Below are 115,343 nucleotides of genomic sequence, written 5' to 3' on the forward strand. Positions count from 1 at the left end.
CTAAATCCGCCAAAGTTAATCGGTTAGCAACTAAGTATTGCTTACCAGTTAACTGCTGCTCCAAGTAGTCCCAATGTTTGGGCAGCTTATTTAGAGCGGAATCAATCGCGGCTTGATTAACCTCTAGTCCCATCGGCTTAGCTAAGACTCGATTAAAGAACACCGTAAAAGTTGCTAACGGCGCTATTTCATAATCGGCATACTTTTCAAACCAACTAATACGCGCTCGTTCCAAAGGCGTTTCACCACAGAGATTACTTTTAGAGGGGTATTTATCCTCTAGGTAATGACAAATTACTGATGAGTCAGCAAAGCTCTGCTCGCCGTCTTTTAGGCCAGGAATACGACCTAAAGGACTAATCTTCCAATACCACTCGGGCACTTGACGAGGCAATACCTGCTCAAACTGATACTCAAAACCTTTTTCCAACATAAACAACCGCACTTTACGCACAAAGGGCGAAATAATCGCACCGTATAAAGTCAGCTCCATAGCGCTTGCTCCAGTTTTCATTCCTAAGGATGAGCTTATTGCTCGTTTGTCCGCTTTACTCTAGCCAAACTGCAGCGGAACTATTAAAAGTAAAATTAGCCTTATCAATAATGCTTTGCAATGAGTAAAGCTTTTTTATAAGTAGAAGGAGACATCAGATGCCCAATGCCCCTTTATATCCAAAGACAGCCCACCCTCGCTTTACCCGGCAGCCCATTACTCGACTGATCGCAGCTGGACTCACTGGCGCTTTATTATTCCAACTGGCCGGCTGTGGCACCTTGCTCTACCCTGAGCGCAAAGGTAAGTCAGGCGGTCGAATTGATCCAGCGGTTGCGATCTTAGATGGCATCGGTTTGCTGTTTTGGGTAATCCCTGGCTTGGTGGCCTACGCCATCGATTTTGCCAATGGCACGATCTATCTTCCCTCCGGCAAATATGCCATTGCACCTGAGGAGCTTAAACCTGCAATTAAGGCTAATGGTGAAATTGATACAGTCACACTGGAGCAGATCATCCACGCTCGCACAGGCCACAGCATTCCCTTTAATCACCCGAACCTAATTCAACAACAAGGATCGCCCGAAATGCTGGCTCTGCTTAAGGTAAGCCCGCAAGCTTAATGAATACTTTGAGCCAATCCCAAGGAGCACCCGGTGCTCCTTTTTTCTTGCTTGGATTAATTAAGCCGCGTCAAAATTCGCGCAGCGACGAACAGATCACGCAAGAATACTTGCAAAAAGCGATAAAAAAGGACATATTTACGCAAAATATTTCTACTTTTACACTCTTAACGCAATTTATTTGCTTAGGCTATCCTCAATATGGAAAATCTTGATCGCTTTGACTTGCGCATTCTTGCCGAACTGCAAAAAGACTCGCGCATCTCCAACCAGGAACTCGCTGAGCGCATTGGCTTATCGCCTTCCCCTTGCTCACGCCGGGTCAAACAACTAGAAGATGAAGGCTACATTACTAAGCAGGTCGCTTTACTCGATCGTAAGCGCTTAGGTCTTACACTAACCGCTTACATCTTAATTGGGATGGATCGTCATACCCCAGAGCGCTTTGAAAACTTTCAAAATAATATTTTGCAGTGGTCAGAAGTCCAAGAATGCAGCTTAATTACCGGTATGGATGCAGACTATCAATTAAAAGTGGTAGTGCCTGACATGGAACACTACCAGTTATTTTTACTCAATAAGCTAACACGCATTGAAGGCGTTACCAGTGTGCGCTCTAGCTTTGTGCTTAATCATGTCTCACTCAGTACAAGCTTACCTTTAGATCATTTACGTAAGTTTTAATGCCAGATAGAGTAACCAGCTTTATCACTCACAACGCTAAACAATCAACGAGGGCACTATGGATCCAGAAATTTTCGAAGAACTCATGATGACCCTACTTGTGGGTGGACTAATTTTATTCATGGGCTTTATTGTTTGGGATCTAGCGAAAAAGTCTAAAGCAGGAAAATACGGCACTGGTATTTTATTTTTTGCTTTAGGGCTAGGCGTGCTAGGTTTTCTCGTTAAAACCATCGTGATTGCAGTTAAAGGTCTCTAACCTCTACCTCTTCATTCAATAGCCAAGCAGGCCAACACAAAACAGCCTGCTTAGCCAGTTTGTACTATTATAAGTGAGCTTCTGCGTATTCCGCTAAATCCGAGCGCGGCACCCCTTGCAAGGTAATATGCACATTGCCCATGTAGTTTTTTAACCGCTCCGTTAAATAAGTTAGCCCTGAACTAGTCGCCGACAAGTAAGGCGTATCTATCTGCGCCAAGTTACCCAAACACACCACCTTAGTACCTTTGCCAGCACGAGTAATGATGGTTTTAACTTGATGCGGTGTTAAATTTTGGCACTCATCGATTAGCAAAAATGCCTGTTGAAAACTACGCCCACGAATATAGTTTAACGATTTAAAATGCAGTGGAATCCGCTCCAGAATATATTCCACACTACCCTTAGGACTTTCATCATCCATATGCAAAGCTTCTAGGTTATCGGTGATCGCGCCGAGCCAAGGCTCCATTTTCTCTGTTTCGGTACCAGGCAAAAAACCTATATCTTCATCTAAACCCTGCACACTGCGCGTAGCGATAATTCGCCGATAACGCTTTTCGGCCATCGTTTGCTCAATCGCTGCCGCTAACGCCAAGATGGTCTTACCCGATCCCGCCGCTCCAGTTAAATTAACCAAATCAATATCAGGCTCTAATAAGGCAAACAAGGCTAAGGCCTGATAAATATCTCGCGGTTTTAACCCCCAAGCTTGCTGCTCCATCAATGCTTGGCGCGGCAAATCTAATAAGCGCACGGTGTTAGTACCAATAATCTCTTTCACCCAACCAACAAACCCTTGCTGATCCAAAATAAACTGATTGAGGTGCAAAGCAGGAAACTCTGTCGGCAAAACCACTTCATGCCAAGTTGAGCCTAGCTGCTGCGTGGTTTCGACCTTAGTCACATTACCCCAAAATGACTGCTCTATCTCGATAAAGCCCTGCGGCAACAAACCAATATCATCGATCACCTTGCCACTTTCGTAGTCTTCAGCCGCAATGCCGCACGCTCGCGCCTTCAAGCGCATATTGATGTCTTTACTAACTAACACCACAGATAACTCAGGATGCTCAGTCTGCAGTACATCTAATAGGTTAATAATACGATTATCATTGATACTTTCTGGCAGATGGGTGCTGGAATCCTCAATAAAGCGCATAGCAATCGACAAGTAACCTTTGGCCACGCCATCTACTCGCATAATCGGCACCCCCTGCTCAACTTGCTCGGTAGTGGCCGCCCCCAGCAACTGATCAATTAAGCGAATCGCTTGCCGACACTCTACAGCCACCGCAGGCTTGCCTGACTTTAAATGATCTAGCTCCTCCAACACAGTCATGGGGATTACCACATGATGCTCCTGAAAGTTCAGCAGCGCTGTGGGATCATGAATGAGCACATTGGTGTCCAGTACATACAGTTTTAGGCCTGAAGCCATGGTTTTCTTAATCATAAGACATTCCTAGTGCAGCCAAGAACAGTTCAGCTTGATTACACCTTTTTGACATGACAACTTTAAGTCAGTTGCTTCTTATCTGTAGTGGCTTAAGCACCTACGCCCATCAGCTGGCGGCCAGACGTATTGCTGCGACAACAAGTCACTGAGCGAGATCAAGCTTTGACTCGACTAAAGTGCCATAATACGCTTACTTTACTTAGGGAGATTCTCTAGGAAAGCGCAGCAAAACAGCTCAAAAAAGACGGATTTTACTTGATCTGTCATTATTTTCTGTTTGATTAAAATAAGCAGCTGTCGAGTGCTTCATGAATATTTCATCTTGCCATGAAATATTTAGTAAACATCTGGGGCTTTATCTGGTATTGATAAGACTTCAACAGCTTGCTGCCTTTATCCACTAGCCGAGGAGAGCATTAAATGATCTCGGAAGAATTAGTTGATCTGTCCCGTCTGCAATTTGCAATGACGGCTATGTATCACTTTATATTCGTTCCACTTACGTTAGGTCTTGCCTTTTTACTTGCCATTATGGAGTCGGTCTATGTTATGACCGGCAAAGAAGTCTACAAAGACATGGTTAAGTTCTGGGGTAAGCTGTTTGGTATTAACTTTGCTCTAGGGGTAGCCACAGGGCTCACCATGGAGTTCCAGTTTGGTACTAACTGGGCCTACTACAGCCACTATGTAGGTGATATTTTTGGTGCACCACTGGCCATTGAAGGCCTGATGGCATTCTTCTTAGAATCCACCTTTATTGGTTTATTCTTCTTTGGCTGGGATCGTTTAAGTAAGCGCCAGCACTTAGCGGTCACTTGGCTGGTAGCACTGGGCTCTAACTTATCCGCACTGTGGATTCTGATTGCCAACGGCTGGATGCAAAACCCAGTAGGCGCAGAGTTCAACTATGAAACCATGCGCATGGAAGTCACCGACTTTGCAGCCCTGCTGTTGAACCCAGTCGCGCAGGTGAAGTTTGTACATACCGTTGCTGCAGGTTATGTCACTGGCGCAATGTTCGTTCTGGCTATTTCTAGCTGGTACCTCTTGAAAAAACGCGACATGGGTTTTGCCCGTCGCTCATTCGCCATTGCCTCAGCTTTTGGTTTAGCTGCGATCCTATCAGTCATCGTATTAGGTGATGAGTCAGGCTATGAAGTAGGCGATGTGCAAAAAGTTAAACTCGCGGCGATTGAAGCGGAATGGGAAACAGAACCAGCGCCTGCTGCCTTTACCCTATTTGGTTTACCTAATATGGAAACCCATGAAACTGATTACGCGGTAAAAATCCCGTATGCCATGGGGATTATCGCTACTCGCTCGCTAGACACTGAAGTCAAAGGCATTAAAGACTTAATTGTTGAGCACGAAGAGCGTATTCGTAACGGTGCAGTAGCCTATGAGCGCTTACAAGTATTGCGTCAAGGTGATCGCAGTGCAGAAAATGTCGCCGCATTTGAAGAAGTTAAAGCCGACCTTGGTTATGGCTTGCTGCTGAAGAAATATGTGGATAACCCAGCAGAGGCAACGGAGTCGCAAATTAAACTAGCGGCACTCGATACCATTCCCCATGTTCCAAGCTTGTTCTGGGCTTTCCGAATCATGGTGGCAGCAGGCTTCTTTATGTTGCTGGTGTTTGGTCTAGCGTTCTGGGCCTCTACCCGTCGCAACCAAGAAAGTAAGCCTTGGTTATTGCGCATGGCCTTCTTCTCACTGCCACTGCCATGGATTGCTGCACAAACAGGCTGGTATGTTGCCGAAGTGGGACGTCAACCTTGGTCAATCGGTGAAGTACTACCGACGCATTTCTCAGTATCAAGTATCTCCAATGCCAGTGTGATGGGATCCTTCCTCACTTTGGTTGCGATCTACAGTGTGCTGATTATTATCGAAATGTACCTGATGATCCGCTTTGCTCGCTTAGGTCCAAGCAGCCTGCATACTGGGCGCTACCATTTCGAGCAAGCTGACAATCAAAAGAACGCTTAAGGAGTATCACAATGTTTGATTATGAAACACTCAAACTGATTTGGTGGGTGCTCGTCGGTGTCCTCTTAATTGGTTTTGCTTTAACCGATGGTTTTGACTTAGGCACTGCCATTCTCATTCCTGTGGTTGGTAAAACAGATAATGAGCGCCGCGCAGTGATTAATACCATTGCCCCGCACTGGGACGGTAACCAAGTTTGGTTAATTACCGCAGCTGGTGCGCTATTTGCAGCATGGCCGGTGGTGTATGCCGCGTCGTTCTCGGGCTTTTACTGGGCGATGCTGCTGGTGCTGTTCTCGCTATTTGTCCGCCCTGTCGGGTTTGATTACCGTAGTAAAGTGGAAAACCAACGCTGGCGTAGTAGCTGGGACTGGGGACTATGCATTGGCGGAATTATTCCATCAGTTATTTTTGGTGTGGCCTTTGGTAACTTGCTGCAAGGCTTGCCTTTCCACATGGATGACAGCATGCGAATCTTCTACACCGGTAGTTTCTGGGGCCTACTTAATCCTCTAGGGTTACTGGCTGGGATCGTGAGTTTAAGCATGCTGGTGATGCATGGTGCTACCTGGCTAACCATGCGTACCAGTGGCGCAATGCAGGATCGCTCAGTTAAAGCGGCTCGTTACACAGCGCTTGCTTACTTAGTCACCTTTATTGGTGCGGGTGTTTACCTCTGGTTAGGCATTAAAGGCTATACCGTTACCTCCGAGATCAACTTTAATGGTGCTATTGATCCGCTGAGCAAAACGGTTGAGCGCACCAATGCCGGTTGGTTAGCAAACTACAGCCTGTACCCGATCACCATTGCCGCACCGGTTATCGCCATTGCCGGTGGCTTACTGGCGTTAGTCAGTGGCCGCAAAGGTGGCTTGGCCTTCCTGGGTTCTAGCTTAGCAATTACCGGTACGCTATGTACCGCAGGTTTTGCTATGTTCCCCTTCCTAATGCCTTCAAGCACTGACTTTAGCTCAAGCTTGCTGATGTGGGATGCGGTCTCTAGCCATAAAACCTTAGGTATTATGATGATTGCAGCGGGTATCTTTGTGCCGCTGATCTTGCTCTATACCCTCTGGAGCTACTACAAGATGTGGGGCAAGGTTACACCAGAACATATTGAAGAAAATCAACATAGCCTGTACTAAACCCAGCGACTCATTGCCTAGTGCTTTGCACTGAGCGGTGTAAAGGAGAGAGATATGTGGTATTTCACGTGGATTCTAGGTGTATTACTGGCCTGCAGTATCGCGATCATTAATGCGATCTGGCTAGAAAGCATCCATGACTTTGATGCACCTAGCGAGCAAGACCAGTAATCACTGGCTCAATCGAAAACGCCCAGGATTAATCCTGGGCGTTTTACTATTTGCCACGCTCTAACTAAGCCCGCCCCATTAACAGCGCTTGTTGCTGTTCAGTTAACTCGCGCAAATAGTCCCACAGTACCCGAATCCGCTTTAACTGCCGCAACTCTTGGCGGCAAGAAATCCAAAAACTATTGGTCACAACCACCTCTTGGGGCAACACCTCAATCAGGCGTGCATCCTTAGCTGCAATAAAACAGGGCAAAATGGCTAAATGATGGCCTGCCAGTGCCGAATAATACTGACCCAGTACACCGGTAAAACATAAAGGGCTGCTCGGGCTAGATAAATAATGCTGCAAGTAATGCAGCTGATCGCTAAATACTAGATCTTCAACATAGGTAATAAATGCATGCTGGTGTAAGTCATTTACACAGCGAATCGGCCCATGCGCATTTAAATAATCTTGCGTGGCATATAGCTTTAAGCGGTAATCACACAGACGACTACTCACATAAGGGCCGCTGGTTGGACGCTCAAGAGTAATAGCAAGATCAGCTTCACGCTTGGATAAACTGACAAAGTGCGGTACCGCTAAGACATCAATCCCAATCATCGGATAGCGGGTCTGAAACTCGCTAAGTTTTGGAGCTAGAAAGAAGTTACCAAAGCCTTCAGTACAACCAATTCGAATTCGTCCCGATAGCTCAGTGGTCCCACCACTGACTTGCTCCTGCGCGCTGAGCATCATACTTTCGATAGCTTCGGCGTGACTCAGCAAGGTTTGCCCCTCTTCGGTTAAGACAAATCCCGCATGCTTAGATTTTTCAAACAGTAAGGTATTTAAGCTACGCTCAAGTGCCTGCACTCGCCTTGAAACCGTGGTGTAGTCTACGCCTAAGCGTTTAGCCGCTAAGGTGGCCTTACGCACTCGCGACACCTCTAAGAAAAATTTAACATCATTCCAGTTCAGCTCTGACAGACTTTTAGTATTTTTTTGCATATCCATCCTGCTTTTTTATCTGTTCTTTTGGTAAGTCTGCATACCTATACTCAAAATTCCCCTACCCCACAAGCCATTAATAGGAGTTTTCCCCGCGTTACACATTAGCCACGACTGACGACAACAACAAAAACGTGTTAAACACGACAAAGGAAGTGCTATGTCTAATCCCTTATATGCGCATATTCGTAACAACCCCAAGTTTCAGCAGCTGGTCAAAACCAGAACTCGCTTCGCTCTCAGCTTAAGCCTAATTGTTTGGGCGATTTTCTACGGTTTTATTCTACTGGTTGCTTTTAAACCCGAAGTCATTGGTTTGCCCTTAGGCCGCGGCCATCTCACGTTAGGCATTGCCGCTGGATTATTTCAGTTTAGCTTTTTTTGGCTACTAATCTGGTGGTACGTCCGCCGCGCCAATGGCGAGTTTGATCGTTTAAATGAGCAAATTATTACCGAAGCTGAGCAGGAGTGCGGCCAATGAAACTCAATTCACAACTCGTGCAGCGTTTAACCCAAGGCCTACTAATCGCAGGATTGACCCTAAGTGCCCCACTGGCCTTAGCCGCCGATAACTCAATGAATATACCTGCTATTAGTATGTTTTTTGCCTTTGTTGTGATGACCTTAGGTATCACTTACTGGGCCGCTAAGCGCACCCAGTCCACCTCGGATTTCTATACTGCGGGTGGCGGTATTACCGGCTGGCAAAATGGCTTAGCCATTGCCGGAGACTATATGTCAGCAGCCACCTTACTGGGACTCACGGCTATGCTCTACACCTCAGGAGTCGACGCCTATATTTATATGATTGCATTCTTTGTTGGTTGGCCAATTATTTTATTTTTAATGGCCGAACGCTTACGTAATCTAGGGCGCTTTACCTTTGTAGACATTACCTCTTACCGCTTAAATCAAAGCAAAATCAGAACCATGGCCGCAGTCAGCTCGTTAATTGTGGTGTGCTTTTATTTAGTAGCACAAATGGTCGGTGCGGGGCAGTTGATTAAGTTACTGTTTGGTCTTGATTACAATATCGCCCTGTTTATTGTCGGTATTTTAATGATGGTCTACGTTACCTTTGGCGGTATGACTGCCACCACCTGGGTACAGATTATTAAGGCCTGCATGCTATTGGCTGGCGGCACCTTAGTCATGGTGCTATCCATGGCTTACTTTGACTTTAGCTTTGAACGTGTGATGGATGAAGCCATCAGCCTACACAGCTTAAAAGAGCGGTTGGTCTATCCTGGCAGTTTACTGGCTGATCCAGTGACCGCCATCTCACTTGGTTTAGGTCTTATGTTTGGTACCGCAGGCTTACCACACATTTTAATGCGCTTTTTCACCGTAGGTAATGCAAAAGAAGCACGTAAGTCGGTTCTTTGGGCATCAGCTTGTGTCGCTTACTTTTTTAACGTGATTGCGCTGATGGGCGTTGCTGCCATTGTGATTGTCGGTCAAAACCCTGACTTCTTTGAAGGCGGCGACATTGCTGGCAAAATTATCGGCGGTGGTAACATGGTGGCCATGCACCTAGCCCAAGCCGTTGGTGGCAATATGCTACTCGGCTTTTTATCTGCGGTCGCTTTTGCCACTATTTTGGCTGTAGTGGCAGGCTTAGCCTTAGCCGGCGCCTCAGCGATTGCCCACGACCTTTATGCCCAAGTGCTGAAAAAGGGCCAAGTCAGCGAACAACAAGAATTAAAAATGACCCGCTTAGCTACCATTAGCCTAGGAGTGGTCGCCATTATTCTTGGCATCGCCTTTGAAAATATGAACGTGGCCTTTATGGCTGCCCTAGCTTTTGGCGTCGCTGCTTCGGCTAACTTTCCGGTATTAATTTTATCTATGTATTGGAACAACTTAACCACCCGCGGCGCCATGGCCGGTGGTTATAGCGGCTTATTTAGCTCGGTGATTTTCGTCGTGCTATCTAAATCGGTGTGGGTCGATGTGTTTGGCTTTGCTGAAGCCGTTTTCCCTTACACCCAACCGGCACTGTTCTCAATGCCGATAGCTTTTGCCATGGCGTACCTGGTATCGATCACCGATCACAGTAGCGCTGCACAACGCGAGCGTGCAGCATTTGCTGATCAGTATGTACGCGCCCAAACCGGAGTAGGTGCCAGCGCCAACACGGCCCATTAATCTAAGGAACGCTCCATAGAGATTAATCGTCTCTATGGAGCTTCTTAAACTTGTACACCAGCGGCGGCTAAATAAGCAGCCAACTCTTTCGTTTTGTGTGAATTGATTACCTGCAATCCTGTCAGCTCTCGACGCTCGGCATAGTGCTTACGCAGCTGATCAAACGCCAGCTCGGGTTGCGCAGCCTGCAATGATAAACGGAAAGCTGCATCATCATTCCGAATGTCATATACCACACGACAAACCTGTTTAAACATCTGCCACGGATTATCCACAACGCCCAAATTAAGCCCCGCAATCGGTTGCGGCGGATAAGTTAACTGTTGCGGCTGCAAAATCTTAAAATGCTGGCAAAACGCTTGATATACCATTTCAGTGCCACGTAACTTACCATCCAAACTGTAGCCAGCAATATGCGGGGTGGCTAAATTACATAACTGAACCAGCTCGGCATTTACCGCCGGCTCATGTTCCCATACATCAAAAGCTGTTAGTACATCCGGTCTTTGTAATAAAAACTTCGCTAATGCTTGGTTATCCACAACCCCGCCTCGGCTAGCATTAATTAACCAAGCGCCTGGTTTTAATAAGGGTAAGTTATCTTGATTTAACAAATACTGAGTAGAGAAATCGCCCTGCTCAGTAAGCGGTGTATGCAAGGTAATGACATCGCATTCGGCCAATAACTTAGTCAATGGTTCTGACTGAAAGCCTTTCTCTAACGCTGCCCGTGGCGGATCACACAACCGCACGTTAATGCCTAATCCTTGCAGGAGATTAACTAAACGTTGCCCTACCTGCCCCACGCCAATCACCGCCACTGACAACTCTAATAACGAGCGTCCGCTACGCTCACTTAAACTCAGCAAGGCACTTAATACATAATCCACTACACCTCGTGCATTACAACCAGGTGCAGACGTCCACCGAATGCCTTGCTGCTGTAAATAAGCTGTATCTAAATGGTCAGTACCAATGGTGCAGGTGCCCACAAAGCTCACGGCACTGCCTGCAAGTAACTCTGCTGAAACCTGAGTAACCGAACGCACAATCAAGGCATCGGCGTTTTGCACCAGAGCGGCCTGCATTCCCCGCCCAGGCACTTTTGTAATACGCCCATGGGCAGCAAATAACTCATCAAGTCCGGGAATATTTTCATCGGCAACAATCTGTAGCATGGGGCTTCCTCTGTAAACCAAAATATATGATCGGCGAACATGCAATAACGCTGAATCAGAGTTTCTGCTATGGTAAGCAGCATCTTACCACTCAACCGAATTGACGTGCGTTTATGTATAGCAACCCCTTTCAACGCCTTGGTTTAGAGCGCGATATTTTAAGTGTATCGCAACTCAATCAGCGCGCCCGCCACTTACTTGAAGATGTGTTTAATGCTGTCTGGGTCAGCGGTGAAATCTCCAATCTTGCCATGCCTGCTTCTGGGCATGTGTACTTCACCTTAAAAGATTCTAAGGCGCAAATTCGCTGCGCTTTTTTTAAACAACAGGCATTGCCCGTTCGCCACCTGCTGAAAGAAGGTGCTGCAGTGCGTGTGATGGCTAAGGTCTCTATTTACGAAGGCCGTGGCGATTACCAACTAATTGTGTCGACCCTTGAACCTGCTGGCGAAGGTGCATTACAACTAGCGTTTGAAGCGTTAAAAAAACGGCTATTTGAACAAGGCTTGTTTGCCAACGAAAATAAACAAGCCTTGCCGCGCCACGCCAAACGCATAGGCATTGTCACTTCGCCTACAGGGGCTGTCATCCGTGACATCATCAGTGTGTTTAAGCGCCGCGCACCCCAAGTTGAGCTAGTGCTGGTGCCCACTGCCGTACAAGGTAAAGAGGCCACCCAGCAAATAGTTACAGCCTTAGCCTTAGCCGATCAGCAGCAGTTCGATGCCATTATTTTAGCTCGTGGTGGTGGTTCCCTAGAAGATTTATGGTGCTTTAACGAAGAGGCGGTCGCCTTAGCGATCGCCGCCTGCCAAACGCCGATCGTCAGTGCCATTGGCCACGAAACAGATATTTCGATTAGTGACTTTGTCGCTGATGTGCGCGCTCCCACTCCCTCGGCAGCAGCTGAATTATTGGCGCCCGATACTTCGCACTTGTTGCAGCATTTGCAACAATTACAGCAACGTCTAAGCCAACAAATTCACAGCTATCTACAACGTCAACAACTACAACTTAACTTGCTGCGCGCCCGTCTACGCCACCCCAGCGAACGTATCCAACAACAACAGCAACGTATGGATGAGTTAGAGTGGCGTTTACAACGAGCATTCAATCAAAACTTAAGCGCCTATAAACAACAGCTGCGTAGCCTGCAGCAGCGCTTACATATGCAACATCCGCAGCGCCTCATCACTCAGCAAAAAACGCAACTAGATACCTTACAACAGCGTTTAACCTCAGTGATCCAACGCCAACTTAATCAAGGCCAGCAACGACTGAACTATCAAATGCAGGCCTTGCATGCCATTAGTCCCCTGAATACCTTAAAACGTGGCTACAGTATTTTGCGTGATCAACAGCAAGTGGTGAGCAGTATTGAGCAGGTGCAAAAGCACCGCCAACTGACGGCTCAAGTGACCGATGGTTACCTTGAACTAAAGGTTTTATCTACCCACAAAAATACGCCGCTACTCTAGTCTAGCCGTCTCTTTACCATGAGGAATTTTTATGCGATTTGTGATTGCCCTTAGTGCCCTGCTCCTTAGCTTTAATAGCATGGCCGAAGGCTTTATAACACGGCTACTCAATAAGCCCGTACCTGGCGGTGTGGCCGTGTTACCGCTTGGTGCTAGCAACACAGCCCCTAAAGTCAGTTATCAGGGCAAACCCGTACTCACCCTGCAAGAGGATGGGCAGTGGATTGCGATTATTGGCATTCCACTGACAGTTAAAGCAGGTCAACAAACAGCAGTGGTTAATGGCCAAAACACCCGTTTTAGGGTTAACCCCAAGCACTACACTGAGCAACGCATCACTTTAAAAAACCAGCAGCAAGTGAACCCTAATGCACAAAATCAACAACGCATTCAGCGGGAACTTAACGAGCAACTCGCCGCCTATGATCAATTTTCTGGGCGACAACCGAGTAATGTGTATTTTGATATGCCAGTTAATGCACGTCTTTCTAGCCACTTTGGCCTACGCCGTTTTTTTAACGGTGAAGAACGCAACCCGCATTCAGGCTTAGACTTAGCAGCACCTGCAGGCACTCCAATTAAAGCGCCAGCTGCCGGCAAAGTAATTTTAACCGGTGACTATTTCTTTAATGGTAAAACCGTTTTTGTCGACCATGGTCAAGGTTTAATCAGTATGTTTTGCCACCTCTCGAGTATTGACGTCAAAGTCGGTGATGAGCTTGCACGCCAACAACCCTTGGGTAAAGTGGGTGCTACAGGACGTGCCACTGGACCGCATTTACACTGGAATGTCAGCCTGAATGCAGTACGGGTTGATCCAGCTATTTTTATTGGTAAATTCACCCCATAACTGATTTGACGACAGCAATAACTGAACTTATTGCTCTGTCACTGGTTCTGACTCAACTTTATTTATCTGATTCGTGTGGCTGATTGATAGGAGTAACTATGCAAGAGCATTTAGATATTTCACTGGGATGGCTTGAAACCTATCCCTACCTAGAAACCATTGTGTATTGCTTAGGTCTTGCACTATTGGCCTTTATCGCCAATTTTTTAGTTAAGCGCATTCTTGTGCGTGGCTTATATAAACTGCTAAAGCATGTTTCTGGCCCTAATCCTAAGGATTTTGGCATTGTGCAGCGCCTCTCTAATATTGTTCCTGCTCTGATTATTAGTTCAGGGGTGCACCTTATCCCTGGCTTACCCAAAGCCGCTATTGCGGTTGTCGAAAATGTGGCGAATGGCTTTATTATCCTGACCATTGCCTTAGCCATCGGCGCGGCGCTGGAAATCGTCAACATGCTGTATAACCGCCGTAAGGACGCCCATCTCAAGCCAATTAAGGGCTACTTACAAGTAGTTAAAATTGTGGTGTATGCGATTGCCACCATTTTAATTGTCGCCACCTTAATTGATCGCTCGCCGCTCATTCTGCTCTCAGGACTGGGAGCCATGGCCGCAGTCTTAATGTTAATTTTCCAAGACACGCTCTTATCGTTAGTAGCCAGTGTGCAGATATCTAGCGGTGATATGATTCGAGTCGGTGACTGGATTGAAATGCCCCAGCAAAATGCTGATGGTGATGTGATTGATATTGCACTGCATACAGTCAAAATTCAGAACTTTGATAAAACCGTAACCACGGTACCCACTAAGCGTTTTATTAGTGATTCGTTTAAAAACTGGCGAGGTATGCAAGAAAGTGGTGGTCGCCGCATTAAGCGCAGCCTGTATCTTGACCAACAAAGCATTCACTTTTTATCTGAAGACGAGCGCACCCATTTAGAACGCTTTACCTTGCTGGAAAACTACCTAAGCGAAAAGAAACAAGAACTCACCCAGTGGAATAAGCAGCATGTAAAAACCGAAATTGACTCGCGCCGTCTAACCAATATTGGAACCTTCCGCGCCTATGTGCAACGCTACTTAGAGAACCATCCGGGGATTCATCAGCATATGACCCTGTTGGTACGCCAACTTAATCCTACCCCTAATGGTTTGCCTTTAGAGATTTACTGCTTTACCAATACTACTGCATGGGCAGCCTATGAAAATATTCAATCGGATATTTTTGACCATCTCTACGCCATTGCTCCCGAGTTTGGCTTACGGGTATTCCAAAATCCTACGGGGTTAGATATGCGCAGCATGGCCAATGGCCTAGCTAAACACCCGAAAATTGAGCAGTTGCTCAATAGTTAAGCCCCTATAACTAAAGAAAGGTGAGTGTTTAAATCTATAGCCCGCGCTTCCTTGCACCTAGACTCAAACACCCACCTTTCACCCCAAAACGATGCAGCCTTAGCGGGGCTGCATCATCTTATTCTTAGCTTTAAAACTTCATATCCAACCGCGTCCACCAGGTCCGCCCAGCTTCATTTACCCGTACCGGATGATCGGGGTAACCAAAGCCCGAGTTACCTTGCAAGTTAAGGTGTTCACTGTAGTTTTTATTCAGCACATTATCTAAGCCGGCACTGATCTTCCAATGCTCCGCTAATTGGTAGGCACCATTGAATGACAGCACAGCAAAGCCGGCGCTATCCCCATAATCACGCCCCACCACGTTGCCTCGGGTGGCATCGGTGCGCGTTTGTTTAGCTACTACTCGCCATAAACCACCTGCACTCCAACGCTCTTGCTCATAAGCTACGCCTAGCTTAGCTTCCAAGGGTGGAATTTGCGGCAAAGCACGCCCATCGCTAGTGTTTTTACCGTAGGCATAAGCCAAGCTAACGTCCCCTTTCCAGCCTGGCGCAAAGCGATGCGAGCCGCCCACCTCACCGCCCCAAATACGGGCATTGACGTTACGTGACTTATCTTTTTTACCATTACTGCCGTAATCGAAAATAATATAGTCGTCTACATGTCCGAGATAACCTGCAGCCCATAATTCATAAGGTCCTTCAGCATACTGAATACCAAAATCTAGCTGGGTGGTTTTTTCAGGATTTAACTCGCTGAATGCCTTGTCACCACCGGAAAATAATTCCCAGTAATCAGGAAAACGCTGCACATGGCCTAAACCGATATAGCTGGTAGCCGGCACTGATGCTAAATCGTGCTCGTAGCGGGCAAAGGCACTGGTTAAGTTTTTACTGTGTTTTTTGCCATAGTTTGGGTTGGGCTTAAACTGCCCCATTTTCATTTCGCCAGGCAAAGTACTTTTTACTTTATGGTGATCTACTCGAGCACCGCTAACCATACGGTCGTCATCACTTAAAAATGCTGTCAGCTCAGCAAAGGCACCCACTTGGGACATTTCTGCATCTTTATTCCAAGCAGCCTGCTTATAGTTGGAGTTAAAGCCCATGCTTGAACGCTTACGATGTTCACTACTTTGTGCATCAATACCTGCAACCAACTCAAACTGCTGCCACTGCCAAGTACTTTTTACTCGCCCGCCTAGAGTGCGGCGATCCACATTACTCGACATCGGATGCTTCATCATACTACTTGGCTTAAAAGGCCGCAGACGGAAGTTATCCATGAGGTGATCAGCGTAATTGTAATACACCTGAGCTTCGAGGGTTTGCCAGTTGTCGCTCAAATTGCTTTGCTTAAAGCGTAGCCCTGCACTTTCTCGCTTAAACATGGTGCCATCCATGCCCCGCCCGGCGTAACGTGACTCACCATCGCCTTTGCCCAGGGTTAACTCCAGTAAACTGTCTGCCGTTGGCGTCCAACCTAGGGCTAAATCCGAGTTCCACTTATTCCACCGTGAAGGTACACGATCACCATTCCCATCATTGTAATCATGGGCTTTGGATTTATTGCCGGTAAAGCGTAAATAACCTGTTTGATTGCCCACGGCAGCATCTAAGTTACGGTCAAAACGGCGATGTGATCCCACTACTGCACTGGCATCTAAGCGATAATCGCCATCTAACTGCTCAGGGCCACGCTCAAATAAAATGGTTGCCGCCGAGTTACCCGGCCCCCACTGCACAGTTTGCGGGCCTTTAATCACCGTGAGCTGGTCATAGTTTTCAGGACTAATGTAAGAGCTAGGAGAGTCCATTCGGCTAGGACAAGCACCAATCATCTCACCGCCATTGGTTAACAATTTAAGGCGTGAACCAAACATTCCGCGAAACACCGGATCACTATTCACGCCACCGCTGCGAATGGCGGAAAATCCTGGAATCGTCTTTAAATAATCCGCGGCATCACTGGCGGGTACTGGCTGACGTGGTTGCTTAGGATCAGTAACCACGGTAATCGGTGAAGACTGTGCAACCCCAGTCACTACGCTGGGGGCAAAGGTTACAGTAGAACTTACTGTTTCAGCCCAAACGGATGAATTAAAGCACGCAAACACTAAGGCCACGGCACTACTGGCCAACACCGGAGTTGGTGAAAACATTAAACGCATAACACGAAGTTCTCTTATTTTTAAGACAGACACTTAATTTACCTAGCGATTAACCTAGGCTTGATTGATTAAAAATTAAGCAAAGAGAACTGGCGGCGCCCGTGATAAACGAATGCCGGCATCCGGCATAGAGGGAATAAATAATGCTTGATAAGGAATCGGATTTTTTGCGCGAAAGGCGGTAGCCAACACAATACAGAGCGCTATGATCAGTAAAGGACTTAAGGTCAACAGCTCACAATAACCGCACAGCAATAGCAGCTCATCTAACCACTCTAAGCCCGTCTGCGCTGTGTTATGCCCCATTAGGGCGTGATAATCCACTTCACTGCTAAGACTACTACCGGTTCCTGGTACTACCTCGGTGCAATGTAAATCTTGCTCTAGTACTTGTACCCATTGCACGTAACTTAAGCTGGCAGACGTGACAGTACCTGCCAGGGCGCCTGAAATTACCGGGCCGACATGCATTAACACTACTGCAATTAAACCTAGCCAAAACGCTAGCCTGTGCAATCGGTTATTCATCTCACGCTATGCCTACTTGAGTTGGGCAGCATAATGTCATACCTGCTAAGAATTTCCGCTGCGACATGCTGTCACGCAAGCATCAAACACCAACAAAAACAAAAAAATAAAATTAAATTGCACAAAAAAACAAAATAAAGGCTTTTTATTTTATTTAAAAATAACTTGTTGCAATAAAAAACCATCCTTATTAAGTTAAGCGCTATCCGCCATGCAAATGTAGGGGTTTATGGTTTTTATCAAAAACTTAAACTTTTTGTGCTCATTTGCTTATGCGTTTTACCCAAATGCTTCTGTAAGGTCTAAGCCATGACAATGTTGAAAAACCCTAGCCAAAAATACCGCGCTTACCCAGCAATTGATTTACCTGATCGTACCTGGCCAAGCAAAACGCTAACCAAAGCACCCATCTGGTGCAGCTCAGACCTACGTGATGGCAATCAATCGCTGATTGAGCCAATGGATGCGGTAAAAAAGCTAAAGTTTTTCAAAACCTTGGTGGCCGTAGGCGTTAAAGAAATTGAGGTGTCTTTTCCCTCCGCTTCGCAAACTGATTTTGACTTTGTGCGCACCTTAATTGAAGACGGTCATATTCCAGATGACACCACCATTCAAGTATTGACCCAAGCTCGCGAAGACTTAATTGCCCGTACCTTTGAGTCCTTACGTGGCGCCAAAAAAGCCATTGTGCATATGTATAACGCCACCTCTCCAACCTTTAGACGGGTGGTGTTTAATCAGGACAAAGATGGCGTAAAAGCTATTGCGGTAAAAGCTGCTGAATTGTTCAAAAAATATGCTGCCCAGCAGCCAGAAACCGAGTGGACTTTCCAATATTCCCCAGAAACCTTTAGCGCCACCGAGCTTCCTTTTGCCGTAGAAGTCTGTAATGCGGTATTAGAAGTATGGCAGCCAAGTGCCGATAACAAGGTCATTTTAAACTTACCGGCCACTGTTGAAGTTGCCATGCCTAACGTCTATGCTGATCAAATTGAATGGTTTGGCCGAATGATTAATCACCGCGAACATGTGATTATTAGCCTCCATACCCACAATGATCGCGGCACGGGTGTGGCTGCCAGTGAGTTAGGCTTACTAGCTGGCGCAGACCGTGTTGAAGGCTGTTTGTTTGGCAATGGCGAGCGGACCGGTAACGTTGACTTAGTGACCCTGGCTTTGAATATGTACACCCATGGTATTGATCCAGAGTTAGATTTTTCCGATATTGATGCCGTCCGTAAAGTAGTGGAAGAGTGCAACCAAATTCCAGTACACCCACGTCACCCCTATGCCGGAGACTTAGTTCACACCGCATTTTCTGGCTCCCACCAAGATGCAATCCGTAAAGGTTTTGCCCAGCGTAAAGAGGGCGATATTTGGGAAGTGCCTTACTTACCGATTGACCCTGCCGATATTGGCCGCGATTATGAAGCAGTGATTCGAGTCAATAGCCAATCAGGCAAAGGTGGCGTGACTTATTTATTAGAACAAGAGTTCGGGATTAGCTTACCGCGGCGGATGCAAATTGAGTTTAGCCAAGTGGTTAAGCACGAAACTGATCGCCAAGGCTTAGAGATTACAGCGCCACAAATCTACCAACTGTTAGAACAAGAATATTTAAATGCTGTCACTCCCTACAGCTTAAGTAGCCATCGTTTAAAAGAAGAGCAAGGGATCAGCTGCTTAGAGTTAGAGGTGAACTATCAAGGCAATAGCTTAACTTGGAAAGGTACTGGCAATGGCCCATTGGAAGCCTTAACTGCCTGCTTACCCGAGTCGGTGGAGATTATGGATTATAACGAACATGCCATCGGCGCCGGCAGTGACGCTAAAGCAGTCTCTTATATTGAACTTCGCTTAGGTGAGCAAAAAGCAGTCTTTGGCTGTGCGATTGACTCCAATATTACTACCGCCAGCATTAAAGCTTTATTTAGTGCTCTGAACCGTGCCATTGCCCAGCGTGATGCAGCCTAAGCTCTAATCGTTCCGCCTTTAAATAAAAACAGCAGCGTGTTAGCTGCTGTTTTTATTGTGACTGTATAAGTTCATTCTAGTAGTGCGGCGGTGGTGGTTCATTATCTGCTAATTCAAACGCCGGTTTCATTTCAGCCTGCCGCTGGGCCAATAACTGTACCTGACGCTGCATTTTTTCTAGTGCTATTTGCTGACTAGCTATCACATCATTTAAGGCCTGAATGGTATCGTCCTGAAATGCTTGACGGATTTCTAGTTCAGCTAGGCGTTGCTCAATACTCATTTAGCTACTCGATTCAAAAATAAAAAGCTATCAGTAAGCACCATGCGTAGTTTTTCACAGACTGAGGTAATTTGCTCAGCGTTATAAGGCACTGCGCTGCCCTGTCCCCACACCGGTGATGGCCAGGCTGCATCAGTTTTCTTACGCACAATAACGTGCACATGTAGCTGACTGACCACATTCCCTAAGCTTGCAATATTCACCTTATCGCCCTTGAAGGTGTCTTTAAGTACCTCAGCTAAGCGTGTGGCTTCTTGCCACATTAACAGCTGCTCTTGGTCACTTAGTTGAAATACTTCGGTGATATCTTCACGTTTAGGCACCAAGATAAACCACGGATAACGGCTGTCATTCATAAGTAATAAACGGCACAGCTCAAAGTCGCCGACCAATAATGTATCGTTTTCTAAGCGTTGATCTAAGGCAAACATCAGGCACTCCTGATCTGAATAATAAGTCACACAGGATATATAGTTTCCACTAAGGCATTGCAATCTTTTAATCTCATTTAATGCTTTTAGCTCTCTGAACACTGGCTGAATAAAGCAGTTTATTTAGTAGTGCGCCTCGCAATTCCTCACAAGTTCGATTAAAGTAGCGATCGTTAATTTTTACTACATATAATTTATAACTATCTAATGCCAGCAAGCTACTTGCAGGCATAGCCGACTCTGACTAGTAGGAGCATACTATGCAAATCATGAAATGGAGCGCTATCGCGTTTGCAGTTGCTGCAGCAAGCACGCAAATGGCAGTAGCTAGCCAACAAGACAACGCACAAGGTTTTATCGAAGATAGCAAACTGCAGCTCGACAGCCGCATGTTCTACTTCAACCGTGACTTCCGTAACGGCGGCACTAATATTAGCCCTGCTAACAAAGCAAAAAACGCAAAGTACAATACTAACACTCACCGTACTGGCTATGGTGAAGAGCTTGGCCTAGGTTTTAAAGCTCGTTATCAGTCAGGCTTCACCCAAGGTACTGTCGGTGTAGGTGTTGATGCTTTTGGCCTACAAAGCATTAAACTAGAGAGCGGTGGTGGCCGCCACTTCGACGGTGCTGCTTTCTTTGGCGAAAAGTCTAACAAAAAAGCTCGTAATAACGCTAGCCAAGCCGGCGCGGCAGTTAAAGCGCGTATTTCTAGCACTACTCTGAAATATGGCCGCCAAACTGATGTTGATATGCCTGTATTCTCTATGGATGACAGCCGTTTATTACAAGAGACTTCTACTGGTTTCTTAGTAACTAGCGAAGAAATTGATGGCCTGCAATTAAACGCTGGTCACTTCACTCAGTTAAGTGACTTAAACCAAGTACGTGGCGACAGCTCTGGTATTAAAAATATTGATTTCGTGGGTGGTAACTACGCGATTACTGACGACCTGAATGTTGCTTACTACTATGCAGATGCTGACCTTGCAAACGGTTACCAGCATAATGAAAATGACAACTTCACGGTTAAAAGCTCTAAGAAGCACTACCTAGGTGCTGACTACCACTACGATCTCGCCGCCGATCAAGCGTTAGACTTTGACTTCAACTTCTATCGCACCAAGTTTAACAACCGTGGTAAATCAAACGACCGTAACAAGGCGTGGAGCTTAGCAGCGGCTTACACCATCGACGCACACAAGTTCACCGTTGGTCACCAACGCATTAGTGGCGACACTGGCTACAAATATGGCTACGATGGCGGTGGTTCAATCTACCTATTGAACGACGTACAACGTAACAGCTTCATCGGTGAAGATGAGAACTCATGGCAAGTACGTTACGACCTAGATATGGGTAAGTTCGGCGTTGAAGGCCTGAACCTAATGACCCGCTATGTACGTGGCTCAAACGTAAAAATCCAAGGCGATACTGGCGTTAATCCACAGCTAGTTGGTAAGCACGATGGTAAAAACTGGGAGCGCGATATTGAAGCTGGCTACACCTTCCAACAAGGTGCAGCTAAAGACTTAAATATCCGTGTTCGCCAAGCGACCTACCGTGCTAGCCACTTAGGCAACGTTGATACTGACGAAGTACGTGTAATCGTTAACTACCCACTGAGCATTCTATAATCTCAGTCGCTAGTAGCGTAGCAACACCAAGAAACCCAGCCTCAGCTGGGTTTCTTTTTGCCTTTTTTCCGCTAAGCCATTCTATGGGGTACAATTAGCCGCGTTTATAGGCCCTGCCTTTTCCCATTCTTGTTGAAGACTTTCTACTATGCGTACGACCCAGTATTTAATTGCAACTCTGAAAGAAACACCGGCTGATGCAGTGGTCATTAGCCATCAACTGATGCTGCGCGCTGGTTTAATCCGCCGCCTAGCCTCTGGCCTTTACACCTGGCTGCCCTTAGGTCTACGGGTACTGCGTAAGGCCGAAGCCATTGTCCGTGAAGAAATGAACGCTGCAGGTGCCTTAGAGGTATTAATGCCAGCCATTCAGCCGGCTGAACTTTGGCAAGAATCAGGCCGCTGGGAAGAGTATGGCCCCGAGTTGCTACGTTTAAAAGATCGCCATCAACGTGAGTTCTGTGTGGGTCCTACGCATGAAGAGGTAATTACCGATTTAGCCCGTAATGAGCTAAGCAGCTATAAGCAATTACCGATTAATTTTTATCAGATCCAAACCAAGTTCCGCGATGAAATTCGCCCACGCTTTGGCTTAATGCGTGGCCGCGAATTTATTATGAAAGATGCCTACTCGTTCCACCTTGATCAAGCATCGCTCCAGCAAACCTATGATCGTATGCACCAAGCCTATACCAATATTTTTACCCGTCTAGGCTTACATTTCCGCCCAGTACAAGCTGATACCGGCTCAATTGGCGGCACCGGCTCCCATGAGTTTCATGTGCTGGCCGATTCAGGCGAAGATGATATCGCCTTTAGCGACACTTCAAACTACGCTGCTAACATTGAAAAGGCCGAAGCTATTCCTCGTGAAACTAAACGCCCAGCACCCAGCGAAGAATTACGCTTAGTCGATACGCCAGAGACTAAAACCATTGATGATTTAGTTCAGCAGTTTGGTCTAGCTATTGAAAAAACAGTAAAAACCTTAGTCGTTCACGCCGCCGAAGAAGGCCAATTGATTGCCTTAGTCGTCCGGGGCGACCATACCCTCAATGAAATTAAAGCCGAAAATCTGCCGCAAGTCGCCAGCCCGCTCATCTTTGCTAGCGATGCTGAAATTCACGCTGCAACCGGTGCTCACCCTGGCTCCTTAGGCCCAAAAGACTTGGCGATTCCCTGCTTAATTGATCGCTCAGTGGCCATGATTAGCGACTTTGCCGCAGGCGCTAACCAAGATGGCAAGCATTGGTTTGGCCTAAACTGGGAGCGTGACTTACCACTGGCTGAAGTGGCTGATCTGCGAAATGTGGTGGCTGGCGATCCAAGCCCAGACGGCCAAGGCTTACTAGAAATTAAACGTGGCATCGAAGTGGGACATATTTTCCAGCTCGGCACCAAATACAGCCAAGCCTTAAACTGCACCGTAATGGGCGAAAATGGTAAACCAACAGTTCTAACTATGGGCTGCTATGGCATTGGTGTATCCCGTGTAGTTGCAGCGGCTATTGAGCAAAATCACGATGCACGCGGTATTATTTGGCCAAAGGCACTGGCGCCATTCCAAATTGCACTGATTCCAATGAAATATGAAAAGCCAGAAATTCAAGCAGCGACTGATGCTCTCTATCAGCAATTAACTGCCGCCGGCTTTGAAGTATTACTGGATGATCGCGACAAAAAAACCAGTCCTGGCGTTAAGTTTGCCGATATGGAGCTTATGGGTATTCCCCACCGCTTAGTGATCAATGAAAAACTGCTCGCTGAACAGCAAGTTGAGTATAAAGCGCGTACGGCCGAACAAGCTGAAGCACTTGAGCTAGCGGATATCATTGCGCAATTAAAGCAACGTATTTAAAACGCTTTAACTTCGCGAAAAACTAAAAACTGCGGTCTGATTCTGTTCAGGCCGCAGTTTTTTTTATGTTAACTGCGCCCCTTTAAAAATTTGTGCAGCTAATACCCCCGTGTTAACGGCGAATGCTTAATTGGAATCTGCTATGACTGAATCAACCCCTATGGTGCTAAACGGTTACTACACCTTAATTGCCGCCACCATTGTGCTACTGATCGGACGCAAAATTGTTCAGCGCATTCGTTTTCTTAACGAGTTTAATATTCTAGAACGGTCGCAGGTGGGCTATTGGCCTCATTTTTAGTGCTGGTACTGCACTCCTGGAATGGATTTTCCTTAGCCATCGATAAAAGCATGCAAGATGGCTTTATGCTGATGTTTTTTGCCTCAATCGGCCTCAGTGCTGACTTTTCTAGACTACGAGCAGGTGGTAAACCACTGGTTTTATTTACACTGGTAGTCGGAGTCTTTATCGTCCTGCAAAATGTGGTGGGCATTAGCCTAGCCAGCCTCTTAGGACTCAAAGCCATTACCGGATTAATCACTGGCTCAGTCACCTTAGTTGGTGGCCATGACACTGCCACTGGCTGGGGCGCCACCTTTGAAAAAGACTTTGCGGTGCAAAGCGCCATTGCCCTAGGTTTGGCCAGCGCCACCTTTGGCTTAGTCTGTGGTGGACTACTCGGCGGCCCTGTAGCACATCGCTTAATGCGCAAAGTAAAAGCCCCTGAAGCTAGCGCAGAGACTACGCTGCACACCACCTTTGATCGCCCAAAGCAAACTCGGCTGATTACCCCAAAATCAGCAATTGAAACCTCGCCATGTTTGCCGTTTGCCTATCTGCCGCCTCTTATCTGTCAGAGCTGATGGCTACTCACTTCCCAGATTCCAACTTTAAAATCCCAACCTTTGTCTGGACGCTAGCTAGCGGCGTGGTTGTGCGCAACACCCTAGCCAAGGTGTTTCGTGTTAGCGTGTTTGATCGCTGTGTCGATGTATACGGTAACGTCTCGCTGTCGCTATTTTTAGCTATGGCCTTACTCAGCTTAGAATTATGGACTATTAAAGACTTAGCCGTCCCCTTAGTCATTATCTTAGCGGTACAAGCCCTAGTGATGGTGATCTATGCTTACTTTGTCACCTTTAAAGTAATGGGCTCAGATTACGACGCAGCTGTACTAGCCGGCGGCTTCTGTGGTTTTGGGATGGGCGCCACCCCTACCGCAGTAGCTAATATGCAAGCGATTACCCAGCGTTTTGGTCCGTCCTATAAAGCGTTTTTAATCGTGCCAATGGTCGGGGCTTTCTTCGTGGATCTATTAAACGCCGGTATTTTATCCATTATTACCTCACTGCCTTTCTTACAATAAGGATTCGCCCTTGAGTACTCCAGCCTTTATTGGTCTTTACTTAGTTAACTGCCTTTTCTTTAAGTGGATCATCAGCTGGGGTGGCGCTCAAGTTATTCAAGGCTGGCTAAGCCATGCTCTATTAGGCTGGTTTACTGCCCATTGGACGGCCGAACAATTACGTTTATATGGATTAATTATTTGGCTGTTCTCTACCTTGTTTTTTATTGTTGGCTTACTTAAACCTGAATATCGTTTTTAACCACCGCAAAACAACTCAGCCCATCAAATGATGGGCTGAGTTGTATGAACACTAGATAATTTAAGTGCTTAGCAATTTTTCCACTGCGCTTTGCGCTTTTCTAAGAAAGCACTCACCCCTTCAGTAGTATCTGCAGCATCAAATAAGTCTACAAAAGCTTCACGCTCAGCCGGTAGCCAATGATCGGGGGCTTGGGTACGTGCGCCTTGAATTAGGGGTTTAATCGTACGCACTGAAACAGGGCTTTGATTGGCCACTTTTTCAGCCAACTCTAACGCTTTAGTCAGCGCCTGACCTTGAGCGACTACCTCTTCGACTAAACCAATACGCTCGGCAGTTTGTGCATTAATCCGCTCACCACATAGCATCATGCGTTTTGCCCAACCTTCGCCAACCAGCCAAGACAGCTTTTGCGTACCGCCAGCGCAAGGCAATAAACCAACAGTGGCCTCCGGCAAAGCCATTTGTGCTTGCTCTTCTGCGATTCGAATATCGCAAGCTAACGCGCACTCTAATCCGCCCCCCATGGCATACCCATTAATTGCGGCAATGGTAACGCCACGGTAATTACTCAGTGCCTCAAATGCTTCACCAAAGCGCCGTGCCATCTTACGTGCCATGGCTTTATCGCCGCTGGCAAATAGATTAAGGTCAGCGCCAGCACTAAAGAATTTATCACCGGCTCCGGTGACCACTAGAGCATAAATTTCCGGATCATGATTTAGATGCTCTACCAGCTGTTTAACACCTAGCAACATATCGGCATTCCAGGTATTAGCCGAGGGGTTATTTAAGGTCAGTAACGCAATATGTCCGCGTTTTTCTACCACCAGCTTATCGGTTAACTCTAAGTGCTGAGCTTGATGATAGGTCTCTACTTGGTGCGACATGGTTGATTCCTCTTTAAGCGAATAAAGATAAAGCTCATTGAGCTAATCACTGAATTAATTTAGCAACTCCACAGCAAGGGCGGTAGCTTCACCACCACCAATGCATAACGAAGCCACTCCATAACGTTTATTTTGTTGCTTCAGTGCCGATAGCAACGTCACTAAAATACGCGCACCAGATGCCCCAATCGGATGCCCTAAGGCACAGGCACCGCCGCGTACGTTCACTTTATCGGCTGTCAACTTTAGCTCACGCATAGCGATCATAGTAACCACCGCAAAGGCTTCGTTGATTTCAAACAAGTCCACTTGATCCAACGACCAACCCGTGCGCTGCATCAGCTTGTTAATTGCTCCTACTGGCGCGGTAGTAAAAAGATGAGGCTCTGCGGCATAAGCACTGTGACCACGAATCGCTGCTATCGACGTTAGCCCCCGCTGCTTGGCTTCACTTTCACGCATTAAAACTAACGCCGCGGCTCCATCAGAAATTGAACTAGAATTAGCCGCAGTGACGGTACCGTCCTTACTAAAGGCTGGACGCAACTGACGAATCTTGCTGACATCAGCCTTTGGCGGTTGCTCATCTTCGCTGATAGTGACTGTTTGTTTACGCTGCGCCACTTCTACCGCTACAATTTCATCACTAAACACACCCTGCTGCATCGCTTGCTGTGCGCGCTCTAATGACTGAATTGCAAAATCATCTTGCTCTTGACGAGAAAAACCATAGGCTTTAGCACTGTCTTCAGCAAAAGTGCCCATTAGGCGGCCTTTATCATAAGCATCTTCTAAACCATCAAAGAACATATGATCAATAACTTTACCGTGCCCCATGCGATAGCCAGCACGCGCTTTGTCTAAAAGATATGGCGCATTCGACATGCTCTCCATCCCACCGGCGACAATCACCTTCACTGAACCCGCCAATAACGCATCATGGGCCATGATGACGGTTTGCATACCGGAGCCACACATTTTATTTACCGTGGTACACACCGTATGTTTATTTAAACCTGCTCCTAATGCGGCCTGACGTGCAGGGGCTTGACCTAAACCAGCGGGCAACACACAACCAAACATGACCTCCTCAATCGCATTCGGATCAAGTTGCGCCCGCTCGACTGCGCCTTTAATGGCTGCAGCTCCTAACTCTGGAGCTGTTTTATCTTTTAGTTCACCCTGAAAGCCCCCCATAGGAGTACGGGCCATACTGACAATAACCACTGGATCATCATTCATCATGTTATTTTATTCCCATACGCAAAGCGCCATCTAACCGGATGACCTCACCATTTAGCATGGTGTTTTCAATAACGTGCTGCACTAAGGCAGCATACTCTTTTGGCTTACCTAAACGAGGTGGAAAAGGGACATCCGCCGATAATGACGCTCGCACCTCTTCGGTCATTCCGGCCATCATCGGGGTTTCAAATATGCCAGGGGCAATAGTCATCACTCGAATACCACTGCTGGCTAATTCACGAGCAGCAGGCAGCGTTAAGCTGGCAATCGCGCCCTTAGAAGCAGCGTAGGCTGCTTGCCCCAACTGGCCGTCATAGGCCGCAATCGAAGCTGTATTAATCACTACACCTCGCTCACCTTGAGCATTGACTTCGTTGGCCGCCATCACCTCAGCGGTTAAGCGCAGCATATTAAAACTACCTATTAGGTTTATCTCAATCACGCGGCTAAAAGCCTCTAGATCATGGGGGCCTTTACGCCCCAAAATCCGTTGTGCACCAACAATTCCCGCGCAGTTGATTAAGCCATGAATCTTGCCAAATGCTTGCTTAGCTTGAGCTAGGGCCGCTGTCACTTGCTCTGAACTACAGATATCACAACCAATACCCAGCGCGCGGGCACCTAACTGCTGAGCCTTGTCTTCTACCGCCGGCTGATTAATATCCAGTAAAACCACCTGGGCTCCGCCAGCAATTAATTGCTCGGCAGTGGCAGCGCCCAACCCTGAAGCGCCGCCAGTGATAATAAATGTATGGTCTGCTAGTTGCATAAAACTGCCCTTAATTAGCTTGCTGATGCCTGTTGTGCGGCTTGTTGTTCGTTATATTTAACCACTTCTTGATGCCTTAAAATAAAGCGCTGCACCTTGCCACTTGGCGTTTTTGGCAATTCTTCAGGAAACTCTATTTCCCGTGGATACGCATGGGCGGCCAAGCGATTACGCACATGCACCCGTAATTCTTCAGCCAGCTCCGGCGTGCCCTTATACCCCTCTTGCAGCATCACAAAGGCTTTAATGATTTCGGTGCGTTGTGCATCCGGCTTACCCACCACCGCAGCTTCAACTACCGCTGGGTGCTCAAGCAAAGCGCTTTCCACATCAAATGGCCCAACTCGATAGCCTGAAGTGGTAATCACATCATCCGAGCGACCAACAAAACTAATACTGCCATCTTCATTGAGCTCGGTGGTATCCCCCGTTAGATAGTACTTACCTTGGAATGCTTTGGTTTCCATGTCTTTATAGCCTTGGAACCAGCACATGGGTGACTGTTCTAAATCCACCGCAAGAGTTCCCGGTACTCCGACCGGCAGCTCATTTAACTCATCATCCACCACGACCACACGATGTCCAGGCGAAGCGTAACCTGCCGCTCCCATATGTACTGGGTGAGCTAAATTGTGGTGATTACACAGCACCATCCCCAATTCAGTTTGCCCATAGTGATCATTAATTTTTACGTTTAAATTATCTGCAAACCAACGGATCACTTCAGGGTTTAGCGGCTCGCCCGCACTACTGACAACCCGCAACTGACCTTGCCATTGGTGTGCTACTTTTTCACCGGCGGCAATCATCATCCGGAACACAGTAGGCGCACCAGCCAGATTATTCACTTTGTACTTTTTGGCGATGGCTAAACTGCGATCTAAATTAAAAATGCCATCAACCGATAAAATGGGTAACCCCATCGACATTGGACCGGTAATACCAAAATACAGACCATAGGCCCAACCTGGGTCGGCGACGTTCCAAAACGAGTCTTCAGGACGTAACCCGACGGCATCAATCATATAGCGCTGAAAAGCCACAATCGCCTTGAGTGGAACCTCCAATGGCTTAGCTAAGCCGGTCGTGCCTGAAGTAAACATTAATAAAAATGGATCTTTAGCGGTTAACAGTACAGGCTCAAACTCTGTACTTTGCTGCGTCACTTCGGCCCAAAAGCTTGCATCACCTTTTACCAAGCCAGTGCCCTTAGCCGCTGTAACCGTTAAAATTGGCGGACAACCCTCAACCTCGCTGAGCTTACTGCGGTTATTAGCATCACTGACTACCAACTTAGCTTGTGAGGTTTGCAAGCGGTGCTCAATGGCTTTAGGGCCAAAAGCAGTAAATAAGGGCTGATAAATTGCACCAATACGCCAGGTACCAAAGATGGTCACCAATAACTCATGACTACGAGGTAATAAACCCGCCACCACGTCACCTTGCTTAACGCCTTGGGCTTGAAGATAGTTAGCAAACTGCGCGGCTTGCTGTTTCAGCTCAGCATAGGTATGCACACTGGAGCTGCCATCGGCATTTTCCTGAAAGAGCGCAATGCGTCCTGGCAGAGCATGGCGATCACAGCACTCATAACAGGCATTCATTGCCTCAAAAGTACCACTCAATGCGTTTTGTACCGTTTGCGCAAAATCAAAATTTTTTACGGCGCTGGCGTAGTCCTGAGTCGACTGATTCATGGCTAACTCCTCACTTTTTATTATTGTTGACAATGTAAGAGATATGCCTTGATAGTCAGCCGGAGTTGCGCCAAGAGACAATAGCCAAAGCCATCATTTTATTTGGACTCTTTGGACAATCACTCCCCCTCACCCAGTAATAAATTGCGGTAATGACCAGGCTGCACGCCTGTCCACTTGCGAAAGGCCTTATAAAATGAGCTAACGTCAGCAAAGCCTAAAGCACCAGCAATCTCGACAAAGGTATAAGCCTCTTCCGCTAGAAGCTGCAACGCTAATGATTTTCGCACGCTGTCTTTGAGCTGCTGATAGGTTTGCCCCTCATCTAATAAACGCCGACGTAATGTGGAAACTGACATGCAGAGTTGTTCTGCCAACTGCACCAGATCTGGCCAGTGTTTTGGCGTCTGCTGCAGCAAACGCTGACGTATTTGACTGGTCAAACTTAAAGGATCACGGTACTTAACCATGATGTTATTCGGCGCTTGCAGCAAAAAACGCTTAAGATCCTGCTCGGTTCGGCGAATTGGACTATCCAAGGCATCGGAGGCAAACAAAAGCCGAGATTGTCGACAATCAAAGCGTAAGTTCTCAGAAAACATTAAACGGTAATCATCTAAGTTATCTGGACGCGCGCTGCGAGAATCAATTGATAGAATTGGAATCCGCTGATTAGCCAACCAACAAGTTAAGCCATGCACATACATCCAAAAGGTAAAATAAGTAAAGGCGCGAGCGGGTGTGCTGGCTTCTTCACGTAAAATAATCACCGCCATATTCTGTTCACGCCGCAGTACTGCGCGCTTATCGGCAAAAATTAGCGCCAAAAACTGTAAGCCGACTTCAATGCCTGCAGCCACGGTGGGTTGCTGCGCAGCGATTTTACATAAAAATGCAAAACTACCAGGACGCATCTGCCGCTGATCCATGCCACAAAATTCATCTTGCAGAAAACGACTCAGATGTCGCCAAAATTTAGCAAATACAGCCACCGGCACCCGTTGCCGGCTGTCTTGCTGCAGGATATCCAGTGGTAACTGGCAACTGCTCAATAGCGGCTCTAGCACTCGCTGCTGCTTTACCGCAGTATGCAGTGCCTGCTGAATAAATTCATAACTTACGGTGCTGCTCTGTGCCTGACTCATCACTGACTCCAAAACGCGAGGCCTAAACTTCGCCCATTAATATCGACTGTTGCTCAGCTGCTTGCTCACGTAAGAAATTCCACGTAGCGCGCATGCGAGCAATATCTTTTAACTCAATTGGCATCAGCATCCAGAAGGTTCGGGTAAAGGTCACTTCATTGGCGAGAACGCGCACTAAACGCGGGTCTTGATTAGCAGCAAAGGCCGGTAAAATCGCCAATCCCGCCCCCGCTGCCACCGCTTGCTGCTGAGCTAACACACTGGTACTGCGCAGGCTAGAAGTTAAGGGCTTCACTAACTCATCTAAAAACACTAACTCTTTACTAAATAACAAGTCGTCCACATAGGTCACAAACGCATGATTTTTTAACTGCTCACGCTGAGTGATCGGTGGGTGCTTAGCTAAATAGTCTTTGGCCGCATACAGATGTAATACATAGTCCGTTAGTCGAGTAATGATAAAAGGCCCTCGCTCGGGGCGCTCCAACGTAATCACAATATCTGCTTCATTACGTGACAACTGCACAGCACGGGGAAGCGCCAGCAAATCTATTTTTAAGTGCGGATAGCGCTGACTAAATGCAGACAATTGTGCGGCTAGTAATACCGTACTATAGCCTTCAGTGGCACCAATTCTGACCTGACCGGAAAGCTGCTCGCCTAATAAGGGTAAGCCTTGGGAAATGCCAACAAAGGCACTCTCCATCGCCTCAACTTGCGGCAATAGCTCGCGCCCAGCTTCAGTTAATTTATAGCCATCGGGCTCTCGTAAAAATAAGCTCTGCCCTAAACTTTTTTCTAAGCTTTGTACCTTCCGTGACACCGTGGTGTGATCGACCCCCATGCGGCGCGCGGCAATCACTAAACGCCCAGCACGGGCGAGTTCTAAAAAATAACGCAGCTGATCCCAATCCATCTTGCCCCCAACCCTATGTGCATTTTTGCAGAGTGAATCTGCAGTCATAGGGGTTGCTGTTAATAAAATTGCACTGCTAGCATCAAACCACACCTAGTTGCTAAATCACAAAAATAATTTTATGCCGAGGTAGCGCATGAGCAATTCACAGATTCCAACGGTTAAACTATTAATTAATGGCGAGTTTATTGAGTCGAAAACAGACCAATGGCGCGATGTCGTTAACCCTGCCACCCAAGAAGTGTTAGCCAAAGTACCTTTTGCTACCGCCGATGAAATCAATGCTGCCGTGGCTAGCGCCAAACAAGCATTTAGCAGCTGGCGGAAAACCGCGATTGGTGCTCGGGCGCGGATTTTTTTAAAGTATCAGCAGCTGATTCGTGAAAATATGGCCGAACTGGCAGCGCTGCTAACCGCTGAACAAGGCAAAACCCTAGCCGATGCCGAAGGTGATGTTTTCCGTGGCCTAGAAGTGGTAGAGCATGCTGCTGGGATTGGTAATTTGCAGTTGGGCGAGCTGGCCAACAACGTGGCTGGCGGCGTAGACACCTACACCCTACTGCAGCCTTTAGGCGTATGTGCAGGGATCACTCCATTTAACTTTCCGGCCATGATTCCGCTGTGGATGTTTCCCATGGCCATTGTTACCGGTAACACCTTTGTCCTCAAACCCTCTGAGCAAGACCCAATGGTGACTATGCGCTTAGTTGAGCTGGCACTAGAAGCGGGAATTCCAAAAGGGGTATTAAACGTGATTCATGGTGGCCCTGATGCGGTGAATGGCATCTGTGACCATCCGGATATTAAAGCCGTGTCTTTTGTTGGCTCAACCCATGTTGGCACCCACGTATATAACCGTGCCTCACTCAATGGCAAACGCGTACAGTGCATGATGGGGGCAAAAAACCATGCCATCGTGATGCCCGATGCCAATAAAGAGCAAACCTTAAATGCTATTGCTGGCGCAGCCTTTGGTGCAGCAGGTCAGCGCTGCATGGCCTTGCCAGTCATTGTTTTAGTCGGTGAGAGTAAAGAGTGGTTGCCAGAATTAGTGGCCAAAGCCAAAACGCTAAAAGTTAATGCAGGCTGCCAAGCTGGCACTGATGTAGGGCCGGTTATCTCTCCTGCCGCTTTAGCGCGAATTACCGATTTGGTGGAAAGCGGCGTTAAAGAAGGCGCGACCCTAGATCTCGATGGCCGTAATCCAAGCGTCCCAGGCTTTGAGCAAGGTAACTTTATTGGCCCTACCATCTTCTCTGATGTGAGCACTAAGATGCGCATCTATAACGAAGAGATTTTCGGCCCAGTGCTATGCGTACTCAACGCTGACACCCTGGATCAAGCAATCGAAATTATTAACCAAAACCCTAACGGTAATGGCACCGCTATCTTTACTCGCTCAGGCGCTGCTGCACGTCGCTTCCAAGAAGATATCGATGTCGGTCAAGTAGGGATTAACGTGCCTATCCCTGTTCCGGTGCCGATTTTCTCATTCACCGGTTCCCGCGCATCCAAACTCGGTGACTTAGGCCCTTACGGCAAGCAGGTGGTGCAGTTTTACACCCAAACCAAAACAGTAACGGCCCGCTGGTTTGATGAAGATGCAGAAGCCGGTGCACTCAACACCACCATTAGTCTTAAGTAACACCGCTTAACTCGCTCTGTTGTGTCTATCACTGCACAACAGAGCGACCGCTACTGAAGTTCGTTTACTGGTTCAACAATAATAAATAACAGCGGAGCTCATCATGCATATTGGATTTTTAGGACTTGGCAACATGGGCGGCCCAATGGCGGCCAACCTAATTAAAGCCGGTCATCAATTATCTGTTTTCGATTTATCCCAAGCCGCGATTGATTCTGTGGTAGCACTAGGCGCTACAGCCTTTACCTCACCTCAAGCCTTAGCCCAAGCGGCTCCTGAGGTATTGATCACAATGCTACCGGCGGCGGCCCATGTAAAGAGTGTGTACTTAGGTGACGATGGGCTATTGGCTCAACTAGCTAAAGCCACGCACCTGATTGACTGCTCTACCATTGATCCCCACAGCGCCCGTGAGGTATCCAAAGCTGCGCAAGCGGCTGGTCACTCAATGATTGATGCACCTGTCTCCGGTGGAACTACTGGAGCTGCAGCTGGCACTCTGACTTTTATGGTCGGTGGCAGCCAAGCCGAGTTTGATTTCGTGCAGCCAATTCTAAGCGCCATGGGCAAAAACATTGTGCACTGTGGTGACAGTGGTAACGGTCAGGTAGCTAAAGTCGCCAATAATATGCTGCTGGGTATTTCTATGATTGGCGTGGCAGAGGCCATGGCACTAGGAACTGCTCTAGGTATGGATGCTAAGGTTCTGGCTGACATTATTAATACCTCTAGCGGTCGCTGCTGGAGCTCTGAAATTAATAACCCTTACCCAGACGTCTTAGAGAACGCCCCTGCCAGTCGCGGTTATAGTGGCGGCTTTGGCAGTGATCTCATGCTTAAAGACTTAGGCCTTGCCACTGAAGCCGCACGCTTAAGTAAACAACCGGTCATGCTAGGTGCTGCAGCACAACAGCTGTATCAAGCCTTCAGTTTACAAGGTCACGGCGGGCTCGATTTCTCTGCCATTATTAAGTTATATCTAAAGGAGTAAGGCAGTGAGTGATTTAGACGCATTAGTTTTAGCCGAAGTACGTAATGGCGTTGGGCATGTAACTCTCAATCGCCCCCAAGCTTATAACGCACTGAATTTAGCCATGGTGCGTTTATTGCAACAGCAACTCAAGGCTTGGGCCAATGACTCGGCCGTACGCGCGGTGGTGTTACGCGCCACAGGTGAGAAAGCATTTTGCGCAGGCGGGGATATTCGCGAACTCTATGATAATCACTTATCTGACAGCCAACTGAATGAAACCTTTTTCAGTGAGGAATATGCCCTTGATTACTTTATTCACACCTATCCCAAGCCTTTTATTGCCTTGGTCGATGGCCTAGTGCTAGGTGGCGGTATGGGCTTGGTGCAAGGTGCTAAATACCGTTTAGTCACCGAAAAAGCCAAACTAGGTATGCCAGAAGTAGCGATTGGTTATTTTCCAGATGTCGGCGGTAGTTACTTCTTATCGCGCCTACCCGATGAAACCGGTACCTATATGGGCGTCACTGGTAATAGTGTGTCAGCAGCTGATGCCTTAGCCCTAGGGCTGGCGGATTGGTACCTTGCCCAAGAGCAAATCGCTGAATTTGATCGCTGCTTAGATACTATGCAGTGGGGGCAATCAGCCAACGAGTCAATTCGTAGTCTGCTAGAGACCCTCGCCGCTAAACAGCTGGCTGGCTCAGCGCTGCAACCTTTACGCCCATTGATTCAACAGCACTTCAGCTTTAATAGCTTGGCTGAAATTGTTGATTCACTGAGTAAAGAGTCAAATCCCCAGCATCAAGACTGGGCTAAGGCCACACTTGAAACACTAAAATCTCGCTCACCGATGGCCATGGCCGGCACCCTCGAATTATTACGCCGCGGTAAACAACTCAGCTTAGCCGACTGCTTTCGCTTAGAGTTTCACCTTGATTGTCAGTGGTTTGAGAAAGGTGACTTTATGGAAGGGGTGCGTGCGTTAATTATTGATAAAGATAAAAACCCGCAGTGGAATCCAAGCTGCATCGAAGAATTACAACAAGAACAAACAGACGCTTTATTTGCCGGCTTTAGACCAAGCTCTGAGGAATAAAGCGCGTAGGAGTTAAACAATGCAAGACCTTGATCTCACAGAAGAACAACGCATGATTCGGGATATGGCACGTGATTTTGCCAAATCGGAACTGATTCCAAATGCAGAACAATGGGAAAAAGAAGGTTGGCTGGATCAGCAAATACTCAAGCAAATGGGAGAGCTAGGCTTTTTAGGCATGATGGTGCCTGAAGAGTGGAGTGGTTCCTACATTGACTACACCTGCTACGCCCTAGCAGTTGAAGAAATCGCCCGCGGCTGCGCGGCTACAGGCGCAGTAATGAGTATTCATAACTCCGTAGGCTGCGCGCCTCTTTTGCGCTGGGGCACTGAAGAGCAAAAACAGCAATGGTTACCCAGTTTAGCCACAGGCGAAATCATCAGCTGCTTTTGTTTAACCGAACCACAAGCAGGCTCTGAAGCTAATAACTTACGCACCAAAGCCGTCGAAGAGGGTGACTATTGGGTAATTAATGGCAGTAAGCAGTTTGTTAGTAACGCCAAACGCGCGGGACTGGCTATTGTGTTTGCCGTCACCGATCCTGATTTAGGTAAAAAAGGCTTATCGGCTTTTTTAGTGCCTACAGATACACCAGGTTTTGAAGTTGAGCGTATGGAGCACAAGATGGGCCTTAAAGCCTCAGACACCTGCGCCGTTAGCTTAATTAACTGCCGTATCCCTAAAGAGAATATGCTCGGACCACGGGGCAAAGGCTTAGCTTTGGCTTTATCAGGCTTGGAAGGTGGTCGTTTAGGCATTGCCGCACAAGCGCTGGGCATTGCCCGCGCAGCTTTTGAAGCGGCTTTAGTGTATTCGCGCGATCGCGTGCAGTTTGGTAAACCGATTGCTGAGCACCAAAGCATTGCCAATATGCTGGCAGATATGCACACCCAAATTAATGCCGCCCGCCTCATGGTTTTACATGCCGCTAAATTACGTACTGCTGGCCTGCCCTGCTTAAGCGAAGCGTCACAGGCAAAATTATTTGCCTCTGAGATGGCCGAGCGCGTCTGCTCCATGGCCATTCAAGTTCATGGCGGTTATGGCTATTTAGAAGATTATGCTGTGGAGCGTCACTATCGCGATGCCCGCATCACCCAGATCTATGAAGGAACCAGCGAGGTGCAGCGCATGCTGATTGCCAGACAACTGGCTGACTATCCTTTGTAGTGACTGCAACACCGTGACACTTTAGTATCATCCCACGAAAAAACCACCAAGCAATTGGTGGTTTTTTCGTTGCCTGCCTAAGCACTAGCCTGATCAGCCAACTACCGTTGATTAATCCTCCAGCTACTTAACCCGCATCTGATACAGCAAATTCAGACAAATTTATCTAGCCAATAAAAAAGGCCATCCGCATGGATGGCCTTTTCTGACACTACGCGAGGTAGGAAGAATTACATCATTCCACCCATACCACCCATACCACCCATGCCGCCCATATCAGGCATAGCTGGCATTGCGCCTTCTTCTTTAATGTCGGCAATCATTGCTTCAGTGGTGATCATTAAACCACCGATAGAAGCAGCCGCTTGCAGCGCAGAGCGAGTTACTTTGGCTGGGTCAAGGATACCCATAGCGATCATATCGCCGTACTCACCGCTGGCAGCGTTAAAGCCGAAGTTACCTTCGCCGTTTTTAACTTTATCAACTACCACGCTTGGCTCGTCACCGGCGTTAGAAACGATCTGACGTAACGGTGCTTCAACTGCACGGCGCAGTAAAGCAATTCCTACGTTCTGATCTTCGTTGTCGCCAGTTAGGCCTTCAATGGCTAACAGTGCGCGTACTAAAGCCACACCACCACCAGGCACTACACCTTCTTCAACCGCAGCGCGAGTAGCGTGTAACGCATCTTCAACGCGGGCTTTTTTCTCTTTCATTTCAACTTCAGTTGCTGCACCCACTTTGATCACTGCCACACCGCCGGCTAATTTAGCGAGACGCTCTTGCAGTTTCTCTTTGTCGTAGTCAGATGAAGTTTCATCGATTTGCTTACGAATCTGTGCCACACGGGCTTCGATATCCGCTTGTGCACCTGAGCCATCAATCACAGTGGTGTCGTCTTTGTTGATCACAACACGCTTAGCTTGACCTAAGTGCTCTAATGTTGTGGTGTCTAAGCTTAGACCCACTTCTTCAGAAACTACGGTACCGCCAGTTAAGATAGCAATATCTTGCAGCATAGCTTTACGGCGATCACCGAAGCCAGGCGCTTTAACCGCTGCCACCTTAACAATGCCGCGCATATTGTTCACTACTAAAGTTGCTAAGGCTTCACCTTCAACATCTTCAGCAATAATTAACAGTGGACGACCTGCTTTCGCTACAGCTTCAAGTACTGGCAGCAACTCACGGATGTTAGAGATCTTCTTATCCACTAATAACAGTAAAGGATCCTCTAACTCTGCCACCATGGTGTCAGGTTTGTTGATGAAGTAAGGCGACAGGTAGCCACGATCAAACTGCATACCTTCAACCACAGACAGTTCGTTCTCTAAACCGGAACCTTCTTCAACAGTAATAACGCCTTCTTTGCCTACTTTTTCCATCGCTTCAGCAATGATGTCACCGATTGAGGAGTCAGAGTTTGCAGAGATAGTACCGACTTGAGCAATGGCTTTAGAGTCAGCGCAAGGCTTAGCTAAGCTTTTGATTTGCTCAACAATAGCTACGGTTGCTTTATCAATACCGCGCTTTAAGTCCATTGGGTTCATACCCGCTGCAACTGCTTTTAAGCCTTCGTTAACAATGGCTTGAGCCAGTACTGTAGCAGTAGTGGTACCGTCACCGGCTTCATCGTTCGCTTTAGAAGCAACGTCTTTAACCAGTTGCGCACCCATGTTTTCAAAGCGATCTTTCAGTTCGATTTCTTTCGCTACTGAAACACCATCTTTAGTGATTAACGGAGCACCAAAACTGCGCTCTAAAACCACGTTACGACCCTTAGGGCCAAGCGTTGCTTTAACGGCATCTGCCAGTACGTTAACACCTGCTAGCATTTTAATGCGGCCAGCGTCGCCAAATTTCACTTCTTTAGCAGCCATGAATCTATTTCCTCAAAAGTTTGCAAATAAACTAAACGTAGTGGTCTGTAAACTTAGGCTTCGATTACTGCGAGAATTTCGCTCTCGCTCATTACCAATAAGTCTTCACCGTCTACTTTTACGGTGTTGCTGCCTGAATAAGGGCCAAAGACTACCTTATCGCCTACTTTTACCGCTAACTCGCGAATATCGCCATTCTCCAGAACGCGACCGGTACCCACGGCTACGATTTCGCCTTGGTTGGGTTTTTCAGCCGCAGAACCTGGCAGCACGATACCACCAGCGGTTTTAGTTTCTTCTTCACTACGGCGGATTACCACACGGTCATGCAGAGGACGAAGCTTCATTGTCGATCTCTCCCAACAGATTTATTTACACACTAAATTGATGGTTATCATCAATTGGTTTAGTTAAAAATCTATCAGCACTTAGATGCTAATAGAGCGCTCGCTAAGCGAGCTGAAAACGGCGTTCTTCACTATTGTTTAGAACTTGGCCTATAAGATGGGGGCCACTTTTTTAATTTCAAGGGTTCAATTCATCTTTTTTTGTAAATGGCTCATCGGCTCGCTGAAACTCACCTTCTAGCACCGCTGGCTCTGTTTCTGCGGCACTATGGGATTGTTGTCGTTGGCGATCATTGGCATCTTGTGCCCGCGCAAAACGTTGTTCATCACGCTGCTGCTCGCTGCGCTGCACCACCCAGTCCATGACCAAGCCACGCATAAAGGGTAGCAAACACAGGACTCCCAAAAAATCACTGATAAAGCCAGGGATCAATAGCAATACGCCACCGACAGCCATTAATAAGCCATTAAGCATTTCACGCTCAGGTGGCAACCCTTGCATTAACCGTTCACGGGCCCGTAATGCAGTCGCTACGCCAGCCACACGAATCAGAGTAATCCCTGCAATGGCTGATAAAATAATCAACAATATCGTCGCCAGCACGCCAATCTTGCTGCCCACTTGGATAAGCACCACCAGCTCTAAAATCGGAAACAATACAAACAAAAAAGAAAACAAGCGCATTCAGTTACATCCTGCTTTAGCGTTAAGTCATAGTGGTTAATGGAGCCAAGCACAGGCTTATTCAAGCACCATCAACCATTTTTTTGTATCTGCCAATACCACAGAATCAAAATCAAGGTTGGCACGCCCAAACTGGCGCTGATCATAAAAAATTGCTGGTAGCCGAAATGCTCAACTAACACTCCTGAATAACCGCCGACTAAACGAGGTAAAAACAGCATCAGCGAACTTAGCAATGCATATTGGGTAGCCGAGAATTTAAGGTTAGTTAGGCTTGACAAGAAAGCAACAAAGGCTGAAGTAGCCAAGCCCATACTGAAGCTATCTAAACTGACAATTAACATCAGTAAATGTAAATTAGTGCCAGCGCTAACCAATGCGGCATAAAATAAATTGGTGATGGCTGAGGTAATTCCACCAATAAATAGAATCGGCATCACCCCAAAGCGAAAAATCAACACGCCGCCCAAGCCTGCGCCGAGTAAAGTCATAATCAAGCCAAAAACTTTTGTTACGCCCGCGATCTGATCCTTACTAAAGCCTTGATCCAGATAAAATACATTAGCCATCACCATGGTTACGGTATCTGACATCCGGTAAGTAGAGACCAGCCCTATCAGCAACAGTGCTTGCCAACGATAACGCAACACAAAATCAGTAATTGGAGTCAGCACTGGCTGCAAGCCTGTACGGCCCATTCTCGATAAGCACAACCCACTTAAGATCAGATACAACAGTGCGCGGAGTAATGCGCGGTCTTCTTTGATCAAGCCCAGCCAACTTAGCTCACCATTAATCACTCGCATAAAATCAGTATTAATGAGCTGGGTTGCGAGTGCCGGCAATGAAACCAGTAACACCACTAATACCAATACCGAAAGTAACTGATGCCCTAAGCCATACACCGATTGGGTGTAACCCAGCTCGGCACTTAATGCGGGTTCTTTCATCCACAGCGTGGTCAGCAATCCTGGCAGCATTAGCAAAGCAAAAATTAAATAGGTGCTCGCCCAAGCCGCATGACGATAATCTAGCCCCGTTGAGCCAAACCATTCCGCCAAATACAAAGGTCCTGCGGTAGCTAGTAAAATCGCAATCCGATAACCCGCCATATAACTAGCCGCCATTGCCGCCTGACGTGATTCATCCGCAATTTCCAGTCGATAGGCATCTACCGCAATATCCTGGGTAGCGGAAGCAAAAGCCACTGCAACTGCCAACGCAATCAGTGCGGCCAAATGGGTTTTGGGATCACTTAAGGCCATCCCGGCTAAACTGATGGCGATCACCAACTGAGAAAAGACCAACCACGATCGACGGCGTCCCAAGCGCCCAATAATCGGCAAACGCCACTGATCCAGCATCGGTGACCACACCCACTTAAAGGCGTAAGCCAAACCAATTAAGCTGGCATAACCAATGGTTTCACGCGCTACCCCTGCCTCACGTAACCACACCGACAGAGTGGAAAATACCAGCATATAAGGTAGACCGGCGGAAAAGCCTAAAAATAATAAGGCCAGAGCCGCTGGGTTAGCATAAGCTTCTAGCGCTCCACGCCAGACCTTACTCGACATTGATTTGCTTCATTAAACTTAGATCCATCATTGTATTGCCCTTACTCAAGGCGACCGGCGCCCGACTCAACATGCGCTAAACATACGCGGTCTTGGGTTATTACTACACCTTCTTGCTGCAACCTTTGCCGCTGCATCCGCCCCGACTCAGTTGCACTCGATAAGCTAAGCTTACCGCCTGCTGCCACTACCCGGTGCCAAGGTAAAGAGCTATCAGAGGGTAATTGACTTAAAGTAGTTCCCACCCAGCGCGCGGCACGCCCTAAGCCTGCCAACTGGGCTAACTTACCATAAGTCATCACTTTGCCAGGAGGAATAGCCTGTAAACTGGCAAATAGCATAAACTGCTTTTGCTCTGTCGTCAGTTTTTGTCGTGGCATTGAACCTCATTCGCCTCCATTACTCTTAGTCTTAAATTTATACCCTAAAACCACTCCCTTATGCTTAGTTATTACCCTTTGTCTTACCTTAAATATGGTTTGTTATTCTGCGCCACACTGCTTAGCCAGTTAAGTCATGCAGACACTGTCTGGTTAAAAAACGATGATCGCCTGACCGGTACTATTGTTGTGTTAGATCGTGGCAAGCTTTTACTTAAAACCGATTACGCTGGCACCATTACCTTAGATGTGGCCAAAATCTCTACTCTTGAAAGTGATCGTCCACTCTTGGTCAAACCATCAGTTAACGCCTCACAACAAGCTAAATCCCTTAAGCGCGGGCCAGAAGGTAGCGTACAGCTAGTTAACGGTGAACAACCCATCACCTTAGCTCTGGAAAACATCTATCAAATGATGCCACCTAAACCCTTAGTTGAAGATTTTTATCTCAAGGGCAATGTGCACCTGTCGGCTGACTATAAAAAGAAAGAAAGTGACGTAAAAGATTACAGTGTTGCGGTGAATAACGAGCTTCGTCATGGACGCTGGCGGCACCTTATGGCACTAGAATATGATCATGAAATTAAAAATGACAGTAAAAAGACTGATACGCTCGACTTACAATACGATCTTGACCATTTTATAAGCGAGCAATGGTTCTGGAAAGGCAAGGCGAAATACGTCAACGACAAACTAGAGGATTTGCGCAAACAAGAAACCCTAGGTACCGGCCCTGGTTATCAGTTTTGGGATAATGAGCTGGGCGCCTTTTCTCTCACTACATTATTTAATCACCATCATTATAAATACGCCGATCGCACTCTGAAAAAATTTAACTCTGGCACCCTAAGCTGGAACTACAACCGTTATTTTTTAGCCAAAACCCTTGAGCTTTACAGCACTGGCGAAGTCGGTAAGCCCTTTATTAGTGAAGTGGATTACATTCTAGATCTGGAGGCAGGTGCCCGTTACAAGGTGAATAGCTGGGCTTCGCTGACCTTAAAAACCGAGTGGGATAAAATCGCCAGCAAACACGGCAACTTAAATGATCGCCGTTACCTGATCGGGGTTGGGGTTGGCTGGTAACCCCAGTCAACTTCTAGCCGTTGCTTATTTAGTGCGATAAAAAAACCCATAACTTTGCAGTTATGGGTTTTTTCTTAGACTGGCGTAATCCAGCAACAAAGCAACTTATAGCGCTGCTTCTAGCTCTGGAACCACGTCAAATAAGTCAGCCACTAAGCCGTAGTCTGCTACCTGGAAAATAGGCGCATCTTCGTCTTTGTTAATGGCGACGATAACTTTAGAGTCTTTCATACCTGCAAGGTGTTGAATCGCTCCAGAGATACCTACTGCGATGTATAGTTGTGGTGCAACGATTTTACCGGTTTGACCCACTTGCATATCGTTAGGTACAAAGCCTGCGTCAACTGCGGCACGTGAAGCACCCACAGCGGCACCGATTTTGTCAGCCAGCTTATACAGCATTTCGAAGTTTTCGCCGTTTTGTAAACCACGACCACCTGAAATAACTACTTTAGCTGAAGTGAGCTCTGGACGATCTGATTTAGCTAGCTCTTCACTTACAAAGCTAGAGATGCCTGCATCAGCAGCATTGGTCACTTCCTCAACAGCAGCAGAACCACCTTCAGCAGGCGCTGCATCAAAACCTGTTGCACGTACAGTGATCACTTTAATTGGTGCTGAAGATTGAACAGTAGCAATAGCATTACCTGCATAGATAGGACGCTTGAACGTATCAGCGCTTTCTACTGCAATGATCTCAGAGATTTGATCAACGTCTAATAACGCAGCAACACGTGGCAGTACGTTTTTACCGGTGGTGGTTGCCGGAGCCAAGATGTGGCTGTAAGCCTTACCTAAGTCAGCAATCAGTGGCGCAACGTTTTCAGGTAACTGATGACCGAAAGCAGCGTTATCTGCTACCAGCACTTTGTTAACACCTTCAATTTTCGCAGCTGCAGCAGCTACCTCGGCACAACCTGCACCCGCTACTAAAACATCAACATCACCACCAATAGCTTTGGCTGCCGATACAGTGTTCAGGGTAGCGGCACCCAGAGCAGCGTTAGTGTGATCTGCAATAACCAAAATAGCCATTAGATTACTTTCGCCTCATTTTTTAATTTATCAACTAACTCAGCAACATCTTTCACTTTGATGCCCGCGCTACGCGCTGCTGGTGCTTCAACCTTTAAGGTTTTCACTGTTGATGCAGTAGAAACACCTAGGTCAGCTACGCTGAGGGTTTCTAACGGTTTTTTCTTCGCTTTCATAATGTTCGGCAAAGAAGCGTAACGTGGCTCATTTAGACGTAAGTCAGTGGTTACGATTGCTGGCAGATTTAGCGCAACAGTCTCTAAACCACCGTCGATCTCACGTGTAACATTCACTTTATCGCCAGCAACTTCTACTTTAGAAGCAAAAGTACCTTGCGCATAACCAGTTAATGCACCCAGCATTTGACCTGTTTGGTTGTTATCGCTATCAATCGCCTGCTTACCTAGCATGATGATTTGCGGCTGCTCTTTATCAACCACTGCTTTTAAGATTTTAGCCACTGCTAAAGAGCCTAGCTCTTCTTCAGTTTCAACTAAAATCGCGCGGTCAACACCTAAAGCTAATGCCGTGCGTAACTGCTCTTGGGCAGTACTTGGGCCAATAGAAACTGCAACAATCTCCGTAGCTACGCCCTGCTCTTTCAAGCGGACGGCTTCCTCTACGCCGATTTCACAGAATGGATTCATTGACATCTTGACGTTGGCTAGATCAACACCCGTATTGTCCGCTTTAACACGTACTTTAACGTTGTAATCTACCACTCGTTTGACAGCTACAAGAACCTTCATGGATTCCTCGTTATCTCCGGTGAGTAAAGAAATAGCCAAGCACACATGCTATTGGCCTGATATTCAGTGCAAGCTACTCCGAAATAGAGTAATACATGCAAAAATCTAAAAAATTTGAGTTATCTTGAACGTAACCGCTTACGGGGTCAACACAGAACACGCTAAAAGACCCTGTACAACGACTATTATTAATGAGTTTCTCACAAAAATTCAAACGATCGTTTATATTGGATACACTCTACAGCCTAGCTATAATGCAGAACAAGGCTTTTAAACCAGGTTTTTCTTTAGTTTACGTCAAAACTTATAGTATATTTACCTATTAGACTAAAGACTTTTACTAGATGCTGGCTACAGATTAAAATTACTTATAATTCTAAATCATTGTGACGAGGAGACGCTTGTGGAACGCGAATACATGGAATTCGACGTGGTTATTGTTGGTGCTGGCCCTGCTGGGCTTTCCGCAGCTTGCCGACTAAAACAGAAAGCCAACGAAGCTGGGCAAGAGCTTAGCGTCTGTGTGGTAGAGAAAGGCGCAGAAGTCGGTGGCCATATTTTATCAGGTGCCGTGTTTGAAACTCGCGCGTTAGATGAGCTCTTTCCTGACTGGAAAGAACTGGGCGCACCGTTAAACACTCCCGTCACCCGTGACGATATTTATCTACTGAAAAACGCTGAAAAAGCGCAAAAAGTGCCGAACATGTTTGTGCCAAAAACCATGCACAACGAAGGCAACTACATTATCTCAGCCGGTAACCTGTGCCGCTGGTTAGCGCAACAGGCTGAAAACCTTGGGGTTGAAGTATACCCAGGCTTCCCAGCTTACGAAGCCTTAATCGATGAAAATAACGTAGTACGCGGAATTCTCACCGGTGACATGGGGGTTGATCGCGACGGTAACCACAAAGCCGATTATGTACCCGGCATGGAATTACGTGCTAAATACACCTTCTTTGCTGAAGGTTGCCGTGGCCACATCGGTAAGCAGTTAATCAAGCATTATGGCTTAGATAGCGAATCTGATCCTCAGCATTACGGTATCGGAATCAAAGAAATTTGGGATATTGATCCAAGCAAACACGAGCCAGGTTTAGTGGTGCACACTGCTGGCTGGCCATTGGATGATGAAAACCCAGGTGGTTCTTTCCTCTATCACATTGAAAACAACCAAGTAGTAGTGGGTTTAATTGTTGACCTGTCTTACAGCAACCCACACTTATCGCCATTTGATGAGTTCCAACGCTACAAACATCACCCGGTGGTAAGTCAGTACTTAGAAGGCGGTAGCCGTGTTGCCTATGGTGCGCGTGCAATCACTAAAGGTGGCTTTAACTCCTTACCTAAAATGGTCTTCCCAGGTGGCGCACTCATTGGTTGTGATTTAGGTACGCTTAACTTTGCCAAAATTAAGGGTAACCACACCGCCATGAAGTCCGGCATGTTAGCTGCCGAAGCTGCAGCTGAAGCCTTACTTGGCGGCAGCGAAGGTGGTAACGAGTTAACGGGTTATGTAGAAGGCTACAAAAACAGCTGGTTATACGATGACCTGTACCGCAGCCGTAACTTTGGTGCAGCTATTCACAAGTTTGGTGCCTTTGTTGGTGGCGCCTTTAACTTTATCGATCAAAATATTTTTGGCGGTAAAATCCCTGTTACCCTGCGTGACACCAAGCCAGACTACGCTCAGCTGAAAAAAGCCTCTGAAGCGAAGAAGATTGACTATCCAAAACCAGATGGCAAGCTCAGCTTTGATAAGCTCAGCTCAGTGTTCTTGTCCAATACGAGCCATGAAGCCAACCAGCCCGTGCACTTAAAACTGGCTGACCCCAGCATTCCGTTAGACAAAAACCTACCTTTATATGATGAGCCAGCACAGCGTTACTGCCCGGCTGGCGTATATGAAGTGGTAACTAGCGATGATGGCGATAAGCGCTTCCAGATCAACGCTGAAAACTGCGTACACTGTAAAACCTGTGATATTAAAGACCCATCACAGAACATCACCTGGGTTACTCCAGAAGGTGGCGGCGGTCCTAACTATCCCAACATGTAATGGCCTAACGCCGTTACCGAAAAAGCCAACCCTAGGGTTGGCTTCAGACTGCTGACAAACCCCTCGTTCCCATCGAGGGGTTTGTTTTTTATACTGGGCACACATCTGCTGCAGGAGTTGTACAGTGTTACGTGATCGCCCCCAGACCCAGTCCGAACTCGAATTTGTCTGTATTGACGAGCTGGTTCCTTCTGACCATTTACTACGCAAAGTAGATCGTCATATCGATTTCTCGTTTATTCATGATCTGGTCAAAGACTTGTACTGCGCGAACAACGGTCGCCCAGCGCTGGATCCAACCCTACTGTTTAAACTGCTGCTTATAGGCTATTTATTCGGTATTCGTAGTGAACGTCAGTTGATCCGTGAGGTTCAGGTCAATGTAGCCTACCGCTGGTTCCTCGGTTTAAACCTGACCGACAAAGTCCCTGATGCCAGCACCCTTAGTCAGAATCGTCGCCGCCGCTTTAATGACTCGGATATCTACCAGCAAATTTTTGATGAAATCGTCTTGCAGGCGATGCAGCGTAAGTTGGTATCCGGCACGGTACTGTATACCGATTCAACCCACCTGAAAGCCAATGCTAACAAGGGGAAATGGGTCAAAGCACACGCCGTTTCAGAACGGCAAGCCTATATGGATAAGTTGGATCAGGCGATCGAGGAGGATCGTCTAGCCCACGGAAAAAAGCCCTTGCCGCCGCCATCGAGCGAACCTCAGGTGCGGGAAATCAAACAAAGTAAGACCGATCCTGAAAGCGGCTTTATGACTCGGGATAACAAACCCCAAGGCTTTTTTTATCTTGACCATCGTACGGTGGATACCAAAGCCAATATCATTACCGATGTGCATGTCACGGCGGGTAACGTCCACGACGCAGTGCCCTATTTGGCTAGATTGGAACGGCAGACACAGCGTTTTGGCTTTAACGTCCAGTATGTTGGCCTGGATGCAGGCTATCACACCACAGCCATCAGCAAGGGGCTGGAAGATAAAGGGGTAAAAGCGGTGTTTGGCTATCGGCGACCGATCCATCGCCAAGGGTACTTGCGTAAACGTGAGTTTATCTATATCGCCGAAACAGACCAGTATGTGTGCCCACAAGGACAGGCCTTGATTTACAGTACAACTAACCGGGAAGGGTATCGCCACTATGTATCTGATCCGGCTATGTGCCGACAATGCCCGCTGCTGTCACGCTGTACTCAGAACGCCAAACAACAAAAAACCGTCACCCGCCATGTGTGGGAAGACAGCAGAGAACGGCAGGATGCCAACCGGCTGACGCCTTGGGGTAAGACCATCTATCAGAGGCGCAAAGAAACAGTAGAGCGCAGCTTTGCCGATGCCAAAGAGCTGCACCAATACCGCTACGCGCGGTATCGCGGTCGTCACAAAGTGCAGGCGCAATGCCTGATGACTGCCGCGGCACAAAACATCAAGAAAATCGCACTCCTGGCAGGATAGTGCAGCTTTTGTAAACCTCTTGCCCTCATGAGTGCCTGTTTACACGCCTACTTAAGCTCAGATACGCCCAATTCACCTTAAAAAATCTTGGAGCAAAAACTTCCGCTCTTTGAACGCTTGTCCCATTTGAGCGCTTATCCCAAAAGAAAAAGCGTCATTGAAGTGCATAAAACAACAAACCCCACCAAAAAGGCGGGGTTTGTCAGCTACCTGAAGCCAACCCTAGGGTTGGCTTTTTTATTGAGCGATTAATCCGCTGAGAGTGTCAGTTCTCGCGTTGTTGCTGCTGCACAAAGGTTACAAACTCAGCTAAATACTCTTTTAAGCGCTGCCGTAATACGTCATTAATAAGGCGCCCATCCACATCAAATTCTTGCTCTGCTAAAGAAACCAGCACTCGCTTGCCACACCAAGGGATTGCGCCTAAAAAACGTAACACTGAAAGCCACGCATCTTGCGCCAAGATGGTGCCAAAGCCACCAGTAGAAGCCCCAATAACGCCAAAAGGCTTGCCCGCAAATACCTGTGGCACATCCGCTGGCGGCCGCGAAGCCCAGTCAATCGCATTTTTAAATACACCCGGGATGCCGTTGTTATATTCAGGGGTTGCCAAAATAACCCCATCAGCCGTAGCAAAAGCCTGTTTTAAGCTAATCACCGCCTCAGGCAATCCCAACTCTGCTTCTAGATCAGCATTATATAAAGGGATGTTATCAATGGTTCTGAGCTCAAGGGTTGCCCCTTCTGGCATCAATTCTAGCGCTGCTTGCAGTAAATGATAGTTATAAGACCCTTTGCGTAAACTTCCTACCACACCTACGATATGCACCATCTTCGTTCTCCGTCATGGGTTAGACGGAGATTAGAGTATGGTTTAGGGCAGAAGTTAGGATGGAGGTTATTCTTTGCGGCTATTAAATATTAGAATTTGCAATATAAAAGCCCGCAATTAAGCGGGCTTTAGGATGTTTTAGCTATTTAATGCCTAGCCATGCAGACGTGGCATCACTCCCACTCTATTGTAAACAAGACATTTTTATCTTTTATATTCAATGGCTTATTTTCCTGCTAATTGGTAATACCATGAAAAATACCATGCTCAGAAAAGGCTTAACAATATTTTGAAAAATTGCCTACTGAGCGCTGCCGCACAGCTCCATAGGCCGCTTGCCTGGCTTTGCTTCCAGATGTATGCTCTTCTGCTCCTGCAGCTAATGGATCACCGCAAACAGGTTACTCGCCTGGGGATTCCCTTTCGACCCGAGCATCCGTATGAGACTCATGCTCGATTATTATTATTATAGAAGCCCCCATGAATAAATCGCTCATCATTTTCGGCATCGTCAACATAACCTCGGACAGTTTCTCCGATGGAGGCCGGTATCTGGCGCCAGACGCAGCCATTGCGCAGGCGCGTAAGCTGATGGCCGAGGGGGCAGATGTGATCGACCTCGGTCCGGCATCCAGCAATCCCGACGCCGCGCCTGTTTCGTCCGACACAGAAATCGCGCGTATCGCGCCGGTGCTGGACGCGCTCAAGGCAGATGGCATTCCCGTCTCGCTCGACAGTTATCAACCCGCGACGCAAGCCTATGCCTTGTCGCGTGGTGTGGCCTATCTCAATGATATTCGCGGTTTTCCAGACGCTGCGTTCTATCCGCAATTGGCGAAATCATCTGCCAAACTCGTCGTTATGCATTCGGTGCAAGACGGGCAGGCAGATCGGCGCGAGGCACCCGCTGGCGACATCATGGATCACATTGCGGCGTTCTTTGACGCGCGCATCGCGGCGCTGACGGGTGCCGGTATCAAACGCAACCGCCTTGTCCTTGATCCCGGCATGGGGTTTTTTCTGGGGGCTGCTCCCGAAACCTCGCTCTCGGTGCTGGCGCGGTTCGATGAATTGCGGCTGCGCTTCGATTTGCCGGTGCTTCTGTCTGTTTCGCGCAAATCCTTTCTGCGCGCGCTCACAGGCCGTGGTCCGGGGGATGTCGGGGCCGCGACACTCGCTGCAGAGCTTGCCGCCGCCGCAGGTGGAGCTGACTTCATCCGCACACACGAGCCGCGCCCCTTGCGCGACGGGCTGGCGGTATTGGCGGCGCTGAAAGAAACCGCAAGAATTCGTTAACTGCACATTCGGGATATTTCTCTATATTCGCGGTTCAGCAGGCATGTCCCCTTTGAGGGCGACCCGACGACAGGATAATCGACCTTATGGTGCGCAAATATTTCGGCACAGACGGTATTCGTGGCAAAGCCAACGAAGGCGCGATGACGGCGGAAACCGCCTTGCGCGTCGGCATGGCGGCTGGCCGTGTCTTTCGTCGCGGTGACCACCGCCATCGTGTCGTGATCGGCAAGGATACGCGCCTGTCGGGCTATATGCTTGAACCCGCGCTCACAGCCGGTTTCACCTCGATGGGCATGGACGTATTCCTTTTTGGCCCGCTGCCGACAACGTATAGGAAGAATAAACGCCCTTTTCACCCAAGTCCAACAGCTTTGGACCGCAGTTGACTCTTTCGACACCCCTGCGATGCAACCCAATCCGGCTGACGGGGAGCCAGCAACGCTGAAAATTTACCCTCCTCTTTCCCACTAGCGGCTCCTTTTCCGACAACCAGCACGGCGGATCCCTGCCGCGGCGCTGTGAACGCAGCATTTTGATTGGTATCGTTGGCCTTCAGGCTCGTCAGTCAAACAGACCCAGGAGCAGCTCAGCCGGTGGCGCCCGGCTTTCGGGTAACGCCCTGGTCCCGCTGGTTTCGGCTTTGTGCTTCAGGTGATCAAGGATCTGCTTGATCACTATAGGGTCTTCAATGCAGGCGATGACTTTCATGGCGCCGCCGCAGCCGCTGCAGGTCTCGATGTCGATATTGAAAACACGCTTGAGCCGTTGCGCCCATGTCATCGACGCTCGCCGTTGTGCTGGTGTTGCCGGTTCATCAGCCACCCTGACCTTGTTGCCCCTGCCCCGTTTTGCCGGCGTGACCAACGCCCGGTGCCGACTGTTGGGTGCGAACACCCCGTGGAAGCGGGTTAGGTTGACTCTGGGCTTCGGTACCAGGGCGGCCAGCCTTGCAATGAAATCCAATGGTTCGAAAATGACGTGCGTGGTGCCGTCCCGGTACGGCGTCTTGAGCTGGTAGCGCACGTTGCCGCCTCGTGTTAACGACAGCCGCTTCTCGGATACCGCCGGGCGGCTGATGTACCGGCACAGCCGTTCGAGCTTCTTGCGTTCATCGGCCCTGGCCGCCACGCCGGCGTGCAGGCTGGACCCGGCTACCTTGCCAATCCCGTCACCGAACGGATCACCACTGGTCGGCAGAGTTTGCAAAGTGAACACCTTTCGCCCCGCCTGTGAACCGACAGCGATACGGTAAGTGATCGAGTGCCCCAGCAGGGGTGTCATCGGGTCGTCATCCACCGCATCCGAGGCCAGATAGCTGTTTTCGACATCCCGTTCCAGCAGGCCTTGCCGTTCCAGATAGCGACCCACCCGGTGGGCGATGGTGTGCGTCAGCTGGGTGAGCTCTGGGCTGGTCGGCGCCTTGACCCAGCGGAAACGCGCTGAGCCGTGGGATTGCTCGACATACACACCGTCGAGAAACAGCATGTGGAAGTGAACATTCAGATTGAGCGCCGATCCAAAACGCTGGATCAGGGTGACCGCGCCCGTCTTGGCCACTTGGTGGGTATGGCCCGCTTTCTTGACCAGGTGCGTGGCAATGACGCGGTAAACGATGCCCAGCACCCACCCCATGATCTCGGGCCGGCTGGCAAACAGGAAACGCAGCTGAAACGGGAAGCTCAACACCCACTGACGCATGGGTTGTTCAGGCAGTACTTCATCAACCAGCAAGGCGGCACTTTCGGCCATCCGCCGCGCCCCACAGCTCGGGCAGAAACCGCGACGCTTACAGCTGAAAGCGACCAGGTGCTCGGCGTGGCAAGACTCGCAGCGAACCCGTAGAAAGCCATGCTCCAGCCGCCCGCATTGGAGAAATTCTTCAAATTCCCGTTGCACATAGCCCGGCAATTCCTTTCCCTGCTCTGCCATAAGCGCAGCGAATGCCGGGTAATACTCGTCAACGATCTGATAGAGAAGGGTTTGCTCGGGTCGGTGGCTCTGGTAACGACCAGTATCCCGATCCCGGCTGGCCGTCCTGGCCGCCACATGAGGCATGTTCCGCGTCCTTGCAATACTGTGTTTACATACAGTCTATCGCTTAGCGGAAAGTTCTTTTACCCTCAGCCGAAATGCCTGCCGTTGCTAGACATTGCCAGCCAGTGCCCGTCACTCCCACTCGATTGTAAACAAGCACACAAAACCCTTTAGTGACAACAATTTGCAAGAACTATCAGGCTCAGTGCCATGAAAAATACCATGACCAGATCATGAGGTTGAACACGGCTTGCGCCGGCAGCGTTCACGCTCCTGGTCGGCGATCTCGCCCGGCTGCAATGCTAGCTCAGCATCGGTCATGCGCTCCAGCACGTCGCGTAGGCGGATGGTGCAAGGAATGGGCGGCAGCTCGAACTCATAGCCGCCGGCGATCATTTCGGCCGCAATCTCCTCGGTGATGAAAAACGGCTCGTCGTCTTGGTTCGGCTTCTTCATGCCCTTTCCTCCTGGCGCTCATCCTGGCCGACAGCGGCCAGGGCATCGGCTTCCGTCAATGCGTCCTCCACGAACGCGCCGTGCTGCTTCGCTTCGGCCTGGCTGACCTCGGCCCATATCCGTTTCACCTGGGCCGCACTGTACCCGGCCAGCTCGGCGGTCTTGTTGATGCTGTAGCCGGACTTGCGCAGCGCGACAACTTGGGCGCGGCGCTTCGGATCAGCACGGCGGCCCTTGTACCGCCCGGCCTGGCGGGCCAACTCAATGCCTTGGCGCTGGCGTTCGCGCCTGTCCTCGTAGTCGTCGCGGGCCATCTGCAAGGCCAGGCGAAAAAGCATGATCTGCACGGCTTCCAGCACGATCTTGGCGACGCCCTGGGCCTCGGCCGCCAGGTCGGATAGATCGACCACGCCAGGGACGGCCAGGCGTGCGCCTTTGGCCTGTATCGAGGCCACCAGGCGCTCGGCCTCGGGCAAAGGTAGGCGGCTGATGCGGTCGATCTTCTCGGCAATGACCACCTCGCCGGGCTGTAGGTCGCCGATCATGCGCAGCAGCTCAGGCCGGTCGGCGCGTGCGCCGGATGCCTTCTCACGGTAGATGCCGGCGACGTAGTAGCCGGCGGCCTTCGCGGCCGTAGTGATCGCCTCTTGGCGTTCCAAGTCCTGCGCGTCGGTGCTGACGCGCAGATAGACCCGCGCCACCATCGGCGCGGCTACTGGCTTCGTCCTGCGCATACTTGCGGGCTCCTTTGGGCATACTCAAATGGCCGCAGGCGGCATTGAAGCGATTTTCACGATACTCGCCCTACGGGATCAAGTCGCTCCCCCAACGAGGAATTTAGAAAATCCCGATCCTGTTGCCGCAGGTATCGACCTAGTTCACCAATCTGCGCGGCCCATTCTCATGGAACATGCCATTTCCAACGGATTCGGCTTTGGCGGCGTTAATGCAAGTGTCGCTTTCCGGCGATGGCAGTAACCGTATTCATCTCGGACGGAGCTTCCCAACCACTATTGCGCGATCAATTCTGCGAGGAATCTGCAAGGGATTTCGCCCAATCCTACGCATGCCAACTCGCCGTGACTTAATCACAGTGACGTTGCGAAAGGTCTGCGCAGTATTGGCAAGCACATTACATAAAGAAACGCACCGACAACCCAAACCCAACCGTTCCATGCTCCGGCGGTGGCAGAATAGAGTGCCGTGAAGCTAAGCGGTCCCGCGATGGCGCTTAAATTGGTGAGGCTCGTAAGCGTTCCCTGCAAGGCTCCCTGCTTGTTGTTGCTGACATTATTCGAAAGCATTGCCTGCAAGGCCGGCATGCCGACACCCCCGGCGGCAAGCAGCAACAGAACCGGAAACACCATCCATCCCTGTGTGACAAAAGCCAGAAGAATGAAGCCAGTCGCATCCGCAGCCATGCCAAACAGCAGCGTGCGCCGTTCCCCAAGTCGGCTTGAAAGAGGGCCGGTAACAAACGCTTGAAAAATCGCATGTGTTGCTCCAAACGCCGCGAGCGACAAGCCAACGGTCGTGGTGTTCCACTGAAAACGGTCCTCGCCATAGATGACCCATAGGGCCGCAGGCACCTGGCCGATCAGTTGAATAATGAAGAAAACTGCGAAAAGCGCAGCTAGCCCGCGCAATGCATCATCCAGCCGGAACAGAACGAATGGTTTGATGCGAACCGGCTTTCCGGTCGCGCCATGGCTGTGATTAGTCTCCTTGAGAAAAATGCAGGCAAGCAGGAACGCGAAACCGTTGAGAAGGGCGGCGGCGATAAACGGAGCATGGGCAGAAATACTGCCGAGCATGCCACCAAGTGCTGGCCCGGCAATCATGCCTGCTCCATAACAGGCCCCCATGTAGCCAAACCAGCGTGCGCGAGAACCTTCCCCCGTCGAATCGGCAATGGTTGAGGCAGCTACGGCTCCGGTTGCGCCCGTGACGCCGGAGATGAGTCGGCCGATATAAAGCACCCACAGGACCGGCGCAGATGCCATGATCGTGTAATCGACTGCGGCTCCCGCAAGAGAAGCCAGAAGCACCGGACGCCGACCGTAAGCATCCGAAAGTTGTCCAAGCAGGGGCGCGAAGACGACCTGCATCAACGCATAGAGCGACAGCAAGGCACCATAGTGACCAGCGACCTGCTCTGCTGGCACAAGCTCGCGCAGAAGCGTCGGAAGGACGGGCATGATGAGGCCGAGACCCATGGCGTCGAGACCCACGATCAGCAGGGCAATGATGGCAGAGCTGCGCACCTGAAACTCCAGTGCCGCTCAAGCGCGAGCGACTTTATCAACGATAAGGATATGGACATATAACTTATCGATGATAAATTGTCAAGCACTAGCGAAGGAATGTGAATGACCAAACTGGACAAGGGCACCGTGATCGCTGCGGCGCTGGAGCTGCTGAACGAGGTTGGCATGGACAACCTGACGACGCGAAAGCTCGCTGAACGCCTCAAGGTTCAGCAGCCTGCGCTTACGTATAGGAAGAATAAACGCCCTTTTCACCCAAGTCCAACAGCTTTGGACCGCAGTTGACTCTTTCGACACCCCTGCGATGCAACCCAATCCGGCTGCCGGGGAGCCAGCAACGCTGAAAATTTACCCTCCTCTTTCCCACTAGCGGCTCCTTTTCCGACAACCAGCACGGCGGATCCCTGCCGCGGCGCTGTGAACGCAGCATTTTGATTGGTATCGTTGGCCTTCAGGCTCGTCAGTCAAACAGACCCAGGAGCAGCTCAGCCGGTGGCGCCCGGCTTTCGGGTAACGCCCTGGTCCCGCTGGTTTCGGCTTTGTGCTTCAGGTGATCAAGGATCTGCTTGATCACTATAGGGTCTTCAATGCAGGCGATGACTTTCATGGCGCCGCCGCAGCCGCTGCAGGTCTCGATGTCGATATTGAAAACACGCTTGAGCCGTTGCGCCCATGTCATCGACGCTCGCCGTTGTGCTGGTGTTGCCGGTTCATCAGCCACCCTGACCTTGTTGCCCCTGCCCCGTTTTGCCGGCGTGACCAACGCCCGGTGCCGACTGTTGGGTGCGAACACCCCGTGGAAGCGGGTTAGGTTGACTCTGGGCTTCGGTACCAGGGCGGCCAGCCTTGCAATGAAATCCAATGGTTCGAAAATGACGTGCGTGGTGCCGTCCCGGTACGGCGTCTTGAGCTGGTAGCGCACGTTGCCGCCTCGTGTTAACGACAGCCGCTTCTCGGATACCGCCGGGCGGCTGATGTACCGGCACAGCCGTTCGAGCTTCTTGCGTTCATCGGCCCTGGCCGCCACGCCGGCGTGCAGGCTGGACCCGGCTACCTTGCCAATCCCGTCACCGAACGGATCACCACTGGTCGGCAGAGTTTGCAAAGTGAACACCTTTCGCCCCGCCTGTGAACCGACAGCGATACGGTAAGTGATCGAGTGCCCCAGCAGGGGTGTCATCGGGTCGTCATCCACCGCATCCGAGGCCAGATAGCTGTTTTCGACATCCCGTTCCAGCAGGCCTTGCCGTTCCAGATAGCGACCCACCCGGTGGGCGATGGTGTGCGTCAGCTGGGTGAGCTCTGGGCTGGTCGGCGCCTTGACCCAGCGGAAACGCGCTGAGCCGTGGGATTGCTCGACATACACACCGTCGAGAAACAGCATGTGGAAGTGAACATTCAGATTGAGCGCCGATCCAAAACGCTGGATCAGGGTGACCGCGCCCGTCTTGGCCACTTGGTGGGTATGGCCCGCTTTCTTGACCAGGTGCGTGGCAATGACGCGGTAAACGATGCCCAGCACCCACCCCATGATCTCGGGCCGGCTGGCAAACAGGAAACGCAGCTGAAACGGGAAGCTCAACACCCACTGACGCATGGGTTGTTCAGGCAGTACTTCATCAACCAGCAAGGCGGCACTTTCGGCCATCCGCCGCGCCCCACAGCTCGGGCAGAAACCGCGACGCTTACAGCTGAAAGCGACCAGGTGCTCGGCGTGGCAAGACTCGCAGCGAACCCGTAGAAAGCCATGCTCCAGCCGCCCGCATTGGAGAAATTCTTCAAATTCCCGTTGCACATAGCCCGGCAATTCCTTTCCCTGCTCTGCCATAAGCGCAGCGAATGCCGGGTAATACTCGTCAACGATCTGATAGAGAAGGGTTTGCTCGGGTCGGTGGCTCTGGTAACGACCAGTATCCCGATCCCGGCTGGCCGTCCTGGCCGCCACATGAGGCATGTTCCGCGTCCTTGCAATACTGTGTTTACATACAGTCTATCGCTTAGCGGAAAGTTCTTTTACCCTCAGCCGAAATGCCTGCCGTTGCTAGACATTGCCAGCCAGTGCCCGTCACTCCGCGGTCTTCACTGCGTGATCGAGTTGATCGACACCCGCCGTGACACGCTCCATGAAGTGCCTGCCTGCGTCTGTTAGCCGAACGCCCCGCGCATGGCGCTCAAATAGCAGGACACCAAGGTTATCCTCCAGCGCTTTCACACGCGCGCTGACGCTCGACTGGCTGATACCAAGTGCCTTGGCCGCATGCCGAAAATTCAGATGCTCGGCGACGGCGATGAACTGAACAAGGGAAATGAGCGGTATCCTGCCAGACAGGATACCGACATTCACGAGGTTTCGATGGTTAGTGCGCCGCATCGGAGCGGGCCTGCTACCAGTCGTCGGTTAGACGACTGGCGACTTCTCGGTGGCAGCCCCACGGAGCCGAAGGAGCACCAGCCCCAACGAAACCAGTACCGCCATCGCCGTGGCGTAACAGATCACGGGCCACGCTGTGTCACCGTTTAAAAGTGCCACCGCCAATGTCCCGACAATGCTGACTATCAGGCTTTGAACGCAGAAGTAGAACGCGACCGCTGATCCCGCGATGTCGTCGAACTCTGCCAAAGCGCCGTTCGCGGTAACGGACACCGTGAAGACAATACCGACCGCGACAACCCACATCGGTAGGATGAAGGTGAGGAATGACGGCGAGCCGTAAAGTTCGCCGATCCCCAACAGGACCGCTCCGCAAACAAGCAACGCCATCCCACGCGCCACGCATCCTGCGATGCCCCATCTGGCGACAAAGGACTTCGCGAAACGGGTTGTCACGATCATTACAAGCGCGACAGTGGCGAAGGCAAAGCTGAATCCGATCTCGGAATATTCCGCTTGGCCTATGAGCACACGGGGAGCCGTCGAGAAGAAGACGAAGTAGGTGCCCATACCGGCGCTAAAGCCGACAGTGTAAACCCAAAAAGCCGGACTCGCGAAGATCGGCAAGACAGATCGGCGCGTCTTGACTTGATCCAGAGGGCGGGTTTCGTGCCACCTGAAACCCGCATTTAGGAGTGCGAGCATCGCCAGTATAGCCAAAGTAATGAATATCGCCTGCCATCCCAAGAACTCGCCGATCAATACTCCGGCGATAGGGCCGAGCGCAGGCACGAACGCCAGCATCGAACTGAAAAGGCCGTAGATGACGACACCCTCAGGACGGTTGGCATAAACGTCGCGAACCGTCGCGAACGTCGCCACCAGCATGGCCGACGCGCCCACTGCTTGAAGTAGACGGAAAGCGACAAAGGCCGGTGCAGTTGAAGACCAAGCTGCTCCCAGAGACGCAATGACGAAAGCCGTTGCGCCCGCAAGTAGAATTGGCCGTCGCCCGATTCTGTCTGAGAGCGGACCAAAAATCACCTGGCCCACGCCGAGCATCACCATATAGAGGCTCAACGTGAGTTGGATCATAGCGGGCGTCGTGTTCAGGATGCCGGGCATCGCTGGAACGACAGGGAGATAAATATCCATCGCCAGTGAAGCGAGGATGTCGAAAGGAGCCATCAGCAGCAGTGCTGCCGGCAGCGTATAGGCCCACGCGGGGCGTGTGGTGGTCATAACGAATCAACCCTCGATTAAGGAATACCGGGCGACGTCTGCTCGTCAGCAATCAGATGAGACTAGCCTTACAGAGCGCCGCAACAACAATACTGGTTGTTGCGGCTTACTTGTCTGCTGACTTGGAATTTCCCATCTGATTACTCCACGCTTACGAATATGAATTGCTACATTTTATCCGATTATCTTTTGCTTCGCAATGCGGCATGGGCGCACTCAGCGTTCCAGCCCCCTCTGCCGCCCTAACTGCCACGACACCGACCCGCCCTGCACGATGCCCATAACCTCGCGGCCGAGTTGGCGGTCGATGATCGGCCGCCACGGGACAAGGGTGAACTCATGGGATTTCTCGACCACGGCGAACTTGCCGCTCGATAGATGCACGGTTCCGGTAAACTTGCCGCTGACGCTCTCGCCGTCCGTGGCGGCGCGGAACGGCAGGCCCTTACTCAAAGCCATATCCGATCCGACGCCGGCTACCTCGCGCTCCCGCAGGATGGCGAGAAGGTTGCGCCGGTAGAAGACGCGGCTGTCCCGGCTGCGGGTGGCGTCGCCCTGTTCGATATGGTGCTCGCGGCGCTGGTCCATGGCTTCGCGGACTTGTTGCCCGAAGCCGGTTGGCGCAAGGTCGGCCGTCTCGCCGTGGATCAGCCGCCGGTCCAGCCAGGTCGCGCCGTCCGATCCGATCTGTTTGTTCAGATCGACCGGGGAAAGGACGCGAACGCTGGCCTGACTGTCTCGGCCGGCGTCATGGGCGGCGGCACGGCTGACCAGATCATCGGGGATGCGCCATTGGTCGGCGTCGATCCGCTCGACGATACCGGCCCGGCGTAGCGCCTCCAGCCGGCGCACATGGGCATCGACATAGCCCTCATAGTCGCCGCCTGGAACGCGGCACGTATAGGAAGAATAAACGCCCTTTTCACCCAAGTCCAACAGCTTTGGACCGCAGTTGACTCTTTCGACACCCCTGCGATGCAACCCAATCCGGCTGACGGGGAGCCAGCAACGCTGAAAATTTACCCTCCTCTTTCCCACTAGCGGCTCCTTTTCCGACAACCAGCACGGCGGATCCCTGCCGCGGCGCTGTGAACGCAGCATTTTGATTGGTATCGTTGGCCTTCAGGCTCGTCAGTCAAACAGACCCAGGAGCAGCTCAGCCGGTGGCGCCCGGCTTTCGGGTAACGCCCTGGTCCCGCTGGTTTCGGCTTTGTGCTTCAGGTGATCAAGGATCTGCTTGATCACTATAGGGTCTTCAATGCAGGCGATGACTTTCATGGCGCCGCCGCAGCCGCTGCAGGTCTCGATGTCGATATTGAAAACACGCTTGAGCCGTTGCGCCCATGTCATCGACGCTCGCCGTTGTGCTGGTGTTGCCGGTTCATCAGCCACCCTGACCTTGTTGCCCCTGCCCCGTTTTGCCGGCGTGACCAACGCCCGGTGCCGACTGTTGGGTGCGAACACCCCGTGGAAGCGGGTTAGGTTGACTCTGGGCTTCGGTACCAGGGCGGCCAGCCTTGCAATGAAATCCAATGGTTCGAAAATGACGTGCGTGGTGCCGTCCCGGTACGGCGTCTTGAGCTGGTAGCGCACGTTGCCGCCTCGTGTTAACGACAGCCGCTTCTCGGATACCGCCGGGCGGCTGATGTACCGGCACAGCCGTTCGAGCTTCTTGCGTTCATCGGCCCTGGCCGCCACGCCGGCGTGCAGGCTGGACCCGGCTACCTTGCCAATCCCGTCACCAAACTGATCTTCCGGGTCGCAGGCGGGCAGTGTCTGCAGGGTGAACACCTTGCGCCCTGCCTGTGGCCCCACGGCGATGCGATACGTGATGGAATGCCCCAGCAGTGGAGTCATCGCATCTTCATCCACCGCATCCAAGGCCAGGTAACTGTTTTCAGCATCCCGCTCCAGTAGGCCTTGCCGCTCCAAATAGCGGCCGACCCGATGGGCGATGGTGTGCGCCAGTTGGGTGAGTTCGGCGCTGGTCGGCGCCCTGACCCAGAGGAACCGGGCTGTTCCATTGGGACGCTCAACGTACACGCCATCGAGGAACAGCATGTGAAAGTGAATGTTGAGGTTCAGTGCACTGCCGAAGCGCTGGATCAGGGTGACGGCACCGGTCTTGGCCGCTTGGTGGGTATAGCCCGCTTTCTTGACCAGATGCGTGGCGATGACGCGGTAAACGATGCCCAACACCCGGCCCATGACCTCCGGCCGGCTGGCGAACAGAAAGCGCAATTGAAAGGGAAAGCTGAGTACCCATTGGCGCATGGGCTGTACGGGCAGAACCTCATCGACCAGTAGCGCGGCGCTTTCGGCCATACGCCGTGCGCCACAACTAGGACAGAAGCCCCGACGTTTGCAGCTGAACGCAACCAGGTGCTCAGCGTGACACGACTCACAACGCACCCGCAGAAAGCCGTGTTCGAGACGGCCGCATTTGAGGTAGGCGTCAAACTCGCGTTGCACATAACCGGGCAGTTCCCTGCCCTGCGCCGCCAAATGGGCAGCGAACGTCGGGTAGTATTCTTCGACGATCCGATAGAGCAGGGTTTGCTCGGGCCGGTGACGCTGGTAACGACCAGTGTTCTCGTCCCGGCTGGCCATCCTGGCCGCCACTTGGGGCATGATCCGCATCCTTGCGATACTGTGTTTTTATACAGTTTATCGCTCAGCTGCGAGATATTGAAGTCTCAGCTGTGATGCCAGCCAGTGCCAGACATTGCCTGTGAGTGCCAGTCACTCCCACTCGATTGTAAATGAGTGCATATTTCTATTTATTTTCAAACAGTTACAAAGAAGCATATTCACAATACCATCAAAAATACCATGCTCAGAAATTTCTTGTAAAAAAATTTATTTTGAGCGGATAAATGCGCCATTTTACGGCGTATGCAAGTGGCGATAATATTCAGGACAATCCTTACCAAATACATGCAAATTCACCATAGGATGGTGCAATTTCAGCATACGATGCTGATACCACGATGGTTCACGAATCGTCAGCTCATAACCCAATGCTTCCAAAGCTAGAAGATAAGATGCTTCATCTTCAGGATTTTCTACAATCAAATCAATATCAATGATTGGTTTAGCGGCTAAGCCTTCAACTGCTGTTGATCCAACATGATCAATTGATAATACTAAATCACCCAAAGCACTCTTAATCAAAGATTTTTGTACGCTAAATCGTGCAAGCCAATCAGGATCATGCGCGACTATTTCAATATGTACTTGCTCAGGTTTACCTTTCACCCAAGGATTTTCATTAGGATCGCCTTCTTCAAAAATATAAATAGCCGCTTTTTGTTGTTGTGTTAATCGATTTTTTAACATTAGAACAATTCATCCAATAAAATGTAATAGCGAATCTTTTCCCAATCAGGTGTGATATTCAACTTCTCAAACAGCATATTGGGATCAAAATTTGGGTAAGCCATTCCGCCGTTATATCGTCCATCAAAATTATGCAATAAACTGCGATAGCACAATGCAATATCCTGATAACGATCAGCAATACCACTTCGGCCTAAATCAATAAAACCACTGATCTCACCTTGATCGATAAAGATATTGGGCAAACAGAAATCACCATGAGAAAAAACGAGATCTTCCTCAGGCTGATTTTGTTTCAACCATTCTAGTAATGCTTTGGGTGACGAAAAACCATTCTCACCATAAGTACCCGCTTCTGCATCATCCATATCACACAAACCATGTTCCACATTGTATTCTGCATGCTTTAATTTCTGCGACAATGTCGCATCATAAGGACAATGCTCAATCGGAATATTCCATAACATTTGTAGCGCTTGCACCAACATTTCCACCAATGATTCAGGTTGTTTTAACCAAAAATCAGAGCATGCATATTCACCTTTTAACTTTTCCATTAAAAGATAATGATGTTCTTCATGCTCCATGGCTTTAACAATATTTGGTAATGGTAATTGACCTTGTAACCATTGATACATTTGATGTTCACGCTGAGCTTCAGCAGTAGATTTTTCAACCTTCAAGACCAAATCTTCATAAAACATCACATTAGCATTCGACATGCCAACATTATCAATTCGATAAGTGCGATCGCCCAAATGTTCACGAATATTAATGGGTAAATTGTTTATCATTTTTTTGATCCTTGATTAAGGTAATAACAATATCATTTATATCTTTCTGTTCACGATGCTGACTAACTTTAATCCGATGAAAACTGTCAACGTTTCTGCCACAACACTGGTTAGCCAAATGCCATCAATGCCAAATATCCGTGGGAAAATTGCAATACCAATCAAAACAAACACTAAGCTATGTAATGCAGCAATGATGAGAGAATATTTAGCCGCACCTAAAGCTGTAAAATATGCAGTAATCAAAATATTCAGCCCAATGACTAAAAAGACAAATGCATAAATGTGTAAACCTTGCGTTGCTAATTGTGCAACTTCACCATTCATGTCATCAAAGAAGATATGAACAATTTCTCTACCAAATATCTGTAACACAGCAAAAACTGTCACGCCAATTACGCTGTTAATGATCGCAACAAAATATAGAATTCGCTTCACACGATCTTTTTGATTCGCACCATAGTTATAACTCAGCACGGGGATTAAACCATCTGAAATGCCTAAGAAAATTAAAATCCCTGTGAATTCAATATAACTGATGGCAGTAAAAGCAGATACACCTGTTGCACCAATCATTTTCACAACTGTAAGATTGATCACCAAAATCGTAATCGCAGCAGCCAATTCCGTAACACCTTCTGAAAGCCCGTTATAGCTAGATTGAGCCAATAAACGATAATCAAATCGTCCTTTCAACATCGAAATTTCTCTCTTATTTGAAAAGGTGATTGTGCTAGAAATTAACATGCTAATGGTAAATGCAAGCCCTGTTGCGATGCTTGTGCCCATAATGCCGAGCTTTAATTCAATGACAAAATACAAGCTCAATGCAATATTCAAGATCACTGCAATGAGCATAATGGCCATGGAACTCTTGGGATAACCCATAGATTTCAGCATAGCATCATTATAAAAACAGAGCGTAATTGGCAATATGAATGGTGCTAAACCTTTCAAATAATCCAATGAAACGTATAGGAAGAATAAACGCCCTTTTCACCCAAGTCCAACAGCTTTGGACCGCAGTTGACTCTTTCGACACCCCTGCGATGCAACCCAATCCGGCTGACGGGGAGCCAGCAACGCTGAAAATTTACCCTCCTCTTTCCCACTAGCGGCTCCTTTTCCGACAACCAGCACGGCGGATCCCTGCCGCGGCGCTGTGAACGCAGCATTTTGATTGGTATCGTTGGCCTTCAGGCTCGTCAGTCAAACAGACCCAGGAGCAGCTCAGCCGGTGGCGCCCGGCTTTCGGGTAACGCCCTGGTCCCGCTGGTTTCGGCTTTGTGCTTCAGGTGATCAAGGATCTGCTTGATCACTATAGGGTCTTCAATGCAGGCGATGACTTTCATGGCGCCGCCGCAGCCGCTGCAGGTCTCGATGTCGATATTGAAAACACGCTTGAGCCGTTGCGCCCATGTCATCGACGCTCGCCGTTGTGCTGGTGTTGCCGGTTCATCAGCCACCCTGACCTTGTTGCCCCTGCCCCGTTTTGCCGGCGTGACCAACGCCCGGTGCCGACTGTTGGGTGCGAACACCCCGTGGAAGCGGGTTAGGTTGACTCTGGGCTTCGGTACCAGGGCGGCCAGCCTTGCAATGAAATCCAATGGTTCGAAAATGACGTGCGTGGTGCCGTCCCGGTACGGCGTCTTGAGCTGGTAGCGCACGTTGCCGCCTCGTGTTAACGACAGCCGCTTCTCGGATACCGCCGGGCGGCTGATGTACCGGCACAGCCGTTCGAGCTTCTTGCGTTCATCGGCCCTGGCCGCCACGCCGGCGTGCAGGCTGGACCCGGCTACCTTGCCAATCCCGTCACCGAACGGATCACCACTGGTCGGCAGAGTTTGCAAAGTGAACACCTTTCGCCCCGCCTGTGAACCGACAGCGATACGGTAAGTGATCGAGTGCCCCAGCAGGGGTGTCATCGGGTCGTCATCCACCGCATCCGAGGCCAGATAGCTGTTTTCGACATCCCGTTCCAGCAGGCCTTGCCGTTCCAGATAGCGACCCACCCGGTGGGCGATGGTGTGCGTCAGCTGGGTGAGCTCTGGGCTGGTCGGCGCCTTGACCCAGCGGAAACGCGCTGAGCCGTGGGATTGCTCGACATACACACCGTCGAGAAACAGCATGTGGAAGTGAACATTCAGATTGAGCGCCGATCCAAAACGCTGGATCAGGGTGACCGCGCCCGTCTTGGCCACTTGGTGGGTATGGCCCGCTTTCTTGACCAGGTGCGTGGCAATGACGCGGTAAACGATGCCCAGCACCCACCCCATGATCTCGGGCCGGCTGGCAAACAGGAAACGCAGCTGAAACGGGAAGCTCAACACCCACTGACGCATGGGTTGTTCAGGCAGTACTTCATCAACCAGCAAGGCGGCACTTTCGGCCATCCGCCGCGCCCCACAGCTCGGGCAGAAACCGCGACGCTTACAGCTGAAAGCGACCAGGTGCTCGGCGTGGCAAGACTCGCAGCGAACCCGTAGAAAGCCATGCTCCAGCCGCCCGCATTGGAGAAATTCTTCAAATTCCCGTTGCACATAGCCCGGCAATTCCTTTCCCTGCTCTGCCATAAGCGCAGCGAATGCCGGGTAATACTCGTCAACGATCTGATAGAGAAGGGTTTGCTCGGGTCGGTGGCTCTGGTAACGACCAGTATCCCGATCCCGGCTGGCCGTCCTGGCCGCCACATGAGGCATGTTCCGCGTCCTTGCAATACTGTGTTTAGCAAAAATGCAAGCCGATGAACAACTCGCGATGGCAACAGCTAAAAAATTGGTAGAACAAAAACGCCAAATTGAAAAACAATGTTCTAAATAAATCCACCACTCGCACAAATCCCCCCTTGATAAGGCCTGACTAACCCCGACACTTTTTATGGTAAAAAGATGAACAACTATAAGGGGTTAAATATGAGCAAAGGCTACCGTTATTCAGATGAGTTTAAGCAAGAAGCTGTCAACCAAGTGACCGTCCATGGTTATGCTGTTGTAGACGTTGCTACGCGCTTAGGCATCAGTGATAAGACGCTGTACAACTGGATTAAGATCTTTTCCAAACCGGTTAAAAAACGACTGGAAGATAATGATTTACAGGCTGAGATTGCCCGTTTAAAGCGCGAACTGAAGCGTGTTGAGCAAGAGCGCAACATCTTAAAGGAGGCCGCCGTGTTCTTTGCCAGCGAGTCAAAGAACGGTACGCGTTCATAAAATCTCGTCGCCACCGTTATCCTGTGCGCTTGCTTTGCAAAGTGATGCGTGTTCATCACAGCAGCTATTACGCTTGGGTTAAAACGCCAGAGAGCAAGCGATGCAAGGATGATCAGCGCTTATTGCCTCTGGTTAAACACTATTGGCTGGCAAGCGGTGGGCACTATGGCTATCGCAACATCCATCTTGATCTTGCTGAGGCTGGTATCAAATGTGGGCGCGATCGAATACTGAGATTAATGCGATTGGCGCAGATTTGTGCGCAACGCGGTTATAAAAGACCTAAAGGTTACTATAGTGGTAAGCCTGATATCACAGCACCAAACACGCTCGACCGTGCTTTTAATGTGTCTGCACCTAACCAGTGGTGGGTCAGCGATATCACCTATATTCATACCCAGGAAGGCTTCTTGTTCTTGGCTGTAGTCATGGACTTGTTCGCACGCAGCATTGTTGGCTGGTCGATGTCTGAGCGGATGACTGACACTCTGGTTCAAGATGCTTTAATGGCTGCTTACTGGCGTCGTAAGCCCGGAGACACTGTGCGGCTGCATTCGGATCAAGGCTCTCAATACAGCAGCCGTGATTTTAGGAGGTTGCTCAGCTCACTTAATATGGAAGCTAGCATGAGCCGCAGAGGCAATTGTTGGGATAATGCAGTTGCTGAAAGTTTCTTTGGCAACCTTAAAAAAGAAAAAATACGCCGCCATAAGTACAAAACACGGGAAGAAGCAAAGCGGGCTATATTTCATTACATCGAGATGTTTTACAATCCAAAACGCAGGCACACGCACAATCAGCGGGTGTCACCAATGAACTATGAAAAACAGTACTTTATGAATCAAAAAAGTGTCTGAGAAAGTCAGGCCTTATCAAACAAAACCTGCGGAAGAAAGGCTAGATGACCTAATGAACGTATAGGAAGAATAAACGCCCTTTTCACCCAAGTCCAACAGCTTTGGACCGCAGTTGACTCTTTCGACACCCCTGCGATGCAACCCAATCCGGCTGACGGGGAGCCAGCAACGCTGAAAATTTACCCTCCTCTTTCCCACTAGCGGCTCCTTTTCCGACAACCAGCACGGCGGATCCCTGCCGCGGCGCTGTGAACGCAGCATTTTGATTGGTATCGTTGGCCTTCAGGCTCGTCAGTCAAACAGACCCAGGAGCAGCTCAGCCGGTGGCGCCCGGCTTTCGGGTAACGCCCTGGTCCCGCTGGTTTCGGCTTTGTGCTTCAGGTGATCAAGGATCTGCTTGATCACTATAGGGTCTTCAATGCAGGCGATGACTTTCATGGCGCCGCCGCAGCCGCTGCAGGTCTCGATGTCGATATTGAAAACACGCTTGAGCCGTTGCGCCCATGTCATCGACGCTCGCCGTTGTGCTGGTGTTGCCGGTTCATCAGCCACCCTGACCTTGTTGCCCCTGCCCCGTTTTGCCGGCGTGACCAACGCCCGGTGCCGACTGTTGGGTGCGAACACCCCGTGGAAGCGGGTTAGGTTGACTCTGGGCTTCGGTACCAGGGCGGCCAGCCTTGCAATGAAATCCAATGGTTCGAAAATGACGTGCGTGGTGCCGTCCCGGTACGGCGTCTTGAGCTGGTAGCGCACGTTGCCGCCTCGTGTTAACGACAGCCGCTTCTCGGATACCGCCGGGCGGCTGATGTACCGGCACAGCCGTTCGAGCTTCTTGCGTTCATCGGCCCTGGCCGCCACGCCGGCGTGCAGGCTGGACCCGGCTACCTTGCCAATCCCGTCACCGAACGGATCACCACTGGTCGGCAGAGTTTGCAAAGTGAACACCTTTCGCCCCGCCTGTGAACCGACAGCGATACGGTAAGTGATCGAGTGCCCCAGCAGGGGTGTCATCGGGTCGTCATCCACCGCATCCGAGGCCAGATAGCTGTTTTCGACATCCCGTTCCAGCAGGCCTTGCCGTTCCAGATAGCGACCCACCCGGTGGGCGATGGTGTGCGTCAGCTGGGTGAGCTCTGGGCTGGTCGGCGCCTTGACCCAGCGGAAACGCGCTGAGCCGTGGGATTGCTCGACATACACACCGTCGAGAAACAGCATGTGGAAGTGAACATTCAGATTGAGCGCCGATCCAAAACGCTGGATCAGGGTGACCGCGCCCGTCTTGGCCACTTGGTGGGTATGGCCCGCTTTCTTGACCAGGTGCGTGGCAATGACGCGGTAAACGATGCCCAGCACCCACCCCATGATCTCGGGCCGGCTGGCAAACAGGAAACGCAGCTGAAACGGGAAGCTCAACACCCACTGACGCATGGGTTGTTCAGGCAGTACTTCATCAACCAGCAAGGCGGCACTTTCGGCCATCCGCCGCGCCCCACAGCTCGGGCAGAAACCGCGACGCTTACAGCTGAAAGCGACCAGGTGCTCGGCGTGGCAAGACTCGCAGCGAACCCGTAGAAAGCCATGCTCCAGCCGCCCGCATTGGAGAAATTCTTCAAATTCCCGTTGCACATAGCCCGGCAATTCCTTTCCCTGCTCTGCCATAAGCGCAGCGAATGCCGGGTAATACTCGTCAACGATCTGATAGAGAAGGGTTTGCTCGGGTCGGTGGCTCTGGTAACGACCAGTATCCCGATCCCGGCTGGCCGTCCTGGCCGCCACATGAGGCATGTTCCGCGTCCTTGCAATACTGTGTTTACATACAGTCTATCGCTTAGCGGAAAGTTCTTTTACCCTCAGCCGAAATGCCTGCCGTTGCTAGACATTGCCAGCCAGTGCCCGTCACTCCCACTCGATAGTCGCTGGTGGTTTGCTTGACACATCATAAACCACGCGGGAAATACCCTCGATTTCATTAATGATTCTGCCGGAGACTTTCTCCAGTAAATCATACGGTAAGTGCGCCCAACGGGCGGTCATAAAGTCGATGGTCTCTACTGCACGTAGCGAAACCACCCACGCATAACGGCGCACATCGCCTACTACACCCACAGATTTAACCGGCACAAAGACCACAAAGGCTTGACTGGTTTTATCGTACCAACCGGCATTGCGTAACTCTTCAATAAAGATATGGTCTGCTTGGCGTAGCAAGTCGGCGTATTCTTTCTTAATCTCACCTAAAATACGCACGCCCAGGCCAGGCCCTGGGAATGGGTGGCGATACACCATGCTTTCAGGAAGACCAAGCTCTACACCCAGCTTGCGCACTTCGTCTTTGAACAGTTCGCGTAGTGGCTCAACCAGTTCAAACTTCATATCTTCAGGTAAACCGCCGACGTTGTGGTGCGATTTAATTACCTTAGCTTTACCGTGCTTAACCGCCGCCGATTCAATCACATCTGGATAAATCGTGCCCTGCGCTAAGAAGTCGATGCCTTCAAGTTTGCTCGCTTCTTCATCAAAAACCTCAATAAAGGTGCGACCAATAATTTTGCGTTTTTCTTCAGGGTCAGTAACACCTGCAAGCAGCCCTAAAAAGCGCTCTTCAGCATCTACTCGGATTACCTTTACGCCCATATTCTCGGCAAACATCTGCATCACCTGATCGCCCTCGCCTAAGCGCAGCAAACCATGATCCACAAACACACAGGTTAATTGCTCGCCAATCGCACGGTGCAATAATGCCGCTACTACGGATGAATCTACCCCGCCCGATAAACCTAACAACACCTGCTTATCACCGACCTGAGCGCGGACGGTAGCAATGGCATCATCAATAATATTGCTTGGCGTCCATAACGCCTCACAACCACAAATGCGCTGCACAAAGCGAGCTAAAATTTCATTGCCTTGGGTGGTGTGAGTGACTTCTGGATGGAATTGCACGGCGTAGAATTGACGCTCTTCGTTAGCCATGGCCGCAATCGGGCAGCTAGGCGTGCTGGCTAAGGTGACAAAACCTTCTGGCAACACCGTAACCTTATCGCCATGGCTCATCCACACGTCCAAGTTAGCACCGTCATCGCGAATACCATCTAACAACGGACTATTAGCGGTAACTGTTACTTGCGCCGAACCAAACTCACTGGCAGCAGAGCTTTCTACCTTGCCACCTAACTGCTCAGCCATGGTTTGCATGCCGTAGCACACGCCCAATAGCGGTAAGCCTAGCTCAAACACATACTCAGGCGCTCGCGGGCTGCCCATTTGGTGCACTGACTCAGGGCCACCAGACAGAATAATACCGCGTGGATTAAACTCACGGATTACCTGCTCTTCGATATCAAACGGATGAATTTCGCAAAACACGCCTAAGCTGCGAATGCGACGAGCAATCAATTGAGTGTATTGGGAACCAAAGTCCAGCACGAGGATGCGATGGGCGTGGATATCTTGAGCAGTCATCGGAGTTATCTCAAAAATAAATAAAAGTCTAAAAGACAAACCGCCTAAAATTGGCGGTTTGTCGGGGTGTTACTCACACTTAACTAACGCGGTAGTTAGGTGCTTCTTTGGTAATTTGTACATCATGCACGTGGGACTCAGCCATACCCGCACCGGTGATACGTACAAACTGTGGCTTAGTACGCATATCCTCAATGGTGGCAGATCCGGTATAACCCATGGAGGCACGTAAGCCACCCATTAACTGGTGCACAATGGCTGACATCGCGCCTTTATAAGGTACGCGGCCTTCAATACCTTCCGGTACCAGTTTTTCAGCGCCGGCGTTACTGTCTTGGAAGTAACGGTCAGATGAGCCTTGAGACTGAGCCATAGCACCCAGTGAGCCCATACCACGGTAGGACTTATACGAGCGACCTTGGAACAGCTCAATTTCACCCGGTGACTCTTCAGTACCAGCAAACATCGAACCCAGCATCACTGTATCGGCACCGGCCACAATCGCTTTAGCTAAGTCGCCTGAGAAGCGAATACCGCCATCGGCAATCATTGGCACACCGGTATCTTTCAGCGCTGCGGATACGTTAGCAATCGCCGAAATTTGTGGCACGCCCACCCCTGCAACAATACGGGTAGTACAGATTGAGCCTGGACCAATCCCTACTTTTACAGCATCGGCACCGGCTTCAACCAATGCTAACGCAGCTTCAGCAGTAGCAATGTTACCGCCAATGACCTGTACCTGTGGGAAATGCTCTTTCACCCAGCGTACACGCTCAATGACTCCGCGCGAGTGACCGTGAGCAGTGTCTACCACTACCACGTCAACTCCCGCTGCCACTAACGCTTCGATTCGCTCACCGGTATCAGCACCGGTACCTACCGCAGCGCCTACACGTAAACGGCCCTGCTCATCTTTAGAGGCTAACGGATAGCTTTTGGCTTTTTCGATATCACGGAAAGTCACCATGCCGCGCAGTTGAAACTGCTCGTTTACCACCAACATTTTTTCAATGCGGTGCTCATACAGCTTAGCTTTAATCTCTTCAAGACCGGTGCCTTCTAAGACAGTCACTAACTGATCTTTAGGCGTCATGATTGCTTCAACGGTTTCGCCCGCTTTCGGGGTAAACCGTAAGTCACGACCCGTCACAATACCGACTAACTCTTTGCTATCAGACAATACTGGAAAACCAGAAAAACCTAGTTCTTCAGCTTGTGTCAAGACTTCAGTAATTTTGGTGTAAGGTGAGACGGTCACCGGATCATGCACAATCGCCGTTTCATAGCGCTTTACTTTACGCACCTGAAGGGCTTGTTGCTCAATCGTCATATTCTTGTGAATAATACCGATACCGCCCTCTTGCGCCATGGCAATGGCTAAACGGGCTTCAGTAACAGTATCCATAGCTGCAGACAGCAGCGGAATATTCAGCTCAATGCCACGCGTCAGTCGAGTTTTCAAACTAACGTCTTTTGGCAGAACTTCGGAATAACCTGGAATTAATAAAACATCATCAAAAGTCAGTGCTTCTTGACTAATACGCAGCATAGCGAATGCTCCCCGACGGGAAAATGGAAGCGCGACATTATACCTTTTGCAGCACTTCTTCTCAACCTTTTGAGTGACCTTTCCTAAGCCTTAAGCCCCTAGTATTTTTCATACCAGCTGCGATCACTCATCCTCTTGTTTGTCTTTAATGGGTGGTTACTTAACCACGGTTAGCGTAGGTCGCCCTTTAGCCGGTTTGGCAGCGGAAGCTTCGCTAGTCTCTGGTGGCATATCATCTGCAGCACTATCAACCACAGCTAAGGTCGGCTCTGCTTCATCGCTTGCGGGCAGCGCTAATTCATCTTCTGGCTCAAAGAACATGCCTTGCCCATTCTCTCTGGCATAAATGGCTAAGACGGCAGCAATAGGGATATACACTTGAAATGGCACGCCACCAAAGCGCGCTTCAAAACTAACGGCCTCATTATCCATCTGCAAGTAACGCACTGCTGCAGGTGAAACATTGAGCACGATCTGTCCATCTTGGGCAAATCCTTCGGGCAAGTTTGCCCCTGGATATTCACTGATTACCAACAAGTGCGGAGTGCACTGGTTATCCACTAACCACTCATGTAACGCACGAATCAGGTATGGACGACTGGAGTTCATAGGCTCTCCTAATTAAGGACGCATCAATAGCTCAGCTTCGGTTAAACTTTCCCGAAAAGCTTCACGCTCAAAATTGCGCTCCATATATTCAATTAAGGGTGCGGCAGCTTTCGGCAGCTCAATGCCTAAAGCTGGCAAACGCCACAACAATGGCAACAAACAGCAATCAACCAAGCTGTACTCTTCACTCATAAAGTAAGGCATGCTGGCAAATACTGGAGCCACCCCTATTAAGCTTTCTCGCAGCTCTTTACGGGCTTTGTTGCGCGGCGTTTCTTTGGTGTTTTTATCTAAAATAAGTTCAGCTAACTGGCACCAGTCACGCTCGATGCGATGCATCAGCATACGACTATTAGCCCGAGCTACAGGATACACAGGTAATAAAGGAGGATGAGGATAACGTTCATCGAGGTATTCCATAATCACCGTAGACTCATATAACGCAAGATCACGATCGACTAAAGTTGGAACAGTCCCATAAGGATTAACATCAGTTAGAGAAGCAGGACACTCACCCGCCACCACATCAAACATCTCCGCTGTTACTGCCTTCTCTGCCAGCACCAGACGCACACGATGCGAATACTGATCAACTGGATCCGAGTAGCAGCCCAATTTATTTGGAACGGCCATGGCTTTCCTCCTTAAAAAATAATTACGCTTATCGCATAAAAACACACGCGCCTCGAGGGGCGCGTGTGTGGTTTTTACTTATACTGCTGAACTGCTCTTAATGAACATCTTTCCAGTACTCACGCTTCAAGAAGTAAGCGAAGACAAAGAAAAATGCTAAGAATAACAGCACATAAGTACCAATACGCTGACTCTGAAGCTTAACTGGGTTAGCAGAATAAGCTAAGAACGTGACAAGGTTTTGAATTTTCTGGTCAAATTCAGCTTCAGTTAGAGTACCAGTTTTCGGCAGTACTGTAAGTTCGTTGTCAGACTCTTTAGTTAAAGGTGTGCCAGTTAAGGGGTCAAACACCTTTTTACCTTTTTCATCGACGGCTTGAACTTGAGCAGTACCCACTGTTTGTACACCTTGTAGGTGTACTAAAACGTTAGGCATACCAACGTTCGGGAATACTACGTTGTTCACCCCAAATGGACGGCTTTCGTCCACATAGAATGAGCGCATATAGTTATATACCCAATCATTACCACGCACGCGGGCAACTAAGGTTAAATCAGGTGGCGCAACACCAAACCATTTTTTGGCTTGATCTGACGTCATACTGGCTTTCATGTGATCGCCATATTTAGCGTCACTTGGAAATACCAAGTTTTCCATCATTAACTCTTCGCTAATTCCTAAGTCATCAGCTACACGCTCATAACGCTGGAATTTAGCCCCGTGACAGCCCATGCAATAGTTAGCAAAAGTGCGCGCACCATCTTGCAAGGCTGCTTTATCGGTTAGGTCTACCTTAATTGATTGCCATTCGTAGTTTGGCACCTCTGCAAAGCCTAATGTCGGCAATGCAGCAAATAGTAATGCAATAATTCGCTTTTTCATTAGCCAGTCACCCTTTCTGGAACCGGTTTGGTTTTTTCCATGCTGGTATAGAACGGCATGAGGATAAAGTACAGGAAGTACAGCACTGTACAAATCTGTGAGATCAAGGTGAAAGTAGGCGTTGGCTGTTGTACACCCATGTAACCTAAAATCACGAATGAAATACAGAAAATCCATAACCAAAGTTTGCTCATCCAGCCTTTGTAACGCATAGAGCGCACTGGGCTACGATCTAACCATGGCAACACAAACAGCAGCGCAATCGAGGCGCCCATGGCAACCACACCCATTAACTTGTCAGGCACCGCACGCAAAATCGCGTAGAACGGAGTGAAGTACCAAACTGGGGCAATGTGCTCAGGGGTTTTAAAGGCGTTAGCTTGTTCAAAGTTTGGTTTTTCTAAGAAGAAACCACCCATTTCTGGGAAGAAGAACACCACAAAGCAGAACACAAATAAGAACACCACCACACCCACGATATCTTTCACTGTGTAGTACGGGTGGAATGGAATACCATCTAAAGGTACGCCGTTCTCGTCTTTGTGTTTTTTGATATCGATACCGTCTGGGTTGTTCGAACCCACCTCGTGCAGCGCAATAATATGCACCACCACTAGACCTAACAATACGATCGGCACTGCAATGACGTGCAATGCAAAGAAGCGGTTTAGGGTAATACCTGAAATCAGGTAGTCACCACGAATCCACTCAGTTAAGTCAGCACCAATAACTGGAATCGCACCAAATAGGGAGATAATTACCTGGGCACCCCAGTAGGACATTTGTCCCCAAGGCAGCAGATAACCCATGAACGCCTCAGCCATTAAGGCTAAGTAAATTAACATCCCGAAGATCCACACCAGCTCCCGCGGCTTCTGGTAAGAGCCATACAGCAATCCACGGAACATGTGCAAATACACCACCACGAAGAATGCTGAAGCGCCTGTGGAGTGCAGATAGCGCAGAATCCAACCATACTCAACATCACGCATGATGTATTCAACGGAAGCAAACGCACCTTCAGCAGAGGGCTCATAGCTCATGGTTAGCCAAATACCGGTGAGGATCTGGTTAACTAACACTAAGAGGGCTAAGGAACCAAAGAAGTAGTAAAAGTTAAAGTTCTTTGGTGCGTAGTATTTAGAGAGATGATCTTCCCACATTTTAGTTGCGGGAAAACGGGCGTCGACCCACTCCATGAACTTACTCATTACGCGGTCTCCTGATCTATACCGATGATCACAATTTCATCAGTTTCGTAAGAATGCGGAGGTACTGGCAAGTTTAAAGGTGCAGGCTGCCCCTTGAATACGCGGCCAGCGAGGTCATATTTAGAACCGTGGCATGCACAAAAATAACCGCCAACCCAGTCTGGCCCTAAATCTGCAGGAGCAACTTCAGGACGGTAGGTAGGAGCACAACCTAAGTGGGTGCATAAACCTTCAACAATTAGCAGATTAGGCTTAATTGCACGGTTTTTTGGATCCACATAAGTCGGTTGCTCAGAGTGCTCAGAGCTTGGGTCTGATACTACGCTATCGAGCTTAGCCAGATTACTCATCACCTCATCGGTACGGTTTACAATAAAGACCGGCTTACCACGCCACTCAGCAACTACCTGCTGGCCTGGTTCCACCTTACTAATGTTAACGCGCACCGGTGCTCCCGCGGCCTTAGCCTTCGCACTGGGTTGCCAAGAACCCAGAAACGGGATAGCAGCGCCAACCGCTCCAGCAGCACCTACTACCGAAGTAGCGGCCACCAGAAAGCGACGTCGGCCTGCATTCACGCCGTCTTTGCTCATCAAGTCGTCTCCCATCAACAGTTTTGCCTGTGTTACAGGCTTTCTTTTCTATTAAAAGCTAGCAGCATTATCAAAGTGCACAGATGTTAAAGAAAAGACACACTTAAGACAAGGGAATGAGGCATGCCCCCGTCACTAAAGTGCGATTCGTTGACCTAACAACGAAGCATTTTCTAAACCTAGCTTTTGCACTAATTTTATATAAAAAACGCCCAGAATCCTCTCGGAAACGGGCGTTTTGATATACGGTAGAGCGTATCAGCGCTTGGAGAACTGAGGACGCTTACGTGCTTTACGCAGACCGATTTTCTTACGCTCCACTTCACGCGCATCACGGGTAACAAAGCCCGCCTTACGTAAAGCACCACGTAGGGTTTCGTCGTACTCGATCAGCGCACGGGTAATACCGTGACGGATCGCACCCGCTTGACCACTCGCACCACCACCAGCAACAGTCACGTACACATCAAACTTCTCTAGAGTCTCAGTTAACTCTAAAGGCTGACGTACCATCATGCGCGAGGTTTCACGGCCGAAGAAAACTTCTAAGCTGCGATTGTTAATAGAAATGCTGCCTGTACCTGGACGTAAGAATACGCGTGCAGTTGCAGCCTTGCGACGGCCTGTGCCGTAATTTTGATTCGCCGACATAGTCTACTATTCCCGTTAAATCTTAAGTTCTTGGGGCTGCTGTGCAGTGTGCGGATGCTCAGCACCTGCATACACTTTCAGCTTGCGATACATCGCACGACCCAGTGGATTGTTAGGCAACATACCCTTAACTGCGTTTTCAATCACGCGCTCAGGTGCCTTAGCAATTAACTTCTCGAAGCTGATTTCTTTGATACCGCCTGGGAAACCAGTGTGAGAGTAGTAGATTTTGTCTGATGTTTTCTTGCCGGTAACACGCACTTGTTCTGCGTTGATAACTACGATGTAGTCACCCGCGTCAACGTGTGGAGTGTATTCAGGCTTGTGCTTACCACGTAAACGGCTAGCGATTTCTGTAGCCAGACGACCCAGGGTCTGACCTGCAGCGTCGACAACATACCAGTCGCGCTTAACTGTTTCCGGTTTTGCTGTAAATGTTTTCATTAGCAATTGGCCTCAAGGCCGTCTCATCAATTAAAAGACGGCGAATCCTACTGAATAGTGCTTACTTTGACAAGTCAAAGGTGCCGAATAATCGACGCTATTTACGGGGGCTCGGGTCTTAGCGTGGTCATATTTGCGGCAGTTATGTATATGTTCGGCAGGTCTGCATCTCCCGCCTTCCCTTCTCAATTGATTAGGCTTTATCAAGAAAAGAGCCGCGCTATTATGCCAAACGAGTGAAAAATTGCAACTCAATACCTAAGAAAGTTGCCATTTTCCGCAGAAGTACACTTTTTTCGAGCAGAGGCGTAGTATCAAGCAGCTGCCTGCACACTAAGTCAGCGCTTGATTGCTTTGCATGTTAGGAGTACGCATGTATTTTCCCCCACTGTTTTCGGCTTGGAAACACACCTTAAGCGCGGGCTATAACGCGCAACGCTTACGCAGCGATATTATCGCTGGAATTACTGTCGGGATTATTGCCATCCCTTTGGCCATGGCTCTCTCAATTGCCATTGGCTTGCCACCACAACATGGCTTATACACCGTACTGGTTGCAGGTTTTTTAATTGCCTTACTCGGCGGTTCACGACTCAACGTATCAGGGCCAACCGCTGCCTTTGTAGTCATTTTGCTACCCATTACCCAGCAATTTGGCTTAGCAGGGCTATTAATTTGCACCCTGATGGCAGGCGCTATTTTAATCGGCATGGCACTACTGCGTGCTGGCTCGTTACTGCAATTTATTCCCTACCCGGTCACCTTGGGCTTTACCGCTGGAATCGGCATTGTACTAGCCACCTTACAAATGAAAGATGCCCTAGGCCTGAGCAATATTGGCCCTAGCAGTAATTTTTTAGAACAGGTACAGCAACTAGTTCTAGCCCTACCAAATATCCAACTGGGAGACAGCTTAATCGCAGCGATCACCTTAACTATTTTGATTGCTTGGCCGCGCTTCTTCCCTCGTGTTCCAGGGCATTTACCTGCCTTAGTCATAGGCACTTTATTGGCCATCACTTTTAAGCATTTTGATTGGCCAGTTGCCACCTTGGGCGAGCGCTTTAGTTACTTTGTTGAGGGCGTTGAGTACCCCGGTATTCCACCTTTCTTACCCTCCTTTGCCTGGCCATGGACACTGCCTGGACCCAGTGGCGAACCGCTGGTGCTCTCTTTTGAGCTATTTAGACAACTACTGGCTCCCGCATTTGCCATTGCCATGCTAGGCGCCATTGAGTCATTGCTCTGTGCGGTCGTCGCTGATGGCATGGCAGGCACTAAGCATGACTCCAACGGCGAACTCTTTGCCCAGGGCATAGGCAACCTCGTCGCCCCCTTGTTTGGCGGCATTACCGCCACCGCTGCGATAGCCCGCAGCGCTGCTAACGTGCGAGCAGGCGCTTACTCACCAATGGCTGCGATGACTCATGCGTTAGTCGTATTACTGGCAATGCTGTTTCTAGCACCGCTCTTTAGCCTATTGCCAATGTCCGCTTTGGCAGCGCTACTATTGATGGTGGCCTGGAATATGAGCGAGCCCAAGCATGTGATCCATACCTTAAAGATAGCTCCACGTAATGATATTTTAGTGCTACTTACCTGCTTAATTTTGACTGTGCTGTTCGACATGGTCTTAGCCGTTGGCGTCGGTTTAATCCTAGCGGCTGGTTTATTTATTAAGCACATCAGTGAAACGACTGACACTCGCCCTAGTCATGCGCCACATATCAAAGCTTTACAAGATCTTCCCGATAGTATTTGCAGCTACAGTATCCGCGGCCCCTTATTTTTTGGCGCAGCAGAGAAAGCGCTCAGCGTACTACGCCAAGTCCAACCAAGCATTAAGGTCGTGATCATTGATATGAGTGCAGTTCCGGTGTTGGATATGACAGCAATTGCAGGGCTAACTAAGGTACTCGAGGATTATCGTCAGCGAGATATTGGTGTAATTTTAGTAGGGACTACCAGTCGTTTACGTTTAAAGATGCGCCGCGCCAATATTCGACTCAGCCCTAAACAATTGTCTTATGTGCGTGATTTTGAGCAAGCTCGAGCTCGGGCTGAAAACTGGCTAACAGCTTAAGTCTAGCGCCAGCGACCGCTTACCTGTGGTCGCTCCGGCGGATGACTTACAACCCTTTTACCGCAAAAATGCCCGGCGCATTACGCCAGTAACCAATGTAGTCCATGCCATAACCAAAAATATAACGGTCAACACAGCTCAGTCCAGTAAAGTCAGCCTTGAGCCCGGGGCGCGCTTTACGATCGTGATCTTTATCAATTAACACCGCGGTATAGACATTGGCAGCCTCTTCCTTACGGCAAAACTCAGCGATCGCTGACAAAGTGTGTCCTTCATCTAAGATATCATCGACAATAATCACATTGCGCCCACGCAGTGAAATTTCAGGCTTAGCCTTCCAAAACAGCTCACCACCACTGATCTCATTGCGGTAACGGCTAGCATGCAAATAGGAATACTCCAGCGGAAAATTCAGCTGCGACAAGAGCTTGCCTGCAAAAATTAAACCGCCATTCATTACGCAAAAAACAATCGGGTTAGCGTCAGCTAGTTGCGCAGTAATTTCTGCTGCCATCTTGCTAATCGACGCCTCAACCTGCTGTTCGGTGTAAAGCACATCCGCCTCAGCCATTACCTGTTTAATTTGCTCAATATCAGTAGACACAACCGTACTCCAAAAAATAAAGCGGAAAAGGTACTGCTTAGATTGATGAAGCGCAAGATTAAAACTTAGAGTTAGCGCAATTTTAGTTTAATCTTAGCCCGTCCATCTGTTTTATGAGAGCTGTCAGCATGCCTGTGTACGAAATCCAACACCCTTTAGTGCGCCACAAACTCGGTCTAATGCGCCGCGCCGACATTAGCACTAAAAACTTCCGTGAGTTATCCCAAGAATTAGGCGCCCTACTCACCTACGAAGCCACCAAAGATCTCCCCCTCGAGCAGCATGAAATTGAAGGCTGGAATGGCCCCGTTGCGGTTGAGCGGATTGTTGGCAAAAAAATCACCGTCGTGCCTATTTTACGTGCAGGAATTGGCATGCTAGATGGCGTGCTGACTTTAATTCCTAGCGCCAAAGTCAGTGCCGTGGGGGTTGCCCGCAACGAGGACACCCTTGAGGCACACACTTATCTAGAAAAACTCGCTCCAGAAATTAACGAGCGGATGTCATTGATTATTGATCCTATGCTTGCCACTGGGAACTCCATGGTTGCCACCATTGACCTGCTAAAGCGCGCCGGCTGTAAGGAGATTCGCGCCATGGTTCTTGTGGCCGCTCCCGAGGGCATTAAAACCGTCAACGATGCACATCCCGATGTGAAAATTTTTACCGCATCAATTGATCAAGGGCTCAATGAAAAGAGCTATATCATTCCCGGCCTTGGCGATGCTGGCGATAAAATTTTTGGTACTAAGCAAAAGGATAGCTAAGCCATGCAGTCCCCTGTCGTTACTGAGCCTCTCTGGAAACAAGCGCTAGCTGGCGCCCAGATGCTGTTTGTGGCCTTTGGTGCCTTGGTGCTAATGCCCTTAATTACTGGGATGGACCCTAACGTAGCACTTTTCACCGCTGGCCTTGGCACTTTACTATTTCAATTAGTCACTGGCCGCCAAGTACCGGTTTTTTTAGCCTCCAGCTTTGCTTTTATCGCCCCCATTCTGGCTGCTAAAAGTAGCTTTGGCATGCCAGCTGTCTTAGGCGGAATCGTAGCAGCTGGCGTGGTGTATATGCTGCTCAGCGCCGCTGTGCATCTAAAAGGCAGTGGTTTTATTGACCGCCTGCTACCGCCTGTAGTGATTGCTCCGGTAATTATCTGTATCGGTTTAGCCCTATCACCCACTGCGGTGAATATGGCCATGGGCAAAGCCGGTGATGCCAGCGCGCAACTGGTGCCTTATAACACTGCCATGATCATCTCGATGAGCGCCCTAGTCAGCACCGTGTTAGTGGCTGCTTTAGGTAAAGGCCTGTTTCGCTTAGTACCCATTCTAGTCGGAATCATCGTCGGTTATGGGCTATCGCTCAGCTTTGGCATTGTCGATACTGCCGCAATTAATGCAGCACCTTGGGTCGCTCTACCGCAATTTATGGCACCCGAGTTTCACTGGGGAGCGATTCTTTATATGTTGCCGGTTGCACTAGCGCCAGCCATTGAACACATTGGCGGCGTTGTCGCAGTAGGTAACGTGACAGGGCAAAACTACATTAAACGCCCGGGTTTACACCGCACTTTACTGGGTGATGGAATAGCCACTTCTGCTGCGGGCATGCTGGGCGGGCCGCCAAATACCACCTATTCTGAAGTGACTGGTGCAGTGATGCTCACCCGTAACTTCAATCCTAAAGTGATGACCTGGGCAGCAGTTTTTGCTGTGGTGCTGGCCTTTATTGGTAAGTTTGGTGCAGCCTTGCAGAGTATTCCGGTTCCAGTGATGGGCGGCATTTTATGCCTACTGTTTGGCTCCATTGCAGTGGTTGGCCTCAATACCTTGATTCGCAATCAAGTAGACTTATCTGAAGCCCGCAGCTTAATCATTGTGTCCGTCACCTTAGTGTTTGGCATTGGCGGCATGGTGCTTGGTAATGGTGAGTTTGCGCTATCTGGCATCTCGTTATGTGCCTTAGTAGCCATGCTGCTCAATTTAGTTTTACCGGGCGGCAATGCGTGGCGTAAGTCACCACCTAGCTTAGATATTTAAGTTGTCACCTACAAAAACGCGCCGCTGAGATAATGAGCTCAGCGGCGCGTTTTTTATCGCTTACATTAAACCTGCGTTAATGTTACACCTGCTTGTAGATGATGGAGCCCTCTTCACGGAAACGATTGGACTGCTCTTTAAAGCCTGCCTCAATCGCTTTTTGCTCATCGGTTAAGCCATTTTCTTTAGCGTACTCTCGCACCTCTTGGGTGATTTTCATCGAACAGAACTTAGGGCCACACATGGAGCAGAAATGCGCCACCTTTGCCGACTCTTTCGGCAGCGTTTCATCATGGAAAGCCCGCGCAGTATCTGGGTCCAAACCTAAGTTAAACTGATCTTCCCAACGGAACTCAAAACGCGCTTTACTCAACGCATCATCACGCAATTGCGCACCCGGATGGCCTTTAGCCAAGTCTGCAGCATGGGCAGCAATTTTGTAGGTAATAATTCCGGTTTTGACGTCATCTTTATTGGGTAAACCAAGGTGCTCTTTAGGCGTGACGTAACACAGCATCGCACAGCCATACCAACCAATCATCGCTGCACCAATACCTGAGGTAATGTGATCGTAACCCGGCGCAATATCGGTGGTTAAAGGGCCAAGCGTATAGAATGGCGCTTCGTCACAGCACTCGAGTTGCTTGTCCATGTTTTCTTTAATCATATGCATTGGCACGTGACCAGGGCCTTCAATAAAGCACTGCACATCATGCTTCCAAGCAATTTTGGTCAGTTCGCCCAGTGTTTCTAACTCAGCAAACTGCGCTGCATCGTTCGCATCAGCTACCGAGCCAGGACGCAAACCATCACCAAGCGAGAAGCTCACATCATAAGCCTTCATGATTTCGCAAATTTCTTCAAAGTGCGTGTACAAGAAGTTTTCTTTGTGGTGCGCTAAGCACCATTTCGCCATAATCGATCCGCCACGGGACACAATTCCTGTGACACGCTTAGCGGTTAGCGGCACATAGCGTAACAACACCCCAGCGTGAATTGTAAAGTAGTCAACGCCCTGCTCGGCTTGCTCAATTAGGGTGTCACGGAACAACTCCCAAGTTAAGTCTTCGGCAATACCATTCACTTTTTCCAGCGCTTGGTAAATTGGCACCGTACCTACGGGTACCGGTGAGTTGCGGATAATCCACTCACGGGTTTCGTGAATATTTTTACCGGTAGACAGATCCATAATGGTGTCTGAACCCCAACGAATACCCCAGGTCAGTTTAGCCACTTCTTCTTCAATCGAAGAACCCAGCGCACTGTTACCAATGTTGCCGTTAATCTTCACTAAGAAATTGCGGCCCAAAATCATTGGCTCAAGTTCAGTATGGTTGATGTTAGCTGGAATAATCGCCCGACCACGAGCAATTTCAGAGCGCACAAACTCTGGGGTAATTTCTTTTGGAATGCTCGCACCAAAACTATGACCTGGATGCTGGCTATCTAACAAACCCGCTTCCCGCGCTTTTTCCAGCTTCATGTTTTCACGAATCGCGACGAACTCCATTTCCGGCGTAATAATGCCTTGGCGTGCATAGTGCATTTGTGTCACGTTTTTACCCGGCTTGGCGCGACGCGGATTACGAATAGCTGCAAAGCGCATTTTGCTCAACTCAGCATCATTGAGCCGCTCACGACCGTACTCAGAGCTTAAGCCAGGTAAAATTTCGGTATCACCTCGCTCTTCGATCCACGCGCTACGAACATCAGCCAATCCCTTACGTACGTCAATGGTGACGTTAGGATCGGTATAAGGACCTGAAGTATCGTAGACAAAAACTGGTGCGTTTTCTTCAACTCCCTCATCGGTCACGGTAGGCGTTAGGCTGATTTCGCGCATCGGCACTAAAATATCTGGACGCGAACCCTGCACATAAATTTTACGTGAGTTAGGAAAGGGCTGCACAGACTGTTCATCAACCTGAGCGGTTTGGCTCAAGTGTTGGGACAGGTTTTGACTCATCTTCACGGTTCTCCATTAGACACTAAGACTAGGCAACACTGAGAGTAGTCGGGGAACCTGAGGGCAAAAGCTCGCCTGCCAAAGAATGACACGCTTATCTTGTTCCCTACGCAGGTCTTAACCCGATCAGGTTCAACGGGATCCGGTTATTACCAATCTCAGCCATAATGGCACCCCGACAAGAACAAGCTTCAGTCTACGCACTCCACCCCTATAGGAGCAAGCTTGATTGAACAACACCTAAGATTAAACAATCTGAACGACCCATTAGTCATCTTAACCAATACTTAATCTTCAACAAAAAACGCGTACACTGTAGCTTCAGAATTGACCACGCACGCTCTGAGCTTTAGCCTTAAAGCATTGACCTATACTTTCAAGGAAGCGATTTATGTTATTGCCACGCCTGTCACTTGCGTTAGCCGTTAGCTTTACCATTAGCAGTTTCGCCTATGCCAACCCCGCGTTAAGCAAGCCCTCGGTCATGGATATTTACCAACAAGCGCTGACCAATAATCCTGATTTAGCCGCGGCCCATGCAGATTTAAAAGCTAAACAAGAGCTCACACCACAAGCCAAGGCTGGCTTACTGCCTCAGCTCTCAGCTGCTGCAGGTACTAGCCATAATCGCACCTCGGTCGATACCACCTTAGGCACTATCCGTAAAAATCGTAGTGGCCACTCCTACCAAGCCTCACTCTCTCAACCTTTATTTCGCTTAGATCGCTGGTACCAGCTAAAATCAGCCGAGTCAGCCAGTGAGCAAGCCACCTTAGAGTATTCTGCGGTTGAGCAAGGCCTAATTTTACAATCTGCAGAAGTGTATTTTGCAGTGTTACGTGCCCAAGATAACCTCGCTGCCACCCGAGCTGAAGAAGCAGCTTTTAATCGCCAATTTGAACTCGCCAATGAGCGCTTTGATGTAGGATTATCTGATAAGACCGACGTTCTTCAAGCACAAGCAGCCTTTGATGCGGCGCGAGCTAACCGTATAGTGGCCCAGCGCATGGTCGATGAGGCCTACCAAGCCTTAACCACCCTAACCAACCAACACTACACTGGGCTTAAAGGGGTTAAGCATAACTTACCGATTGTTGCCCCCAGCCCTAACGATGCTACTTCCTGGGTTAATACAGCCGCGGAGCAAAACTTACAACTGCAAGCCATTCACCATGCCGTTAACGCCGCTGAACAAGGGGTTAAGCAACGCAAATCAGCGTTTGCTCCTTCAGTCGATGCAGTTGCCCAGTACCAACGGGGCGATAACGATGCACTCGGCATGGTTAACAGCCTGCCCCTACCAGGCGTGCCGCGTTATAACGGCAATGCCAGCCAGCGCAGTATTGGCATTCAGCTCACTATTCCGCTCTATACCGGTGGTATGCTCAGCTCGCAAGTGCGTGAAGGGATCTACCGTTTAGATCAAGCCGAACAAATGCGCGAAAGTTTACGACGCCAAGTGGTGCAAGATACCCGTAACTATCACCGCGCGGTGAATACGGATGTAGACACTGTGCAAGCACGCCGCCAAGCTATTATTTCTGGTTTAAGTGCAGTGGAAGCCACACAAATTGGTTACGACGTGGGCACCCGCAATATTATTGATGTGCTAGATGCCCAGCGCCAGCTCTATGCCGCAGTGCGCAACTACAATAATGCTCGCTATGACTACATCTTAAATAATCTACGCTTACAACAAGCAGTAGGTACTTTAAGTCCTGCTGCACTGCAAGATTTAGGCCTGTATTTAAACCCTAACTATGATCCCGATGCTGACTTTCTACCGCCTAACTTAGAGGCAGAAATTGAGGCCAACTTACGCCGTCGCTAATCGATTACTGCCTAGCTACTTTTCATCGACCGCCAAGCAATAAACCTTTGCCATTTTTTGTGGCAAAGGTATGCTAGAGCTGCCTGTGATTACGAGCTTAATCACAGCAAACTTTCTTTGATTAATAAAGGCTAACTGAAAAACTCTTGAACGCATCAATCAAACCTCTTCGCTTCTCGCTAGACTCTTTTGAAGCCGCGCGCTTCGCTAATCTTTGTGGCCAATACGATGAACACCTGCGCTTAATTGAACAACGCACAGGGATTGAGATCCGTAATCGTGCCGAACACTTTGAGTTAATCGGCAGCAGTGAAAAAACCCAAGCCGTTGAGCGCTTATTGCGCCGCCTGTACCGTGAAACCAAAGCCTCTGAACTCACCCCAGATATGGTCCATCTATTCCTACAAGAATCAGCCATGGACGACTTAGTGGCTAATCCAGTCAGTAACATTACCCTAAAAACTCGTAAAGGATTTATTAAGCCACGCGGCGCTAATCAGCAAGGGTATGTACAATCGATTTTAGAGCATGATATTAACTTTGGCATTGGTCCTGCTGGCACCGGGAAAACCTATCTGGCCGTTGCCTGTGCGGTGGATGCCCTAGAAAAAGAGCAGATTCAGCGCATTTTATTAGTTCGTCCTGCGGTAGAGGCGGGTGAAAAGCTGGGTTTTTTACCCGGTGACTTATCGCAAAAAATTGACCCTTACCTACGTCCTTTATATGACGCACTCTACGAAATGCTTGGTTTTGAACATGTCAATCGCCTGATTGAACGGCAAGTCATTGAAGTGGCGCCCTTAGCCTATATGCGCGGTCGTACCCTCAACAATAGCTTTATTATTTTAGATGAGAGCCAAAACACCACTGTCGAACAAATGAAAATGTTCTTAACCCGTATTGGTTTTGGCTCAACAGCAGTAATTACCGGTGACATTACCCAAGTCGACTTGCCGCGCGGTACACGCTCTGGTTTAAGCCATGTCTCTGAAGTCTTAAAAGATGTACCTGGCATTGGCTTTACCCACTTTAAATCCAGTGATGTAGTGCGCCATCCGTTAGTACAACGAATTGTGGAAGCCTACGCTAAATTTGAACAGCGCCACGAGGCACAAAATGGTCACGCTTGATTTACAAATTGCCAGCACGGCTCCGCACTTACCTAGCTATGAGCAGCTTTTAACTTGGTGCCAAACCGCACTCCAACAGCGCACTACGGCCTCTGAGCTGACTATTCGAATTGTTGACTTAGCTGAAGGTTTAGCTCTAAATTCGCAGTGGCGCGGAAAAGACTATGCCACCAATGTCTTGTCTTTTCCGGCTGACATTCCAGAGGGTTTATTAGATATTCCTTTACTGGGAGATTTAGTGATTTGTGCACCGGTAGTGGCCCAAGAAGCTAACGAGCAGCATAAATCCCTAGAAGCCCACTGGGCACATTTAGTGCTCCATGGCTGTTTGCATTTACTGGGCTTTGATCATATTGAAGATGATGAAGCTGAAGAAATGGAAAGTTTAGAGCAACAGATGATGGCAGAACTGGGTCACCCCGACCCCTATCGTGACGACGAACTAACGGATTACACACACTCATGAGCGACGAACACTCGAGTAACGGGCATAAGTCTTGGCTAGATCGTATCGCCCAAGCTTTTGCCCAAGAACCCAAAACCCGCCAAGAACTCTTTGATTTACTGCGGGAAGCAAATCGCAACAAACTACTCGACAACGATGCCCTCGCCATTATCGAGGGAGCAATAGAAGTGGCTGACCAGCAAGTGCGAGACATTATGATTCCGCGCTCGAAAATGGTCAGCATTAAGGCAACCCAAACTCCTGAAGAGTTTTTGCCTGCCATTATTGAAGCGGCACATTCACGTTACCCTGTAACGGGTGAAACAACCGATGAAGTACTGGGAATTTTACTGGCCAAGGATTTGCTCCCCTTAATTCTTAACCAAGAACTCAGGGAAAACTTTGATCTCAAGACTCTTATGCGACCGTGTAACTTTGTGCCTGAATCCAAACGCCTAAACGTATTACTCAAAGAGTTTCGGGCCAACCATAACCATATGGCAGTCGTCATTGATGAATATGGCGGCGTGGCTGGATTGGTCACCATTGAGGACGTGCTAGAGCAAATCGTAGGCGACATTGAAGATGAGCATGACGTTGAAGAAGATATGCACATTCAGCGGGTGCCAGGTGGCGACTATATTGTCAAAGCGCTTACCCACATTGATGATTTTAATGAGTTCTTTGCCAGCGACTTTTCTGAAGATGAGTTTGACACCATCGGTGGGGTTGTAATGAGCGCCTTTGGTCACCTGCCTAAACGCAATGAAACCATTGAAATTGACGGCCTGCGCTTTCGAGTGATTAATGCCGACAGTCGCCGTTTACACCTACTACGGGTGACACGCACCAATACACCTTAATCTCAAGCTAATAAGGGCTAGCTAAGCTAGCCCTACTCTTGAATCCAGTGATAGGGATACAACACGCCATGCAGCGGATACTTCAACCAGGCTGGAGCGGCCACTTTATCAGTCTGTTGATGGGTGGACTCATTACTCTATCGCTCGCTCCTTTTAACTTCTGGCCACTGGCACTGGTTGCTGTGGCTTGGTTGTATCTTGCAGTTAACGAGCTTTCGCCCAAGCAAAGCTTTGCCCGTGGCTGGTGGTTTGGTTTTGGTGCATTCTTAAGTGGCACCAGTTGGGTGTATGTCAGCATCCACAATTTTGGTAATGCGCCGCCTTGGCTAGCAGGCTTACTCACCTTAGGTTTTGTCGGCGGACTAGGATTGCTGCATGCAGTACAAGCTTGGGCCTGGAGCCGCTGGTTCAAACCAGCCTCCAGCAGCTTTAGCGCCCCCTTTGCCTTTGCTGCACTTTGGGTAGCCTTTGAAGCCTTTCGCGGCTGGTTTTTAACAGGCTTTCCTTGGCTCTATTTAGGCTACAGCCAAGTCGAAGGCCCATTTTCTGGTTTAGTACCCGTCGGCGGCGTGTGGCTTGCAAGCTTTGCCTTAGCCTTATGTGGCGCACTACTCGGTTACGCTTTACTCCAACGCCACCGCGCATCGGCCATCTGGCAAAGCCTGGTCAGTTTAGGCGCCCTACTCTTAGGTGCTTTAGCGCTACATAATAATTTATGGACTCAGCCTAAATCCAACAAACCGCTGTCAGTGATTGCTATTCAGGCCAATGTCGAGCAAAACCTCAAGTGGGACCCCGCTGCTCTCAATCAACAGCTGCAACTCTACCGACAAATGACCCTAGCTGCCGGTGGCGCTGATTTAGTGATCTGGCCTGAAACGGCGGTGCCCTATATGAAAGATCTTGCGTTTAATTATTTAGCCCTAATGGATGACTGGGCACGCGCTAACCACAGTAGTTTTATCACTGGCATTCCCATTCGCCAACATAATGAACACGGAGAGCTGCGCTACTACAATGGGATTACCACTGGTGGCCAAGCCCAAGGTGATTACCTTAAGCAAAAATTAGTCCCTTTTGGTGAGTACGTCCCCCTTCAAGAAACCTTGCGCGGTCTCATTGAGTTTTTCGATTTGCCCATGTCTGATTTTGCCAAAGGCCCAACTCAGCAAAGCCCAATTCAGGCAGGTGAGTATCAAGTTGCCCCTTATATTTGCTATGAGGTGGTGTACCCAGAATTTGCTGCCGAGTTAGCAGCGCAAAGCGATGTGTTACTGACGATCAGTAATGATACCTGGTTTGGCCGTTCACTCGGCCCGCTCCAGCACCTGCAAATGGCGCAAATGCGTGCCCTTGAAGCAGGCCGCTGGATGGTACGTGCCACCAATAATGGGATTTCTGTAATTATTGATCCTAAAGGTAAAATCACCGAGCGCATTCCACAATTCGAGCAAGCGGTTCTCACCGGTGAAGTGCTACCTATGCAAGGCCTGACGCCTTATCTGCAATGGCGCTCTTGGCCATTAATCATGCTCAGTAGCCTCTTTTTATTTTTAGGCTTTTGGAAGCGCCGTTCTTTATTTGAGGATCAATAGCTAGAGTTAGGTGAGTCATAGGGATGAATATCGCCATACACTTCTTCCGGATCAACCTCGTTTAGTACCAGTACTTCTTTTACTGTTTCAATGTGATCGAGCACTCGCTGGTAATCATCACCGTACTCATATTTAGTTACTTCAATTGCTTTAGGCATATAACTGAACGCAATTTTTAGTGCGGTTAGTGCGTGCCCACTTAATTTATCTGTCATATTTAAGCCTTCAATTTATTAATAATTAAAACCAATAAACGTTAACGCATGCTGCCCCAAAAACAATGTATCGATCCAAAACGCTAAATGCAGAAATACAATCAGCCAGTAAGTTGATTGATAAGACTCTTTACGCGTTTTGTGTCTAAATGCCTTCTGCGCAATAAACGCACCTGGCCAACCGCCTAGTAACTCAACACTATGTAAATCCAGCTCAGCAATGCGGCGACTGTCTGACTGAGCTTTTTCTTTATCTAACCAGTACTGAATGAAACTTGTAAAACTAGCCACCACATACAAAACAATTGGCCAGATCCAGAATTTTTTCATAAACAACTCAAACAGGCCATAACCTGTAATACATACGCATAGAATAAATACAGCTGTTTTCCAGGCGGCATCTTTTCCCTGTGTGTTATTTTTTCTTTTAACTTGCTTAGCTTTTACCGTTTGTTGGTACTGCTTAGGTTTTCTGCGGATTTTTGGACGATCAATCGACAACGCAGTATCACGCATATGACTGGCTCGCCAGCGCCCTTTTTCATCCTTACTAGCTAAATAATAAACCTTGGCTCCCGCGACAGGTCGACTTTCGCCGCGCATTGCTGAGATATGAACAAAAATCCTGCCCTGCTCCCCTTCAATAAAGCCAAAGCCTTTTTGATCATCCCAAGTTTTTAATATGCCCTGCTGCTCCATTATGAATAACCTTATTTTTCTATATGTACTACAAGTTAAATATATCGATTATATATAGCCCCACGTTAATACTGATAATTGAGAACAGCGTACTCAGTACAATAATCCGCGCCGCTAATTGCTCATCCGCCCCTACCGCTTTAGCCATGACGTAGCTAGCAGCCGCTGTAGGACTGGCAAAATATAAAAACAAAATGCCCAAGTCTTGGCCGCTAAAGCCTACGCTAGCTGCACCCAAGGTTGCCAATAACGGCAAACTAAACACTTTGAAGATGCTGGCATACAAGGCCCCCGCCGCCGGTTTAGTGGTGCTATGCAGCGCTAAGGTGGCACCAATACAAAGTAGCGCGAGCGGCAACGAGAGTGAACCAAAGGTTTTGATTGATCCTAATAACCATGCTGGCAAAGCCAGCTGCCAATAAGCAATCGGCAGCGCCAGCAACACACTAATAATCAATGGATTTTTAATGATACTTAACATTACCTGGCGCCAGCTATGTTGACTGTGTGGGCTATACACCTCTAGCACAATCACTGCTAACACGTTATACAACAGGATCACCAAGCCAGCCAGCACGCCTCCCACAGACAAGCCATAATCCCCATATAAGCTGCCAGCTAGAGCTAAACCAACAATCCCATTATTGCCACGAAACGCCCCTTGCACCAAAACTCCACGCAACGGCCGTGGATAACGCAAACACACAAGCCAAGCTAAGGCAAAGGTGACTAAGGTAGCTAGGGTAAAATAGCCCATCAGCTTTGGCTGCCAGGCGTAAGCAAAATCTGCTTGCACAATCGCTGCAAATAATAACGCCGGTAACGCCGCCTTAAATACTAGATTGGAGGCCACCGCCATAAAATGATCATCAATCCAAGCCACGCGGCGCAACAACCAACCCAACAATAGCAAGGAAAAAACCGGTGCGGTAACGCTTAGGGTGTTAAAAAATAGCGCAAGCATGGGCTGCTCTGATAAGGGCCGGAGATTTAAAATATATCAAGTAATTGTGCCAAACGCTGAATTTGATAAGTTGGCTCAATTGCATGGTGCCAAGGCACTTGGGTAGGGTTAAACCATACCGTGCGAATTCCCATTTGCTGCGCACCTAAAATATCATCCTGCGGATTATCACCAATATGCACCAACTGTGCTGGCGTAATATCGGCTACCGCTAATAGCCGCTGATAAGCTTGAGGATCAGGCTTGCCTACACCTATTTGCTCCGCATTCAAGGCATGTTGAAAATAATCACTCAACCCTACCTGCTGAATATCCGCGTTGCCATTGGTTAAGGCCAACAAGGGGTAGCGCTTAGCCAACTGTTGTAAAGTACTCAAGGTATCGTGGAAAAAGGTGACTTGCTGCCTAGCCTGTAAGTAAGCGGCAAAAGCCTGCTGACTTAACACTTCAGCCTGTTTCAGGCTATAGCCCGCCTGCTGCAAAGCTTGCTGAATCATTAACCGCCGCACGCGGCTCACTTGAAAATGCCAATCGGGATTTTGCTCAATAATCTTTGCCCGTAATGGCACCCGCAGCTGTGCAAAATCTGCGCCTAAGCGTGGGGCATGTTGCACCAGCCAGTCCACCAACACTTGCTCGGCATGGACCATAGTTGGTGCAATCGGCCAGAGGGTATCATCAAGATCAAAGCTTAAATATAAAGGCGGCTTGTGCATAACTAGTCTTCCCCTTTACGTTTTGCCCGTGGATGTGCCTGATCATAGACTTGGGCTAGATGCTGAAAATCTAAGTGGGTATAGATTTGCGTGGTACTAATATCGGCGTGGCCCAACAATTCTTGAACCGCCCGTAAATCTTGCGAGGACTCTAATAAATGGCTAGCAAAAGAATGACGTAACATGTGTGGATGCAAATGCTGACCTAACTCCCGCGCCCCCGCTAAACGCACGCGCTCACGGACAGTGGAAGCAGCAATCCGTTTACCGCGTACCCCTAAAAATAAAGCGTCATCCTGCGCTGCTACCTGGCCACGAACTGTTAACCACTGCTTAATGGCCTCACAGGCTTGTGGTCCCACTGGTAAAAATCGCTCTTTTCGGCCCTTACCCAAAACCCGCACCTGCCCTGCGACCAAATCAATATCGGGCAAATTCAGTCCGGTTAATTCAGATAAACGCAGCCCTGAAGAGTAAAATAATTCCAACATCGCATGATCACGCCGTTGTACAAAATCATCCCCTTGGGGCGCATCTAAAAGTTGCGTTGCCCGATCAACATCGAGTAAGCGCGGTAGCTTTTTCGCTTGTTTAGGTGGCCGAATGCCCTTCGCCGGATCATGTCGACAGTGCCCTTCACGCAATAAATAGCCATATAAGCTGCGCACCGCCGACAGCAAACGGGCAATACTGCGGCTAGCTAAGTTTTGCTTATGCAACTCACCCACCAGCCAACGGATATGACTAGGCTCAACCTGCTGCCAGTCAGTTAAGTGCTGCTTGCACAGTAGCCGAGCCGCCTTAGATAAATCATTACGGTAGGCGATTAAAGTATGCACAGATAGCTGCTTAACCGTTTGCAAGTGGGCTAAATACTGCTCAATTGCTGCGGTAAAGCCAAGCATTAAACTATCTCCCAGGTGCTCAGCAAGCGCGCCAAGACATCTGCCAAATAGCGTAAAAACAAAGTGTCCATCTGGTTGTCATAATAATGCAAGCTTGGATGACCAATGGCTAACAAGCCTTTGGTTTCTTGGTAATACAACTCAGCAACCGCACACGAGCCTACCCGCGATAAGGGCTGCTCAGTAAAGATATAAGCCAAGTCAGCAGCGGCTAAACGACCACTGATAGGTTGCGGCACATTGAGTAAATGGCCCAAGCGCTGTCGGGCTTCGCTAGGTTGGATGACCCTGCCTACCATCAATGGCTGTTCGCTAAACAATAGTAGGCTATAAAACGGCACCTGAAACACATGCCGCAGGTGCTCGTCTAAGCTACTCAAAGCCTCATCTAAACTGCCTGCCTCAAGCAGGGCCAAGGTCAGCAAGCGAGTTTTTTCAAACAGCTGACTGTTATCTCGGGCAATAGCCATTAACTCATGGTTGGCCTTGGTTTGCTCTGCCAACTTAGCTCTAAGTAGCTGCAGCTGTTTTTCCACCAGCGAAATAGTACCCGGATGATGATGCGGTATCCGTAGCTGCAGCAATAACTCCGTATGTTCTTGAAAAAAATCCGGATGCTGGGTGAGGTACTCCGCCACTTGCTCTGCCGTCATACTGTGTTTCATACCCTGATTTTTCCTTCATACACCCGCTCAGCACTGGCGCTAATCACTGCTGGCGCGTTGGCATCAGGCCAACTAACAAGCAATGGCCCATGCGCGGTGCTAATGGTCGCCGGTGATCCGAGCCGAGCTTGACTCATGGCAAATAACGCCGCTGCACTTGCAGCCTCAATCTGATCGCACAGATGCAGCCGTTGTAAACACCAGCGGCTATGACTGGCGCTACTATGGCTGGTCAAGGTTAATAGGCTTACTCTCAGCGCGTGCTCACGGAATACGTCAGTCCACTGACGATGCAATTGCTCAACCGTTAACTGCTGCTCGCTAAGCCAAATGGCATGATTCTGCTGTAACAGCGTAATCCGCTGCTGCTGTGTATTGGGGCTAATGTGGATAGCTGCCACCTCCACTTCAATCAAGCCATCATTGCGCAACTGCGCAGTAAATCGATCCTGGGATGTCTCTAACTGCAGCCGCTGCTTTAAAGTTAAGCGTTTATCAATTGCAAAGCGCACCACGCAGCGCAAATCAGCTACCGCTGGCAATACTTCATCACCTGCCGAATTAAATACCCGACAGCGAAAATCCACATCAGGCCGAGTCGGTACTTCCACCGTAATCAAGCGCTCAAAGCCAATTCCTGTCTTGCGCTGGCTCCACTCTTTAATTAAGCGTGGCTGCACATAGGCATGCTGACCAACAAGGTCAATCACCATGAAGTCAACTCCAAGGCTGTGCATCTTAGTAAAACGCAACAGCATGTGACTTACTCCGTGGGGATTTGCTCGTGGGCAAATAACTCGGCAATGGTTTCTCGGCGACGGGCTAAATGCACTCGATCACCATCCACTAATACTTCAGCAGCACGGCCACGACTGTTGTAATTCGAACTCATCACAAAGCCATAAGCTCCTGCAGAACAAACCGCCAGCAAATCACCTTCGGCTAAGGCTAAGCGCCGTTCTTTACCTAAAAAGTCTCCGGTTTCACAGACAGGACCAACCACATCGTATTCATACTCCGCAGTGTCGCGCGGCTTAACTGGCACAATATCCATCCACGCCTCATACAATGCAGGGCGAATCAGATCATTCATCGCCGCATCAACCACCGCAAAGTTTTTATGCTCGGTGTGTTTTAGATACTCCACTTGAGTCAATAAAACCCCTGCATTAGCAGCAATATAACGGCCTGGCTCAAAAATCAGCTTAAGCGCGCGACCGGCAATTTTTTGCCGAACGGCAGCCATATACTCACCTGCACAAGGTGGTTGCTCATCGCGATACTTAACTCCTAACCCACCGCCTAAGTCTAAGTGTTCAATGACAATGCCTTGCTCGGCTAAGCGATCAACCAGCACTAACACTCGATCTAAGGCATCTAAAAAAGGCGCTAGCGTCGTCAATTGTGAGCCAATATGGCAATCAACACCCACCACTTTAAGATGACTCAAGGCTGCCGCGCGGGTGTATACAGCTTCAGCTAGATTAATATCAATCCCAAACTTATTATCTTTTAAGCCGGTAGAGATATAGGGATGGGTCCCCGCATCCACATCCGGATTCACTCGCAGTGAAACCGGTGCAATCACATTCATACTGGCAGCCACTTGCTGTAAACGCTCAAGCTCTTCTGTAGACTCCACGTTAAAGCAGTACACGCCTACTTCTAACGCGCGGCGCATTTCCGCAGCGGTTTTACCGACGCCAGAAAATACCACCCGCTCAGGCTTTCCACCGGCGGCTAAAACCCGCTCTAACTCGCCGACTGAGACAATATCAAAGCCGGCTCCCAACTTAGCTAAAACACTCAATACCGCTAAGTTAGAGTTAGCTTTTACTGCAAAACAGACCATGGACGGCTGCCCGTCTAAGGCATCAGCATAAGAGCGATATTGCGCCTCTAAATGGGCTTTAGAATACACATAGGTCGGTGTGCCATACTGCTCAGCAATAGCCGCGAGCGCAGTGTCTTCAGCAAACAGCTGACCATTACGATAGGTAAAAACATTACTCATTGATCACTCCTCACTTACAGTTCATAGCGATCTTTACGATGCTCTTGCGCCGCTTTTTCATCATCAGGGTGATATAACGCCCCTTTTTGTCCGCAGCCCACAGCGCCAGCTAAGAGTAGAGAAACCATCAACAACGGAAGCCAAGTACGCTTCATTAGACATTTCCTTTCAAAATTCAATAATGCTCCGAGTATACCGACCCAGCCTAAACTTGCCTATGCACAGAGACAAAGCCTAGGTAGGATTAGTGTAATTATTTTGTGACCTAAGCTTTCTAAGAGCTTGATTTTTTTACTGACTACGAGGCCAATCCCCGATGAGTATCAGCGAAGCGACGTTCCATGAGTTAGTCGATCAAACCCAGCGCCAAATTGAAGACTTACTTGAAGCCACCGATCTAGACTTTGACTTAGAAAATAGTGGCGGTATTTTGACTATTATCTGCGAGAACCAAAGCCAAGTAATTATTAGCCGCCAAGCGCCTCTTAAACAGTTATGGGTCGCGGCACGCAGCGGCGGCTTTCATTTTGACTATGACAACGAGCAGCAGCAATGGCTCAACAGCAGCAGCGCACAACCACTGGCAGAGCGCTTACAGGCGGTGTTTAGCGAGCAAGCCGGTGAAAGCCTAGACTTTAGCAGCCTCTAAATTTATTTATGCTGGGCAATCTTGCATATTTAAAGCGCTGTGGTAGCTTATTGCTTTCCTTTCTAGCTTATTTTTTATAGCTACAAATCGTTTAAATTCTCATTTTTATATTTTTAAACCCCGCTGATAACTTAGCGGGGTTTTTCATTCTATTGCGCTCTAAAAGGAGGCAACTCTATGTCAACTAAACCAGCGATCACACTCACGCGTTTAGATATGCAGCGTTTAGAACGCTTATTAGACTCCCTTGATGACTTTACTCCAGCGGCTGAAGCTTTAGAGCAAGAGATTGCCCGTGCTCAGGTAATTGGTCACTTAGAAATCGCCCATGACATCGTCACCATGAACTCCAAAGTGCACTGCATTGAAGAGAACAGTCAAAAACAATATGTGGTGACGCTGGTCTATCCACAGGATGCAGGTAATCCTGGCACGGTCTCCGTGCTGGCGCCAATTGGGTCAGCACTACTCGGTCTGAGCTGCGGCCAATCAATTAACTGGCCCACCAGTGCCACTAAAAGCTTGCAGCTGAAAGTGCAACAAATCAAGTATCAACCCGAAGCAGCCGGTGACTTCACGCTCTAGCCTAGAGCTAGGCTAAGCCAAGGCATGTATCACCGCGCTTGGCTTAGCCTTCATTGAGCAATAGTTAACTTATAAACTGATTCCTTGAGCTTGCAGCCACTGTTCTAATTGAGCTGCCGACAACGCACCACTCATACGAGCAATCTCTTGCCCAGCCTGGTACAAAATTAACGTTGGAATTGAACGAATGCCCAGCTCACCGGCTAACGACTGCTGCTCTTCACTGTTTAATGAGGCAAACCGACATTTGGCGAAAAAGTCTTCTGCTGCGGTCTCAAAAGTTGGAGCAAACTGACGACAAGGACCACACCAACTGGCCCACACATCAATCAGTAAGGGTAAATCGCCCTTAATTTGTTGGGCAAAGTTTTGCTGAGTGAGGATTAACGGGCTATCTACTAGCACCTCAGCTTTACATTGCCCACAATGCGGATTATCGACTAGACGCTGTTTAGGTACACGATTTAAAGCGCCACATGCCGCGCAAGGAGTCACTAACATAACCACCTCTATCGATTAAAAACGAAGTTCTAGTCAGCATAGCCCTATTGCACAAAAATTCAATTTTCAATCAGTGATACCGTACTGCCAAGCCACTCAGTTGCTAACCGCCTGAAGACCGCTATACCTAGCACACAGTATAGGAGGTCAGCTATGGCGCTTAATTACCACGCCCAGCAGGGAATTACATTATTTGAACTGATGATTACTCTGGCATTAGTTGCAATCCTAGCCAGCTTAGCGCTGCCAGTATTCGAGCCGTTGATCAAACGTAATCAAGTCCAGGTACTCACACTGCAATTAACGCGCAGCTTGGCGTATGCGCGTAGCCAAGCCATTACCCAACATACCCCAATTAGCCTGTGTGGTTCCAGCAATGGCAGCGACTGCAGTGCTAGCTGGCATTCGGGCTGGCGAATTTATCAGCCCAACAATCAGCAAACATTACGCTTTGTTCGCCTCGAATCAACTCAGCTACAACTGCAATGGCGCGGCTTTCGCCCGCAGATCCACTACTTGGCCGATGGCACAACACCAACTAGTAACGGCCGTTTACTGCTGTGCGCGCAAGACCAATTACAGCAATTACTGATTCTTAATCGTCAAGGCCGTTTGCGTACTGCTAACCTAAGTGAACGTCAAGAAAACCAAGCCTTTTGCCAATAGCTTACAGATTCACATTCACCATCGACTAAGACAGTGGTAGAATCCGACCCATCTTTTGCGTCTCATGGGTTTTATCTGCTGTCAGTATTCACAGCAGAGCGCTAATTTTCCGGCAAAGGCTTCAGCATTTAACCCGATGAGCGTTCATGCACTGGTATTCAATCCATCTTGTCACTAGATGCAGTGCACTTATTAATCTACTCGTGTGAAATTTAGCCCTGAATCCATGCAAATTATTGCTGCAAAACACCATCAATTAACCAACCAAAACTTCTCTCACAATGCGGTTCAGGTTGCTTTAACCATTCAACAGGCTGGCTTTGAGGCTTATTTAGTCGGCGGCTGTGTACGTGATTCGTTACTCGGCATGCGCCCTAAAGACTTCGATGTAGCGACCAACGCCACACCTGAGCAAGTCAAAGCCATTTTTAATCGTAACGCGCGAATTATTGGCCGACGTTTTAAATTAGTGCATGTTTATTTCGGCCGCGAACTCATTGAAATCGCCACCTTTCGCAGTGATCACGCCGAACAGCCTAGCCATAACACGGATCGCTCGGCGCATAACGAAAAAGGCCGCATTCTGCGAGATAACGTCTACGGTACCCGCGATGATGATGCAGTGCGCCGCGACTTTACCATTAATGCCTTGTACTTTGATCCAAACTCGCAACAGATCTATGACTACGCCCACGGCGTACGAGATATCCAACAGCGTTTAATTCAGTTAATCGGCGATCCACGCCAACGCTATTTAGAAGACCCCGTTCGGATGCTGCGTGCTATTCGCTTTGCGGCCAAACTTAACTTTGCGATTGAAGAAAAAACCGCTGCACCGATTCCTGAGTTAGCGCCGCTCTTGCGTGATATTCCAGCCGCGCGTTTATATGATGAAAGCCTGAAGTTATTTTTATCTGGCTATGCCCTGAAAACCTTTCATGCCTTACAACAATTTGGTTTATTTGGTCAGTTATTTCCGGCCACCCAGTTACTGATAGAACAAGGCTCGCAGCATGCGCAGTTATTGGTTGAAAATGCGCTACGCAATACCGATGAGCGGATTCATGCAGGTAAACCTGTCACCCCCGCCTTTTTATTTGCCGCGCTAATTTGGCCCGATGTGCTGGCCCGCAGCCAAAACCTTGAAGCCCAAGGCATGCATGCCATTGAGGCCTTACAAGAAGCGGCACACTGGGCGATGCACAATCAGGTGCAGCGAATTGCTATCCCGAAACGCTTTACCCTACCCGCCCGTGAAATATGGGCCTTACAGCAGCGCTTAGGCCGTCGCCAAGGTAAACGTGCAGAAGCCTTATTGGCCCATCCACGCTTTCGTGCAGCCTACGATTTTTTACTGCTGCGGGAAAGCGCAGGCGAAACCACCGATGATTTAGGTGATTGGTGGACCCACTATCAAGTGGCTGAGCCTGAACAGCGCCAGCAGATGCAAGCAGCCCTAGGCCGAGCAAAGAATGGTGCCAATAAAGCCAAGCGGCGCTACCGCAAACGCACTAACTGAATCTACCTTCGCCCGCCATGAGAGTTAAAGTTAAGCCGTGACTTCTTCTATTGTTTATCTGGGTTTAGGCAGTAACCTCAAGCAACCCGAACTGCAACTACAACACGCATTAAGCGCACTGGCGCAATTGCCTAATAGCCAGTTATTGGATTATTCATCCCTTTATTCCAGCACCCCGATTGGAGTACCTGGCCAACCGCGTTACGTTAATGCGGCGGCAAAACTTAAAACCGATTTAGCGCCTTTAGCCCTGCTCGATCAACTGCAAGCGATCGAACTCAATCAAGGGCGCATCCGTGACGGCGAACGTTGGGGACCGCGCACCCTAGATCTGGATATTTTACTGATTGATCAGCGCAGTATTTGCTCAGAAAGACTCACGGTGCCCCATTATCAAATGCATTTGCGGGCTTTTGTATTACAGCCTTTACTGGAAATTAGTACACCAGCACTGTGCCTGCCCAACGGTCAGCAACTTGCACAACTGATTCAAGCGTGTCCGCCAGACCCCGATTTACATATCATTAAGTCGCGTACCACCCTTGAGCTGCCTATACTTTAGTATTAATCAAGAAGCGCTTGGCATGTTGACTTAAGCCACTGAGAACAAGAATATAACAGCCCTATTGCGTGCCTTGCCGGCACCTAAGAGGAATAACAATGAAGCCAAACATTACACTGACAACACTTAATAAACTGAAACAACAGGGTGAAAAAATCACTATGTTGACCAGTTACGATGCCACATTTTCCCATGTAGCAAGTAGCCATGGCGTTGAAGTCATTCTGGTTGGCGATTCGTTAGGCATGGTACTCCAAGGTCACGACAGCACCTTACCGGTTTCCATTGCTGATATGGCTTACCACACCGCTGCAGTTAAGCGCGGCAATCAGGGCGCATTAATTGTTAGCGATCTACCATTTATGGCGGCAGCCACTCTTGAGCAAACCTATGCCAGTTGCGCCCAGCTGATGCAAGCCGGTGCCCACGTGGTTAAATTAGAAGGCGGCGCTTGGTTAGCGGACACCGTACAACGCCTTAATGAGCGTGGTATTCCAAGCTGTATTCATCTTGGACTCACGCCACAATCGGTCAATGTTTTTGGTGGCTATAAAGTACAAGGTCGTGGTGATGCTGCCCAAAAACTATTTGATGACTGCTGCGAATTAGCCGCAGCAGGCGCTGCTATGCTACTTCTGGAGTGTGTGCCTAGCGAACTAGCCAGCCGTATCAGCCAAGCGGTTGAAATTCCAGTGATAGGCATTGGTGCAGGACCAGGGGCTGACGGACAAGTCTTAGTTCTACACGATATGCTGGGACTCTCTTTAACCGGCCGCGTCCCTAAGTTCGTAAAAAACTTTATGCAAGACCAACCTTCCATTAGCTCTGCTATCGCTGCCTATGTTAAGGCAGTTAAAGATGGCTCTTTCCCTGCTCAGGAACACGAATTTTCCGCATGAACACCTTAACCACTGTTGCCCAAGTTCGCGAAGCAGTTAAAAACTGCCGTGCGCAAGGATTACGTATCGCACTAGTCCCCACCATGGGTAACCTGCACTCAGGCCATATTGCCTTAGTTAAGCACGCACTAGCACACGCCGATGTCGTCATTGCCAGTATCTTTGTTAACCCCATTCAGTTTGGCCCCAACGAAGACCTAGCGACCTATCCACGTACCTTACAGCAAGACCAAGAAAAGTTAGCCACTGCAGGCTGCCACTTGCTGTTTACCCCAAGCGTTGAAGAAATGTACCCCGCTGGCTTAAACGCACAAAGCACAATCCGTGTGCCTTTAGTCTCTGAGGGCTTGTGCGGTGGTAGTCGCCCTGGGCATTTCGATGGTGTTGCCACAGTAGTGAGCAAGTTATTTAATATCGTCCAACCCGATATGGCAGTCTTTGGTGAAAAAGACTTTCAGCAGTTGGCTGTTATCCGTAAATTAGTGGCTGACTTTAACTTGCCCATTGAAATTCTTGGTGCTCCAATTGTACGCGATGCTGACGGTCTTGCACTGTCTTCACGTAATGGCTACCTCAGTGATGAAGAGCGCCAACAAGCTCCGGCTTTATTCCACTGCTTAAAGGCGCTGGTTGAGAAAATTGTGCAAAATCCGCTCGAAATGGCTTCGGCTATGGAGCACACTAAGGCCCAATTAAGCGCCACGGGCTTCACCCCGGACTATCTTGAAGTGCGTGATGCAGACACCCTGGCCCCTTGGTCTGAGGAATCGCGCGCGGGGGTTGTCTTAGTGGCTGCCACCATCGGTACCACCCGTTTAATCGACAATCTAAGCTTTACTCTTTAATTTTGTCTGCAAGCCATTTGAGATGGCTTGCAGTTAGCCTGGCACTACTTTTAAGCGTCTGTTGAGGAAAATACTATGCAAAGCATCATGTTGAAAGCTAAGCTACATCGCGCCGTGACCACTCACGCAGTGATTGATTACGAAGGCTCTTGCGCGATTGATAGCGACTGGCTCGATATGAGCGGCATTCGCGATAACGAACAAATTCAAATTTATAACGTAGATAATGGTGAACGTTTCACTACCTATGCGATTCGGGGTGAAGCTGGGAGCAAAATCATTTCGGTCAATGGCGCAGCGGCCCATAAAGCAGCCGTAGGCGATCGCCTAATTATTTGCGCCTACGCAATCTACGATGAAAGCGAATTAGATGCACACCAACCACGCATTTTATACATGGATGCCAACGGTGATTTAAGCCATAGCAGCCACGCTATTCCTGTACAGCTGGCTTAATCGTTGTTACTTACCCTGCCCTTAATTAAGGGCAGTTTTGGATCTGCCTTATGACCACGCTAAATCATACTGATGCCAGTTTACTGCCTGCTTGGAAAGCGTTAGAGAGGCACCAGTTGGCGATGCAGGCCTACTCGATGCGCGACGCTTTCGCCGAAGACCCGCAGCGCTTTGCTAAGTACTCCTTGCAGCATGAAGGTTTACTGCTGGATTTTTCTAAAAACCTCATCACCGAGCAAACCCTTGAGCTCTTACAAGACCTAGCCCAGCAAACTGGCATGAAAGCAGCGATTCAACAAATGTTTAGTGGCGAGGCGATTAATGGTTCAGAGCAGCGCCCTGCTTTACATACGGCGCTGCGACGCCCGATAGGCGATCGGCTAGAAGTTAATGGCCAGGACATCATTCCCGAGATTCATCAAGTATTGCAGCGTATCACTGAGCTGGTAGGTAAAATCCACAATGGCTTATGGCGCGGCTATACAGAAAAAGCTATCACCGATGTGGTTAATATTGGCATTGGTGGCTCTTTTTTAGGTCCACAGTTAGTTTCTGAAGCTTTATTACCCTACGCCCAACAAGGGGTACGCTGTCATTTTTTAGCCAATATTGATGGCAGTGAATTCCACGAACTGAGCCAACAGATTCAAGCAGAAACTACGCTGTTTGTTATTTCTAGTAAATCATTTAGCACCCTAGAAACCTTAAAAAACGCCGAGACCGCCCGTAGCTGGTACTTTGCTCAGGGTGGCTGCCCAGATAAATTGGATCGCCACTTTATTGCCGTCTCAAGCAATACCCAAGCCGCCGAACAGTTTGGCATCGCCTCAGCTAACGTATTTCCTGTATGGGACTGGGTGGGCGGACGTTACTCTTTATGGTCAGCGATTGGCTTACCTATTGCGCTGTCGATTGGCATTGCCAATTTTAAAGAGCTACTGGCTGGCGCTTGGGATATGGACCAACATTTTCAAAGCGCGCCATTTAAGCAAAATATGCCAATGCTAATGGCACTTTTAGGGATTTGGTACGGTAATTTTTGGGGCGCGCAAAGCCAGGCGATTTTGCCCTATGATCATTACCTGAGAAACTTCACCCAGCATTTACAACAGCTGGATATGGAGTCTAATGGTAAACAAGTACGTCAAGATGGCGCGCAACTGAACTATCAAAGCGGTCCAGTAATTTGGGGAGGCGTAGGCTGTAATGGTCAGCACGCCTATCACCAATTACTACACCAAGGTACCCTGCTCATCCCTGCCGACTTTATTGTACCCATTGTGAGCTACAACCCTATTGGTGATCATCATCAATGGCTGTACGCCAACTGTTTATCGCAAAGTCAGGCATTAATGCAAGGCAAAACTCTAGAAGAGGCCACTGCTGAACTACAAGCAGCAGGCTATAGCACAGCAGCCGTCACTGCTATTGCCCCACACAAAGTTATTCCAGGTAACCGCCCCAGCAATACCCTAGTTCTTGAGCGGGTTAGCCCGCGTAATCTAGGTGCATTAATTGCACTCTATGAGCACAAAGTATTTGTCCAAAGTGTTATCTGGGGTACCAATGCCTTTGACCAATGGGGTGTTGAGCTTGGGAAAGTCCTAGGCCATGAAGTGTATCAGCAACTCATAGGAAGCCATGCAGCAGCCGAACTTGATCCTTCTACTCAAGGCTTAATTCAGTTTTTCCGCCAGCGACACCGCGGTTAGCATCTGCCGGTCATACAAGCCGGCAGCCCATTTTTTGGAGTATGGAAGATCTGCAATTCCCTATCAGCTAAACGAATAACAATTAAAATCATTCATTTGGCTTATTAAACTTGCAGGACATTTGATATAGGATTCATCTAGAGTAATCTAGTATTTTATCTAGCTAAATCTAAGTAAATCTTACCAGCAAAGGTGTAATTATGCGTGAAGTCGTAATTGTTGCAGCAAAACGTACTGCTATTGGTGCCTTCCAAGGCAGCCTAGCCAATGTATCAGCGCCTGACTTAGGCGCCGCAGTTATCCGTGATTTACTAGCAGAAACCAAAGTAGCTGCAGAGCAAGTCGATGAAGTGATTCTCGGCCAAGTATTAACAGCAGCCAGCGGACAAAACCCAGCGCGTCAGTCAGTTATTAAAGCCGGTATGCCGGTCCAAGTGCCTGCTTTTACCTTAAACAAGGTGTGTGGTTCAGGTCTTAAAGCTCTGCACTTAGCAACCCAAGCCATTCGTTGTGGCGACGCCGAGATTATTATTGCTGGTGGCCAAGAAAATATGAGCCTCTCCCCTTATGTGCTGCCAAAAGCACGGACTGGCTTACGCATGGGTCATGCACAAATGGTTGATAGCATGATCGAAGACGGCCTGTGGGATGCATTCAACAATTACCACATGGGCATTACCGCAGAAAATCTAGTAGAAAAGTACGGCTTAACCCGTGAAGAGCAAGATGCCTTTGCTGCTGCTTCCCAGCAAAAAGCAGCGGCTGCTGTAGAAGCTGGCGTATTTGCCGATGAAATCACCCCAGTTGAAATTCCACAACGTAAAGGCGACCCAGTCGTCTTTGCCAAAGATGAGCAGCCACGTGCAGGCACCACCGCTGAATCATTAGCTAAGTTACGCCCTGCCTTTAAAAAAGACGGTAGCGTCACTGCAGGTAACGCCTCAACCCTAAACGACGGCGCTGCTGCGGTCATGCTAATGAGCAAAGAAAAAGCTCAAGAATTAGGCTTACCAGTACTGGCAACCATCAAAGCCTATGCCAATGCAGGTGTTGATCCAGCAATCATGGGAGTTGGTCCTGTTGATGCCACCAAACGCTGCTTAGCAAAAGCCGGCTGGGCGCTCAATGACCTAGACTTAGTCGAAGCTAACGAAGCCTTCGCTGCCCAAGCCCTATCAGTCAATAAAGAACTCGGCTGGGATACCAGTAAAGTGAACGTCAATGGCGGCGCTATTGCTTTAGGACACCCAATTGGTGCTTCAGGCTGCCGCGTACTGGTTTCTTTAGTTCACGAAATGGTGCGCCGTGATGCGAAAAAAGGTCTGGCAACACTGTGCATTGGTGGCGGACAAGGCGTTGCCTTGGCTATCGAGCGCTAAACCCGTCCTTACCCCCTAAGTTCACTAGAACTTAACGGGTACAGTCCTAAAAGCCCCAAGCCGTTAATCACGGCTTGGGGCTTTTTATCTAGACCACTAGATGAGTTAGACTTAAGGTCTTAAATAGTCGTGACAGGATTTTTCCAAGGAGCTCAACATGAAACTATTCCATCTAAGCTTTGGCCTACTGTTGCTCTGCCTTAGTCTGCCAAGCCAGGCCGCAACCTTTCGTTGTGGCAGCAAATTAGTCAGCCTAGGGGATCGCACCTTTCAGGTGCTACAAAAATGCGGTGAGCCGACCTACCGTGAAGCCCTGGGCTATGAGTTAAGTGATTACCCTTACTATCGCCGTGAAGCACCACTTAGTGAATGGGTATACGGTCCACGTAACGGCTTTATCTATTTTTTACGCTTTGAAGGAAATCGTCTTGCACAAATCACCTCACAGCGGGCTAATTAAAACGCTGGCCTTAGCCTGGCTTACTCTCAATTTATTCTGCACTGCGCTGCCAGCTAGCGCCAGCTCTACCCATCGCTGCGGCAGTAAGCTGGTTAGCTTAGGCGACAGTGCTTACACCGTCAATCAGGTCTGCGGTACTCCGCTAAGTATTGATGAACTGGGCTATACCGTGATGCGCGATAATTATGGTTATCGCTATGAAGTTAAAGTCGAGGAGTGGAGCTACGGCCCGAAAAATGGCATGTATTATTTCTTGCGCTTTACCGATGGTAAGCTAAGCGCGATTAAAAGCAGCCGATAAGTCTAATAAGGCTTACCGGCTGTCTATCAAGTTGCCGTTAGTCTTGAGTAACGTAACGTAAGATTTCAACCACCTGCTCACACGTCGTGGCCCAAGCCATAGCTGTTGCATCCACCTCTTTTAATGGATGAATAATGTCTTCGCCATGCAAGGTAATATAGGGCTTACCTAAGGCGGCGCAATAGCCTGCATCAAAGGCCGCATTCCACTGCTTATACTTATCGCCAAAGCGCACAACTACTAAGTCACTTTGCTCGATCAAGGTTTTAGTACGAATCGCATTCACCTTAGACGACTGATGGTCGCGCCAAAAAGCTTCAGTTTGCGCACCTAAATGATCACCCGCGGCGTCACTGGCAGCATGATCGGTGACGGGAGCGGTAAACGTAATTGCCAGCCCAAGCTGTTTAACTCTCTCAGCAATCTCTTCGCGCCAGTTACTATGGATCTCACCCGATAAGTAAACCGTAAAACTCATGACCTTAATCACCTCATCAAGTAGTTAAAAGATTCATGCTAGCGCAGCTATCTAAGTTTGCAAAATAAAATGCCTAGTAAGTACCCCTTTTCCATAGAAACGGGCAAACTGTAGGCAGTTTTTTAATGAGTAGGAATTTCGTTATGGGTATCGTACGTATCCTTGTATTCGTTGCGATTGGTTTCGCTATTTTCTGGGCCTGGAAACGGATATCAGAACTCAATCAAAGTAGTACGCCACGTGTACGCAACATCCAATCGGTTCGTTGTGCACAGTGTGGGGTGCATTTAGCAGAGTACAACGCAATACCTTATCGTTCTGAGTGGTTTTGTAGTGAAAGTCATAGAAATGTCAAACATCCTAATCAACAACAATAATAATTCTGTACTCAGCGACAAAAATTTACGAACCCTTAAACTCTATAATATTTATCGTTTATTATTAGGTGTATTATTTTTAGCGTTTATTTATAGCGACTTACAAGAATCATTATTAAAGTCATCTAACTTTCAATTACTTAGCTACAGCGTCTGGCTCTATCTTATTGCCAATGGTGCGCTCGCAGTTTTGCTAATTCGCCCACAGTCTAATCTACGACTGTTTTTATTAGGGCTATTTGATATTAGCCTATTAACTATTATGTTTTATGCTGCCGGTGGCATTTCCAGTGGCTTAGCTAACGTATTACTGATTGCAGTTGCTATTAATAATATTTTACTGCAAGGACGGCTTGGTATTTTGCTGGCAGCCCTAGCGGCAGCCGGGGTAATTTATCTTACCTTTTACCTCAGCCTCACTCAGCCTGAAGTTTCCAATCAGTTTGTACAAGCCGGTGCCGTAGGCGCACTCAGCTTTGCCGCAGCGTTCACGATTCAAGCGCTAACTAAGCGCTTACAAGCTACCGAAAATTTAGCCATTAGCCATGCTGCCGAGGTGGCTAATCTAGAAGCGCTGAATAATCTGATTTTACAGCGGATGCATACTGGAATTTTGCTGATTGACCATCAACACCGCATTGTACTAGCCAATAACAGCGCGCAAGCGATGTTTAACTGCTCAACTTTACAAGGCAGGCTGCTCGCTCCACATAGTCCGCTATTAATCGATCGTCTCAAACAATGGCAACAAAATCCTTCACGGCAAGTACTACCCTTTAAAATAACTGAAGGTAGTCCTTTATTACAGCCAACATTCATTGAGCAGTACTATCAAGCCAAACGACAAATTATTATTTTTTTAGACGATACCACCCAAGTTGTACAGAAAGCTCAACATCTTAAGCTAGCCTCTTTAGGACGTCTAACCGCTAGTATTGCCCATGAAATTCGCAATCCTTTGGGAGCTATTGACCATGCCGCACAGCTACTTTTCGAATCCCAAGCACTTGATAAACATGACTTGCGTTTAACGCAAATCATTCAAGATAACTCGCGACGCATGAACACCATTATTGAAAATATTCTTCAGCTTTCAAGACAGCGCCGAGCCGAACCAGAGGCTATTAATTTATCCAATGCAGTACGACAATTTACTGAGCGCTTTAACTTAGTGAAGCGCAGCAATGTTAATCTACATTTACACATTACTGCTGATAACATAATCAGCCATATTGACCAACAGCAACTCTATCAAGTACTTGAAAACTTAGTTAGCAACGGTCTATACCATAGCCAAAAAAAACATCCAATCGCAGAGGTTTGGATACGCCTTTACTTAAAACCTAATACTGAACAACCTATATTGGAAGTATCAGACAATGGAGAGGGTGTACCTTTTGTACAGCAAAGCCAGATTTTTGAGCCTTTTTTCACAACTGAGAACAAAGGGACTGGATTAGGCCTCTATATTTCGGCACAACTTTGTGAATCTAATGCCGCACGATTAGACTATGTAAACCGCGATGCAAAAGGTGCTTGTTTTAGAATTACTTTTGCCCATCCACATATTTGAGAGTGCCATGAGTCCACCTAAAGTACTTATAATTGATGATGAGCCAGACATTCGCGAACTGTTAGAAATTACACTAGGTCGTATGCAACTGGACACCTATTCTGCTGAAAATAAAACTGTAGCTTTAAAGCTCCTCAGTACCCATAGCTTTGATCTGTGTCTGACAGATATGCGCCTACCCGATGGCACTGGATTAGAAATAGTATGTCATGTTCAGCAACATTACCCCAATACACCAATTGCCATGATTACTGCTTATGGCAGTATGGAGACTGCAATTCAAGCATTAAAAGCAGGTGCTTTTGACTTTATCAGTAAGCCAGTTGACTTATTGCAACTGCGCGAGCTGGTCAAAAATGCATTACAACTCAAGGCCTCTAGCCCAAGTGCTACTGATACCGTGCAAGAACAAGGACCTTTAATTGGCTCCTCCGAAACAATGCAAAGCTTGCGCGCAAAAATTAAAAAGCTAGCTCGCAGTCAAGCTCCTGTCTATATAAGCGGTGAGTCTGGTAGTGGTAAAGAGCTTGTAGCAAGACAAATTCATGCCTTAGGGAACCGCGCAAAGCAACCTTTTATTCCAGTGAACTGTGGCGCAATTCCAGATGAGCTGATGGAAAGCGAGTTTTTTGGCCATAAAAAAGGTAGTTTTACCGGTGCCCACAGCGATAAAGCTGGCTTATTTCAAGCAGCACATGGTGGCACCTTATTTTTAGATGAGGTCGCCGATCTACCACTTGCGATGCAGGTAAAGTTACTGCGGGCCATCCAAGAAAAAGCGATTCGACCAATTGGCGCCCAGCAAGAAACTTTAGTTGATGTACGAATTCTCTCTGCCACCCATAAAAATCTAGCCCAGGAGGTAGCAGAAGAACGTTTTCGCCAAGATTTGTATTATCGCCTTAACGTCATTGAGCTATCGATCCCGCCATTACGAGAGCGCGGTGATGACATCGTGCAACTTAGTCAGCTCATGCTCAGTAGACTATGTGATAACGCAGAACCAATTAAGCTAACTACAGCGGCTATTAAAAAACTAAAAAATCATTCATTCCCAGGAAATGTTCGCGAATTAGAAAATATGCTTGAGCGGGCTTATACGCTCTGTGAGGGACAACTGATTGATGCTGATGATTTATATATTGGTCAGCCAATTACACAACCTAAGGCCGAGCTAGGAGTGCAAACGGTCACTAGCGGCCATAGCCTGCATTTAATTGAAAACCTTGAAGACCATTTAGAACATATTGAGCGCGATATCATTGTTCAGGCGCTGGAAGAGACCCAATGGAATCGCACTGCAGCTGCGGAACGTCTTGGCTTAACCTTTCGCTCTCTGCGTTATCGGCTAAAGAAACTTGGCATCGATTAATTGCTCTATAGTGGACGTAATTAATACGTAATCTCTTATTTAAAGCTCAAGGAATTACTATGTTTAAAAAAATTATGATTATAGCTGGTATCGGTTTGATCGCAGGTTGCGCCTCTAACACCAAAGATCAACAACCGCTGAGCCTTGAACAAACCTATCAAGTGGAGTGGATTGGCGAGCAACCGTTGATTGATCGCAGCATGCTCACTATTCATTTTGGTAATGACCAACGAGCTAATGGTTTAGCGGGCTGTAATAACTGGTCCAGCAATTTTGAGGTTGATGGTGATAAGATTCGCTTCAATGCGCCCCTTACTACCCGTAAAATGTGTGCACCGGCCCTCATGGAACAAGAACAAAAGTTCCTTAAAGCCTTAGAAGATGTACGCACCTGGCGTTTCAACCAACAACAGCAGCTTGAGTTATGGCCAAGTAGCGGTCAGCCCATCAAGCTGTGGCTACAGAATTAATTTATTAGTGCGCTAATAAATCTATTTGGAGTTTCTATGAAGCTTTCTTTAAGTCAGGGACTGATTGATTTCCTGCACCTGTCTCCTACTCCTTTTCATGCCACAGAAACTATGGCCAGCAACTTGGAAGCGGCCGGTTTTCAAGCGCTCGATGAAAAGCAGCCATGGGATTTAGTGCCGGGCGGTCAGTATTACATTACTCGTAATAACTCATCGATCATTGCACTTAAGCTAGGCTTAAATGCCTTGGAAGACAGTGGTTTTCGAGTAGTCGGCGCCCATACCGACAGTCCCTGCTTAAAGGTTAAGCCCAATGCTGATCTCACCCAACATGGCTACTGGCAGTTGGGTGTGGAGGTATATGGCGGCGCTTTGCTCTCGCCTTGGTTTGACCGTGACTTATCACTGGCTGGACGAGTCACTTTTTCAGTGCATGGCAAGCTACACAGCAAGCTGATTAACTTTCAAACCCCGATTGCCGTGATCCCCAGTTTAGCCATTCACCTTAACCGTGAAGCCAACCGCGGCTGGGAGCTGAATCCACAAAAAGAGCTACCCCCGATTGTGGCCCAGCTCAACAGTGGCGAACAGGCTGATTTACATGCCATGTTAAGCCTGCAAATTGAACGTGAGCACGGTATCGAACATGCTGATATTTTAGACTTTGAGTTGTATTTTTACGATACACAACCAGCCGCTATGATTGGCTTTGAAGAAGACTTTATTGCTGGTGCACGACTTGATAATTTATTGTCTTGTTATGCCGGATTACATGCTCTGCTAGAAAGTGATGACAGCCAAACTTCAATTTTAGTTTGTACAGACCACGAAGAAGTTGGTTCTAGCTCTGCTTGCGGCGCTGATGGCCCGTTTTTAGAGCAGGTAATTCAGCGCTTATTACCTAACGCTGAACAACGCTTTATTGCCATTCAGCAATCGCTGTTAATTTCTGCCGATAATGCCCACGGTATTCATCCTAACTATCCAGAAAAACACGATGCCAATCATGGGCCTCTGCTTAATCATGGCCCTGTAATTAAAATTAACGCCAACCAGCGTTACGCCACCAATAGCCATACCGCTGGTTTTTTTCGACTGCTCTGCCAGCAGGAAATGATTCCGGTACAAAGCTTTGTCACCCGAAGTGATATGAGCTGTGGCTCTACCATTGGCCCGATTACGGCCAGTAAACTAGGCATTAACACCCTAGATATTGGTGTGCCGACCTTTGCCATGCATTCAATCCGTGAGTTAGCAGGCACTGATGACCTAGCGCATCTGGTCAAGGCGCTAACCGCTTTTTACAACAGTGAAAGTTGCGAGTAACCACTGCCAATGATCGTTTGGATTGATGCTGATGCCTGCCCGCGCCTAGCGCGGGATCAGGTAATTAAGTTTGCCTTAAAACGCAAGTTTACCGTGATCTTGGTAGCAGGTCAGCCCCAGGCTCGACCAAGTTTTGCTTGCGTTCAGCTGGTGGTAGTACCCAGCGGCCCTGACGCTGCCGATGACTATATTGTCGAGCAGGCGCAACCAGGTGATTTAGTCATTTGCAGTGATATTCCGTTGGCGGATCGATTAATCAAAAAGCAGGTGGCTGCTCTTGATCCACGGGGCAATGAGTTCGATGAACGTAATATGGGCGATCGCCTAGCGCTACGTAATTTATTTACTGATCTGCGCGAGCAAGGGCAAATGACCAGCGGTCAGCGCCCTTACAATGAAAAAGATAAACAAGCATTTGCTAACGGCCTAGACCGCCTGTTAACGCGCTTAATCAGCTAGTATTAATCAAGCACCTGCAGCGCTTGAGTTACCCTGATTGACTGCGCGTTGATAGCGCAAGCATAGGCTAAGACCTCAACACCTGCCTGCTTGGCCTCTTGCAGGGTAGTGGCATAAGCAGGGTCAATCTCACTGGCTACCCGCACTGCGGTTATTTCAGTCAGATTGACGCAATAAATTAAGACCGCACGCTGGCCTTGCTCAGCTAAGCTTTTCAACTCACGTAAATGCTTAGCTCCACGCGCGGTCACCGCATCAGGAAACGCAGCAATGGGCGTATCAGTAAACCCCAAGGTAACGCTTTTAACTTCTACAAACACCGTTTGTTGGCCAAAGCTTAAGCAAAAATCTGCCCGGCTATTTTCTTCGCCATAGCGCACTTCGCGCTGTAACTGATCAAAGCCTTGTAACTCAGTAATGATGCCAGCCTGTAGCGCTTCTTCAATCAAGCGATTGGCACGCCCCGTATTAATGCAAGCAATGCGTCCCTGTGGCGTTTGTGCTAACTCCCAAGTGCCTTTCAGCTTACGTTTAGGGTCATCGGTACGACTAAACCAAACCTTCCCCCCCTCTTGCATGCAGTTTTTCATCGAACCCGTATTAGGGCAATGGATTGTCAGTGTACTGCCATCAGCACATTCAACATCCGCAAAAAACCGTTTGTAGCGCTTTATTAAGCGTCCTTCTTCTAGTTCTGGATCAAACTGCATGGTGCGCCTTCCAACTGGCTAAACCGCGCTCAATACGTTGCACCGCCTCTTGAAGCTGCTCCATACTTTGCGCATAGGCAAAGCGCACATGCTGATTCGCCCGGTAACTACCAAAGTCAATGCCTGGGGTGAAGGCCACTTTTTCAGTTTCTAAAAAGTGATAGCAAAAGGCTTGGGCATCTTCAGTAAATTCCGACACATCGGCGTATAAATAAAATGCCCCTTCAGGTTCAACCTCAATTTTAAAGCCCAGCTTACGTAACGCAGGCAACAGAAAATCTCGACGCTGAGCAAACTCAGATCGACGCTGCTCAAAAATCTCGATACTTTGTGGCTCAAAACAAGCAAGAGCGGCGTACTGGGACAAAGTCGGCGCACTGATATAAATATTCTGCGCCAGCTTTTCTAGCTCAGGTACAGCCTGCTCAGGGGCAACCAACCAGCCTAGGCGCCAGCCCGTCATGCCAAAATACTTAGAAAAGCTGTTTAACACAAAAGCGTCATTATCCACTTCCAAGACACTGCTAGCCTCCGTGCCATACGTCAGTCCATGATAAATTTCATCAACCACTAAATGCCCGCCTTTAGCAGTCACCGCGGCAGACAATGCAGCAAGCTCGGCTTTACTAAGCACGGTTCCGGTCGGATTCGCCGGCGATGCTACCAGTACCCCAACGGTGTTTTCGTTCCAATACTGCTCAACCAGCTCTGGTGTTAACTGATAATTATGCTCAGGACCGACTGGGACTAACTGCGCACCGGCTTCCACTAAGCGTAAAAAATGGCGATTACACGGATACCCCGGATCAGCTAGCAACCAGTGCTTGCCGGCTTCCACCAATAACGAGCTGGCCATCAATAATGCCCCTGAACCGCCAGGGGTGATCAAAATTCGCCGGGGATCAATCGTCAACTGATAACGGCTTGCGTAAAAATCCGCTAAAGCTTGGCGTAATTCAGGAATCCCTAACGCCGCGGTATAGCGCGTGCGACCATCGATTAAAGCTTGTTGTGCGGCGGCAATAATAGGTTCTGCTGTATCAAAGTCAGGTTCACCGACTTCTAAATGGATAACATCTTCCCCAGCAGCCTCCAGCTCTTTGGCACGCTGCAATAATTGCATGACATGAAAAGGTTCAATTTCTTGGCTGCGGGCGCTATACATAACAGGCTATCCAACTCAATAAAAATAAAAGGCTTAAGATAAATTAATCACTAGGCCTTATCTTATAACCAAAGCGCTTATAACCAAAGCTCTCAGGCTCGAATCCATTACCATAGCTGTTGTGGTACTCGATACAACCACAGCAAAGCACAGCTCGCTAGTACCAATAAACCACTAGGAATTGCCTCTAAACCCACTAACCATGCCGGAACTGCCAACCATGCTGGTACCAGTGATAGCCACAATGCCTGCCGGCGCACTTGAATAAAATGCTGCCAGCGCGCGGCTACCAGCTCCTGCTGGCCAGTAGCAATCACCGCATGCTTAAAGCGATTAAACATCTTTAGATGTAAAAACACGCTGGACAACCCCAAAACAAAGGCTGCCATTGACCAGCCGCTTGCTACATCTAACGGCTGAAGATAACGCATGACCAAGGCTAAAGGTAAACAACCCAGCAACACGCTCAACCACCACTGACTGGCAGTAATAATCACTGACTTATTAATCACCTGCTCAGTCGTCGGCATGCTGCTCATCTTGATGTAACTGACCAAGCATGTGTCCGAGCTTATTGGCTTTAGTGGCTAAGTACTTTTCATTAAAAGGATTAAGCCCCGCTTGGTGTGGCACCCTAGAGTCAATCCGTACTCCAAAGCCCTCAACGGCTTTTAGTTTGCGCGGGTTATTAGTCATTAACTTCAAAGAATGCACCCCAAGGTGCTCCAACATGGGTTGGCAAATACTGTAATCGCGCTGATCGGCAGCAAAGCCTAACCGCTCGTTAGCTTCCACAGTGTCTGCGCCCTGATCTTGCAAGTCATAGGCGCGAATCTTATTAAGCAAACCAATGCCACGCCCTTCTTGCCGAAGATACAATAAAATTCCCCGTCCTTCTTGGGCAATCGCCTGCAAGGCAGCGGCTAATTGTGGACCACAGTCACAACGCAGACTAAATAAAGCATCTCCCGTCAAACACTCTGAGTGCAAACGCCCTAACACTGGGCGGCCATCGGCCACATCGCCTAGCGTCAACGCCACATGCTCTTTTCCCGTTTCCTCATCAAGAAAACCATGCATGGTAAATTCCGCATAAGCGGTTGGCAGTTTGCAAGATGAAACGTAAACAACTGACACCAGAGTGACTCCTCAAAGGCTGTAATCAGGGATCGCGATATGCAACACAGGCAGGCATTTTACACCCCTAATCGGCTTTAGCTAGCGTAAAATCAAAGTCTGTTACAATATAACAATTTAATTGATCGACCAAGCGTTTTAACCACGA

Annotated in this window: 113 protein-coding genes, 3 pseudogenes and 1 riboswitch (1 of these 117 running past the window's edge); of the genes and pseudogenes, 54 read left to right on the plus strand and 62 right to left on the minus strand. The window is 48.8% G+C overall.

Annotation, left to right across the window (positions count from 1 at the left end):
- On the minus strand, positions 1-493 hold the 5' portion of the coding sequence (locus AC2T15_RS08725; RefSeq protein ID WP_486778070.1) for a glutathione S-transferase family protein. 167 nt of this gene lie to the left of the window's left edge; the window shows 493 of its 660 coding nt (coding positions 1-493); it begins with the start codon at positions 491-493; the stop codon falls past the left edge of the window.
- Positions 494-651: 158 nt separating this feature from the next.
- On the opposite strand from AC2T15_RS08725, the gene AC2T15_RS08730 reads away from it, so the two are divergent.
- The 3 genes from AC2T15_RS08730 (at position 652) to AC2T15_RS08740 (ending at position 2,059) form a co-directional block, all read left to right on the plus strand.
- Positions 652-1,116, plus strand: a complete 465-nt coding sequence (locus AC2T15_RS08730) for a polyribonucleotide nucleotidyltransferase (protein WP_486778071.1) — start codon at positions 652-654, stop codon at positions 1,114-1,116.
- A gap of 201 nt (positions 1,117-1,317) precedes the next feature.
- Positions 1,318-1,800: an Lrp/AsnC family transcriptional regulator gene (locus AC2T15_RS08735; RefSeq protein ID WP_053100094.1), complete on the plus strand. Its 483-nt coding sequence runs from the start codon at positions 1,318-1,320 to the stop codon at positions 1,798-1,800.
- 58 nt (positions 1,801-1,858) lie between these two features.
- Positions 1,859-2,059, plus strand: a complete 201-nt coding sequence (locus tag AC2T15_RS08740) for a DUF2788 domain-containing protein (RefSeq protein ID WP_053100095.1) — start codon at positions 1,859-1,861, stop codon at positions 2,057-2,059.
- 67 nt (positions 2,060-2,126) lie between these two features.
- Here the strand turns inward: AC2T15_RS08740 and AC2T15_RS08745 are convergent, their stop codons facing one another.
- Entirely contained in the window at positions 2,127-3,515 is a 1,389-nt protein-coding gene (locus tag AC2T15_RS08745) for a PhoH family protein (RefSeq protein WP_486778072.1), read from the minus strand.
- A 423-nt stretch (positions 3,516-3,938) separates the two neighbouring features.
- Here AC2T15_RS08745 and AC2T15_RS08750 point away from each other — a divergent pair, with 423 nt between their 5' ends.
- From AC2T15_RS08750 to cydX, 3 genes are read left to right on the plus strand one after another with little or no spacing between them, the layout of a single operon-like run.
- The gene (locus AC2T15_RS08750; protein ID WP_486778073.1) at positions 3,939-5,507 is read left to right on the plus strand and encodes a cytochrome ubiquinol oxidase subunit I; all 1,569 of its coding nucleotides are present in this window, start codon (positions 3,939-3,941) and stop codon (positions 5,505-5,507) included.
- An 11-nt stretch (positions 5,508-5,518) separates the two neighbouring features.
- Positions 5,519-6,652 carry a cytochrome d ubiquinol oxidase subunit II gene (gene cydB, locus AC2T15_RS08755; RefSeq protein WP_486778074.1) on the plus strand — a complete coding sequence of 378 codons (1,134 nt, stop codon included), beginning with the start codon at positions 5,519-5,521 and terminating at the stop codon, positions 6,650-6,652.
- Positions 6,653-6,706: 54 nt separating this feature from the next.
- Positions 6,707-6,823 (plus strand): cytochrome bd-I oxidase subunit CydX, encoded by a 117-nt coding sequence (gene cydX / locus AC2T15_RS08760; RefSeq protein WP_064496086.1) that lies wholly within the window; start codon positions 6,707-6,709, stop codon positions 6,821-6,823.
- Between the two features lie 64 nt (positions 6,824-6,887).
- Here cydX and AC2T15_RS08765 read toward each other — a convergent pair whose 3' ends face one another.
- Entirely contained in the window at positions 6,888-7,814 is a 927-nt protein-coding gene (locus AC2T15_RS08765; protein ID WP_486778075.1) for a LysR family transcriptional regulator, read from the minus strand.
- Positions 7,815-7,974: 160 nt separating this feature from the next.
- Here AC2T15_RS08765 and AC2T15_RS08770 point away from each other — a divergent pair, with 160 nt between their 5' ends.
- Together AC2T15_RS08770 and AC2T15_RS08775 are read left to right on the plus strand one after the other, a co-directional pair.
- Positions 7,975-8,295, plus strand: a complete 321-nt coding sequence (locus AC2T15_RS08770) for a DUF485 domain-containing protein (RefSeq protein WP_053100101.1) — start codon at positions 7,975-7,977, stop codon at positions 8,293-8,295.
- On the plus strand, positions 8,292-9,962 hold the full coding sequence (locus AC2T15_RS08775; RefSeq protein WP_486778076.1) for a cation acetate symporter: 1,671 nt from the start codon (positions 8,292-8,294) through the stop codon (positions 9,960-9,962). The genes AC2T15_RS08770 and AC2T15_RS08775 overlap by 4 nt, the downstream gene beginning before the upstream one ends.
- A 44-nt stretch (positions 9,963-10,006) precedes the next feature.
- Here AC2T15_RS08775 and pdxB read toward each other — a convergent pair whose 3' ends face one another.
- Positions 10,007-11,140 (minus strand): 4-phosphoerythronate dehydrogenase PdxB, encoded by a 1,134-nt coding sequence (gene pdxB, locus AC2T15_RS08780; protein ID WP_486778077.1) that lies wholly within the window; start codon positions 11,138-11,140, stop codon positions 10,007-10,009.
- A gap of 113 nt (positions 11,141-11,253) precedes the next feature.
- On the opposite strand from pdxB, the gene xseA reads away from it, so the two are divergent.
- From xseA to AC2T15_RS08795, 3 genes are all read left to right on the plus strand, one after another.
- On the plus strand, positions 11,254-12,618 hold the full coding sequence (gene xseA / locus AC2T15_RS08785; RefSeq protein WP_286639775.1) for an exodeoxyribonuclease VII large subunit: 1,365 nt from the start codon (positions 11,254-11,256) through the stop codon (positions 12,616-12,618).
- Between the two features lie 31 nt (positions 12,619-12,649).
- Entirely contained in the window at positions 12,650-13,468 is an 819-nt protein-coding gene (locus AC2T15_RS08790; protein ID WP_486778078.1) for a peptidoglycan DD-metalloendopeptidase family protein, read from the plus strand.
- A gap of 98 nt (positions 13,469-13,566) precedes the next feature.
- Positions 13,567-14,823 (plus strand): mechanosensitive ion channel family protein, encoded by a 1,257-nt coding sequence (locus tag AC2T15_RS08795; protein ID WP_486778079.1) that lies wholly within the window; start codon positions 13,567-13,569, stop codon positions 14,821-14,823.
- Positions 14,824-14,953: 130 nt separating this feature from the next.
- On the opposite strand, the gene AC2T15_RS08800 is transcribed toward AC2T15_RS08795, so the two are convergent.
- Both AC2T15_RS08800 and AC2T15_RS08805 read right to left on the minus strand, forming a co-directional pair.
- Positions 14,954-16,996: a TonB-dependent copper receptor gene (locus AC2T15_RS08800; protein ID WP_486778080.1), complete on the minus strand. Its 2,043-nt coding sequence runs from the start codon at positions 16,994-16,996 to the stop codon at positions 14,954-14,956.
- A gap of 75 nt (positions 16,997-17,071) precedes the next feature.
- The gene (locus AC2T15_RS08805) at positions 17,072-17,524 is read right to left on the minus strand and encodes a DUF2946 family protein (RefSeq protein WP_286593152.1); all 453 of its coding nucleotides are present in this window, start codon (positions 17,522-17,524) and stop codon (positions 17,072-17,074) included.
- A gap of 309 nt (positions 17,525-17,833) precedes the next feature.
- Between AC2T15_RS08805 and leuA the strand changes: the two genes are divergently transcribed.
- Positions 17,834-19,498, plus strand: coding sequence for a 2-isopropylmalate synthase (gene leuA, locus AC2T15_RS08810; RefSeq protein ID WP_486778081.1), 1,665 nt, complete (start codon positions 17,834-17,836; stop codon positions 19,496-19,498).
- A 76-nt stretch (positions 19,499-19,574) separates the two neighbouring features.
- On the opposite strand, the gene AC2T15_RS08815 is transcribed toward leuA, so the two are convergent.
- Both AC2T15_RS08815 and AC2T15_RS08820 read right to left on the minus strand, forming a co-directional pair.
- Positions 19,575-19,781, minus strand: coding sequence for a SlyX family protein (locus AC2T15_RS08815; protein ID WP_053100111.1), 207 nt, complete (start codon positions 19,779-19,781; stop codon positions 19,575-19,577).
- Positions 19,778-20,212, minus strand: a complete 435-nt coding sequence (locus tag AC2T15_RS08820) for an HIT family protein (protein ID WP_053100112.1) — start codon at positions 20,210-20,212, stop codon at positions 19,778-19,780. Before AC2T15_RS08820 ends, AC2T15_RS08815 begins: the two co-directional genes overlap by 4 nt.
- A 260-nt stretch (positions 20,213-20,472) precedes the next feature.
- Between AC2T15_RS08820 and AC2T15_RS08825 the strand changes: the two genes are divergently transcribed.
- The 4 genes and pseudogenes from AC2T15_RS08825 (at position 20,473) to AC2T15_RS08840 (ending at position 25,315) form a co-directional block, all read left to right on the plus strand.
- Positions 20,473-21,849: an OprD family outer membrane porin gene (locus AC2T15_RS08825; RefSeq protein WP_486778082.1), complete on the plus strand. Its 1,377-nt coding sequence runs from the start codon at positions 20,473-20,475 to the stop codon at positions 21,847-21,849.
- A gap of 148 nt (positions 21,850-21,997) precedes the next feature.
- Positions 21,998-23,707, plus strand: coding sequence for a proline--tRNA ligase (locus AC2T15_RS08830; RefSeq protein WP_486778083.1), 1,710 nt, complete (start codon positions 21,998-22,000; stop codon positions 23,705-23,707).
- A gap of 160 nt (positions 23,708-23,867) precedes the next feature.
- Positions 23,868-25,074, plus strand: a pseudogene (gene gltS / locus AC2T15_RS08835) (sodium/glutamate symporter).
- 10 nt (positions 25,075-25,084) lie between these two features.
- Positions 25,085-25,315 carry a hypothetical protein gene (locus AC2T15_RS08840; RefSeq protein WP_053111299.1) on the plus strand — a complete coding sequence of 77 codons (231 nt, stop codon included), beginning with the start codon at positions 25,085-25,087 and terminating at the stop codon, positions 25,313-25,315.
- Between the two features lie 68 nt (positions 25,316-25,383).
- Here AC2T15_RS08840 and AC2T15_RS08845 read toward each other — a convergent pair whose 3' ends face one another.
- From AC2T15_RS08845 to AC2T15_RS08870, 6 genes are all read right to left on the minus strand, one after another.
- Positions 25,384-26,205, minus strand: a complete 822-nt coding sequence (locus AC2T15_RS08845; protein WP_053100118.1) for an enoyl-CoA hydratase — start codon at positions 26,203-26,205, stop codon at positions 25,384-25,386.
- 54 nt (positions 26,206-26,259) lie between these two features.
- Complete coding sequence (locus AC2T15_RS08850) at positions 26,260-27,447, minus strand: acetyl-CoA C-acyltransferase (RefSeq protein ID WP_486779034.1); 1,188 nt, start codon at positions 27,445-27,447, stop codon at positions 26,260-26,262.
- Positions 27,448-27,451: 4 nt separating this feature from the next.
- Entirely contained in the window at positions 27,452-28,219 is a 768-nt protein-coding gene (locus AC2T15_RS08855) for a 3-hydroxyacyl-CoA dehydrogenase (protein WP_053104761.1), read from the minus strand.
- Positions 28,220-28,233: 14 nt separating this feature from the next.
- Complete coding sequence (locus AC2T15_RS08860; RefSeq protein WP_373331916.1) at positions 28,234-29,916, minus strand: AMP-binding protein; 1,683 nt, start codon at positions 29,914-29,916, stop codon at positions 28,234-28,236.
- 119 nt (positions 29,917-30,035) lie between these two features.
- Positions 30,036-31,061 carry an AraC family transcriptional regulator gene (locus tag AC2T15_RS08865; RefSeq protein ID WP_486778084.1) on the minus strand — a complete coding sequence of 342 codons (1,026 nt, stop codon included), beginning with the start codon at positions 31,059-31,061 and terminating at the stop codon, positions 30,036-30,038.
- A gap of 22 nt (positions 31,062-31,083) precedes the next feature.
- Complete coding sequence (locus AC2T15_RS08870; protein ID WP_486778085.1) at positions 31,084-31,977, minus strand: LysR family transcriptional regulator; 894 nt, start codon at positions 31,975-31,977, stop codon at positions 31,084-31,086.
- Positions 31,978-32,113: 136 nt separating this feature from the next.
- On the opposite strand from AC2T15_RS08870, the gene AC2T15_RS08875 reads away from it, so the two are divergent.
- The 4 genes from AC2T15_RS08875 to AC2T15_RS08890 all read left to right on the plus strand — a co-directional run bounded on the left by AC2T15_RS08875 (position 32,114) and on the right by AC2T15_RS08890 (position 36,862).
- The gene (locus AC2T15_RS08875; protein ID WP_486778086.1) at positions 32,114-33,622 is read left to right on the plus strand and encodes a CoA-acylating methylmalonate-semialdehyde dehydrogenase; all 1,509 of its coding nucleotides are present in this window, start codon (positions 32,114-32,116) and stop codon (positions 33,620-33,622) included.
- Positions 33,623-33,725: 103 nt separating this feature from the next.
- Entirely contained in the window at positions 33,726-34,613 is an 888-nt protein-coding gene (gene mmsB / locus AC2T15_RS08880) for a 3-hydroxyisobutyrate dehydrogenase (RefSeq protein WP_486778087.1), read from the plus strand.
- A 4-nt stretch (positions 34,614-34,617) separates the two neighbouring features.
- A complete protein-coding gene (locus tag AC2T15_RS08885) occupies positions 34,618-35,691 on the plus strand; it encodes an enoyl-CoA hydratase/isomerase family protein (RefSeq protein WP_486778088.1) in 1,074 nt (357 codons plus the stop codon).
- A gap of 19 nt (positions 35,692-35,710) precedes the next feature.
- The gene (locus AC2T15_RS08890; RefSeq protein WP_486778089.1) at positions 35,711-36,862 is read left to right on the plus strand and encodes an acyl-CoA dehydrogenase family protein; all 1,152 of its coding nucleotides are present in this window, start codon (positions 35,711-35,713) and stop codon (positions 36,860-36,862) included.
- 230 nt (positions 36,863-37,092) lie between these two features.
- Here the strand turns inward: AC2T15_RS08890 and groL are convergent, their stop codons facing one another.
- The 5 genes from groL to AC2T15_RS08915 all read right to left on the minus strand — a co-directional run bounded on the left by groL (position 37,093) and on the right by AC2T15_RS08915 (position 41,731).
- Positions 37,093-38,742: a chaperonin GroEL gene (groL, locus tag AC2T15_RS08895; RefSeq protein ID WP_286597399.1), complete on the minus strand. Its 1,650-nt coding sequence runs from the start codon at positions 38,740-38,742 to the stop codon at positions 37,093-37,095.
- Positions 38,743-38,795: 53 nt separating this feature from the next.
- The gene (locus tag AC2T15_RS08900; RefSeq protein WP_053100138.1) at positions 38,796-39,089 is read right to left on the minus strand and encodes a co-chaperone GroES; all 294 of its coding nucleotides are present in this window, start codon (positions 39,087-39,089) and stop codon (positions 38,796-38,798) included.
- Between the two features lie 178 nt (positions 39,090-39,267).
- A complete protein-coding gene (locus AC2T15_RS08905) occupies positions 39,268-39,774 on the minus strand; it encodes an FxsA family protein (protein WP_486778090.1) in 507 nt (168 codons plus the stop codon).
- A gap of 71 nt (positions 39,775-39,845) precedes the next feature.
- Entirely contained in the window at positions 39,846-41,351 is a 1,506-nt protein-coding gene (locus AC2T15_RS08910; protein ID WP_486778091.1) for an AmpG family muropeptide MFS transporter, read from the minus strand.
- Positions 41,352-41,392: 41 nt separating this feature from the next.
- Positions 41,393-41,731, minus strand: coding sequence for an MGMT family protein (locus tag AC2T15_RS08915; RefSeq protein WP_486778092.1), 339 nt, complete (start codon positions 41,729-41,731; stop codon positions 41,393-41,395).
- Positions 41,732-41,809: 78 nt separating this feature from the next.
- On the opposite strand from AC2T15_RS08915, the gene AC2T15_RS08920 reads away from it, so the two are divergent.
- A complete protein-coding gene (locus AC2T15_RS08920; RefSeq protein WP_486778093.1) occupies positions 41,810-42,817 on the plus strand; it encodes a DUF481 domain-containing protein in 1,008 nt (335 codons plus the stop codon).
- Positions 42,818-42,922: 105 nt separating this feature from the next.
- On the opposite strand, the gene AC2T15_RS08925 is transcribed toward AC2T15_RS08920, so the two are convergent.
- Together AC2T15_RS08925 and AC2T15_RS08930 are read right to left on the minus strand one after the other, a co-directional pair.
- A complete protein-coding gene (locus AC2T15_RS08925) occupies positions 42,923-43,852 on the minus strand; it encodes an electron transfer flavoprotein subunit alpha/FixB family protein (protein WP_053100149.1) in 930 nt (309 codons plus the stop codon).
- Positions 43,852-44,601, minus strand: coding sequence for an electron transfer flavoprotein subunit beta/FixA family protein (locus AC2T15_RS08930; RefSeq protein ID WP_053100152.1), 750 nt, complete (start codon positions 44,599-44,601; stop codon positions 43,852-43,854). The genes AC2T15_RS08925 and AC2T15_RS08930 overlap by 1 nt, the downstream gene beginning before the upstream one ends.
- Positions 44,602-45,004: 403 nt before the next feature.
- Between AC2T15_RS08930 and AC2T15_RS08935 the strand changes: the two genes are divergently transcribed.
- The gene (locus tag AC2T15_RS08935) at positions 45,005-46,657 is read left to right on the plus strand and encodes an electron transfer flavoprotein-ubiquinone oxidoreductase (RefSeq protein ID WP_053100154.1); all 1,653 of its coding nucleotides are present in this window, start codon (positions 45,005-45,007) and stop codon (positions 46,655-46,657) included.
- Positions 46,658-46,781: 124 nt separating this feature from the next.
- Positions 46,782-48,125 carry an IS1182 family transposase gene (locus AC2T15_RS08940; RefSeq protein WP_486778094.1) on the plus strand — a complete coding sequence of 448 codons (1,344 nt, stop codon included), beginning with the start codon at positions 46,782-46,784 and terminating at the stop codon, positions 48,123-48,125.
- A gap of 265 nt (positions 48,126-48,390) precedes the next feature.
- Here AC2T15_RS08940 and AC2T15_RS08945 read toward each other — a convergent pair whose 3' ends face one another.
- Positions 48,391-48,957, minus strand: coding sequence for an NADPH-dependent FMN reductase (locus AC2T15_RS08945; protein ID WP_486778095.1), 567 nt, complete (start codon positions 48,955-48,957; stop codon positions 48,391-48,393).
- Between the two features lie 480 nt (positions 48,958-49,437).
- On the opposite strand from AC2T15_RS08945, the gene sul2 reads away from it, so the two are divergent.
- Together sul2 and AC2T15_RS08955 are read left to right on the plus strand one after the other, a co-directional pair.
- A complete protein-coding gene (gene sul2, locus AC2T15_RS08950) occupies positions 49,438-50,253 on the plus strand; it encodes a sulfonamide-resistant dihydropteroate synthase Sul2 (RefSeq protein ID WP_001043260.1) in 816 nt (271 codons plus the stop codon).
- An 86-nt stretch (positions 50,254-50,339) separates the two neighbouring features.
- Complete coding sequence (locus AC2T15_RS08955) at positions 50,340-50,642, plus strand: phosphoglucosamine mutase (protein WP_000251875.1); 303 nt, start codon at positions 50,340-50,342, stop codon at positions 50,640-50,642.
- Between the two features lie 175 nt (positions 50,643-50,817).
- On the opposite strand, the gene AC2T15_RS08960 is transcribed toward AC2T15_RS08955, so the two are convergent.
- The 3 genes from AC2T15_RS08960 to AC2T15_RS08970 all read right to left on the minus strand — a co-directional run bounded on the left by AC2T15_RS08960 (position 50,818) and on the right by AC2T15_RS08970 (position 53,480).
- A complete protein-coding gene (locus AC2T15_RS08960) occupies positions 50,818-52,311 on the minus strand; it encodes an IS91-like element ISCR2 family transposase (RefSeq protein WP_001120888.1) in 1,494 nt (497 codons plus the stop codon).
- A gap of 210 nt (positions 52,312-52,521) precedes the next feature.
- Complete coding sequence (locus tag AC2T15_RS08965) at positions 52,522-52,746, minus strand: hypothetical protein (RefSeq protein WP_000743213.1); 225 nt, start codon at positions 52,744-52,746, stop codon at positions 52,522-52,524.
- Complete coding sequence (locus AC2T15_RS08970) at positions 52,743-53,480, minus strand: recombinase family protein (protein WP_001366550.1); 738 nt, start codon at positions 53,478-53,480, stop codon at positions 52,743-52,745. The genes AC2T15_RS08965 and AC2T15_RS08970 overlap by 4 nt, the downstream gene beginning before the upstream one ends.
- Positions 53,481-53,496: 16 nt before the next feature.
- On the opposite strand from AC2T15_RS08970, the pseudogene AC2T15_RS08975 reads away from it, so the two are divergent.
- Positions 53,497-53,724: pseudogene (locus AC2T15_RS08975) on the plus strand (beta-ketoacyl-ACP synthase II); the annotation flags it as partial.
- Positions 53,725-53,834: 110 nt separating this feature from the next.
- Here AC2T15_RS08975 and tet(G) read toward each other — a convergent pair.
- Positions 53,835-55,010 carry a tetracycline efflux MFS transporter Tet(G) gene (tet(G), locus tag AC2T15_RS08980; protein ID WP_182976597.1) on the minus strand — a complete coding sequence of 392 codons (1,176 nt, stop codon included), beginning with the start codon at positions 55,008-55,010 and terminating at the stop codon, positions 53,835-53,837.
- 105 nt (positions 55,011-55,115) lie between these two features.
- Between tet(G) and AC2T15_RS08985 the strand changes: the two are divergent.
- Positions 55,116-55,259, plus strand: a pseudogene (locus AC2T15_RS08985) (TetR family transcriptional regulator); the annotation flags it as partial.
- A 214-nt stretch (positions 55,260-55,473) separates the two neighbouring features.
- Here the strand turns inward: AC2T15_RS08985 and AC2T15_RS08990 are convergent.
- From AC2T15_RS08990 to AC2T15_RS09030, 9 genes are all read right to left on the minus strand, one after another.
- Complete coding sequence (locus AC2T15_RS08990; protein ID WP_001120888.1) at positions 55,474-56,967, minus strand: IS91-like element ISCR2 family transposase; 1,494 nt, start codon at positions 56,965-56,967, stop codon at positions 55,474-55,476.
- Between the two features lie 111 nt (positions 56,968-57,078).
- Entirely contained in the window at positions 57,079-57,384 is a 306-nt protein-coding gene (locus tag AC2T15_RS08995; protein WP_001255015.1) for a LysR family transcriptional regulator, read from the minus strand.
- A 27-nt stretch (positions 57,385-57,411) separates the two neighbouring features.
- Positions 57,412-58,626 carry a chloramphenicol/florfenicol efflux MFS transporter FloR gene (floR, locus tag AC2T15_RS09000; RefSeq protein WP_000214122.1) on the minus strand — a complete coding sequence of 405 codons (1,215 nt, stop codon included), beginning with the start codon at positions 58,624-58,626 and terminating at the stop codon, positions 57,412-57,414.
- Positions 58,627-58,842: 216 nt separating this feature from the next.
- Positions 58,843-59,727: a DUF3363 domain-containing protein gene (locus AC2T15_RS09005; protein WP_001447541.1), complete on the minus strand. Its 885-nt coding sequence runs from the start codon at positions 59,725-59,727 to the stop codon at positions 58,843-58,845.
- A gap of 30 nt (positions 59,728-59,757) precedes the next feature.
- The gene (locus tag AC2T15_RS09010) at positions 59,758-61,257 is read right to left on the minus strand and encodes a transposase (protein WP_486778096.1); all 1,500 of its coding nucleotides are present in this window, start codon (positions 61,255-61,257) and stop codon (positions 59,758-59,760) included.
- Positions 61,258-61,512: 255 nt separating this feature from the next.
- Positions 61,513-61,965, minus strand: coding sequence for a GrpB family protein (locus AC2T15_RS09015; protein ID WP_486778097.1), 453 nt, complete (start codon positions 61,963-61,965; stop codon positions 61,513-61,515).
- On the minus strand, positions 61,965-62,759 hold the full coding sequence (locus AC2T15_RS09020; RefSeq protein WP_165122347.1) for an APH(3') family aminoglycoside O-phosphotransferase: 795 nt from the start codon (positions 62,757-62,759) through the stop codon (positions 61,965-61,967). The genes AC2T15_RS09015 and AC2T15_RS09020 overlap by 1 nt, the downstream gene beginning before the upstream one ends.
- Positions 62,760-62,795: 36 nt before the next feature.
- Positions 62,796-63,626, minus strand: a complete 831-nt coding sequence (locus tag AC2T15_RS09025; protein ID WP_486778098.1) for an MATE family efflux transporter — start codon at positions 63,624-63,626, stop codon at positions 62,796-62,798.
- Between the two features lie 338 nt (positions 63,627-63,964).
- Positions 63,965-65,458 carry an IS91-like element ISCR2 family transposase gene (locus AC2T15_RS09030; RefSeq protein WP_001120888.1) on the minus strand — a complete coding sequence of 498 codons (1,494 nt, stop codon included), beginning with the start codon at positions 65,456-65,458 and terminating at the stop codon, positions 63,965-63,967.
- 213 nt (positions 65,459-65,671) lie between these two features.
- On the opposite strand from AC2T15_RS09030, the gene AC2T15_RS09035 reads away from it, so the two are divergent.
- Positions 65,672-66,825, plus strand: a protein-coding gene (locus AC2T15_RS09035; protein WP_286597336.1) for an IS3 family transposase whose coding sequence is annotated in 2 segments (ribosomal slippage) — positions 65,672-65,918 and positions 65,918-66,825 — 1,155 coding nt in all. Because the reading frame shifts where the segments join, the coding sequence is not laid out codon by codon here.
- Between the two features lie 291 nt (positions 66,826-67,116).
- Here the strand turns inward: AC2T15_RS09035 and AC2T15_RS09040 are convergent.
- From AC2T15_RS09040 to rplM, 10 genes are all read right to left on the minus strand, one after another.
- Positions 67,117-68,610, minus strand: a complete 1,494-nt coding sequence (locus AC2T15_RS09040) for an IS91-like element ISCR2 family transposase (RefSeq protein WP_001120888.1) — start codon at positions 68,608-68,610, stop codon at positions 67,117-67,119.
- A 111-nt stretch (positions 68,611-68,721) separates the two neighbouring features.
- The gene (guaA, locus tag AC2T15_RS09045; protein ID WP_486778099.1) at positions 68,722-70,287 is read right to left on the minus strand and encodes a glutamine-hydrolyzing GMP synthase; all 1,566 of its coding nucleotides are present in this window, start codon (positions 70,285-70,287) and stop codon (positions 68,722-68,724) included.
- A gap of 79 nt (positions 70,288-70,366) precedes the next feature.
- Positions 70,367-71,839: an IMP dehydrogenase gene (guaB, locus tag AC2T15_RS09050; RefSeq protein ID WP_486778100.1), complete on the minus strand. Its 1,473-nt coding sequence runs from the start codon at positions 71,837-71,839 to the stop codon at positions 70,367-70,369.
- A gap of 156 nt (positions 71,840-71,995) precedes the next feature.
- Positions 71,996-72,448, minus strand: a complete 453-nt coding sequence (locus AC2T15_RS09055) for a ClpXP protease specificity-enhancing factor (protein ID WP_053104767.1) — start codon at positions 72,446-72,448, stop codon at positions 71,996-71,998.
- 12 nt (positions 72,449-72,460) lie between these two features.
- The gene (locus AC2T15_RS09060) at positions 72,461-73,081 is read right to left on the minus strand and encodes a glutathione S-transferase N-terminal domain-containing protein (protein ID WP_053100173.1); all 621 of its coding nucleotides are present in this window, start codon (positions 73,079-73,081) and stop codon (positions 72,461-72,463) included.
- Between the two features lie 97 nt (positions 73,082-73,178).
- The gene (locus AC2T15_RS09065) at positions 73,179-73,964 is read right to left on the minus strand and encodes a cytochrome c1 (RefSeq protein WP_486778101.1); all 786 of its coding nucleotides are present in this window, start codon (positions 73,962-73,964) and stop codon (positions 73,179-73,181) included.
- Positions 73,964-75,175: a cytochrome b gene (locus AC2T15_RS09070; protein ID WP_053100178.1), complete on the minus strand. Its 1,212-nt coding sequence runs from the start codon at positions 75,173-75,175 to the stop codon at positions 73,964-73,966. The genes AC2T15_RS09065 and AC2T15_RS09070 overlap by 1 nt, the downstream gene beginning before the upstream one ends.
- Positions 75,175-75,768 (minus strand): ubiquinol-cytochrome c reductase iron-sulfur subunit, encoded by a 594-nt coding sequence (petA, locus tag AC2T15_RS09075; RefSeq protein WP_053100180.1) that lies wholly within the window; start codon positions 75,766-75,768, stop codon positions 75,175-75,177. Before petA ends, AC2T15_RS09070 begins: the two co-directional genes overlap by 1 nt.
- Positions 75,769-76,026: 258 nt before the next feature.
- Positions 76,027-76,419 carry a 30S ribosomal protein S9 gene (rpsI, locus tag AC2T15_RS09080; RefSeq protein WP_053100182.1) on the minus strand — a complete coding sequence of 131 codons (393 nt, stop codon included), beginning with the start codon at positions 76,417-76,419 and terminating at the stop codon, positions 76,027-76,029.
- 15 nt (positions 76,420-76,434) lie between these two features.
- Positions 76,435-76,863, minus strand: coding sequence for a 50S ribosomal protein L13 (gene rplM / locus AC2T15_RS09085; protein WP_053100185.1), 429 nt, complete (start codon positions 76,861-76,863; stop codon positions 76,435-76,437).
- 373 nt (positions 76,864-77,236) lie between these two features.
- Between rplM and dauA the strand changes: the two genes are divergently transcribed.
- The gene (gene dauA / locus AC2T15_RS09090) at positions 77,237-78,946 is read left to right on the plus strand and encodes a C4-dicarboxylic acid transporter DauA (protein ID WP_486778102.1); all 1,710 of its coding nucleotides are present in this window, start codon (positions 77,237-77,239) and stop codon (positions 78,944-78,946) included.
- A gap of 46 nt (positions 78,947-78,992) precedes the next feature.
- Here the strand turns inward: dauA and AC2T15_RS09095 are convergent, their stop codons facing one another.
- Complete coding sequence (locus AC2T15_RS09095) at positions 78,993-79,550, minus strand: hypoxanthine-guanine phosphoribosyltransferase (protein WP_486778103.1); 558 nt, start codon at positions 79,548-79,550, stop codon at positions 78,993-78,995.
- Positions 79,551-79,678: 128 nt separating this feature from the next.
- On the opposite strand from AC2T15_RS09095, the gene upp reads away from it, so the two are divergent.
- Positions 79,679-80,317: a uracil phosphoribosyltransferase gene (upp, locus tag AC2T15_RS09100; protein ID WP_053100190.1), complete on the plus strand. Its 639-nt coding sequence runs from the start codon at positions 79,679-79,681 to the stop codon at positions 80,315-80,317.
- A 3-nt stretch (positions 80,318-80,320) separates the two neighbouring features.
- A complete protein-coding gene (locus tag AC2T15_RS09105) occupies positions 80,321-81,586 on the plus strand; it encodes a uracil-xanthine permease family protein (RefSeq protein WP_486778104.1) in 1,266 nt (421 codons plus the stop codon).
- Positions 81,587-81,668: 82 nt separating this feature from the next.
- On the opposite strand, the gene thiC is transcribed toward AC2T15_RS09105, so the two are convergent.
- Positions 81,669-83,552: a phosphomethylpyrimidine synthase ThiC gene (thiC, locus tag AC2T15_RS09110; protein WP_053108480.1), complete on the minus strand. Its 1,884-nt coding sequence runs from the start codon at positions 83,550-83,552 to the stop codon at positions 81,669-81,671.
- Positions 83,553-83,638: 86 nt separating this feature from the next.
- Positions 83,639-83,740, minus strand: a riboswitch (TPP riboswitch).
- Between the two features lie 203 nt (positions 83,741-83,943).
- Between thiC and AC2T15_RS09115 the strand changes: the two genes are divergently transcribed.
- From AC2T15_RS09115 to lnt, 5 genes are all read left to right on the plus strand, one after another.
- Positions 83,944-85,383 (plus strand): TolC family outer membrane protein, encoded by a 1,440-nt coding sequence (locus AC2T15_RS09115; RefSeq protein WP_486778105.1) that lies wholly within the window; start codon positions 83,944-83,946, stop codon positions 85,381-85,383.
- 146 nt (positions 85,384-85,529) lie between these two features.
- Entirely contained in the window at positions 85,530-86,513 is a 984-nt protein-coding gene (locus AC2T15_RS09120; RefSeq protein ID WP_486778106.1) for a PhoH family protein, read from the plus strand.
- Complete coding sequence (ybeY, locus tag AC2T15_RS09125; protein ID WP_053100200.1) at positions 86,500-86,979, plus strand: rRNA maturation RNase YbeY; 480 nt, start codon at positions 86,500-86,502, stop codon at positions 86,977-86,979. The genes AC2T15_RS09120 and ybeY overlap by 14 nt, the downstream gene beginning before the upstream one ends.
- The gene (locus AC2T15_RS09130; protein WP_486778107.1) at positions 86,976-87,821 is read left to right on the plus strand and encodes a CorC family transporter; all 846 of its coding nucleotides are present in this window, start codon (positions 86,976-86,978) and stop codon (positions 87,819-87,821) included. The genes ybeY and AC2T15_RS09130 overlap by 4 nt, the downstream gene beginning before the upstream one ends.
- A gap of 68 nt (positions 87,822-87,889) precedes the next feature.
- Positions 87,890-89,416, plus strand: coding sequence for an apolipoprotein N-acyltransferase (gene lnt / locus AC2T15_RS09135; protein ID WP_486778108.1), 1,527 nt, complete (start codon positions 87,890-87,892; stop codon positions 89,414-89,416).
- Here the strand turns inward: lnt and AC2T15_RS09140 are convergent.
- From AC2T15_RS09140 to lptM, 9 genes are read right to left on the minus strand one after another with little or no spacing between them, the layout of a single operon-like run.
- Positions 89,410-89,631: a penicillin-binding protein gene (locus AC2T15_RS09140; protein WP_486778109.1), complete on the minus strand. Its 222-nt coding sequence runs from the start codon at positions 89,629-89,631 to the stop codon at positions 89,410-89,412. The two genes, lnt and AC2T15_RS09140, sit on opposite strands and share 7 nt — an antisense overlap.
- A gap of 18 nt (positions 89,632-89,649) precedes the next feature.
- Entirely contained in the window at positions 89,650-90,330 is a 681-nt protein-coding gene (locus AC2T15_RS09145; RefSeq protein ID WP_286593189.1) for a DUF1294 domain-containing protein, read from the minus strand.
- Positions 90,331-90,358: 28 nt separating this feature from the next.
- Positions 90,359-91,294 carry an AEC family transporter gene (locus AC2T15_RS09150; protein ID WP_486778110.1) on the minus strand — a complete coding sequence of 312 codons (936 nt, stop codon included), beginning with the start codon at positions 91,292-91,294 and terminating at the stop codon, positions 90,359-90,361.
- Positions 91,295-91,320: 26 nt separating this feature from the next.
- Positions 91,321-92,010, minus strand: a complete 690-nt coding sequence (locus tag AC2T15_RS09155) for an HAD family hydrolase (protein WP_486778111.1) — start codon at positions 92,008-92,010, stop codon at positions 91,321-91,323.
- Positions 92,011-92,012: 2 nt separating this feature from the next.
- A complete protein-coding gene (gene xerC / locus AC2T15_RS09160; RefSeq protein ID WP_053100209.1) occupies positions 92,013-92,915 on the minus strand; it encodes a tyrosine recombinase XerC in 903 nt (300 codons plus the stop codon).
- The gene (locus AC2T15_RS09165) at positions 92,915-93,580 is read right to left on the minus strand and encodes a DUF484 family protein (protein ID WP_486778112.1); all 666 of its coding nucleotides are present in this window, start codon (positions 93,578-93,580) and stop codon (positions 92,915-92,917) included. The genes xerC and AC2T15_RS09165 overlap by 1 nt, the downstream gene beginning before the upstream one ends.
- Positions 93,577-94,338, minus strand: coding sequence for a diaminopimelate epimerase (locus tag AC2T15_RS09170; protein WP_486778113.1), 762 nt, complete (start codon positions 94,336-94,338; stop codon positions 93,577-93,579). The genes AC2T15_RS09165 and AC2T15_RS09170 overlap by 4 nt, the downstream gene beginning before the upstream one ends.
- Positions 94,339-94,343: 5 nt before the next feature.
- On the minus strand, positions 94,344-95,594 hold the full coding sequence (lysA, locus tag AC2T15_RS09175) for a diaminopimelate decarboxylase (protein WP_486778114.1): 1,251 nt from the start codon (positions 95,592-95,594) through the stop codon (positions 94,344-94,346).
- 14 nt (positions 95,595-95,608) lie between these two features.
- Positions 95,609-95,749: an LPS translocon maturation chaperone LptM gene (gene lptM / locus AC2T15_RS09180; protein ID WP_053100216.1), complete on the minus strand. Its 141-nt coding sequence runs from the start codon at positions 95,747-95,749 to the stop codon at positions 95,609-95,611.
- Between the two features lie 161 nt (positions 95,750-95,910).
- On the opposite strand from lptM, the gene cyaY reads away from it, so the two are divergent.
- The gene (gene cyaY / locus AC2T15_RS09185) at positions 95,911-96,243 is read left to right on the plus strand and encodes an iron donor protein CyaY (protein ID WP_486778115.1); all 333 of its coding nucleotides are present in this window, start codon (positions 95,911-95,913) and stop codon (positions 96,241-96,243) included.
- 177 nt (positions 96,244-96,420) lie between these two features.
- Positions 96,421-96,828, plus strand: a complete 408-nt coding sequence (gene rnk, locus AC2T15_RS09190) for a nucleoside diphosphate kinase regulator (RefSeq protein ID WP_486778116.1) — start codon at positions 96,421-96,423, stop codon at positions 96,826-96,828.
- A gap of 69 nt (positions 96,829-96,897) precedes the next feature.
- Here the strand turns inward: rnk and trxC are convergent, their stop codons facing one another.
- Positions 96,898-97,329 carry a thioredoxin TrxC gene (trxC, locus tag AC2T15_RS09195; RefSeq protein ID WP_486778117.1) on the minus strand — a complete coding sequence of 144 codons (432 nt, stop codon included), beginning with the start codon at positions 97,327-97,329 and terminating at the stop codon, positions 96,898-96,900.
- 153 nt (positions 97,330-97,482) lie between these two features.
- Here trxC and AC2T15_RS09200 point away from each other — a divergent pair, with 153 nt between their 5' ends.
- The 10 genes from AC2T15_RS09200 (at position 97,483) to AC2T15_RS09245 (ending at position 106,128) form a co-directional block, all read left to right on the plus strand.
- The gene (locus tag AC2T15_RS09200) at positions 97,483-97,995 is read left to right on the plus strand and encodes a GspH/FimT family pseudopilin (protein WP_486778118.1); all 513 of its coding nucleotides are present in this window, start codon (positions 97,483-97,485) and stop codon (positions 97,993-97,995) included.
- A 226-nt stretch (positions 97,996-98,221) separates the two neighbouring features.
- Positions 98,222-99,514 carry a polynucleotide adenylyltransferase PcnB gene (pcnB, locus tag AC2T15_RS09205; RefSeq protein WP_486778119.1) on the plus strand — a complete coding sequence of 431 codons (1,293 nt, stop codon included), beginning with the start codon at positions 98,222-98,224 and terminating at the stop codon, positions 99,512-99,514.
- A 37-nt stretch (positions 99,515-99,551) separates the two neighbouring features.
- Positions 99,552-100,076: a 2-amino-4-hydroxy-6-hydroxymethyldihydropteridine diphosphokinase gene (folK, locus tag AC2T15_RS09210; protein WP_486778120.1), complete on the plus strand. Its 525-nt coding sequence runs from the start codon at positions 99,552-99,554 to the stop codon at positions 100,074-100,076.
- A 98-nt stretch (positions 100,077-100,174) separates the two neighbouring features.
- A complete protein-coding gene (gene panB / locus AC2T15_RS09215; protein ID WP_053102782.1) occupies positions 100,175-100,975 on the plus strand; it encodes a 3-methyl-2-oxobutanoate hydroxymethyltransferase in 801 nt (266 codons plus the stop codon).
- Positions 100,972-101,820, plus strand: a complete 849-nt coding sequence (gene panC, locus AC2T15_RS09220) for a pantoate--beta-alanine ligase (protein ID WP_486778121.1) — start codon at positions 100,972-100,974, stop codon at positions 101,818-101,820. Before panB ends, panC begins: the two co-directional genes overlap by 4 nt.
- Positions 101,821-101,895: 75 nt before the next feature.
- Positions 101,896-102,276, plus strand: a complete 381-nt coding sequence (gene panD / locus AC2T15_RS09225; protein ID WP_053100230.1) for an aspartate 1-decarboxylase — start codon at positions 101,896-101,898, stop codon at positions 102,274-102,276.
- 50 nt (positions 102,277-102,326) lie between these two features.
- A complete protein-coding gene (gene pgi / locus AC2T15_RS09230; protein WP_486778122.1) occupies positions 102,327-103,988 on the plus strand; it encodes a glucose-6-phosphate isomerase in 1,662 nt (553 codons plus the stop codon).
- Between the two features lie 200 nt (positions 103,989-104,188).
- Positions 104,189-105,367 (plus strand): acetyl-CoA C-acetyltransferase, encoded by a 1,179-nt coding sequence (locus AC2T15_RS09235; protein WP_486778123.1) that lies wholly within the window; start codon positions 104,189-104,191, stop codon positions 105,365-105,367.
- 157 nt (positions 105,368-105,524) lie between these two features.
- Positions 105,525-105,827 carry a DUF2845 domain-containing protein gene (locus AC2T15_RS09240; RefSeq protein WP_286639885.1) on the plus strand — a complete coding sequence of 101 codons (303 nt, stop codon included), beginning with the start codon at positions 105,525-105,527 and terminating at the stop codon, positions 105,825-105,827.
- Positions 105,796-106,128 (plus strand): DUF2845 domain-containing protein, encoded by a 333-nt coding sequence (locus tag AC2T15_RS09245; RefSeq protein WP_286593208.1) that lies wholly within the window; start codon positions 105,796-105,798, stop codon positions 106,126-106,128. The genes AC2T15_RS09240 and AC2T15_RS09245 overlap by 32 nt, the downstream gene beginning before the upstream one ends.
- Before the next feature lie 37 nt (positions 106,129-106,165).
- Here the strand turns inward: AC2T15_RS09245 and AC2T15_RS09250 are convergent, their stop codons facing one another.
- Positions 106,166-106,606: a YtoQ family protein gene (locus AC2T15_RS09250; protein WP_486778124.1), complete on the minus strand. Its 441-nt coding sequence runs from the start codon at positions 106,604-106,606 to the stop codon at positions 106,166-106,168.
- A gap of 143 nt (positions 106,607-106,749) precedes the next feature.
- Between AC2T15_RS09250 and AC2T15_RS09255 the strand changes: the two genes are divergently transcribed.
- The 6 genes from AC2T15_RS09255 to AC2T15_RS09280 are packed head-to-tail and all read left to right on the plus strand — an operon-like array spanning position 106,750 to position 112,183.
- On the plus strand, positions 106,750-106,983 hold the full coding sequence (locus AC2T15_RS09255) for a PP0621 family protein (RefSeq protein WP_286593210.1): 234 nt from the start codon (positions 106,750-106,752) through the stop codon (positions 106,981-106,983).
- Positions 106,955-108,556 carry a sensor histidine kinase gene (locus tag AC2T15_RS09260; RefSeq protein WP_486778125.1) on the plus strand — a complete coding sequence of 534 codons (1,602 nt, stop codon included), beginning with the start codon at positions 106,955-106,957 and terminating at the stop codon, positions 108,554-108,556. The genes AC2T15_RS09255 and AC2T15_RS09260 overlap by 29 nt, the downstream gene beginning before the upstream one ends.
- A gap of 7 nt (positions 108,557-108,563) precedes the next feature.
- Positions 108,564-109,928 (plus strand): sigma-54-dependent transcriptional regulator, encoded by a 1,365-nt coding sequence (locus AC2T15_RS09265; protein WP_486778126.1) that lies wholly within the window; start codon positions 108,564-108,566, stop codon positions 109,926-109,928.
- A gap of 59 nt (positions 109,929-109,987) precedes the next feature.
- Complete coding sequence (locus AC2T15_RS09270) at positions 109,988-110,398, plus strand: META domain-containing protein (protein WP_053100243.1); 411 nt, start codon at positions 109,988-109,990, stop codon at positions 110,396-110,398.
- A gap of 36 nt (positions 110,399-110,434) precedes the next feature.
- On the plus strand, positions 110,435-111,724 hold the full coding sequence (locus AC2T15_RS09275; protein WP_053100245.1) for a M18 family aminopeptidase: 1,290 nt from the start codon (positions 110,435-110,437) through the stop codon (positions 111,722-111,724).
- 9 nt (positions 111,725-111,733) lie between these two features.
- On the plus strand, positions 111,734-112,183 hold the full coding sequence (locus tag AC2T15_RS09280) for a YaiI/YqxD family protein (protein WP_486778127.1): 450 nt from the start codon (positions 111,734-111,736) through the stop codon (positions 112,181-112,183).
- 2 nt (positions 112,184-112,185) lie between these two features.
- Here AC2T15_RS09280 and sfsA read toward each other — a convergent pair whose 3' ends face one another.
- The 4 genes from sfsA to ribA all read right to left on the minus strand — a co-directional run bounded on the left by sfsA (position 112,186) and on the right by ribA (position 115,195).
- On the minus strand, positions 112,186-112,893 hold the full coding sequence (gene sfsA / locus AC2T15_RS09285; protein ID WP_486778128.1) for a DNA/RNA nuclease SfsA: 708 nt from the start codon (positions 112,891-112,893) through the stop codon (positions 112,186-112,188).
- Positions 112,883-114,058 (minus strand): pyridoxal phosphate-dependent aminotransferase, encoded by a 1,176-nt coding sequence (locus AC2T15_RS09290; protein WP_486778129.1) that lies wholly within the window; start codon positions 114,056-114,058, stop codon positions 112,883-112,885. Before AC2T15_RS09290 ends, sfsA begins: the two co-directional genes overlap by 11 nt.
- A gap of 107 nt (positions 114,059-114,165) precedes the next feature.
- The gene (locus AC2T15_RS09295; protein WP_486778130.1) at positions 114,166-114,588 is read right to left on the minus strand and encodes an MFS transporter; all 423 of its coding nucleotides are present in this window, start codon (positions 114,586-114,588) and stop codon (positions 114,166-114,168) included.
- Positions 114,575-115,195 carry a GTP cyclohydrolase II gene (gene ribA, locus AC2T15_RS09300; protein ID WP_053100256.1) on the minus strand — a complete coding sequence of 207 codons (621 nt, stop codon included), beginning with the start codon at positions 115,193-115,195 and terminating at the stop codon, positions 114,575-114,577. Before ribA ends, AC2T15_RS09295 begins: the two co-directional genes overlap by 14 nt.
- Positions 115,196-115,343 lie beyond the last annotated feature (148 nt).

The sequence above is a fragment of the Thiopseudomonas sp. SA1F2-1K genome (genome assembly GCF_057443035.1).

Coding starts and splice junctions, on each gene's coding strand:
- upp (WP_053100190.1), top strand. CDS start 79,679: ATGCCTGTGTACGAAATCCAACACCCTTTAGTGCGCCACAAACTCGGT.
- lptM (WP_053100216.1), bottom strand. CDS start 95,749: ATGAAGCGTACTTGGCTTCCGTTGTTGATGGTTTCTCTACTCTTAGCT.
- mmsB (WP_486778087.1), top strand. CDS start 33,726: ATGCATATTGGATTTTTAGGACTTGGCAACATGGGCGGCCCAATGGCG.
- AC2T15_RS09010 (WP_486778096.1), bottom strand. CDS start 61,257: ATGCCCCAAGTGGCGGCCAGGATGGCCAGCCGGGACGAGAACACTGGT.
- AC2T15_RS08800 (WP_486778080.1), bottom strand. CDS start 16,996: ATGCGTTTAATGTTTTCACCAACTCCGGTGTTGGCCAGTAGTGCCGTG.
- AC2T15_RS09105 (WP_486778104.1), top strand. CDS start 80,321: ATGCAGTCCCCTGTCGTTACTGAGCCTCTCTGGAAACAAGCGCTAGCT.
- AC2T15_RS08890 (WP_486778089.1), top strand. CDS start 35,711: ATGCAAGACCTTGATCTCACAGAAGAACAACGCATGATTCGGGATATG.
- AC2T15_RS08910 (WP_486778091.1), bottom strand. CDS start 41,351: ATGTCGAGTAAGGTCTGGCGTGGAGCGCTAGAAGCTTATGCTAACCCA.
- AC2T15_RS09280 (WP_486778127.1), top strand. CDS start 111,734: ATGATCGTTTGGATTGATGCTGATGCCTGCCCGCGCCTAGCGCGGGAT.
- guaB (WP_486778100.1), bottom strand. CDS start 71,839: ATGCTGCGTATTAGTCAAGAAGCACTGACTTTTGATGATGTTTTATTA.
- AC2T15_RS09065 (WP_486778101.1), bottom strand. CDS start 73,964: ATGAAAAAGCGAATTATTGCATTACTATTTGCTGCATTGCCGACATTA.
- AC2T15_RS08925 (WP_053100149.1), bottom strand. CDS start 43,852: ATGGCTATTTTGGTTATTGCAGATCACACTAACGCTGCTCTGGGTGCC.
- AC2T15_RS08730 (WP_486778071.1), top strand. CDS start 652: ATGCCCAATGCCCCTTTATATCCAAAGACAGCCCACCCTCGCTTTACC.
- AC2T15_RS09140 (WP_486778109.1), bottom strand. CDS start 89,631: ATGACAGATAAATTAAGTGGGCACGCACTAACCGCACTAAAAATTGCG.
- AC2T15_RS09165 (WP_486778112.1), bottom strand. CDS start 93,580: ATGAAACACAGTATGACGGCAGAGCAAGTGGCGGAGTACCTCACCCAG.
- AC2T15_RS09040 (WP_001120888.1), bottom strand. CDS start 68,610: ATGCCTCATGTGGCGGCCAGGACGGCCAGCCGGGATCGGGATACTGGT.
- pgi (WP_486778122.1), top strand. CDS start 102,327: ATGACCACGCTAAATCATACTGATGCCAGTTTACTGCCTGCTTGGAAA.
- floR (WP_000214122.1), bottom strand. CDS start 58,626: ATGACCACCACACGCCCCGCGTGGGCCTATACGCTGCCGGCAGCACTG.
- cydX (WP_064496086.1), top strand. CDS start 6,707: ATGTGGTATTTCACGTGGATTCTAGGTGTATTACTGGCCTGCAGTATC.
- AC2T15_RS08870 (WP_486778085.1), bottom strand. CDS start 31,977: ATGGATTGGGATCAGCTGCGTTATTTTTTAGAACTCGCCCGTGCTGGG.
- AC2T15_RS09200 (WP_486778118.1), top strand. CDS start 97,483: ATGGCGCTTAATTACCACGCCCAGCAGGGAATTACATTATTTGAACTG.
- lnt (WP_486778108.1), top strand. CDS start 87,890: ATGCAGCGGATACTTCAACCAGGCTGGAGCGGCCACTTTATCAGTCTG.
- pcnB (WP_486778119.1), top strand. CDS start 98,222: ATGCAAATTATTGCTGCAAAACACCATCAATTAACCAACCAAAACTTC.
- AC2T15_RS09005 (WP_001447541.1), bottom strand. CDS start 59,727: ATGCTGCGTTCACAGCGCCGCGGCAGGGATCCGCCGTGCTGGTTGTCG.
- thiC (WP_053108480.1), bottom strand. CDS start 83,552: ATGAGTCAAAACCTGTCCCAACACTTGAGCCAAACCGCTCAGGTTGAT.
- AC2T15_RS09155 (WP_486778111.1), bottom strand. CDS start 92,010: ATGCACAAGCCGCCTTTATATTTAAGCTTTGATCTTGATGATACCCTC.
- AC2T15_RS08820 (WP_053100112.1), bottom strand. CDS start 20,212: ATGTTTGCCTTAGATCAACGCTTAGAAAACGATACATTATTGGTCGGC.
- AC2T15_RS08770 (WP_053100101.1), top strand. CDS start 7,975: ATGTCTAATCCCTTATATGCGCATATTCGTAACAACCCCAAGTTTCAG.
- guaA (WP_486778099.1), bottom strand. CDS start 70,287: ATGACTGCTCAAGATATCCACGCCCATCGCATCCTCGTGCTGGACTTT.
- AC2T15_RS08850 (WP_486779034.1), bottom strand. CDS start 27,447: ATGAATGATGATCCAGTGGTTATTGTCAGTATGGCCCGTACTCCTATG.
- AC2T15_RS09270 (WP_053100243.1), top strand. CDS start 109,988: ATGTTTAAAAAAATTATGATTATAGCTGGTATCGGTTTGATCGCAGGT.
- AC2T15_RS08865 (WP_486778084.1), bottom strand. CDS start 31,061: ATGAGTCAGGCACAGAGCAGCACCGTAAGTTATGAATTTATTCAGCAG.
- rplM (WP_053100185.1), bottom strand. CDS start 76,863: ATGAAAACATTTACAGCAAAACCGGAAACAGTTAAGCGCGACTGGTAT.
- AC2T15_RS09170 (WP_486778113.1), bottom strand. CDS start 94,338: ATGCTGTTGCGTTTTACTAAGATGCACAGCCTTGGAGTTGACTTCATG.
- AC2T15_RS08965 (WP_000743213.1), bottom strand. CDS start 52,746: ATGAAGAAGCCGAACCAAGACGACGAGCCGTTTTTCATCACCGAGGAG.
- AC2T15_RS08955 (WP_000251875.1), top strand. CDS start 50,340: ATGGTGCGCAAATATTTCGGCACAGACGGTATTCGTGGCAAAGCCAAC.
- AC2T15_RS09060 (WP_053100173.1), bottom strand. CDS start 73,081: ATGGCCGTTCCAAATAAATTGGGCTGCTACTCGGATCCAGTTGATCAG.
- AC2T15_RS09130 (WP_486778107.1), top strand. CDS start 86,976: ATGAGCGACGAACACTCGAGTAACGGGCATAAGTCTTGGCTAGATCGT.
- AC2T15_RS08855 (WP_053104761.1), bottom strand. CDS start 28,219: ATGCAACTAGCAGACCATACATTTATTATCACTGGCGGCGCTTCAGGG.
- AC2T15_RS09265 (WP_486778126.1), top strand. CDS start 108,564: ATGAGTCCACCTAAAGTACTTATAATTGATGATGAGCCAGACATTCGC.
- AC2T15_RS09260 (WP_486778125.1), top strand. CDS start 106,955: ATGTCAAACATCCTAATCAACAACAATAATAATTCTGTACTCAGCGAC.
- AC2T15_RS09145 (WP_286593189.1), bottom strand. CDS start 90,330: ATGGAGCAGCAGGGCATATTAAAAACTTGGGATGATCAAAAAGGCTTT.
- xerC (WP_053100209.1), bottom strand. CDS start 92,915: ATGCTTGGCTTTACCGCAGCAATTGAGCAGTATTTAGCCCACTTGCAA.
- AC2T15_RS08750 (WP_486778073.1), top strand. CDS start 3,939: ATGATCTCGGAAGAATTAGTTGATCTGTCCCGTCTGCAATTTGCAATG.
- AC2T15_RS09070 (WP_053100178.1), bottom strand. CDS start 75,175: ATGAGTAAGTTCATGGAGTGGGTCGACGCCCGTTTTCCCGCAACTAAA.
- AC2T15_RS08995 (WP_001255015.1), bottom strand. CDS start 57,384: ATGCGGCGCACTAACCATCGAAACCTCGTGAATGTCGGTATCCTGTCT.
- AC2T15_RS09240 (WP_286639885.1), top strand. CDS start 105,525: ATGAAACTATTCCATCTAAGCTTTGGCCTACTGTTGCTCTGCCTTAGT.
- AC2T15_RS09275 (WP_053100245.1), top strand. CDS start 110,435: ATGAAGCTTTCTTTAAGTCAGGGACTGATTGATTTCCTGCACCTGTCT.
- AC2T15_RS09030 (WP_001120888.1), bottom strand. CDS start 65,458: ATGCCTCATGTGGCGGCCAGGACGGCCAGCCGGGATCGGGATACTGGT.
- AC2T15_RS08825 (WP_486778082.1), top strand. CDS start 20,473: ATGCAAATCATGAAATGGAGCGCTATCGCGTTTGCAGTTGCTGCAGCA.
- AC2T15_RS08745 (WP_486778072.1), bottom strand. CDS start 3,515: ATGATTAAGAAAACCATGGCTTCAGGCCTAAAACTGTATGTACTGGAC.
- leuA (WP_486778081.1), top strand. CDS start 17,834: ATGACAATGTTGAAAAACCCTAGCCAAAAATACCGCGCTTACCCAGCA.
- AC2T15_RS08960 (WP_001120888.1), bottom strand. CDS start 52,311: ATGCCTCATGTGGCGGCCAGGACGGCCAGCCGGGATCGGGATACTGGT.
- xseA (WP_286639775.1), top strand. CDS start 11,254: ATGTATAGCAACCCCTTTCAACGCCTTGGTTTAGAGCGCGATATTTTA.
- AC2T15_RS09150 (WP_486778110.1), bottom strand. CDS start 91,294: ATGCTTGCGCTATTTTTTAACACCCTAAGCGTTACCGCACCGGTTTTT.
- AC2T15_RS08945 (WP_486778095.1), bottom strand. CDS start 48,957: ATGGTGCATATCGTAGGTGTGGTAGGAAGTTTACGCAAAGGGTCTTAT.
- AC2T15_RS08795 (WP_486778079.1), top strand. CDS start 13,567: ATGCAAGAGCATTTAGATATTTCACTGGGATGGCTTGAAACCTATCCC.
- AC2T15_RS08790 (WP_486778078.1), top strand. CDS start 12,650: ATGCGATTTGTGATTGCCCTTAGTGCCCTGCTCCTTAGCTTTAATAGC.
- trxC (WP_486778117.1), bottom strand. CDS start 97,329: ATGTTAGTGACTCCTTGCGCGGCATGTGGCGCTTTAAATCGTGTACCT.
- AC2T15_RS08930 (WP_053100152.1), bottom strand. CDS start 44,601: ATGAAGGTTCTTGTAGCTGTCAAACGAGTGGTAGATTACAACGTTAAA.
- panC (WP_486778121.1), top strand. CDS start 100,972: ATGAACACCTTAACCACTGTTGCCCAAGTTCGCGAAGCAGTTAAAAAC.
- panD (WP_053100230.1), top strand. CDS start 101,896: ATGCAAAGCATCATGTTGAAAGCTAAGCTACATCGCGCCGTGACCACT.
- AC2T15_RS09055 (WP_053104767.1), bottom strand. CDS start 72,448: ATGAACTCCAGTCGTCCATACCTGATTCGTGCGTTACATGAGTGGTTA.
- groL (WP_286597399.1), bottom strand. CDS start 38,742: ATGGCTGCTAAAGAAGTGAAATTTGGCGACGCTGGCCGCATTAAAATG.
- AC2T15_RS08830 (WP_486778083.1), top strand. CDS start 21,998: ATGCGTACGACCCAGTATTTAATTGCAACTCTGAAAGAAACACCGGCT.
- AC2T15_RS08735 (WP_053100094.1), top strand. CDS start 1,318: ATGGAAAATCTTGATCGCTTTGACTTGCGCATTCTTGCCGAACTGCAA.
- panB (WP_053102782.1), top strand. CDS start 100,175: ATGAAGCCAAACATTACACTGACAACACTTAATAAACTGAAACAACAG.
- AC2T15_RS08970 (WP_001366550.1), bottom strand. CDS start 53,480: ATGCGCAGGACGAAGCCAGTAGCCGCGCCGATGGTGGCGCGGGTCTAT.
- cydB (WP_486778074.1), top strand. CDS start 5,519: ATGTTTGATTATGAAACACTCAAACTGATTTGGTGGGTGCTCGTCGGT.
- AC2T15_RS08765 (WP_486778075.1), bottom strand. CDS start 7,814: ATGCAAAAAAATACTAAAAGTCTGTCAGAGCTGAACTGGAATGATGTT.
- rpsI (WP_053100182.1), bottom strand. CDS start 76,419: ATGTCGGCGAATCAAAATTACGGCACAGGCCGTCGCAAGGCTGCAACT.
- AC2T15_RS09250 (WP_486778124.1), bottom strand. CDS start 106,606: ATGAGTTTTACGGTTTACTTATCGGGTGAGATCCATAGTAACTGGCGC.
- AC2T15_RS08740 (WP_053100095.1), top strand. CDS start 1,859: ATGGATCCAGAAATTTTCGAAGAACTCATGATGACCCTACTTGTGGGT.
- AC2T15_RS08775 (WP_486778076.1), top strand. CDS start 8,292: ATGAAACTCAATTCACAACTCGTGCAGCGTTTAACCCAAGGCCTACTA.
- AC2T15_RS08905 (WP_486778090.1), bottom strand. CDS start 39,774: ATGCGCTTGTTTTCTTTTTTGTTTGTATTGTTTCCGATTTTAGAGCTG.
- AC2T15_RS09255 (WP_286593210.1), top strand. CDS start 106,750: ATGGGTATCGTACGTATCCTTGTATTCGTTGCGATTGGTTTCGCTATT.
- sul2 (WP_001043260.1), top strand. CDS start 49,438: ATGAATAAATCGCTCATCATTTTCGGCATCGTCAACATAACCTCGGAC.
- AC2T15_RS08915 (WP_486778092.1), bottom strand. CDS start 41,731: ATGCCACGACAAAAACTGACGACAGAGCAAAAGCAGTTTATGCTATTT.
- rnk (WP_486778116.1), top strand. CDS start 96,421: ATGTCAACTAAACCAGCGATCACACTCACGCGTTTAGATATGCAGCGT.
- AC2T15_RS09235 (WP_486778123.1), top strand. CDS start 104,189: ATGCGTGAAGTCGTAATTGTTGCAGCAAAACGTACTGCTATTGGTGCC.
- AC2T15_RS09020 (WP_165122347.1), bottom strand. CDS start 62,759: ATGATAAACAATTTACCCATTAATATTCGTGAACATTTGGGCGATCGC.
- AC2T15_RS09025 (WP_486778098.1), bottom strand. CDS start 63,626: ATGGCCATTATGCTCATTGCAGTGATCTTGAATATTGCATTGAGCTTG.
- AC2T15_RS09295 (WP_486778130.1), bottom strand. CDS start 114,588: ATGCCGACGACTGAGCAGGTGATTAATAAGTCAGTGATTATTACTGCC.
- AC2T15_RS08845 (WP_053100118.1), bottom strand. CDS start 26,205: ATGTCGCACCAAGTAGAGACCTATCATCAAGCTCAGCACTTAGAGTTA.
- cyaY (WP_486778115.1), top strand. CDS start 95,911: ATGAGTATCAGCGAAGCGACGTTCCATGAGTTAGTCGATCAAACCCAG.
- AC2T15_RS08875 (WP_486778086.1), top strand. CDS start 32,114: ATGAGCAATTCACAGATTCCAACGGTTAAACTATTAATTAATGGCGAG.
- AC2T15_RS08815 (WP_053100111.1), bottom strand. CDS start 19,781: ATGAGTATTGAGCAACGCCTAGCTGAACTAGAAATCCGTCAAGCATTT.
- AC2T15_RS08860 (WP_373331916.1), bottom strand. CDS start 29,916: ATGAATCAGTCGACTCAGGACTACGCCAGCGCCGTAAAAAATTTTGAT.
- lysA (WP_486778114.1), bottom strand. CDS start 95,594: ATGAGTAATGTTTTTACCTATCGTAATGGTCAGCTGTTTGCTGAAGAC.
- AC2T15_RS08805 (WP_286593152.1), bottom strand. CDS start 17,524: ATGAATAACCGATTGCACAGGCTAGCGTTTTGGCTAGGTTTAATTGCA.
- dauA (WP_486778102.1), top strand. CDS start 77,237: ATGTATTTTCCCCCACTGTTTTCGGCTTGGAAACACACCTTAAGCGCG.
- AC2T15_RS09290 (WP_486778129.1), bottom strand. CDS start 114,058: ATGTATAGCGCCCGCAGCCAAGAAATTGAACCTTTTCATGTCATGCAA.
- AC2T15_RS08900 (WP_053100138.1), bottom strand. CDS start 39,089: ATGAAGCTTCGTCCTCTGCATGACCGTGTGGTAATCCGCCGTAGTGAA.
- petA (WP_053100180.1), bottom strand. CDS start 75,768: ATGAGCAAAGACGGCGTGAATGCAGGCCGACGTCGCTTTCTGGTGGCC.
- ybeY (WP_053100200.1), top strand. CDS start 86,500: ATGGTCACGCTTGATTTACAAATTGCCAGCACGGCTCCGCACTTACCT.
- AC2T15_RS09115 (WP_486778105.1), top strand. CDS start 83,944: ATGTTATTGCCACGCCTGTCACTTGCGTTAGCCGTTAGCTTTACCATT.
- AC2T15_RS08990 (WP_001120888.1), bottom strand. CDS start 56,967: ATGCCTCATGTGGCGGCCAGGACGGCCAGCCGGGATCGGGATACTGGT.
- sfsA (WP_486778128.1), bottom strand. CDS start 112,893: ATGCAGTTTGATCCAGAACTAGAAGAAGGACGCTTAATAAAGCGCTAC.
- AC2T15_RS09015 (WP_486778097.1), bottom strand. CDS start 61,965: ATGTTAAAAAATCGATTAACACAACAACAAAAAGCGGCTATTTATATT.
- pdxB (WP_486778077.1), bottom strand. CDS start 11,140: ATGCTACAGATTGTTGCCGATGAAAATATTCCCGGACTTGATGAGTTA.